Source organism: Bacillus sp. SRB_8, assembly GCF_003264205.1.
Taxonomy (GTDB): Bacteria; Bacillota; Bacilli; order Bacillales; family Bacillaceae_G; genus Bacillus_A; species Bacillus_A mycoides.
In genome coordinates, this window is record NZ_NADT01000019.1 from 422,574 (window position 1) to 511,464 (window position 88,891).

At 33.2% G+C, this 88,891-nt stretch carries 72 protein-coding genes, 16 pseudogenes and 4 other annotated features (1 of these 92 running past the window's edge); of the genes and pseudogenes, 21 read left to right on the forward strand and 67 right to left on the reverse strand.

Features of this window, described 5'->3' with window-relative positions; genetic code table 11:
- From B5P40_RS17705 to B5P40_RS17745, 9 genes and pseudogenes are all read right to left on the reverse strand, one after another.
- Nucleotides 1–431 (reverse strand): annotated as a pseudogene (locus B5P40_RS17705) (phosphatase PAP2 family protein); it reaches 432 nt to the left of the window's first position.
- A gap of 8 nt (nucleotides 432–439) precedes the next feature.
- Nucleotides 440–1,549 (reverse strand): alpha/beta hydrolase, encoded by a 1,110-nt coding sequence (locus B5P40_RS17710; RefSeq protein ID WP_078176654.1) that lies wholly within the window; start codon nucleotides 1,547–1,549, stop codon nucleotides 440–442.
- A 132-nt stretch (nucleotides 1,550–1,681) separates the two neighbouring features.
- Entirely contained in the window at nucleotides 1,682–2,563 is an 882-nt protein-coding gene (locus tag B5P40_RS17715) for an AraC family transcriptional regulator (RefSeq protein WP_078176655.1), read from the reverse strand.
- A 140-nt stretch (nucleotides 2,564–2,703) separates the two neighbouring features.
- Nucleotides 2,704–3,636 carry an aminoglycoside phosphotransferase family protein gene (locus tag B5P40_RS17720; RefSeq protein ID WP_078176656.1) on the reverse strand — a complete coding sequence of 311 codons (933 nt, stop codon included), beginning with the start codon at nucleotides 3,634–3,636 and terminating at the stop codon, nucleotides 2,704–2,706.
- An 11-nt stretch (nucleotides 3,637–3,647) separates the two neighbouring features.
- Nucleotides 3,648–3,796, reverse strand: a pseudogene (locus tag B5P40_RS34380) (VOC family protein); the annotation flags it as partial.
- 43 nt (nucleotides 3,797–3,839) lie between these two features.
- Nucleotides 3,840–4,475 (reverse strand): HAD family hydrolase, encoded by a 636-nt coding sequence (locus B5P40_RS17730; protein ID WP_113709530.1) that lies wholly within the window; start codon nucleotides 4,473–4,475, stop codon nucleotides 3,840–3,842.
- A 105-nt stretch (nucleotides 4,476–4,580) separates the two neighbouring features.
- Complete coding sequence (locus B5P40_RS17735) at nucleotides 4,581–5,168, reverse strand: YpjP family protein (RefSeq protein WP_002012605.1); 588 nt, start codon at nucleotides 5,166–5,168, stop codon at nucleotides 4,581–4,583.
- 283 nt (nucleotides 5,169–5,451) lie between these two features.
- A complete protein-coding gene (locus tag B5P40_RS17740; protein ID WP_078176658.1) occupies nucleotides 5,452–6,651 on the reverse strand; it encodes an ABC transporter permease in 1,200 nt (399 codons plus the stop codon).
- Complete coding sequence (locus B5P40_RS17745; protein WP_113709531.1) at nucleotides 6,644–7,354, reverse strand: ABC transporter ATP-binding protein; 711 nt, start codon at nucleotides 7,352–7,354, stop codon at nucleotides 6,644–6,646. The genes B5P40_RS17740 and B5P40_RS17745 overlap by 8 nt, the downstream gene beginning before the upstream one ends.
- Nucleotides 7,355–7,525: 171 nt before the next feature.
- Between B5P40_RS17745 and B5P40_RS17750 the strand changes: the two genes are divergently transcribed.
- Nucleotides 7,526–8,053, forward strand: a complete 528-nt coding sequence (locus tag B5P40_RS17750; protein WP_078176659.1) for an HAD-IIIA family hydrolase — start codon at nucleotides 7,526–7,528, stop codon at nucleotides 8,051–8,053.
- 55 nt (nucleotides 8,054–8,108) lie between these two features.
- Here B5P40_RS17750 and B5P40_RS17755 read toward each other — a convergent pair whose 3' ends face one another.
- From B5P40_RS17755 to B5P40_RS17785, 6 genes are all read right to left on the reverse strand, one after another.
- Entirely contained in the window at nucleotides 8,109–8,549 is a 441-nt protein-coding gene (locus B5P40_RS17755; RefSeq protein ID WP_002085894.1) for a GNAT family N-acetyltransferase, read from the reverse strand.
- Nucleotides 8,546–9,019, reverse strand: a complete 474-nt coding sequence (locus tag B5P40_RS17760; protein WP_002189477.1) for an SAM-dependent methyltransferase — start codon at nucleotides 9,017–9,019, stop codon at nucleotides 8,546–8,548. Before B5P40_RS17760 ends, B5P40_RS17755 begins: the two co-directional genes overlap by 4 nt.
- 88 nt (nucleotides 9,020–9,107) lie before the next feature.
- A complete protein-coding gene (locus B5P40_RS17765; RefSeq protein ID WP_113709532.1) occupies nucleotides 9,108–9,806 on the reverse strand; it encodes an aspartate/glutamate racemase family protein in 699 nt (232 codons plus the stop codon).
- A gap of 147 nt (nucleotides 9,807–9,953) precedes the next feature.
- Nucleotides 9,954–11,156, reverse strand: a complete 1,203-nt coding sequence (locus tag B5P40_RS17770; protein WP_078176661.1) for an iron-containing alcohol dehydrogenase — start codon at nucleotides 11,154–11,156, stop codon at nucleotides 9,954–9,956.
- A 304-nt stretch (nucleotides 11,157–11,460) separates the two neighbouring features.
- A complete protein-coding gene (locus B5P40_RS17775) occupies nucleotides 11,461–12,900 on the reverse strand; it encodes a GntP family permease (protein WP_002085897.1) in 1,440 nt (479 codons plus the stop codon).
- A gap of 369 nt (nucleotides 12,901–13,269) precedes the next feature.
- A complete protein-coding gene (locus tag B5P40_RS17785; protein WP_002189474.1) occupies nucleotides 13,270–13,935 on the reverse strand; it encodes an HAD family hydrolase in 666 nt (221 codons plus the stop codon).
- 191 nt (nucleotides 13,936–14,126) lie between these two features.
- On the opposite strand from B5P40_RS17785, the gene B5P40_RS17790 reads away from it, so the two are divergent.
- Together B5P40_RS17790 and B5P40_RS17795 are read left to right on the forward strand one after the other, a co-directional pair.
- Nucleotides 14,127–14,924: a lipid II flippase family protein gene (locus tag B5P40_RS17790; protein ID WP_002189473.1), complete on the forward strand. Its 798-nt coding sequence runs from the start codon at nucleotides 14,127–14,129 to the stop codon at nucleotides 14,922–14,924.
- A gap of 33 nt (nucleotides 14,925–14,957) precedes the next feature.
- A complete protein-coding gene (locus tag B5P40_RS17795; protein ID WP_113709533.1) occupies nucleotides 14,958–15,533 on the forward strand; it encodes a nucleotidyltransferase family protein in 576 nt (191 codons plus the stop codon).
- Nucleotides 15,534–15,572: 39 nt separating this feature from the next.
- Here B5P40_RS17795 and B5P40_RS17800 read toward each other — a convergent pair.
- From B5P40_RS17800 to aspS, 3 genes and pseudogenes are all read right to left on the reverse strand, one after another.
- Nucleotides 15,573–16,487 (reverse strand): annotated as a pseudogene (locus B5P40_RS17800) (alpha/beta fold hydrolase).
- 36 nt (nucleotides 16,488–16,523) lie between these two features.
- Nucleotides 16,524–17,864 carry a sodium-dependent transporter gene (locus tag B5P40_RS17805; protein WP_002189470.1) on the reverse strand — a complete coding sequence of 447 codons (1,341 nt, stop codon included), beginning with the start codon at nucleotides 17,862–17,864 and terminating at the stop codon, nucleotides 16,524–16,526.
- 116 nt (nucleotides 17,865–17,980) lie between these two features.
- Nucleotides 17,981–18,229, reverse strand: a binding site (T-box leader).
- A gap of 168 nt (nucleotides 18,230–18,397) precedes the next feature.
- Nucleotides 18,398–19,696 carry an aspartate--tRNA(Asn) ligase gene (gene aspS / locus B5P40_RS17810; protein ID WP_002189469.1) on the reverse strand — a complete coding sequence of 433 codons (1,299 nt, stop codon included), beginning with the start codon at nucleotides 19,694–19,696 and terminating at the stop codon, nucleotides 18,398–18,400.
- Between the two features lie 105 nt (nucleotides 19,697–19,801).
- Nucleotides 19,802–20,013, reverse strand: a binding site (T-box leader).
- A gap of 252 nt (nucleotides 20,014–20,265) precedes the next feature.
- Here aspS and B5P40_RS17820 point away from each other — a divergent pair.
- Complete coding sequence (locus B5P40_RS17820; RefSeq protein WP_113709534.1) at nucleotides 20,266–20,745, forward strand: hypothetical protein; 480 nt, start codon at nucleotides 20,266–20,268, stop codon at nucleotides 20,743–20,745.
- Between the two features lie 104 nt (nucleotides 20,746–20,849).
- Here B5P40_RS17820 and B5P40_RS17825 read toward each other — a convergent pair whose 3' ends face one another.
- On the reverse strand, nucleotides 20,850–22,361 hold the full coding sequence (locus B5P40_RS17825; protein WP_002189466.1) for a M36 family metallopeptidase: 1,512 nt from the start codon (nucleotides 22,359–22,361) through the stop codon (nucleotides 20,850–20,852).
- A 327-nt stretch (nucleotides 22,362–22,688) separates the two neighbouring features.
- Here B5P40_RS17825 and B5P40_RS17830 point away from each other — a divergent pair, with 327 nt between their 5' ends.
- Together B5P40_RS17830 and B5P40_RS17835 are read left to right on the forward strand one after the other, a co-directional pair.
- Nucleotides 22,689–23,273, forward strand: coding sequence for a TetR/AcrR family transcriptional regulator (locus tag B5P40_RS17830; RefSeq protein ID WP_002189458.1), 585 nt, complete (start codon nucleotides 22,689–22,691; stop codon nucleotides 23,271–23,273).
- 1 nt (nucleotide 23,274) lies between these two features.
- Nucleotides 23,275–24,360, forward strand: a complete 1,086-nt coding sequence (locus tag B5P40_RS17835; protein ID WP_002189456.1) for a DUF418 domain-containing protein — start codon at nucleotides 23,275–23,277, stop codon at nucleotides 24,358–24,360.
- 52 nt (nucleotides 24,361–24,412) lie between these two features.
- Here the strand turns inward: B5P40_RS17835 and ileS are convergent, their stop codons facing one another.
- The 11 genes and pseudogenes from ileS to ssb form a co-directional block, all read right to left on the reverse strand.
- A complete protein-coding gene (gene ileS / locus B5P40_RS17840; protein WP_002189455.1) occupies nucleotides 24,413–27,514 on the reverse strand; it encodes an isoleucine--tRNA ligase in 3,102 nt (1,033 codons plus the stop codon).
- A 54-nt stretch (nucleotides 27,515–27,568) separates the two neighbouring features.
- Nucleotides 27,569–27,807 (reverse strand) — a binding site (T-box leader).
- Nucleotides 27,808–27,905: 98 nt separating this feature from the next.
- Entirely contained in the window at nucleotides 27,906–32,108 is a 4,203-nt protein-coding gene (locus B5P40_RS17845; RefSeq protein ID WP_113709535.1) for a bacteriocin-processing peptidase family protein, read from the reverse strand.
- 379 nt (nucleotides 32,109–32,487) lie between these two features.
- A complete protein-coding gene (locus tag B5P40_RS17850; protein ID WP_002189453.1) occupies nucleotides 32,488–33,366 on the reverse strand; it encodes a class I SAM-dependent methyltransferase in 879 nt (292 codons plus the stop codon).
- Between the two features lie 224 nt (nucleotides 33,367–33,590).
- A complete protein-coding gene (locus B5P40_RS17855) occupies nucleotides 33,591–33,809 on the reverse strand; it encodes a hypothetical protein (RefSeq protein ID WP_002189452.1) in 219 nt (72 codons plus the stop codon).
- Between the two features lie 29 nt (nucleotides 33,810–33,838).
- Complete coding sequence (locus tag B5P40_RS17860) at nucleotides 33,839–34,168, reverse strand: DUF2085 domain-containing protein (protein ID WP_002189451.1); 330 nt, start codon at nucleotides 34,166–34,168, stop codon at nucleotides 33,839–33,841.
- A 171-nt stretch (nucleotides 34,169–34,339) separates the two neighbouring features.
- Nucleotides 34,340–36,028 carry an arginine--tRNA ligase gene (gene argS, locus B5P40_RS17865; RefSeq protein WP_113709536.1) on the reverse strand — a complete coding sequence of 563 codons (1,689 nt, stop codon included), beginning with the start codon at nucleotides 36,026–36,028 and terminating at the stop codon, nucleotides 34,340–34,342.
- 45 nt (nucleotides 36,029–36,073) lie between these two features.
- Nucleotides 36,074–36,288, reverse strand: a binding site (T-box leader).
- A 40-nt stretch (nucleotides 36,289–36,328) separates the two neighbouring features.
- A complete protein-coding gene (locus B5P40_RS17870) occupies nucleotides 36,329–37,105 on the reverse strand; it encodes a class I SAM-dependent methyltransferase (RefSeq protein ID WP_002141576.1) in 777 nt (258 codons plus the stop codon).
- A 49-nt stretch (nucleotides 37,106–37,154) separates the two neighbouring features.
- Nucleotides 37,155–37,589, reverse strand: a complete 435-nt coding sequence (locus tag B5P40_RS17875; protein WP_002012568.1) for a BrxA/BrxB family bacilliredoxin — start codon at nucleotides 37,587–37,589, stop codon at nucleotides 37,155–37,157.
- Nucleotides 37,590–37,671: 82 nt separating this feature from the next.
- Complete coding sequence (locus B5P40_RS17880; protein WP_002085930.1) at nucleotides 37,672–38,055, reverse strand: thiol-disulfide oxidoreductase DCC family protein; 384 nt, start codon at nucleotides 38,053–38,055, stop codon at nucleotides 37,672–37,674.
- A gap of 3 nt (nucleotides 38,056–38,058) precedes the next feature.
- Nucleotides 38,059–39,186 carry a conserved virulence factor C family protein gene (locus B5P40_RS17885; RefSeq protein WP_113709537.1) on the reverse strand — a complete coding sequence of 376 codons (1,128 nt, stop codon included), beginning with the start codon at nucleotides 39,184–39,186 and terminating at the stop codon, nucleotides 38,059–38,061.
- Between the two features lie 155 nt (nucleotides 39,187–39,341).
- A pseudogene (ssb, locus tag B5P40_RS17890) lies at nucleotides 39,342–39,530 on the reverse strand (single-stranded DNA-binding protein); the annotation flags it as partial.
- Nucleotides 39,531–39,727: 197 nt separating this feature from the next.
- Here ssb and B5P40_RS17895 point away from each other — a divergent pair.
- From B5P40_RS17895 to B5P40_RS17910, 4 genes are read left to right on the forward strand one after another with little or no spacing between them, the layout of a single operon-like run.
- Complete coding sequence (locus tag B5P40_RS17895; protein WP_113709538.1) at nucleotides 39,728–40,954, forward strand: hypothetical protein; 1,227 nt, start codon at nucleotides 39,728–39,730, stop codon at nucleotides 40,952–40,954.
- A gap of 32 nt (nucleotides 40,955–40,986) precedes the next feature.
- Nucleotides 40,987–43,941 carry a helix-turn-helix domain-containing protein gene (locus B5P40_RS17900; protein ID WP_113709539.1) on the forward strand — a complete coding sequence of 985 codons (2,955 nt, stop codon included), beginning with the start codon at nucleotides 40,987–40,989 and terminating at the stop codon, nucleotides 43,939–43,941.
- 27 nt (nucleotides 43,942–43,968) lie between these two features.
- The gene (locus tag B5P40_RS17905) at nucleotides 43,969–45,570 is read left to right on the forward strand and encodes a site-specific integrase (protein WP_113709540.1); all 1,602 of its coding nucleotides are present in this window, start codon (nucleotides 43,969–43,971) and stop codon (nucleotides 45,568–45,570) included.
- Between the two features lie 8 nt (nucleotides 45,571–45,578).
- Complete coding sequence (locus B5P40_RS17910; RefSeq protein WP_113709541.1) at nucleotides 45,579–46,268, forward strand: hypothetical protein; 690 nt, start codon at nucleotides 45,579–45,581, stop codon at nucleotides 46,266–46,268.
- Between the two features lie 91 nt (nucleotides 46,269–46,359).
- Here the strand turns inward: B5P40_RS17910 and B5P40_RS17915 are convergent, their stop codons facing one another.
- The gene (locus B5P40_RS17915) at nucleotides 46,360–46,896 is read right to left on the reverse strand and encodes a hypothetical protein (protein WP_242473737.1); all 537 of its coding nucleotides are present in this window, start codon (nucleotides 46,894–46,896) and stop codon (nucleotides 46,360–46,362) included.
- Nucleotides 46,897–47,336: 440 nt separating this feature from the next.
- Nucleotides 47,337–49,856, reverse strand: coding sequence for a DEAD/DEAH box helicase (locus B5P40_RS17920; protein ID WP_113709542.1), 2,520 nt, complete (start codon nucleotides 49,854–49,856; stop codon nucleotides 47,337–47,339).
- Between the two features lie 277 nt (nucleotides 49,857–50,133).
- Between B5P40_RS17920 and B5P40_RS17925 the strand changes: the two genes are divergently transcribed.
- Together B5P40_RS17925 and B5P40_RS33535 are read left to right on the forward strand one after the other, a co-directional pair.
- Complete coding sequence (locus tag B5P40_RS17925; RefSeq protein ID WP_113709543.1) at nucleotides 50,134–52,986, forward strand: ATP-dependent DNA helicase; 2,853 nt, start codon at nucleotides 50,134–50,136, stop codon at nucleotides 52,984–52,986.
- A 31-nt stretch (nucleotides 52,987–53,017) separates the two neighbouring features.
- Nucleotides 53,018–53,139 (forward strand): annotated as a pseudogene (locus B5P40_RS33535) (helix-turn-helix domain-containing protein); the annotation flags it as partial.
- A gap of 306 nt (nucleotides 53,140–53,445) precedes the next feature.
- On the opposite strand, the gene B5P40_RS17935 reads toward B5P40_RS33535, so the two are convergent.
- From B5P40_RS17935 to B5P40_RS17995, 13 genes and pseudogenes are all read right to left on the reverse strand, one after another.
- The gene (locus B5P40_RS17935) at nucleotides 53,446–53,871 is read right to left on the reverse strand and encodes a protein-tyrosine phosphatase family protein (protein WP_113709544.1); all 426 of its coding nucleotides are present in this window, start codon (nucleotides 53,869–53,871) and stop codon (nucleotides 53,446–53,448) included.
- Nucleotides 53,872–53,897: 26 nt separating this feature from the next.
- Nucleotides 53,898–54,179 carry a HesB/IscA family protein gene (locus tag B5P40_RS17940; RefSeq protein ID WP_113709545.1) on the reverse strand — a complete coding sequence of 94 codons (282 nt, stop codon included), beginning with the start codon at nucleotides 54,177–54,179 and terminating at the stop codon, nucleotides 53,898–53,900.
- 39 nt (nucleotides 54,180–54,218) lie between these two features.
- A complete protein-coding gene (gene arsA / locus B5P40_RS17945; RefSeq protein ID WP_113709546.1) occupies nucleotides 54,219–55,979 on the reverse strand; it encodes an arsenical pump-driving ATPase in 1,761 nt (586 codons plus the stop codon).
- An 18-nt stretch (nucleotides 55,980–55,997) separates the two neighbouring features.
- Entirely contained in the window at nucleotides 55,998–56,357 is a 360-nt protein-coding gene (gene arsD, locus B5P40_RS17950) for an arsenite efflux transporter metallochaperone ArsD (protein ID WP_113709547.1), read from the reverse strand.
- A 65-nt stretch (nucleotides 56,358–56,422) separates the two neighbouring features.
- The gene (gene arsC / locus B5P40_RS17955; RefSeq protein ID WP_016107123.1) at nucleotides 56,423–56,827 is read right to left on the reverse strand and encodes an arsenate reductase (thioredoxin); all 405 of its coding nucleotides are present in this window, start codon (nucleotides 56,825–56,827) and stop codon (nucleotides 56,423–56,425) included.
- A 26-nt stretch (nucleotides 56,828–56,853) separates the two neighbouring features.
- Nucleotides 56,854–57,909, reverse strand: coding sequence for an ACR3 family arsenite efflux transporter (gene arsB, locus B5P40_RS17960; RefSeq protein WP_113709548.1), 1,056 nt, complete (start codon nucleotides 57,907–57,909; stop codon nucleotides 56,854–56,856).
- Nucleotides 57,910–57,937: 28 nt separating this feature from the next.
- Nucleotides 57,938–58,285 carry an ArsR/SmtB family transcription factor gene (locus B5P40_RS17965; RefSeq protein WP_113709549.1) on the reverse strand — a complete coding sequence of 116 codons (348 nt, stop codon included), beginning with the start codon at nucleotides 58,283–58,285 and terminating at the stop codon, nucleotides 57,938–57,940.
- 643 nt (nucleotides 58,286–58,928) lie between these two features.
- Nucleotides 58,929–59,123, reverse strand: a pseudogene (locus B5P40_RS33540) (hypothetical protein).
- A 115-nt stretch (nucleotides 59,124–59,238) separates the two neighbouring features.
- The gene (locus tag B5P40_RS17980) at nucleotides 59,239–60,108 is read right to left on the reverse strand and encodes a DUF421 domain-containing protein (RefSeq protein ID WP_113709551.1); all 870 of its coding nucleotides are present in this window, start codon (nucleotides 60,106–60,108) and stop codon (nucleotides 59,239–59,241) included.
- 20 nt (nucleotides 60,109–60,128) lie between these two features.
- A pseudogene (locus B5P40_RS17985) lies at nucleotides 60,129–60,320 on the reverse strand (DUF1657 domain-containing protein); the annotation flags it as partial.
- 251 nt (nucleotides 60,321–60,571) lie between these two features.
- Entirely contained in the window at nucleotides 60,572–60,751 is a 180-nt protein-coding gene (locus B5P40_RS17990) for a small acid-soluble spore protein H (protein ID WP_113709552.1), read from the reverse strand.
- A 587-nt stretch (nucleotides 60,752–61,338) separates the two neighbouring features.
- Nucleotides 61,339–61,482, reverse strand: a complete 144-nt coding sequence (locus B5P40_RS32860; RefSeq protein ID WP_181462950.1) for a hypothetical protein — start codon at nucleotides 61,480–61,482, stop codon at nucleotides 61,339–61,341.
- Between the two features lie 189 nt (nucleotides 61,483–61,671).
- Nucleotides 61,672–62,235 carry an undecaprenyl-diphosphatase gene (locus B5P40_RS17995; RefSeq protein ID WP_113709553.1) on the reverse strand — a complete coding sequence of 188 codons (564 nt, stop codon included), beginning with the start codon at nucleotides 62,233–62,235 and terminating at the stop codon, nucleotides 61,672–61,674.
- A gap of 508 nt (nucleotides 62,236–62,743) precedes the next feature.
- On the opposite strand from B5P40_RS17995, the gene B5P40_RS18000 reads away from it, so the two are divergent.
- On the forward strand, nucleotides 62,744–63,361 hold the full coding sequence (locus B5P40_RS18000; protein WP_113709554.1) for a DUF2238 domain-containing protein: 618 nt from the start codon (nucleotides 62,744–62,746) through the stop codon (nucleotides 63,359–63,361).
- A 376-nt stretch (nucleotides 63,362–63,737) separates the two neighbouring features.
- Here the strand turns inward: B5P40_RS18000 and B5P40_RS18005 are convergent, their stop codons facing one another.
- The gene (locus B5P40_RS18005) at nucleotides 63,738–64,550 is read right to left on the reverse strand and encodes an alpha/beta fold hydrolase (RefSeq protein ID WP_113709555.1); all 813 of its coding nucleotides are present in this window, start codon (nucleotides 64,548–64,550) and stop codon (nucleotides 63,738–63,740) included.
- A 210-nt stretch (nucleotides 64,551–64,760) separates the two neighbouring features.
- Here B5P40_RS18005 and B5P40_RS18010 point away from each other — a divergent pair, with 210 nt between their 5' ends.
- Nucleotides 64,761–65,072 carry a hypothetical protein gene (locus tag B5P40_RS18010; RefSeq protein WP_113709556.1) on the forward strand — a complete coding sequence of 104 codons (312 nt, stop codon included), beginning with the start codon at nucleotides 64,761–64,763 and terminating at the stop codon, nucleotides 65,070–65,072.
- A 291-nt stretch (nucleotides 65,073–65,363) separates the two neighbouring features.
- Nucleotides 65,364–65,567: a DUF1657 domain-containing protein gene (locus B5P40_RS18015; RefSeq protein WP_113709557.1), complete on the forward strand. Its 204-nt coding sequence runs from the start codon at nucleotides 65,364–65,366 to the stop codon at nucleotides 65,565–65,567.
- A 294-nt stretch (nucleotides 65,568–65,861) separates the two neighbouring features.
- On the opposite strand, the pseudogene B5P40_RS33545 reads toward B5P40_RS18015, so the two are convergent.
- Nucleotides 65,862–65,987: pseudogene (locus B5P40_RS33545) on the reverse strand (recombinase family protein); the annotation flags it as partial.
- Nucleotides 65,988–66,281: 294 nt separating this feature from the next.
- On the opposite strand from B5P40_RS33545, the gene B5P40_RS18030 reads away from it, so the two are divergent.
- Nucleotides 66,282–67,955 (forward strand): ribonuclease J, encoded by a 1,674-nt coding sequence (locus B5P40_RS18030; protein WP_113709559.1) that lies wholly within the window; start codon nucleotides 66,282–66,284, stop codon nucleotides 67,953–67,955.
- A 331-nt stretch (nucleotides 67,956–68,286) separates the two neighbouring features.
- Here B5P40_RS18030 and B5P40_RS33550 read toward each other — a convergent pair.
- From B5P40_RS33550 to B5P40_RS18085, 11 genes and pseudogenes are all read right to left on the reverse strand, one after another.
- Nucleotides 68,287–68,409: pseudogene (locus B5P40_RS33550) on the reverse strand (recombinase family protein); the annotation flags it as partial.
- Nucleotides 68,410–68,429: 20 nt separating this feature from the next.
- On the reverse strand, nucleotides 68,430–68,951 hold the full coding sequence (locus B5P40_RS18040; RefSeq protein WP_088059590.1) for a GrpB family protein: 522 nt from the start codon (nucleotides 68,949–68,951) through the stop codon (nucleotides 68,430–68,432).
- Between the two features lie 124 nt (nucleotides 68,952–69,075).
- Nucleotides 69,076–69,182: pseudogene (locus tag B5P40_RS34055) on the reverse strand (site-specific integrase); the annotation flags it as partial.
- Nucleotides 69,179–69,649, reverse strand: coding sequence for an ArpU family phage packaging/lysis transcriptional regulator (locus B5P40_RS18050; protein WP_113709560.1), 471 nt, complete (start codon nucleotides 69,647–69,649; stop codon nucleotides 69,179–69,181). The gene B5P40_RS18050 and the pseudogene B5P40_RS34055, both read right to left, overlap by 4 nt.
- Before the next feature lie 217 nt (nucleotides 69,650–69,866).
- Nucleotides 69,867–70,520: a DUF6944 family repetitive protein gene (locus B5P40_RS18055; RefSeq protein ID WP_070129309.1), complete on the reverse strand. Its 654-nt coding sequence runs from the start codon at nucleotides 70,518–70,520 to the stop codon at nucleotides 69,867–69,869.
- Between the two features lie 1,915 nt (nucleotides 70,521–72,435).
- Nucleotides 72,436–72,666 (reverse strand): annotated as a pseudogene (locus B5P40_RS18060) (hypothetical protein); the annotation flags it as partial.
- 308 nt (nucleotides 72,667–72,974) lie between these two features.
- On the reverse strand, nucleotides 72,975–73,469 hold the full coding sequence (locus tag B5P40_RS18065) for an arsinothricin resistance N-acetyltransferase ArsN1 family A (protein WP_113709562.1): 495 nt from the start codon (nucleotides 73,467–73,469) through the stop codon (nucleotides 72,975–72,977).
- A 31-nt stretch (nucleotides 73,470–73,500) separates the two neighbouring features.
- Nucleotides 73,501–74,558 (reverse strand): annotated as a pseudogene (locus B5P40_RS18070) (flavin-containing monooxygenase).
- Between the two features lie 32 nt (nucleotides 74,559–74,590).
- Entirely contained in the window at nucleotides 74,591–74,794 is a 204-nt protein-coding gene (locus B5P40_RS18075) for a hypothetical protein (RefSeq protein ID WP_113709563.1), read from the reverse strand.
- A gap of 82 nt (nucleotides 74,795–74,876) precedes the next feature.
- A complete protein-coding gene (locus B5P40_RS18080; RefSeq protein ID WP_113709564.1) occupies nucleotides 74,877–76,262 on the reverse strand; it encodes an FAD-dependent oxidoreductase in 1,386 nt (461 codons plus the stop codon).
- A gap of 183 nt (nucleotides 76,263–76,445) precedes the next feature.
- Complete coding sequence (locus B5P40_RS18085; protein WP_113709565.1) at nucleotides 76,446–76,766, reverse strand: ArsR/SmtB family transcription factor; 321 nt, start codon at nucleotides 76,764–76,766, stop codon at nucleotides 76,446–76,448.
- A 266-nt stretch (nucleotides 76,767–77,032) separates the two neighbouring features.
- On the opposite strand from B5P40_RS18085, the gene B5P40_RS18090 reads away from it, so the two are divergent.
- Nucleotides 77,033–77,266 carry a helix-turn-helix domain-containing protein gene (locus B5P40_RS18090; protein ID WP_113709566.1) on the forward strand — a complete coding sequence of 78 codons (234 nt, stop codon included), beginning with the start codon at nucleotides 77,033–77,035 and terminating at the stop codon, nucleotides 77,264–77,266.
- A 310-nt stretch (nucleotides 77,267–77,576) separates the two neighbouring features.
- Here B5P40_RS18090 and B5P40_RS18095 read toward each other — a convergent pair.
- The 5 genes and pseudogenes from B5P40_RS18095 to B5P40_RS18115 all read right to left on the reverse strand — a co-directional run.
- Nucleotides 77,577–77,735 (reverse strand): annotated as a pseudogene (locus tag B5P40_RS18095) (single-stranded DNA-binding protein); the annotation flags it as partial.
- A gap of 161 nt (nucleotides 77,736–77,896) precedes the next feature.
- Nucleotides 77,897–78,151, reverse strand: coding sequence for a DUF4318 domain-containing protein (locus B5P40_RS18100; protein WP_002189447.1), 255 nt, complete (start codon nucleotides 78,149–78,151; stop codon nucleotides 77,897–77,899).
- Between the two features lie 94 nt (nucleotides 78,152–78,245).
- A complete protein-coding gene (locus B5P40_RS18105) occupies nucleotides 78,246–78,977 on the reverse strand; it encodes a Bax inhibitor-1/YccA family protein (protein ID WP_002189444.1) in 732 nt (243 codons plus the stop codon).
- Between the two features lie 75 nt (nucleotides 78,978–79,052).
- Nucleotides 79,053–80,948 (reverse strand): ABC-F family ATP-binding cassette domain-containing protein, encoded by a 1,896-nt coding sequence (locus B5P40_RS18110; protein WP_002127139.1) that lies wholly within the window; start codon nucleotides 80,946–80,948, stop codon nucleotides 79,053–79,055.
- On the reverse strand, nucleotides 80,945–81,592 hold the full coding sequence (locus B5P40_RS18115; RefSeq protein ID WP_002065130.1) for an HD domain-containing protein: 648 nt from the start codon (nucleotides 81,590–81,592) through the stop codon (nucleotides 80,945–80,947). Before B5P40_RS18115 ends, B5P40_RS18110 begins: the two co-directional genes overlap by 4 nt.
- A 109-nt stretch (nucleotides 81,593–81,701) precedes the next feature.
- Here B5P40_RS18115 and B5P40_RS18120 point away from each other — a divergent pair, with 109 nt between their 5' ends.
- Nucleotides 81,702–82,439 (forward strand): hypothetical protein, encoded by a 738-nt coding sequence (locus B5P40_RS18120; RefSeq protein ID WP_002189441.1) that lies wholly within the window; start codon nucleotides 81,702–81,704, stop codon nucleotides 82,437–82,439.
- Between the two features lie 328 nt (nucleotides 82,440–82,767).
- On the opposite strand, the gene B5P40_RS18130 is transcribed toward B5P40_RS18120, so the two are convergent.
- Nucleotides 82,768–83,283 (reverse strand): DUF3231 family protein, encoded by a 516-nt coding sequence (locus B5P40_RS18130; RefSeq protein ID WP_000512143.1) that lies wholly within the window; start codon nucleotides 83,281–83,283, stop codon nucleotides 82,768–82,770.
- A 345-nt stretch (nucleotides 83,284–83,628) separates the two neighbouring features.
- Between B5P40_RS18130 and B5P40_RS18135 the strand changes: the two are divergent.
- Nucleotides 83,629–83,929: pseudogene (locus B5P40_RS18135) on the forward strand (WGxxGxxG family protein).
- 369 nt (nucleotides 83,930–84,298) lie between these two features.
- On the opposite strand, the gene B5P40_RS18140 reads toward B5P40_RS18135, so the two are convergent.
- The 3 genes and pseudogenes from B5P40_RS18140 to B5P40_RS34385 form a co-directional block, all read right to left on the reverse strand.
- Entirely contained in the window at nucleotides 84,299–84,841 is a 543-nt protein-coding gene (locus B5P40_RS18140) for a site-specific integrase (protein ID WP_002127134.1), read from the reverse strand.
- On the reverse strand, nucleotides 84,838–85,308 hold the full coding sequence (locus B5P40_RS18145) for an ArpU family phage packaging/lysis transcriptional regulator (RefSeq protein WP_002127133.1): 471 nt from the start codon (nucleotides 85,306–85,308) through the stop codon (nucleotides 84,838–84,840). Before B5P40_RS18145 ends, B5P40_RS18140 begins: the two co-directional genes overlap by 4 nt.
- 201 nt (nucleotides 85,309–85,509) lie before the next feature.
- Nucleotides 85,510–86,111, reverse strand: a pseudogene (locus B5P40_RS34385) (DUF6944 family repetitive protein).
- A gap of 1,433 nt (nucleotides 86,112–87,544) precedes the next feature.
- Here B5P40_RS34385 and B5P40_RS18165 point away from each other — a divergent pair.
- Nucleotides 87,545–87,823, forward strand: a complete 279-nt coding sequence (locus tag B5P40_RS18165) for a hypothetical protein (protein WP_002127130.1) — start codon at nucleotides 87,545–87,547, stop codon at nucleotides 87,821–87,823.
- Nucleotides 87,824–88,683: 860 nt separating this feature from the next.
- Nucleotides 88,684–88,891 (forward strand): annotated as a pseudogene (locus B5P40_RS34390) (BclA C-terminal domain-containing protein); the annotation flags it as partial.

Sequence of the window (88,891 nt, forward strand, 5' to 3'; positions counted from 1 at the left end):
ATAACTACACTTAATAATCCAATTAATGCAATGTCTCTCAATCTTGCATCATCGTATCTACTCCATGATTTAGAAATCATATAACAAGCTACTATAAAGCAAAGCATAAAAATTAGAATTAAATATTTTGAAATGGTTAAATAATGTACTAGCATAAATGAAGCTATAAAAGCGAACAAAAGAATGATTACTCCATGGCCAATTCCAGATAGATAATACCCTCTTGAACCTTTATTCTTTCTAGTTTTAAATAAATACATACTAGAAAATAAGGCAATAAGCATAGCTGGAATTTCTCCTATAGCTTGTAAAAAAAGAGCAATCTTATTAGTTGGTTCATATAAACTATTGGATATTTGTAAGTCTGTAAATGCAAAGATACATAGTAAAATAGCGAAGCTGGAAATTAATATCACTTTTCTATTTCCCATCATTTCTCCTACTTTCCACTATGCTTTAATATAAAATTCCCCATCTCAATTGCTAAATCTTCACTTTGGGGATAAACACCTACATTATCTCCATAAGCGTGCCCTAAACCACGATAAAGAACTGTTTCAGTATCCACTCCTTTTTTAGTCAATTTAGCTGCATACGCTAAACATTCTATCATTAAAAAATCATGCTCTCCTACCGTAATAAATGTACTTGGATAGTCTGGGGATACATCAACATATGGACTTAAATACTTCGAATGAATTTCTTTCGTACCAAGTACTTCTGACATACCTCCAACCATTGAATGCATTATATTAAGCATTTTTTCTAATCCTTTTTTATACTTAGGAGCAATTTCATATTTATCTATACTCCAAGAATAAAATTCATCTTCATAGTCACACATATTAAGTGTAGGATACAGAAGCAACTGTCCCTTCACGTACTTCCTACCATCTTCCATATCTTTAGTTGTACAATACTGTGTTAAGTTCCCTCCTGCACTATCACCTGCCACAAAGATATTATTCTTATCCCCGCCTAATGTATCAGCATTTTCATAAATCCACTTTAAAGTAGTGTAGCAATCTGTATGCCCAGTTGGAAAAGGATTTTCCGGAGCTAATCGATAATCCACAGAAACGGCTAGTATATCCGTTTTTTCTACTATCAATTTCACAAGTTCTTCTACTACATCTGGTGATCCTGCCATAAATCCACCACCATGAATAAAGTATAAAACTGGCGCATTCTCTTGTTTAGAAACACTGTTATAAATTCTTATCGGAATATCATATCCATCTTCCGCTTTCACTGTTTTATGCGTAATATTAACGTCTTTAGTGACAATTGGAACACTCTTAATTCCATTAAATTGTTTTCGCATATTCCTTACCGATTTTTCAGAAGCGTCCATTTTCATCATATTTTTAGGCATAAACCTCATTACATTCATTTGAACCTTCGTGTCCTTATAAAAACGTGGATCCATCGCTCCTTTTTCATCACAATCTGGTATGTTTTTTACTAAAACTTTCGCCCCCTGTACATTAATGATTTCTTGTTTTTCTTGAATTTTTTCTAATAGGTTTAAGTCATATTTTCTAGTCATCTAGTATTCATCCTCCCTTGTTTTAAACGCTTTCATTTCTTCAGATTAGATAAATCTCTATTGAATCTCACTTCATTTACTATTACTAAATAAAAAACGTTCCATGTACAAAATGTAACATGAAACGTTTTTTTATTGTTGTTCATATTTGATTCGATTATTGTCATTTTTTGATATGATATTTTTCCTATACTGTAATGGTGTATATCCGTATTTTTCTTTAAACTGTGAAATAAATGATTTTACATTTGGAAATCCGTGTTTCACTGCTATATCTTGTATAGAATTTGTACTATTAATAATATCTTCATACGCTTTATAGAGCCTGTATCTCGTTAAAAAAGTGGTGAAATTTGATCCGAACGATTTTTTGAACATACGGGAAAAATGTTCTTCACTTACAAAAAAATGTTTAGCTACATCTTTCAGTTTAAGTTCTTCATCATAATGTTTATAAATATACGTAATCATTTCTTTCTGTTTATTTCCAAGTTGATAATTATTGTCTATACTCTCTCCTTCTTTGCAATATCGCAATAGAATATAAACAATTTCATAAATTAAACTATTAATTTTTATGTAACTTAAATCATCAGAATTTGTGACTAACTCCTTTAATTCATAAAATATTTGCTGGAGGTTAGTTTTCTGAACAACTGATTCTTTTATATTAAATCTATATTTATCAAAATCTCCATTTACCTCTTTAAGAAATTCATAAGAAATAATTAACATCATTACTGCACAACTTGTATTTTTAACTTTTTCGAATTCGTGAACATCGCCACTATTCACAAAAATAAATTCGCCAGCGGATACTTTCTTTTTTTGCCCATTCACATACAAGAAAACCTCTCCATATACGACTAGGCTAATTTCAATACTTCTATGCCAGTGAGGAGGAATATAATAGTGAAAACCAGTAGGCAACATCGTATCATCTATATATTCAACCATTCCCGGAATTCTATCGCGTACTTTTATTTCTTCATATTTACCTTGCCTGATTTTCAATTTCCCACCCCCTTTTTATATTATAAAGTAGGCGTCAAGGTTTTCATTCCTTCATAAAAAAACTACATATATAGTATGTAAAGAGATTATCTCATGAGTTATTTACAAATAGCAGGTGTGAGATTTCCCACCTGCTATCCTTATTTTCTATTCATTATTTCACTATCAAACCAGATTGGCTTTGATAATTCAAAGTTTTTATGATCCTCTAAAACTATAGTAAGACGTTCTAACGTATCATCTAACATATGCGGTGCTGCTCGTAAGGACCAGACAACTGATGAGAAAACTGTCATGCCAACGTACACCGCATATAATTTCCAGAACTCCTCTGGTATTCTCCCATTAAAGTATCCTTCTATTTGTCCGATTGAATATGGAATACTAATGTCCCTTGCAAATAGTGCTATTTTTACGAAATCATGAAGTGGGTCGCCCCAGTCGTAGCCATTAAAATCAACAACACCTACATATTTCGCATCACGTACAATTATATTTTCTAAATGAAAATCATCGTGTTGAAATCGATTTGGGCGGTTCTTTAAATATTTTTCATTTTCATCTATAAACTTTATGATTTTATCATCATTTTTAATTCGTATTCCGCATGTTTTATATGCCTCTACATATTTTCGATGTTTTTTCATTGCTCTTTCATACCATGGGAGTATATCCTTAGGAGCTTCATGTGTATGCATTTTTGCTAAGTCTTTTCCTGCTGCTATACCAATATCATATTGTTCTCTTGGCGTATATGTAGGCAATAGCTTCTTAGCATCTTCTCCTTCTAAATATGAAAAAATACTATAACATAAATCTTCTTCCTCCAATATACCGAGTTCAATTGGTCTTTGACCCTGCACGTTACGCTTTACCATTTCATTTAAAATTTGAAACTCTATTTTTTTCCTATCATACTCTTTTATATCACCTGTCCGTAATAAATATTTTTCATCATCAGTAGTCGTAATAATATATTTTTTATCAGGAGAGAAACCTTTAGAGATTTCTTCAATATTTGCAGCATCTTTTACTATTTGTATATTGTTTTTCCACGTTGTAATTATCTTCATGTCTATTCTCCTTACATTTCTGTATTCGCTGTATACGCAACCTCTACAATAAAGCCCTTCGGGTCATAAAAGTCTATTGTATAGTAACATCCGAATAATGATTCATTTCAATTGGACCACGTATAACCTTCACCTTATTGCCAGTAAGAAACTTCGCTACCCAAAATTCAATATGATGAATAACTGCTCGAAGTTTATTTATATTAAGAATGTGCCGCCTGTACTACTTGCACAATTTCCCCTGGCGTATTAACCATATAATCTGGCGCGTCTCCTTTTACTGTCTCAATTACGTCATACCCCCAAGAAACCCAAATGACATTCACACCAGCTTTTTTACAAGCTGTAATATCACGTTGTTCATCACCGACATACAACATATCTTGTTCTGTTAGCTTTTTCGACTTTAAAAATCTTTTAATCATTTTATCTTTACCAAACAAATTTTTAGAACAATACACTTCTTGAATATTTTCTATGCCATTACTATGTAAAAATGCCCTAATATGCTCTTCTGAGTTCGAAGATATAATCGCAATCCCGTAGTCTTTTTTATGTAATTCATCTAATACATCTTTCATCCCATGGAATAAAACGAGATCTTTTATGGCAGGTTGATATAATTTATAAAACTCTAACGCCAATATAGGAAGTTTATAAAGTGGTACATCGAGTTTTTTACATCTTTCAGAAATAGTCAATTTTCGTAAAGGCTCAATTTCTTCCTCACTAACTGTCTTATATCCATGCTTTTCAGCAAGTTGATTATAAATTGATACAAATATATTTTGTGAATCTACTAATGTGCCATCAAAGTCAAAAACGATATATTTTTGCATCCCCATACTCCCTTTTCTTTTTTCCTAAACCTATGTTATTCAACAACATAAATGTCTTACCCTTTCATACACATAAAAAAAGAACAAGATTTTCTCTCGTTCTTTTTAAGACAACCATTTCGGCGGTACATTCGTATTCCAATAAATATTTCCTAACTCATGGTGTCCTGAATATCCATCATCAAAACGATGATAGTGGAAATTAAAATAATATCCATCTTGCGGTGGATGATCTCTCCTCACATGAAATCGCAGTAAGTCATTTCCTGATTTCGTGTCATAAACATGAAAAATCTTTTCATTATTTCCACCAGCTGGTTTTTGAGAAATCGCTAATGATTGTAACGATTCTTCTGGCACATCATTTGCAAGTTCCGCAATTGCCTCTTCAATTTTAGGTAATACAACATCTTTAAATTCATCTTCAATTACAGGCCCAATTTTAGAGCCGAATTTTTGCATAGATTGCTTCTCTGCTTCTTGCATCGCATAGTTAACAAAAGTATCGGTGGTTAACCTATCATTTGTTTCTTCATATGTATAGGACGTACTCTCCAAATTTTGTTGCCCAGCTGTGCTCGTAGGCTTGTCCGCAGCTTTGGCATTATCAAGTAATATGGAAGGAGGCGTCACTAAACCAAACGTAAATACGGTAATTAATGCGACTAAGGTTTTTCTAAACCAATTTGGCATTTATGTTCCCTCCCCTTTCACTCATTATATTTTATATAACGGTTGTTTCTTCTATTATACAAAATGATTGTAATTTTTGCACTTTACAATTTTGTTAACGTTCACATATTTTTCACTTGAATATGAAATTGTAAGATTTCATACACTATAAATACAACAACAATGAGGGGGGCAATCAGATGACTTTAGATGTCGTGTACTCAGCCGCAAGCATACTCCTTTTAGTATATTTTATTTACCAGTGTGTTACAGACTAGAAAAAGAGCCGCTTCCGGCTCTTTTTCTATGGTAAAAATACAATCCAACCAATGAATACTATAAAAATAACTCCAATAATTACTGCTGGTAATAAATAAAACTGAGAAAGGATGACCGTCCCGTATATGAATACGACTGGAAGTAGCAAATAACGATCCGCCTTCCACCTTAATAATAGTAATTCTCCTTCATCACAATATAAATGTAGAAACATTTTCTTCGTAAATTCATTCCAATAATCACGCGCATAGCGAGAAATAGCAACTATAGCAAATACAAGAATAATAGCTGTTATCCACTGCGGAGTCACGATAATACCTACAGTACTTATACATACAATTTGAACATAAAACATTAAAGCACTACTTGTACGCAAAAATTCTTTTAAAAAAGCTTCTACAATACGCGAATCAGAATTTTTTCCTAATATCTTTTTAGACCGAGGGAACATCCACGGTTTTTTATTCGAACTACTTGGCTTAGCTGCATGACCACCAACTTGCATAATCCCTACAGTCCAGCGCATACTTTCTTCTTTTTCTTTCTCAACTTCTTTAAAAAAGAAATTTTTATAATTCATCTTTTCTTTTACTAAGACTACAGTAAGTACAGCTACTAGGCCGGTAAATAATATGAAATACAATGGATTTTTAAAAATAAAAAATACACTGATTCCAAAATAGACTAAACTTAAAGAAAATATAACATCTTTTATAATCAATAAAACCCATCGTTTTCCCACACGTACATTTATGAATCTCGTCAACAACGATAGCATAAATCGAAAAACAGTAAAGAACATCCAGAACAGTACGATTTGTATAATTGTCGCTCCCATACTTTTCATCAATATAGGCAGCATAATGAATACTACAATTGCGTTCGTTATTGCAATCCGAATTAACGTATATATAATTCCAAGCTTCATTAATTTTCGCATATGATTTGGGTACGAAATTAAAAATAAACTATCTGCTTGTTCAAAAAATGAGCGAACTCCTCTTGAAAATGTGACAAAATAAAACGCAAGTAAACCTAACCCAAAATAAATGGTCTCTTCCATCGATAATTCTTTCATCCATAGTGAACGATAATAGATCCCCGCAAATATAAGTGCTGGAATAATAATATATAATGCTACTGTCCAATCTGTTACAGAACGAATCGCTTTCCATTTTCTTTGCAATTCATGACGTAACCTTTTATTAAACTGTTGTTTAATCATTTTGTTCCCGCCTTACAATTGCATCGAAACAATCTAACAGTGTACTTCCTGGCATTTCTGCTAACGATTGGATCGCCTCTAAATGCCCATCTGCTACTAATGTACCTTGCGAAATGAGTAAAAATCTTTCACAAATTCTTTCAGCTGTATCCAGCACGTGCGTACAAAGTAATATACCTGCTCCTCGCTCTTTTTCTTTATATAAATAATTCAAAAAGTCTTTCGTGGCTACTGGATCTAAACCGATAAAAGGCTCATCAATAATATAAAAATCTGGCTCTGTTAAAAATGCTAATATTAGCATCGATTTTTGTTTCATACCTTTTGAAAATTTTGATATGTATTCGTGTATATGTTTTTCCATTCGAAACGTATGTAATAATTCCCTTGCTTTGTCCTCCCAATTTCCCTCTTCATTTCCACGGGCAGCCATTAACAATTCAATATGCTCCCATAAAGTTAAATAATCATAATAAGTGGGATGCTCAGGTACATATGCATATGGATTTTTCTTTTCACCAAACGAGATTTCACCATCCATATTGACAAGCAAACCGAGTATCGACTTAATTGTCGTACTCTTTCCTGCGCCATTTGCACCAATAAGAGCCACTAACTCTCCTTTTTCAATTGCAATTGCAATATCATGAACTGTCTTTTCACCAATTTCATATCCGGCTGAGCGGATATTCACCTCTAACATAATACTTACCTTCTTTCCATTTACATTACAATCAAGGAAAATGATAACATATCCCTCTTAATATAGTATTATATCACTTCTGATATATTTATTTCTGTAGCAGGAAAAAGCATATTTCAAGAGAATACTTAATGTTTGTGGATTTTAATTTAAATTGAAAGGACTATAACTATGACAAACATTGAAGCAATATTCATTGATCGTGACGGAACAATTGGCGGTGATACTACAATACATTATCCAGGTTCTTTCACGTTATTTCCTTTTACAAAGGAATCTTTACAAAAGTTAAAAGCTCAAAATATTAAACTATTCTCTTTTACGAATCAGCCAGGTATCGCGGATGGAAAAGCAACTGCGAATGATTTTACGAAAGAATTAAAAGAGTTTGGTTTTGATGATATTTATCTATGTCCTCATAAACATGGTGATGGATGTGAATGCCGCAAACCGAGCGCAGGTATGCTCCTGCAAGCAGCGGAAAAACATAGGCTTGATTTAACAAAATGCGCTGTAATCGGTGATCGCTGGACGGATATTGTTGCTGGGGCAAAAGTAAATGCAACGACTATATTGGTTCAAACTGGCGCTGGATATGATGCTTTACATACATTCCGAGATAAATGGGCACATATTGAACCAAACTACATCGCAGAAAACTTTGAAGATGCTACAAATTGGATTTTAAATCATCAATAAAAAAATCAAATGAGACGTCTTCACATTGAAAACGTCTCATTTAACTATATATATTTCAAAAAGTTAATTCATAATGGAAATAACGATTATCTCTCAAGTATCCATTTTCAGCGTATAATCGCTGAGCTGATAAATTATCAATCTCTGTTTGTAATTTCACACCTTTTGCGCCATTTTCTAAGGCGAATTCTTTAGCAGCTTCTAACAATTTTTTACCTGTTCCGGCTCCGCGCTTCGCCTTTTGTACAAACAGATCATTTAAAATCCATAACTCTTTCATCGAAATAGAAGAAAATGATGGATATAGTTGCGTGAATCCGATATATTCTCCATCTTCAACTGCCACGAAAATAATGGATTCTTTTCTCTCGATTCGATTTCGTAAAAATACTTTTGCTCCTTCAATATCGGAATCTTGTCGATAAAATACGCGATAGTTATTAAAAACAGATGCTAGTCCATCTAAATCTGCAATTGTTGCCTCATATATTCTCATTTTGTTTTATTCCCCTTCCAATATTGTTTCATAATATCCGTTACCCATTTAGGCTGTAGAATTTCTTCTTTCGGCATAAACTCTTTCATTATCGGCTTTATATCCAATATAGGGGTGCCATCAATAGCATCTAACCCCTCAACAATAATTGATTTACCTTCTCTTTTGATCACCTTTACAATTGTAGCTCCTATGCGATTCGGACGATTTTTCCCGCGCTGTGCAAAAATGCCTACTTTAGGATAATCATTATTATTTCTAGGATGTCTAGCAAAATATTGAATTTGTTCATCAGTTACTTTATGAAAATAAAAGACAACTTCAACATGAGAAAAATCTTCAATCCCTTGTATACTTTCCTCTGTATACATATCAGTTAAAGTAATATAGGATCTTACTTCTCCCCACTCATCATCTTTTATTTCCTTTCTTTCATTATGTACAAATGCGATTGGCTGAACTGAAAACATCCGCATTCCCCCTTAAATGTAACCACTTACATTATAAAATATTTTCTGAATGTTTTCCAGACAAATGAGTTAAGTTTACATAATATAATTATAATCTATTATCTAAAGCGAAATTGACTGCTTCAATCGCATGTATATGCGTTGTATCAAATATCGGAATTGATATGTCTTCCTGCTTTATTAATAACCCTATTTCTGTACACCCTAATATTATTCCTTGCGCCCCTTTTTGCACTAACTCTTCTATAACTCTTTTATAATACTCTCTAGATTGAGATGTTATCTTTCCTAAACATAATTCTTTGTATATTACTTCATTTATTTTTTCTCTATCTTTTCCTAATGGTACTATTACTTTTATATCATTCTCTTCTATACGTGATTTATAGAAATCTTGCTCCATCGTATATTTTGTTCCAAGCAGACCAACCGATTGAATACCTTTTCTATTTATTTCTTTTGCAGTTGCATCCGCAATATGTAATACTGGAATGTTAATATTCTCCTTTATTTTCTCAACTACTTTATGCATTGTATTTGTGCAAATGATTATAAAGTCTGCTCCTCCTTTCTGCAATGAATACGCCGTATTCCCTAATACTTCTCCTGCTCCCTCCCAATCTCCGCTAGACTGGAATCGTTCAATCTCTTCAAAATTCACACTATTAATCAGACATTTTACTGAATGTAATCCACCTAATCTACTTTTTATTTCTTCATTTAAAATTCGATAGTATTCAGAAGTTGATTCCCAACTCATACCACCTATAAGACCTATCGTTTTCATAGTAAAACACCTACCTAAACTATTTTTATAAAACTAATAACAATATTTTATTATGTATATTATACACAATAAAACAAGACTTTAAATTTATAATATAAAGTCTTGTTTTAACTATTTCCAAGGAAATTTTATTATAATATTCTGAAATTAAAGCCCTGATGTTTTTATAGAATCTTCATATTGATAATTAAAACACTCTCGATACAACTGTTTGATTTCATCATAAGAAGGAACTCGTGGATTATTTCCTGGGCTACCACTTGCAATTGCATCTTTCGCCATTTTAAAAATAGCATTTTCAAATTCAACTTCGTCAATTCCGTATTCTCTTAAATTAGGAATACGAAGATCAAAACAAAGTTTCTTAATTTCAGCAATCGTGTAGTTCGCTACTTCTTCATCAGAATGAGAATACAAATCTTTGTTTAAGCTACGTCCTACTTCTGCTAACCTTTTTATTGCACTCATTTTTGTAAACTCTAAAACTGTAGGTAATAGTATTGCATTCGATATTCCATGTGGTACATGGAATATTGCTCCCACTGGACGGGACATACCATGCACTAATGTAACAGATGCATTTGAAAAAGCAATCCCAGCTTGTAATGAAGCAATCATCATTGCTTCCCTTGCTTCCATATTATCTCCATCTTCATATGCGATACGTAAATATTTCATAATGCTTTCAATAGCTGAAAGAGCAAGAACATCTGTAAGAGGTTGTGAAGCTTTAGAAATATAAGCTTCAATTGCATGGCATAATGCGTCTACTCCCGTTGCTGCAGTAATATGAGGTGGTACCGAACTTGTAAAAATCGGGTCTATTATAGCAACATGAGGGATAAAGCTTGGATGTTTTATCATCATTTTCACATCTGTTTTTTTATTTGTAATTACTGCTACACTTGTTACTTCCGATCCAGTACCAGAAGTCGTCGGGATTGCGATTAGCGGTAGTGGATTGTATTCTATTTCTATATCCTTTTGGACGTAATCTTCAATTTCTCCACCATTTGTATATAACACTGCTACTGCTTTCGCAGCATCAATACAGCTTCCTCCTCCAATACCTATGATAAAATCGCATTTTCCTTCTTTACAAATAGATAACGCTTCCAATACGTGTAAATTTGTAGGCTCAGTGTTTACTTCATTGTACGTAATAACAGTAATCCCTTTCGCATTTAAGTGATCCACACATCTTTCAACATAACCCAAACTCTCCATAATTGTATCACTTACAATAAAAGCCCTTTTCCCTAACTTTCTTGATTGATCCCCTAGTTTTTCAAACGAATTTCTTCCATATAATACAGACTTCGGCATACGAAACTCAGCAACTTCTTGCAAGTACTCCACCCCTTCTATCTATAATAAATATTTGCAACTACTCAGCCATGCATTTCATTCAGAAGTTTGATAAAGTCTATTATTCCAGTTAAAATAAGCCCCCTTATTAACTATACTTTGTTTTAAAACTTTGTGCGTGGCAGGAAAGGCCCTGACCGCTCCTATAAATAGCCAGGTCCTCTCTCGACCAACTTAAAAAACTTTTCTGCCGATTTTTCATAGAGTGACTGAGTAGTTACAATAAATATTTTATTATGTAAAATATCAATCTAATAAATATTTTCTTTTCGTATATTAACTAGTATTAATAGATCCCTGTTAAAGTATAGAATGCGATGACTGCAAATACAGCAATCGTTTTCAAAATTGTAATAGCGAATATATCTTTATACGACTGTTTATGTGTTAATCCTGTTACCGTTAGAATAGTAATAATTGCACCATTATGTGGTAATGTATCCATTCCGCCTGATGCCATTGATACAATGCGGTGCATAACTTCTAATGGAATATCATATTGATTGGCCGCTGCAATAAATTTATCCCCCATCGCACTTAACACAATTCCCATTCCGCCTGATGCTGAACCTGTAATTCCAGCTAAAATATTCGTCGTTACTGCCCCATTTACTAATGGATTCGTGAAAGTTGCAGAGATGCTATCTCTCATAATTGCAAAGCCTGGAAGTGCTGCAATAACACCACCAAATCCAAACTCCGCGCCTGTATTCATTGTTGCAAGTAGCGCTCCACCAATACTTGTATTCAATCCAGCTTGAAATCCAGTTACTACTCGTTTCCAATATAATAAAAGCGTTGATAAAATCCCTATAATAAGTGCCAATTCTACAGACCAAATCCCAACTACCGCACTTAATTCAACTTTTCCAAATGCTTTCATACCAATAGCTGAGAAATCAAAACCATCTGGATACCACTTTGGTATCATGATTGTGAAAACTTTATTCATTACACCTACTAAAATAAGTGGTACAAACGCAATTACTTGCTGTACTCTTGTAATTTCAATACTGCTTAATATCGGCATATCTTTTTGTTCTAACTGCAAAGATGCTGCCATTTCAGAATTCCCATCGTTAAAACCAAAATACCCTTCTCCTGCTGCTTTTGCCTTCTTACGCTTACTCTCTAAATAAAGTAAACCTAACGTTAAAACAAAAATTGCGCCTAAAATACCAAGTATCGGTGCTGCATAAATATCAGTTTTAAAAAAAGTTGTAGGTATTACATTTTGAATTTGTGGTGATCCAGGAAGCGCATCCATTGTAAATGTCGCTGCTCCAAGAACGATTGTGCCAGGGATTAAACGTTTTGGAATATCCGCTTGTCGAAACAACTTAGCCGCAAACGGAAATATAGCGAACACCACTACATACACACTAACACCGCTATACGTTAAAATAGCTCCCATTAAAACAATCGCTAAAATGGTACGTTTTTCTCCAACTAACTCTACAATCGTCTTTGCGATGGAATCAGCGATTCCTGACATTTCTACTACTTTCCCAAATATTGCTCCAAGTAAAAACACAGGGAAATATAATTTAATAAATCCTACCATTTTCTCCATAAAAATATTTGAAAAGAAAGGTAATACAAAACTAGGCTCTGTCAAAAATACCGCAAATAATGCAAAAATCGGTGCGAATAATATTACAGAAAATCCTTTATATGCTACAAACATGAGTAAACTAAGTGCTAATAAAATAATAACTAGCTCCAATTATAACCCTCCTTTTAAACTGAAAATTCAATCTTTTAACAACGAACTTTTACTCGTATTTCGAACCCTTTTATTTCATGACATTCCTCCTCTTTTTATCCCGCTATTTGCGGGCAGTAAGACTCCCACCTTAAAATTCAGCAAATGTGCAGAAGCTAGGCGGGATATCAACTGCTCGTAACAGCCCGATTGATCAGGGCTGTTAATCAGTGCTGGATGGACAGAACTTCCACTAATTAAAGTTTTACTTTATTACAAATTTTTCATGCTAAAATTGTCTAATTATAGTATTCGATTACATATGTAAAATCCCTTTAAACAAAACGATTTCATCGTCATATGTTATAAAGGGATTTCTAGGTTCTATTTCTATAGTTTTATCGTACTATTCTCTATACAAAAGCTTTGTAACTCTTCGACATCTTTCACTATATGAATCGCCCCAGCATCACCCAATTCAATCTCACTACCATATCCATACAATACACCTATTGAAGCAATTCCGTTACTGTTCGCACCGATTACGTCATGCTTTCTATCACCAATCATCACCATTTCTTCTTTTTGAAGTTCTTCATTTGTTTGTAAAATATGAGCAATTATTTCTTCCTTTTTTATTCTTGTCCCATCTAAATTACTCCCAACAATCTCTTCAAAAAAAGATGTTAACTGAAAGTGCTCTATTACTTGTTTCGCAAATACAGTAGGCTTTGAAGTTGCTACAAACAAACGATTGCCAGCATCCTTTAATTCTTGCAATAGGGCTGTAATTCCATCGTATACTTTATTCTCTAATAAACCACTTTGCTTTAAATATTCCCGAAAGTAAAACACCGCTCGTTCTACTTCTATTTCATTCATATTATATCTATCTGCAAAAGATTGTTGTATTGGTGGACCGATAAATGAATCTAACTCAATTATATTCACTTCTTCAATCCCCATTTTTTCTAACACGTATAGAACAGCATTGATTATCCCTTCTTTCGGATCAGTTAATGTTCCATCTAAATCAAATAGAAATGTTGTATACATATTTAATTCCCCCACTGATTTTATATGTACCCCATTAAGGCCATTCTCCTACTTACCCCTTTACTATACTATCACCATCTAACTTTTCAGAAAATTACTTTTTCTAACCCTTATACTTTCAGTTACAAAATCACAAAAGATATGATAAAGTAAAAAAGTTATACTTAATTTAATAGAAACTGGTGAATCACATGTCAATTACGTTAATTTTTATAATGGCTTTCACAATTGTTATCCACGCAGTTGAAACTAGCTCTTATAGTATTCGATTAGCTGGTGTCCGTTTAAAAAAGATTGTCGTTGCCTTATCCATCGTAGGAATGGTACTACTTATTTCAAGAACATCTAACTTACTACAAGCTTTTTTAATTGGTGGTATTGTCGATGAAGCAAAGCTAGATTCTTCTATTGATTTAGAGCATATTATACGGCTCGTTCTATTATCTGCTTCTGTCGGTACATTGCTCGCGATTATACTCTATCCAACTTTGACAAAGCTATTTGGATACGTCATTCAAAACTTTGAAACAGATGGTTCATTCATTCGAATGATGAAGACGAATAACATTCAAAAATTAAAGTACACAAAAAAATATGTACGCTTTCCAAAGTTTGAGATGATTCATCGAATGCGTATTGGCGGAATTCCGAAGCGAATTATGCTTATTAATATGTTTGCCACTGCCATTTATACAGCTGGTGTTCTTTCCGCACTATATGCTTCTTTTTTAAATCCGACTTATGCAACAAAGGCTACTACAGCTTCTGGTCTTGTTAATGGTTTTGCTACTATTTTATTAACAGTTTTACTAGATCCACGTATCGCACTTTTAACAGAACGGGCTCTTCAATCAGAAGAAGGTGCTGAAGCAATGAGTAAGATGTATGGTTGGCTCATGATTTCTAGACTTCTCGGTACATTATTAGCGCAACTATTATTCATACCAGGTGCTTACTGGATTACATGGATTATTAAGCTTATGAATTAATTCACTCTCTAAAAAAAGTAGGTGTACTATCAAATGACTATTAAAACCGAACAAGATATTATTCAATTGATCCAAAATGATCCGTGGATGATGAATGTATTACAAATGGCAAAATCACTAGAGCTACCTGATTGGTGGATTTGCGCTGGGTTTGTCCGTTCTAAAATTTGGGATACCTTACATAACTACGAAGTAAGAACGGCTACGCCAGATGTCGATGTCATTTATTATGATCCATTACATAAAGATGAAGTGTACGAACAATCATTAGAACAGAAACTAATGATTATGGATGCCTCTATCCCTTGGTCAGTAAAAAATCAAACTCGCATGCATGTAGTGAATGGAATGCCGCCATACTCTTCTTCTGTTGATGCTATTTCTAAATTTCCTGAAACAGCAACCGCTCTTGGTGTTTCTTTGGACGAACAAAACAAAGTCATATTAACATCCCCATGCGGAATAGAAGATGTACTTTCATTACAAGTGAAACCTACACCTCATTTTCTTGAAACGAAAGAACGAATACATATGTACAACAAAAGAGTTAATCAAAAGAAATGGCAAAGTAAATGGCCTAATATTACAATCACTTATCCAGAAATTTAAAATAGAGCGCTTCGCATTATACGAAGCGCTCTTTCTTTTTTAGTTCAAAAAATGAATGACTGTTTCAGCAAATCGATCAGCTTCCTCATAATGTGGTGTATGGCCACTCTCTTCGAATATGATATGCTTCCCATTTGAAGCATCATTATTAAATATTTCAATTTGTTTTTCACACGTTACTACATCGTATTTTCCTACAATTAATAACATTGGATTTTGTATATCTTTTATTTTAGATAATAATGACGTATGACATGCTCCCTCTAATTTTAATCTATCAAAATGAATTTTGGAGCGATTTGAAAATACTTCCCACTCTTCATCACTATATAAACTATCGTCTGTCTCATCTATTTTATAATTGTAAATCTCCATTCTTTTTTCTTCTAATTCAGCACTTAATCTTATATAAGCTTCTAACAACTCTTCTGAACTAGCATTATTAGATGAATAAGCAAAGCAGTCTTCTGCTGCCGCTTCTTTTCCATACTTTTATAATAACGTTCCTGTCTTTTGTAATAGAGCCCTACTTGTTAATGCAAAATCGAAAGTCGGACCTTCAAATATTATTTTCTCTATTGAATTTGGATATGCCCTTGCATATAACAATGCTACATATCCACCGAAAGAGTGCCCGATTACAGACCATTTCTCAATTTGTAGTAGTTTTCTTATTTCCTCACAGTCTTCAACTAAATCATTTAATCCAAAAGATTCTTCCTCAGTAATTCCTTCTGATCGACAAACTCCTCTTTGATCTATCATAATTACATATAAGGAATCTTTTAATCGTTCCGCTTGATGAAATGAAAAATCATAACAGCTTTCACCTGGACTACCGTGTAAAAATAATACTGGTTTATTTTTAGGACTTCCATGTGTTTCAACGTATAGCTTTTTCCCTCTCATGTTCATATATTTCCCAACTTCAATCAAATTCGTTTTTATGATCATCACCTTCTTTTTTACCGAATATTATAACATTTAATATTAAATAATCCCTATTACATTTAAAAATACGATAACTATCGCAAGTGGTGCTACAAATCGAAGTAAAAATGCCCAGATAGTAAATACTATCTTTCCGTAATTTCCACCTACAAAAAATTCTGCTTCTAGTACTTTCTTTTCCATTTTGAATGAAACGAAAATACTAATAAATAGCGCTCCAAGTGGCATTAATATATTACTAGATAAGAAATCTACTGCATCAAAAATATTCTTTCCAAAAATCGTAATATCACTCCATACTCCAAATGATAACGCAGATGGTATACCTACTAAGAAAATGCAGAAACCAATGATCCATGATAGTCTAGTTCTTCTTTCTTGTTCACCATTTGCTAATGCTGAAACAACCGTCTCTAGTAGAGAAAATGCCGATGTTAATGTCGCAAATGTAAATAGCGCAAGAAATACCGTTAAGAACAATCCTCCTAATGGAATTTGACTAAATACAGATGGTAATACGATAAATAGTAAGCCTGGCCCTTCTGTCGGCTCCATGCCTAACGAAAATACTGCTGGAAAAATGGCAAGACCTGCAAATAAAGAGACGAATAAATTCAATCCAACAATTGTTATTGCTGATTTTGGTAAACTTTCTTTTTTATTTAAATACGAGCTATACGTAACCATAATCGAAATCCCTATACTAATCGCAAAGAATGATTGGCCCATTGCGAACAAAATACTTTCTGAAGTAATCTTTGAGAAATCTGGTTGTAAGAAAAACTTTACACCTTGCATTGCATTATCCAATGTTAATGAACGAATAATAAGGGCGACAAATAAAACGAACAATGCTGGTAGCATATATTTACTTGCTTTTTCAATTCCGTTTTGTACACCTTTTGATACAACCCATATCGTAATGAACATAAAAGCGAAATGTCCAGTAATAGCCCAAAGCGGATTTCCAATTGTTTCAGTAAATAACGAACCGTAATTTTGTTCCGGAGTAATAAGCTGTCCTGTTACTCCCCTGAAAAAATATATTAAAACCCATCCACCTACAACGCTATAAAATGAAAGTAGTATAAAACAAGTTCCAACGCCAAGACGTCCTATCCAGTGCCATCCTGTATTTGGTGCGATACTTTTAAATGCTCCAACTGCTTGTTTCTGTGTACTGCGTCCAATCATAAATTCAGCTATAAGTAGCGGTAGTCCAATTAATACAGTAAATAATATAAAGATTAAAAAGAATGCTCCTCCTCCGCTCTTCCCAGCGATATAAGGGAATTTCCATATTGCGCCAAGTCCAATTGCTGATCCTGCTGCTGCCATTATAAAACCTAATTTCGAAGTCCATTGCTCCGTCTGTTTCATCCTATTTTCCTCCTGTTAAAATCATTTTATATTAATAAATAAATATTATTGATCAATCTGAATAAAACCTCCATTTCTTTTTCTATAAAATAAAAAAATGGCCCAACGTCTCTATATAAAGAGACGCTAAGCCATTTACTTAACGCGGTACCACCCTTATTGATTCCATTATGAATCCACCTTAGTAGTAATCGTTTGATTACAAACCTAATATCGAAGGTTAACCGTTAAGATTTACTAAGAATGTGATTCCGTTCCACCTTACTGCTCCTAGGCGAGTTCAGGATGTCATTTGACTATGTCGCACCAACCCATAGCTCTCTGTACAAATACATGACCTTACTACTCCTATTCAACACATTTTAATATTTAGAATATATTTTCTTTTGAAATTAATATGAAGTATATCGGTTATATTTATAACTGTCAAGGGATATATTATTTTTTTGTCGAAAAGGATTTTTATAAACTTTCAATGTAAAAATGAAAGAACAGTAAAAAAGCATCTTCGCGATAATCGCGAAGATGCTTTTTTATGGTATAAGACGTGTACAATCTCTCGGAAAAGCACTCGCCTCTCGTACGTTTGTTAATTCTAAAAGTTTATATACAACTCTCTCTAATCCTATCCCAAAACCACCATGTGGTGGACAACCGTATCGGAATGTATTTAAATAAGATTGAAATTTCTCTGGATGTAATCCTTTTTCTTTAAAAGAAGCAAGTAACATGTCATAGTTATGAATTCGCTGTGCACCTGATGTAATTTCTAATCCTTTATATAATAAATCGAATGAATCAGTAATAGTTGGATTTTCTTTATTCGGTATCGTATACATCGGTCGCGCTTCTTTCGGATAATGTGTAATGAATACAAATTCACTATTATATGTTTCCTTCACATATTTCCCTAATAACTTTTCACCTTCTGTATCTAAATCCCCTTCAGGAGATTCTTTCCGATACTTCATTTTCAAAATTTCTTGCGCTTCTGCCAATGTGATTTTAGGAATTTCTATAATGACAGGTACTTCTATTTGTAGTAGCTGTAATTCTTTTTCACAGTTTTTTGCTACTTGTTGAAACATATATCGTAAAACATCCGTTTCTAATTGCATCACTTCATGAAAATCATGAATAAATCCAAGTTCTACGTCTAACGATATATATTCATTTAAATGTCGTGACGAGTTATGATGTTCAGCCCGGTACACAGGAGCAATTTCAAAAACACGTTCGAGTCCTCCCGCTACCATCATTTGTTTATAAAACTGTGGTGATTGAGCTAAATACGCTTCTTTTTGGAAATATGGAAGCTTAAAAACATTCGCTCCTCCTTCTGCGCCTTGCGAGACAATTTTCGGAGTAAATATACGTGTGAAATCGTTCTCTATTAGAAACTCACTAAAACTTTGAACGAGTGTAGATTTCACTTTAAATATCGCCGCGATTCGCTCATGTCTTAACGACAATACTCGCTCATTCAATAATTGATCTAGGCCAACTTGTAACTTTTTTTTATTTATTTCAAATGGAAGTGATTCTGCTCCATTTAATACTTTCACTTCATGTGCAAGTATTTCAACACCTAATTCTGTTTTCGATGTCTCTACTATTTCTCCAATTATTTGGACCACACTTTCAACATCAACTTTGTATCCGGCTAACTCGTTTTCTAATACACATTGAATAACTCCCGTTCGGTCCCTTAATAATAAAAAACTAACATTCCCTAGATGACGAATCTTTTTTACCCATCCTTGTAGTAATACAACCTTCCCGCCATGTTCCGTACATTCTCGTGTGAGTGAACGCTTCATTATTTGATCCATTACATTTCCCTCCAATAGTTTTATTTTTATTTACATTATTGTTGTCATCGTCGTCATCCACGGTCACTCACCTCCTTTCAAAGAATACAAAAATCCGCCCCTATAAATAGGGACGGATTTTTCCGCGGTACCACCCAAATTGTCATAATGACCATCTTAGCCCTGATAACGGTAGGTACCGTTTGCTTTTACTAATTATCACGTTCAAAGCAACACTCACAGGTGTCTTTCCATCATGCGGTATCGCAATCTTCCCAGCAATCGATTGCTCTCTGTAGACCCTTGCATCATGTACTTTTCCTAATCATCACTTTTTATATTTACAGAGTATTCTATCTTTTTATTTTATAAAACGCAAGCCTTTTTAGAAAAATATTGCGATTTCTCACTAAACAGACCCCTTCTAAAGGTATGTAATATGAACATTGAACTCTATACAATTATCATTTGACAGCTTAGAAATGTTTTATCCTTCTCAAATTCTTTCAATTGAATTTCTTTCCATTTTATTACATATTTTGCGCATTTCCCACGCATATTATTATTAAAGTTTTATCGGAGGTGTACATATGAAAAAAACAATTAGTTTCTTTCTCCTATTATTATGCTTAGTTGTAGTTAATGAAGCATATGCCTATTCACCAAAATCTTTACCAATCTCTCAAAATTCTGATCAATGGCAAGTAAATATTGATGAAGTAAAAAGAACGAGTGAAAAATTGTTACAACCAAAAAAAGGTGTATTTCAAACATATCATTTCTCTGTAAAAAATCTTGGGAAAAGTGAAGTGTATAATGTACAAGTTGAAGTCTTCCGCAATGAACCAAATACGAAAACAAAATATGAACTCTTTTCCCTAAAAGAAAGTCGTCTAGCGGGCGGAAAAACTGGATTTGAACACGCTAATTTTCCAGTTTCTACAAAAGTGGATAAGGTTGATGTGATCATTACGTGGCAAGAACATCCTTTCCGCTCCATGAGAAACGGTCAAAAAGTTGAATCTAGAAAATTTAAAGAGCATTTTGTTTTTAAAGAAGCAGTAAAGTGAACTTATCGGTATATGTATATTATTACCGCTACCAATAAATTTTCCAGTACCAGTTCTTAAGCAAATAAAAAAGTCGTGGCTTTTAAACGCCACGACTTTTTATATTAATTCGTACTAATTCCTCTCGCTGTCCAAATTCGATCGATTTCCGCGGCATGTTGTCCGCCGTATAAAAGAGCATCCGCTTGCTTAATTGCTTTCGCTCCATCACGGAATTTCGCATTTGGCGTTAATGACCAATGTGATTGTAAAATAATTTTTGTTGCTACATCACGTCCAAAAGATTGCGCCATTTCGTATTGACCTTGAGCCCAAATTTCCCCATCATTATGCACTTCATTCGTTATATCTTTCGGGTATACTTTATTCGTATCTAATCGGCGTAAGCACGTCGGATCTGAACTAGAATAAGCAGCCGCATCCCATTCTCCAATACATGCTTTCCCGTATCCTGTTGTCGAAACTGCATCTTCATAAGTAGCACCTAAGAAGTCTCCAAATCCTTCTCCCATCGCTCCACCTTCTGGTGAACTTCCGAAGCCTGGCACTTGATTATCTTGAATAGAATGACCATATTCATGCGCAATAATGCCAGCATCTTCTGCATCATCTACTCCGCCAGTACCGAAGGTTAAAGCTTTCGTTGATGGAGAATAGAATGAATTATCGTCAGTTGTACCATTTACATTCACTTTAATCGAACGTTTATTAATATTTTGAAAGCCTAATCCTTGAATGTAACGCTGTAATGTATCAATATGATAATATGACATAACATCTTCAAAACTATCATTTGCACGTGTATAGTTAAATTGTAAGTTTGTAGATTTCGTCTTCGCTTTTGAAGAAATCGTAACATACTCACCAATTAAAAATCCTGTACCATCTAAACCTTTTAACGTAACAGTTTTCAATTGATTCGTTAATGCTGTTGAATCTGCATCATTATTATCTTTTAACCCTGCTAAACTTCCACTAGATACGACAGGGTTAGGTAAAAATACTTTTCCTGTTCCTTCTGCTTTTCGGTTTATATCAACTTTTTTAATTAACTTTCCATTTTCCGCATCAATGAATGTTTCCCATGCACCGAATGGATTATTAGAATGGACTACCACTTTATATACAGGAATAGCGACTCCCTCTTCAACAATATATCCGAATTCTTTTTCTGTAGGAGCCCATAAGTTTTGCTCACTTTCTCCTCCAACATACGCCATCGATTTTTGTTCTGCATCTTTTTCACTAATTTTTTTCGTAACTTCCTTCACACCTGTAACAGGCTGATAATCAGAAACCGCAAGTAAGCCTTTTCCCTCTCCGTTAAGAGTAACTGTAATTTGTTTTGAAAATACAGGCGCACCATTGACCACTTGTTGGAACCTAACATATGAAGCTACTGATGTTTCTGTTGTAGAAATATATTGCAAGTCTGAAAGGTCTGCCTTCAATCCATATTCCGTAGCATGTCCTTTTAAATATTCAATTGCTTTTTTCTGTGGTGAATAAGCTTCTAGCTTTACTTGCTGTTGTTTTTCCAGTGCTGAAACAGTAGAAATTGTCCCCATTACTAATGGCACAGTCATTGCCATTGCCACCATTTTTTTGTTTAACATAAAACCACTCCCCCTAATAAATTGAAAACTTTACCCCATTCCTATAAGGCTATTCCTGTCCACAAGTAACGAAATAAAGTGAATCTACGAGTAATTCTATACAAACAATTCTATTACCTTTACATTTTGGGTAAGTGAAATTTTCTCAATATTTATGTGTAAAACGAGAAAAATACTGTAGAAATATATTTCTTTTGTAAATTTCTTTACCTTATGCTTTTTAAAGTAATGTGTAAAAAATAAGTTATTTTTTACCTAACGGTAGGTTGAAAATAATATTAATGAATGATACGATTTATGTAACCTTTTTTATTAGGAGGACTTATCATGAGCAAAAGTGAAGAAACACTCTCTTCCATAGTCGAAGCAAGTTATCGACTATTTGCCGGTCACGGCATTGCCAAAACGACCTATACAATGATTGCTGAAGAAGTTGGTATTGCCAAGCCATCTATTTATTATTACTTTAAATCTAAAGATGCATTAATTGAAAGTATTTTTAATGAATTATGTGCAGCGATGCAGTTCTCCTCATTCTTTCATACAGAAGAATTTACGAAAGAGAATTTCATTGAGAAATGTGTTGAAATTGGCTTTAAAATGATAGACGAACAACAGAAAGATCCTTATTTTAATCGTGTATTACAAGAATATGTATTACTATCTTCAAGAAACGATATGTACAAAGATCGATTACTAACTGTACAAACAGAATATTTAAACGGATTTGAATCACTCCTAACAAAAGCAAATGAACTTCAACTCATTCAAAATAAAAATCTAGTTTCAAAAGCTCATATGTTAACATTAGTTCTTGATAATATTGGGAATTTTATGATGTTACATTTAGATATGGATTATAAACAAATATGGATTGAAGCTGTAAATAGCATTTTTGAAAGCAGGGATTGAAGTGAATACAAAAAAGCGCATTATCGGCTTAGATTTTGCTAGAGCGTGGGCAATGTTTGGAATGTTACTAGTTAATTTCATGGTGATAACAGGGGCGGAAGGAAATGGACCTCCTCTGTTAAAAACCTTTATAACACTTTTTGAAGGTAGAGCTTCTGCCTTGTTTGTTATACTTGCTGGGATTGGCATAACTTTAATGACTAAATCATCTGTTGCTAGCCAAGAGAAAATAAAAATCAATACCAGCCGAATATTGATTTGGAAACGATCACTATTCTTATTTATTTTAGGATTATTATTGTATGTAATGGAATGGACGGGTGATATTTTACACTACTACGGCGTTTACCTTTTCATCGCTGCATTACTAATTACTGTACGAAGAACTATACTAATATGGCTTTCTATCATTATTTTACTTGCTGCACAATATCTCCAACTTACTTTCAACGCCTTCGAAGGATGGGGAGGCACAATCCCATTTATAAACTATATAGACTTTTGGACCTTAACAGGTTTTCTTCGCAACTTATTTTTTAATGGCTATCACCCTATTTTCCCATGGTTTTCTTTCTTCTTAATCGGTATGATAATTGGCAGATTAGATCTTCATAATAAAAATATTAGAGAAAGATTACTCTTACTCAGTATTACAATCACAATACTGACAGAACTTTTATCAAAAGGACTTACACACTTCTTTATTCCATACATCGGCAAAGAGGCAGCTACATTTTTGTTTAACACAGGACCCATTTTGCCCAATATATTATACGTCGCATCCGCTACAGGATCTGCTATTGCTATATTAATAATTTGCCTCTACATTGCTGAAAAATATGAAAATAATTGGTTTGTTACTTCCATTATACAAACAGGACAATTAACATTAACGCATTATGTAAGTCATGTATTTATCGGTATTGGCGCATTGATTGTATTAAATCGTATGGAACATCAAACACTACTTTTCGTTTTATTATTTGCTACTGCATTTTTCATTTTCAGTATTTTATTTAGCGTATTATGGCGAAGGAACTTTTCTAGAGGACCTATCGAATGGATTATGCGGAAAATAACTGATTAATTTATCTTCATACAAAAAAGGAAGTTGGAATGATTCCATCTTCCTTTTTTCTTTAATTAGCCGCGTTTAATTTAATTCGGATCTTTGTCTCACCTAAAGAAAGTTCATCGTCCTCATTCGTTAAGTGACCAAATGTAAATTGCTTGACGAGTAAGTTTTCTTCCAATAAATCTTTATGATTCGTTAACGTTTGCTGTAGTTCTTCTTCTGTATCAAGAATTACATCCACTCGTAAATTAACTGGTAAATTCAACTGCTTACGATATTCTTGAACTGCACGAATAAATTCACGTGCTACTCCTTCTTGTAACAATTCTTCCGTTACATTCGTATCTAACATTACCGTATATTGACCGTTAGTCGTATTTGAGAATCCTGATTTCGCAACTTTCTCTACTAATACATCTTCAGCTGTTACAACTACTTCTTCTCCTGGTGCTACTTCGTAAACTGCTCTTTCTGTAGATACAAAGTGTTGTACTTCTTCTTTTGATAATTGTTTTAGCCAGCCATTTACTGCATTCACACTTTTACCAAACTTCGGCCCAGCCGTTTTAAAATTCAGCTTTAATTGATAGGACGTGTATTTCGTTTCATCGAGTTCAACATGGAACGCTTTTACATTTAGCTCATCCATGATGATATCACGATAAGATTCCCAATCCATATCATTTTCATTATGCGCTAGTAATACAAGTTCTGCTAACGGCTGTTTTACTTTTAATGAATGTTGATTACGGTTACTTCTTCCAAGTTCAACAACTTGTAAAACAGCATCCATTTCTGCTTCTAACTCAGGCTGGATAAGTGATTCGTTTACAACCGGATAATCTGCTAAATGAACGCTTCTTCCTTCTAAATTCAGATGAATATCCTCAGCTACAAACGGTGTAAATGGTGCGATTAATTTACTAATTGTTACAAGCACTTCATGAAGCGTTTCATACGCAGCTGCTTTTTCAGGATTCATACCAGATTCCCAGAAACGATTACGTGATCGTCTTACGTACCAGTTACTGACTTCATCTACAAGCGCCGCGATTTCACGAGCTGCATTCGTAAATTGATAATCATCAAGTGCTGTTCTCACTTTTTTCGTTGTGCTATGCAATCTTGATAATACCCATTCATCTAATTTCGTACGTTTAACTTCATACTTTTCTTTCGGATTATACTCATCTAACTTTGCATATAAAACGTAGAAGCTATATACATTGACTAACGTATCTACAAATTTAGATTTTGCTTCCAGTACTGTTCTTTCAGAAAAACGCTTTGCATTCCACGGAGCACTGTCAACAAGTAGAGCCCATCTTAAAGCATCTGCACCAAACTGATTTACTAAATCAACTGGATCTAGTGCATTTCCTTTACTTTTAGACATTTTCTGTCCTTCCTCGTCTAGAACATGCCCTAGTGATAACACTCGTTTATATGGTACTTTCCCTGTATATAGCGCTGATACGGCTAATAAACTATAAAACCATCCGCGTGTTTGATCAATGCCTTCTGCAATAACATCTGCTGGAAACTGTTCTTCAAATAACTCTTTATTTTCAAATGGATAATGATATTGTGCAAACGGCATGGAACCACTATCAAACCAAACATCGATTACTTCTGGTGTGCGATTCATTGTACTTCCGCATTTTTCGCAGCAAACTTGCACTTCATCTACATACGGCTTATGCAATTCTAAATCTTCAGGTGTTTCTTTCGTACTATGCTTTCTTAATTCGGCAATGCTTTTCGGTGCGAATTGATGATCGCAGCTTTCACATTCCCATACGTTTAAAGGTGTTCCCCAATATCTATTCCGGCTAATATTCCAGTCCACCATGTTTTCTAAAAACTTACCAAACCGTCCATGCTTCATATGGTCTGGATACCACTTAACAGAATCATTATTTCGTAAAAATGTTTCTTTAATCTCAGTTGTTCGGATTAACCAGCTTTCTCCTGCATAATAAAGTAATGGTGAATCACAGCGCCAGCAATGCGGATAGCTATGTTCATATTTTTCTTTATGATATAGCAAACCTTCTTTCGCTAAATAACGAACGATATCAACGTCACAATCTTTTACAAACTTACCTTTAAGAAATGGTACTGCATCCGTATACTCACCTTTCTCATCTACAACATGTAAGAACGACAATCCTTCACTTTGAACGACTTTATAATCGTCCTCCCCATATGCTGGAGCGATATGAACGAGTCCTGTACCACTATCTGCTGTTACAAAATCTGCTGCAATTACGTGGTACCCATTTGTAACTTCCTTCATCGGAAACGGTGCTGTATAAGATATGTTTACTAATTCTTCGCCTTTGTGAACAGATAATACTTCATAGTTTTCTTTTAATACTTCTTGTACACGCTCTTTCGCAACAATGTATACATACCCTTCTTGTTTCGCTTTAACGTATTCCATATTTGGATGTACGGCAAGTGCAACATTCGCTGGAAGTGTCCACGGCGTTGTCGTCCATCCAAGGAAATATTCATTTTCACTATCTTTTACTTTAAACTTAACCGTTGCGCTTAAATCTTTCACTGTTTTATATCCTTGTGCAACTTCATGTGAACTAAGCGATGTTTGACAGCTTGGACAGTATGGAGAAACTCTATGTCCTTTATATAACAAACCTTTTTCATGAATCGTCCCTAAAATATTCCATACACTTTCGATATATGGATTCTCTAGAGTAACGTATGGATCATCCATATCTACCCAATATCCAATGCTCTCCGTAAATTCACGCCACTGCTTCTCATACGTGAATACACTCTCTTTACACTTTTGAATAAATGGCTCAATGCCGTACTCTTCAATCTCATGCTTACCTGAAATACCAAGTTGTTTTTCGACGCCTAATTCTACAGGTAATCCATGTGTATCCCAGCCAGCTTTTCTTAACACTTTATATCCAGCCATCGTTTTATATCTTGCTACTAAATCTTTAATTGCCCGACCAAGTGCATGGCCGACGTGTGGTAAACCGTTCGCCGTTGGTGGTCCTTCATAAAACACAAACGATTGTGCGCCTTCTCTATTCTGAATTGATTGTTCAAAAATGCCCTGTTCGTTCCACTGCTTACGAATACGTGTTTCTCTCCCTACAGCCGACTCTTTTACATCTACTTTCTTCATCTACAATCACTCCTTTGAATGTTTTAAAAGCACACAAAAAACCCGCCCCTATGAAGTAGGGACGGGTTTACCCGCGTTACCACCCTAATTCTATTAGCTTTTCACTAATAGCACTTAGCAACGTACTAATATACGCGTTCTTTGTAACGGTAGACATCCGTCCGAGCTTACTTTATTCAGCCACGGCTCCTCGGAGATGATTTTCAAATAACGTCTGCACACCGGCTTTCAGCAATACACCGGCTCTCTGGAGAACAGCTCACTATTTTACTCTTTCTCGTCTTCAGATTTGTATACTTTATTAAAAGTTATTTTATGCCATTAAACAATTAATTGTCAACTAATTCGAAATATATTTTTATTTATACCCTTTTTCTCTATTCTTATACAATTACTTTTCAAATTCTCGCAATCCTGCTAAATCTTCATCTTCCTCTGCAAGTTCAGCGAAAAATCCTGTTTCATCTTCACGAAGCACAATTTCAAGTTCATCTCTTGCCTCTTCATTTCTGTTTAATGATGTTAAATAACAAGCATGATCGTATCTTGCTAACAAGTCAGTAGCATCAATTGCTAATATTTCACTTGTTATTTTTTCTGCCTTTGTCGTTTGCCCAGCTCTATGATACGAAGATGCTAAAGCAAGAAGAATTGCCGTTTCATTCGGATGATATACAGAAGCGTCTTCTAATAACTGAATCGCGTCCTCAATTCTCTCTTGACTTTGATATATTTCTGCTAAAGCAAGGAATCCTCTACTTACAAATGGTGTTTTCTCAATTAATTGCAAGTAAATTTTTTCGGCTTTTCTTTCTTCGCCTAGCTTACATAATACATTCGCTTGTAAAAGAAGAGTATCATAATCATCCGGTAGCTCTCGGACCATTTGTTTCGTTAATTCAAAAGCGTCTCGTAACATATCTTCTTCTTCACACTCAATGAAAAGATTTACAAGTTGCTTCGCTACATCATAATCCCACTTATTTTCTAACGATGTTTGTAAAACCTCTATAGCTTCTTTATTCATCGCCGCATTCTCATAAAATATTGCGAAACGCTGCGCTGCCATACTATTTTTCGGATTTAACTTTAAGGAGATTTCAAATAAATCAATAATAACTGTAATCATTGAAATTTCCTTCGCACGATTTTTCATACGATAAAATGCTCTTGTAAATATAGATTTTTTCGGTTGCTCATTTTGTTGCCTTTCTACTAATCTTTCGGCAACCGCAGTAGCTGCATACATAAACGCTGTACTTCTTTCTGCTTTTTTCACCTTTAGCGTATGAAGTACGTCTCGTATTTGGGATAATTTTTTATGTTGTTCCATTGCTTTTACGTACACACCAAAAATACGTTCACTTTCCAAATCTTTATGCATTACTTTCAGCGCAACTTCGATTGCTTCTGCATTCTGCTTTTTAACTAGCAATTTCGCATAATGATATAGTACTTCCACATGCGCTTCATCTCTTTTCATTGCGCATTCGATATATTCTTTTTCTTTATCTATGTCATTCATCGCGCCAAACACGTATGCAATCGCATCTAAACGCCATGTTTCAGGAACTTCTTCCTCCAATTTTTCTAGTTCAACTAGCAATTCTTCCTGAAGATTCATTTCTACTGAAAGCTGCGCTAAATATTCCATATTTATATGCATTGGTTCTTCTTTCATCGCCTGGACCATATGCTTTTGTTCTTTGGAACGATTCTCTTCTTTTTCGTATATTTCAGCAAGCTGCAAATGTACACCTAAGAAGTTCTTATCCATTTCTAAACATGTTTCATACGCATGCTTCGCTTCTTGAAATTGCCCTAACGCCATGAATGTTTCACCGATACGGAAATACGGCAATGAATCTTGTTTTTTCTTAAGTGCATCATTATACCGATTTATCGCCTGATCATACTGTCCAATAGATTCATATAAAACACCTGCGTAACAACCGTATTCAATTACATCCTCTTTTTCTTTTTCTAACGTTCTTAAAAATGCTATGCCTCGTTGCACAAAAGCTGTGTCTTTTATTCGATTTACATACTCATCCAACACGCTCGCTATATTAGCGTATACGCTTCGTATACCGTTCTCTAATTTAGAAAGTGCAAGTTTTAACTCTTTTTCATCCTCACCTAATGCCATTTCAGCATCCCATAACACCATACCAGCATTCATAAGGAAATCTTGATTGTCTTCAAATTGCTTATTAATACTGACAATATAGTTTTTTGCATCCTTATATTGTTCCTTTGCCATATAAACTTGAATTAAACCGAAATGAGAATATACATCTTCATTATTTTCTTCTAAAGAACGCTTATATATAGTTTCCGCTTCTTCAAGTTCATCATTTTGAAAATGAAAATCTCCTAAACGAACATATAAAGACGCCTGATCTTCACAATTTTGAATTCCTTGTAATAGAATTTCCTTCGTATTTTTCTCATCATCCAAATCCGATTCATAGATTTCCGAAAGCTTCGTATATAAATAGGCTGCTGTTTTATCTAATTGAATCGCCACTTTAAGTCCTTTTACCGCCAAATACACTTTCCCTAAATACTGAGCACATCTTGCACGTTCATACCATATGTGCGCTTCATATTTATATTCTTTTAATAAATCATTAAAGAATCCATATGCTTCTTCATATCGTTCTAAATCTATTAAAATTAAACCGTGATTTACAAGTGTAAACCTTTCTGGACTACGTTCTATAGCTGTTAGAGAATACTCTAGCCCCTTTTCGGATTGATCCATATACATGTATGATAATGCTAAGAAACTCCACGCAACTGGTTGATCTGCATCCAATTGTAATGATGAACGAAAACTAGCAATCGATTCTGCATAATTATCTTGCTCAAAAGAATAACGTCCATTTATAAAATGATACAACGCTTGATTGCTTTTCTTCTCCACACTTTGAAGCATCTGTCCTGCTTTTTCCATATCCTGCAGACGAATAAAACACTGTGCACTATGCAATTTCACAAAGTCAGAGCTCGGAAACTTTTTCATTAATTTTTCTATACAAAACTGAATAAAATCTTTATCTACTTCAGCATCTAAATGTTTAATCGTATATAACCAAGTGTTTGGATTTTCACTTGTTTCTTTTAAAAATAGTACTAATTTTTCAATTCCCTCTTTATCTTGCTCACCTAAATGATCTGTAAGAGAAAAGATTGTTTTATAATAAGTGTGTTCTTCCTCATTTAAAAATGAAAGTTGTTCCATTCTATCTTTTGGTATAAACGTAATAGCTAAACAATCTGTATAACGATATTTTTCTTGCAACTTATCATATTCCACAAGAATCGGTTCCAAGAAATTCGGATCTTGAATATAAAAAGCTTGCAGTACATCGTCATAACCAGAAAGCACTTGTACATGGGAAGCGTGCTCAATATCTATACTTAATAAAACGGGAATACCTTGATTGAGTAATCTCTTATAATTTTCCTCATTCCCTTGAAAATAACGATATTCGTAACCTTGCTCTTCTATATATGTAACTGTATCTGAAAACTTAGAACCTGTTACATCAAAAATATGTTGAGCAATTTCATCTTGCGTACGTTTTTCTCCCCATACCCCTAACATCATTTCCAAACTTGTCGGAACGCAATAGTTATCCTTTTGTACAACCGGAACTATCGGTAAACGAACCTTTTTTCCATCAGGATTTTTTTCTATATGATGATATAGAGAATTTTTCAAACTCTTTTCACTTTTCAATAGTGCTTGCAAATCGTGAATATTATTCATTTTATAAAATGCTTCTGCACGTAAATGTATAAAATAAGTTGTATATGCATGATGCGGAAGCATATGATTGATTTTATCTATTACCGCTAACATTTCTTCATAGCGCTCTAAATCTAATAAATATTTTACTTTTTCAAAATAGAAATATGGTACTTGAGGGAACTTTGCAATCGCATCATTAATGAGTTGTAACGCTCGCTGCTGTTCACCTTTATATGCATATAATTGCGCCAATAAGTACGTAGCTAACTCTTCACAATCTTTATGCTGCTGACCGAATAAAAGTTGTTCCTCTGCCTTCTCCCACTCACCAGTCTGTATATATAAGTAACCCCATTTATCAAAAACTGCACACGTACTATATTTTTCCGCCTTTTGCATATAGGCATAGGCCTCTTCATTTCGCTTCATATCTAGCAAACATCTAACTAACGTAAAGTATGCTTTCGTTAAAACATCCGCATCAGTTTCCTCTTCATTTACCTTTTCCAAAGAAGCTTTTAACAATTGTTCAGCATCAAGGATTTTACGCTCATCAATTAATTCATCACAATATAAAGAGAGCGTTCTCATATTTGGGAATTTTTTATAAGTATAACGAATTAAAAAGGAGCTATATTGATGCATCAAACCTTCATCAGCAAGACGAATTAATGTATCAAACTCCTTAGGTGACGAGACGTTAGAAAGCCAGTTCTTCACGTATGATAACTTATTCGTTTCTTTTATATGCGCAATTTCATTATTTATCTCATGTAATCCATCTACGAATCTCTTTTCTTTCAAACAAATCTCTAATTGCTTAAAATCTAGCATGCATTCACCTCAAATTATTATTTATACTGCCATTTGCAAGCAGTATTCTAACCTACTTGCTTAGATTTTACACATCATATAGTATGCATTCAACTAAAACCTCATATAATGAACGATATTATTTAATATTATTCAAGTTTATAACTAAATATCTTAAAAACGATACTTTTTCTCGTTATTTTGTTTAATTTGATGAAATAACATGTATTATTCGAAGATGGGTTTTATCTTCTTTTTTGAGCCTTCATTCAGTGGATGAAATTATATTAACGATTTGATAAGATATATCGATTCACCGAAAAATCTTGATAATAATGATAACCTATCCATATTAGAAATGTAGCAATTCTCCTTCTCCCTTACTTTTCTAATATGATATTTACTTCTTTATTTCACCAAATGTAATTTTCATATTCGGAGCATATACTAAAGATGCATGTATATGAAACATTTCAAAAAATCGTAGTTCTGCTTCATATTGAGCGAGTGCATCAGCAAATGTTAAGCCCCGACTCATTAAACGGTCTATAAATTGTTGTTTTTCACCTGGATTACTAGCAATCCCCTCTTCTTTTAGAGAATTATATAATCCTTGCTTATCATTTTGATTTAAATTAGAATCTAAATAATTCACTTTATCACTTACTCTACATTCAATATTTTTAACACCTAATTCACTTAAATACATTGGTATTTTCATGCCAATATTGCCATCTCTACCACTTCTGTGTACATCTTCTTCAAATAACTTCTGCAAAACACCAAGCTGGATAATTTCCGATTGAATTAATCCGTCTAGCGTGTATGAGGACATATTAGAAATCCAATGTGGTTCAAAACAAATAACATGTCCGCCCTCCTTAATCAAATTTATCATTTTTTGCAACATTGCTTTGGGTGAATTCATATGTAATAAGAAGGCATGACAGATTGCTATATCATATTTATTTTCCAATTCAATTTCTGTAGCATCTCCTTCAATAAATTCTGATTCATATGGAAGCGAACGAAACAACTCTCTCGCTTCAGCTATTAATGCTTCCCCGCTATCAATACCTATATACTTTGATCCATTTGGAAGTAACGGCAACAAAATTAAACCTAAGTAGCCATACCCACAACCGTAATCAACAATATGTACTGGCTCAGAAATCTTCCAAACTGTATTTACTAAAAAACTTAAATAATCATCGTTATAATATAAATCTCTCGTATTTCTTAAATACGCTAGCTTACTATTCCAATCATACTCTTCCAAGTCCAACACCTCCTTTTATATACAAAACTAAAGTTCTCCATTCAATAAACGTATTCCTATGTTTCTAATATTTTTAGAGATGTTTAGTTCTAATTATTGCGTTAAATCGTACATGTTCTTTACTCTCCACCTATTTGACAAACTAATTTTTTTAAAAAAATAAAAAGGATTACATACCTGAAACGATATATAATCCTTTTCATAAAAAAGAAATACATAGAAGTTTAGATAGTACAATCACAATCTGAGCAATCGGTACAATCTATTACGTCACAATCTAAATTTCTCTTTTTTTTGCTTCTTTTTAAATAAAAATATAGTAGCACCATAAATAATACGCAAATAACAAAAGCTATTGTTGCTTCTATATATTTTTCATGAATGATAAAACCAATTCCACTTCCACCTGCTATAAAAATTAGAATTATGTAAATCCAAAACATGTAAGTAGCTACCTCCGTTGATATGTGGTTTAAGATGGAATCCATATAATACTAGATGCAATAAATAGTCCCATACCATTACCGCTTAATAAGCCAGTAGTTACTCTTAGCAAATTTGTGCTGCTTCGCCATTTCCACTTTTGGGTGAATCCATCAATTAATAATGGAATTTGAGCAAAAAAGGATAGCATTAATGAGAGACTAAACGAAGGTGTTATTAAAAAGTAAATTGGAAACATACATAAACCAATAAACATACCTGTGCATCGCGCACATAAAGGCATGTATTTTTGTAGTTTAAGAAAACTCCTTTCCGGTAGTCTATGACAAGGAATATTTAAAATAAAACTTCGAATCAATACGAACCATCCTCTCTACAAATATTTTAATTGATTTCGTAACAAAATTATAGAATTCTTACACTTCGTAGCGTATAACACTTTATAAATAAGAATTTATTTAAGAAAATACAAAAAGACAAATCAGGTTAATGACCGTCTGATTTGCCTTTTTGTTACAAAATTTTTATTTTACATCTCCTCAGGTGCCCCTACCCCAAGTAAACGTAATCCCTCTTTTAATACAACCGTCACAGCATAAGCTAATGCGAGTCTACTCTCTTTCTCTTCGCTCTCTTCTAATATACGAACATTTCCATAATATTTATTGAACGCTTGCGCTACATCTAATACGTATTTTGAAATAATAGATGGCTCATTTTTGTTGAAGGCCGCTTCAATTGCTTGCGGGAATTTATTGAGTAATTTTACTACACTCCAGCTGTAATCGTCTTTTAATTCAAAAGTACACGTTTCAAATTCTACACTTTCTTTTCTTAAAATAGAGCAGGCACGCGCATGTGTGTACTGCACATATGGTCCTGTTTCTCCTTCAAATTTCAACATATTTTCTAATGAGAATTCGATATTATGCATACGCTCATTTTTTAAATCGTGGAAGATAACTGCTCCAATACCGACTTGTTTTGCCACTTCTTCTTTTTGTTTTAAATTCTGATTTTTCTCTTCAATATTTTGTTCCGCAAGCGCAACAGCTTCTTCTAACACTTCTTCCAATAAAATAATTCTGCCCTTACGTGTCGACATTTTCTTACCATCTTTTAATATGAACCCGAACGGTACATGTTCCATACCATCGACCCAGTCATAACCAAGCTTTTTTAATACAGTGAAAAATTGATTGAAATGTAAGCTTTGTTCTGGGCCTACAACATATAACGCTTTATCAAATTCGTATGTGTTTTGACGATACAATGCCGCTGTTAAATCACGTGTTGCGTAAATGGTAGCACCATCTGATTTTCTAATTAAACATGGCGGCATACCTTCTTCTTCTAAATTAACGACTAATGCCCCTTCTGATTCTTCCAGTAAGTCGTACTCTTCTAAAATCCCAATAAAGTCTTCCATTTTATCGTTATAGAAAGCTTCTCCTTGAAAGTTTGTAAATTCCACACCGAGAAGTTCATAAATACGAGAAAATTCTTTTAAAGACTCATGACGGAACCAATTCCAAAGTTCGACTGCTTCTTCATTTCCTTCTTCTAGTTTTTTAAACCATGAGCGTCCTTCTTCTTCTAGTTCTTTGTTCTCTTTTGCTTCTTCATGAAACTGAACATATAACTTAAATAACTCACGAATTGGATCCTCTTTAACAACTTCTTCATTTCCCCATTTTTTATATGCAGTAATTAACTTTCCAAACTGCGTGCCCCAATCGCCAATATAATTGATTCCGACAACTTCATACCCACATTTTTCGGCGATATGTTTCAGCGAATTACCAATCATTGTAGAACGTAAATGCCCCATTGAAAAAGGTTTCGCGATATTAGGAGAGGAATAATCGATAACTACCGTTTTTTCACATCCAAAGTGATTTTGACCGTACTCTTCTTTCTCCGCTAAAATCGTTTTTAATACTTTATCACTTACTGTTTCACGATTAAAAAATACATTTACATAAGGACCCACAGCCTCTACTTTCGTAAAGAACGGATCATTTAATTTCTCCGCCAATTCCTTCGCTATAATAGCTGGTGATTTTTTATATTGCTTCGCTAGTGAAAAGCATGGGAACGCTGCATCTCCGAATTCATCTTGTTTTGGTGTTTCGATTAAATCTAAAATTTGATTTTTTGTTAATTCATTCGTAAAAATATTCGATAAACTTTTCGCAAACTGCGTTTTATAATTCATACTATAACCTCCTTATTTTTTAAAACACAAAAAACTCGTCTCTAAAAAAGAGACGAGTTTTAACCCGTGGTACCACCCTTGTTGTTCATTTCGAACCACTTTCCCGTTTATAACGAGGACAGGGGGCCTCGGCTTACTCTACTATTCGTTCAAGAAGCGTCTCCGAAGTGCGCTTCATCTTTTTCTTCTGCACTAGGCTCACACCATCCCTAGCTCGCTTTCCTTCTGAAAAAGATTACTCTCTTCATCACAGACAGTATATTTAATTAATTATTGCTTATTATACATCTTTTCAAACAATTAGCAAGGGTCAATTACACCAAAGTGAAACTTAGCACTTTTTCTTTTGTATACGTGAAAATTATGTTTTTCAAATCTAGAACTACGAAAATGATCTTTCAGAACGACACGCTTTCTCGCCACACGCTTCGCTTCCGCAATTGTTTCGTCAGTAATATCATGATACAAAGCGAAGTGTTTTAATCCTTTAATTCCATCTGATTCTATGACAGTTTCTTCAAACATTGGATCAAGGTAAACAACGTCATAACTATTATCTTCACATTGTTTTAAAAATGCAAAATGCTCTGTTTGCTTTACATCGATTCTTTGCATTGCTTCATCGATTTCAGAAACGGATGAAGACCATGTTTGCAAGCCTTTTCCCATGATGTAAGACATATATTCGTTTCCTTCAAGCCCTGTTACTTTTCCACTTTCACCAACAACATAACTAGCTACAATACTATCTGATGCCATACCGAGCGTACAATCTAATACTGTCATTCCGCTCTCTAATTTAGCAGCTTGTATAAATGGATCATGTTCTCCGCGCATTAACCTTTTCACACGAAACATCGCTGAGTTTGGATGAAAGAAAAACGACTCTTCCGTACCTTTTGGATAAATGGCTAATCGATTTTTCCCTACGACAAGTACATCTTGTTCATACTGCTCATGCAGTTTATGTACTGGTATGTCATTACGTTTAACGAAAGAAAGATTTAATTCTGCTGCTACCTTGTTTGCATAATCTTTCATTTCTTTATTTGTTCTTCCTGCTGTTGTTACTATCATTTTTTCACCTCTATATAAAGAAAAGAGGGAGATTCACTCTCCCCCTACTTTAGCAATTCTTTTCGAAAGCTTGTTCTAAGTTTGTAATAATTTCGTCCATTGTTGCGCCTTCAATTTCATGACGGTGAATGAAGTGAACAACTTCTTTTCCTTTTAGTAATGCCATAGATGGTGAAGATGGAGGAATTTCTCCGAAGTATTCACGCATTTTTACAGTAGCATCTTTATCTTGACCTGCAAATACAGTTACAAGATGATCAGGTTGTTTTTCAGCACGTACAACCGCTTGACCTGCTGATGGGCGTGCTAAACCAGCTGCACAACCACAAACAGAGTTTACAACTACTAAAGTTGTACCTGATGCATTCTCCATAAATTCTGTTACAGCTTCTTCTGTAGTTAACTCTTCAAATCCAGAACGCACTAACTCTTGGCGCATTGGAATTACCATTTGACGCATGTATTCTTCATATGCATTTGACATCTTGTATCTCTCCTTCAACTTTCATTCCAAATTTATCATATCACGCTCTATTAATAGGTGCAAAAGAAAGATAACGATGATTTCATTTTTTTGTAGGGATTTCACAAACCCCTTCACGACAGTGTCCAACTGGGACAAGTTTTCTATTGTTGGCAATATAATCGTATACTTTACTTCCAAATCCAAGTACGATAGATAGTTTTATAAAAGGTACTGCAAACCAATAAGATGGAACGGCCTTTGCTAATACGTTAATGCTATGAATTCCGTCATACCACTTATTATTTTTTAAAATATACAATCTTTGTTCCATCTTACTTTGTAATTCTTGAGAAAGTTCATACTTCTCAACTACATCTTCATCTCGAAATGAAACAAATTTCATCTTACCCTTTTTATCTAATCTTTTCGTACGTTCTGCAACCGCCGTACACATCGGGCACCAACTATCATAGAAAACAATCATAAACTATTCCCCTTTACGAGACTCCGTCATTTGCTTCCATACTGATCCTTTTGCTTCTTCGCCGCCTTCAATACGTTCTAAAGCTAAACGTGCTTGCATCGCCACTTCAAACTCCGGATCATCTTCTGCTGCTTTTAGTGCCGGAATTGCACTTTCATCACCAAGTTCAAATAAGAACATTGCTGCACGCCAGCGTACTAATTTACTTGAATCTTTCAGAGATTTAATCATAACGAACATCGCTGCTGGATCACCTACGTCTGATAAGCAATCTCCTGCTGTACGACGAACGCTTACTGAACGATCTAATAACGCTTTATATAATAACGGCAATACTCCTTCACCTTTTACCATACCTAAATAAGCTGTTGCTAAACGGCGGATAGATACTTTCTCATCATCTAATGCCATTTTCAATACCACCATATCTTCTTCCGTTGGATCCATTTGTTCTAAAGCTGCAAAACGGTTTTTCCAGTCAGAATCTTTCATCATCTCTTCTGTTACTTTATATGGCTCACGCTTTTGAATCGTTACTTCAACAGCACCTGCTTGATCTAATAATTCTTTAACCGTTTCATTTACCCGTTCTTCTGAATAAGCAGCAATAATTTCTTCTACTACTTCTTTCCCGATTTCTTCAAAATTACCGTAACGTGTACTTTGCTCTACCCACTTACGCTCTTTCACAACGTTAGGTGCAGACATTTGCACTTTCATAATTGATTCTTTAAAACGATCAGGTAAACCAACACGCTCTTCTGAGGTTCCATCTGTTAACTTCACTTGCATCGGAATTGTAAAGAACATTTGAACAAACACTTTCACTTCTCCAAAATGAGAAAGTTGTTGTTCTTCGCTTTCTTCCACTATTTCTTCACCGAAAACAGCACGAACTTGTTGTAATAAAACTTTCCAGTCATACTTCGCATTTCGCTCCACTGCTAAAAAGTCTGCAACATGATACACACCTTTAATGCCTTCAATCTTCAAAATTTCTTGCACTTGCACTGGTGCTTGTTCTTTATTTTCATTTGTATAATTATTACGCGCTCCTGATGGTAATACTTCATTCAAAATAACTTTCATTGTATTTGGACTTGGCGTCGGTTCAATTGCTTTAATCTTCACGTAAAAAACTCTCCTTTATTGCGTGTTCTTAGCTGTATTGTAACATGTTACCCCTTTATACTCCTACTCGGATGCTTAATTTTATTGATTTCTTCCCATCATCATACTTTCTCTTTCCACCTAATTAATCCGAAACTATCATTAAAATTCTAATATTATTGCGATGCACTCTCCCGCCTTCTCTCTAAAAATGTAATATTCTCAATCAGAACTTCAGTTCTATATACTCTCTTTCCTTGTTCATCATCGTAATTACTCGTATGAATACGCCCTGTAATCCCAACAAGTGAGCCTTTCGTACAATATTCTGTTACATTTTCAGCCGACCTTCTCCATACAACATATCTCCATAAATATGTACTTAAACTTCATGTACATATTTATACTTATCCAACACTCTAAAAACAAGTAAATTCTAAATTTTAAGAAATTATTGTTGTACACAAAAAAGCGACAATATATTATAGATTTATACACATATCTTTCGACCAAATCCGTAAAGATAATGTACAAAATAATGTGATTGGGGGGACGGTAAAAAATGATTACTCTACAATTAGAAAATTATAAGTTTTTCTCTATTCCTGTTTGGCTAGAATGGAATACTTCAAGTAAAGGTGATATAACAAATAAGAAATTCTCAATTATTGGACTTAAAGAAAATTCAAATGACATACACATTGTACATCCATTAAGCGACTTTATACTAAGCAATTGGAAATATAATGCTTACAATACCCAAAGAAAACATTGTAATAATATGGTTTCTTTTCTAAACTACTTATTAACTAACAAGAAACAGTTAGGGATTAATAATCTAAAAGAATTAAAACTAGCACATGGAAATGATTTTCTTAATAATCTATCTCGCAAAGAAAGAACAGTAGGTACGGTTAAAGATGTTGAAAGAACACTAACATTATTTTATATATGGCTTCAAAAGAAAGGATGCTTACCAAAAGTAAATGAAACCCTTTTTATAAAAAAAGAGACTTATCAAGGAAAATATTATTTCCAATCCCCTTTTGAAGTCATCTATCCCACCAAAACAGTCTCAAAGAAAGAACATATGTTACCAGCAAAATACATTCCACTATTATTAGAAATCGCTACCCTAAAAACAAAGCCAATAGCATTAGGAGTTTATCTACAAATATTCGGTGGCTTGAGAAGAGGTGAGGTCGTCAATTTGAAACGTTCAAACTTAAAAAGAAAATTAAATACTGGAGATTTTCTACTCACTCTAAAAAATCAAAATTTCAGAAAGGATATTAAAGATCATTCTGGATCCAGTAGCGTAAAAAAGCCTAGAGATCAGGCCGTTCTACAAATATTTGACTGGGGAAAAGTTCTTTTTGCAGATCATATTAATTTATATAAAGATCATACTGACTCAGGTGCTCTTTTTATAAATAGGGACGGAAAAGCTATGTCAGGAAAAAGTTACAGTCAATATTTTAATAAACTAAAACATAATTTTATAAATTTCTTAAAAACATACGGTAACTCAGAAGAAAAAATCCTAGCGAATCATTTACTCCTTGCAGATTGGTCTACTCATATAGGACGAGGGACTTTCACTAACCTTATTGCCGAAAATACAGATAATCCTCTAGAACTAGCTTTTCATCGTGGTGATGACAATTTATTATCATCTTTAACATATATGGTTAAGACCGATAGAATGAGAAAAAAAATCGAAGATAAATTCGATAATATGCATGAAAATTATCTCCCCCGCCTTATTGATAGAAATAAATTTAATTAATATCATATTCCCTTCACAAAAGAGGTGAACAAATGTCTACTGAAAATAATAGTGAACTCCAATACATAACTGTACCGGAATTTAGTAAGTCATTAGGAATTCACGAAGCTACAGCTTATAGATATATTAAAAGAGGGCTTATTTCAAATATAAAAAACATTAAAGGACATATATATATCCATATAGACGAGATAGAAAAAACAAAAGAAAAAGCTAACCTGAATCCTGTTGACGATAGAAACTCCTACCTAACAACGTATGAAGTATTTGAAGTTTTAAAAAAAGACGGTTTGTGTATACGAGGAATATCATGGATTCAAAAAAAGGTTTCCAGTGGATTAATAAAAAGATATATGAAATTCAAAAATAAACTTTATATTCATAAAGAAGAAATAAAAACACTAAAGGATTACTATTTCGAACATTATAATTCGAATATTCCATCACAGAAAATTGAGGATTACTATACAATTAATGAACTTAGCCTAGAACTAGGAATATCAAAAAAACAAATTCATAAATACATATATGAAAATAAAATCAACGCTTTTAAATTCCTTCATGCTAAAGGAAGTATATTTTTTCTAAAGTCTCATTTATCACTAATCAAAGAAAAGATCGGCTATATAGATAAATATAACCCTAAAGAATTTCTTTCCATCCAAGAACTAATAAGTCAACTTGAAAAACATAAAATTCATGTGAATGACAGCTCAATCCGATACCTAATATATAGAAAGAGAATACCAAATTATGTAATGCATCTAAATAAATACTATTTTCATAAAAACGAACTCAGCCAGTTTTTAAATTATTTTTCCAAAAAAGGAAATTACGGACATACTACCCATACAGAAACACGGGAACAAAAACAAGAAAAAGAAAAAAAACAAAAACAAGAAAAAAACAAACCTACGACAAATTTCTTAACTGTTAAACAAGCATCAGAAAAACTACAAGCTCCACCAATTTGGCTAAGAGGGCTGTTAAAAGACTACTTCCCTAATTCAAAAAAAGTTCCTGCATCTGGTGGATACCATTGGCTAGTATCAAAAACTGATATAGATAATTTCCAAAAAGAATACTACTACAATCATAAAACAAGAATGCTACATTTAATTGATCATTACGATTTGAATACCCTACGCTCTATTTCAGGATTTACATTCGATAAACTACGTTTAGATATAAAAAAAGGCCTATTGACAGGTGCTATAAAAATAAATAATAGGCTCTTTATCCCTATCCAAAATGCAAATAAGTATTTAGAAAGTCTACAATATGTATTAGATACTGTTTACGATACACATAAAGCTTTAGAAGACTTATTAAAACATTATAATAACCATCCCCCTTCCAGTGATTTTATAAAAACATCATCTTTTTATAAAAAATGGGTGGAAATCAAGATTAATTCCAGCAATGCAAGACCATTCTCCTTAAGAGGCTATATATTAAACTTTATTAACTTATATGATAAAATGCTTTCTAATTTCCATGGGGAAATATGGACCGTTTCGGATGCTAAAATAGAGCTTTTTCTTTCTAATAGATCCTTATCTAATGAACTTAAAAAAATTTTCGTTCAATTCTTAACATATTGTGATAATCAAAATGGAATAAATAGAGAAAAAAAATATTTGTACTACTACGCAAAAAAAGAGAGTATTTATTCAGAAAAAAAAATATACTCATTTGAAATTTATCACCAGTATTATACTCATGTTCAAAACATTGAAATGCATATTACTCACGCTACTACATGTAGATACTATGCCAATATGTGGGCATACACAACAATTCTTCTCACCAATAATTGGAGAGGAATAGATATCGTTCATGAATTCCCTTCTATAGAACTGGATTCTATAAGAGCAGACAAGTTATCTTGGTTCAAAACCAATAAATTAACCATGGAAGAATCACAAAGTATTATTAATCAACTTTATATTAAACTTCGAAACGCCGTAGCAAACAAAGTTTCTGTACTTTATAACTTCTATGTATCTCCAAATTTAATAGAAAGCTTAGCGCATTCACTTGTAATTTCTGAACTTCATAAAAGAAATATACAAAATCACACTGCCCTTCCGGAAAGCTCTCTTATACTTGGTACTTTCTTTTTTGGCAAAAAAATTGTATCAGCCCGAGTATCTGGAAAGGATCAGCATTTAAACTTTTTTAATCCCTCTCCTCAATTAAAAGATTTTGACTGTTTAGTCATGAATAGAAGTACCATGACTTATCTTTTTTATTCAATCTTAGAAGAAGATGGTGAAGATGCTGATTTAGCCCTAGAAATTACAAAAAACACTAGATCACACAAAAATTCAGATACAACTGCTATTTACATTCAAGCCAAAAATAAAGATGGCAGCATAAATAGAGTGTCAGTAAACTTGTTAAATCGTGGTATGTTTGGATGGTTATACAACTATATTTTACTTAGATTAAAAGAAGATATCCAAAATGGACAAACAATTGAAGAACGAACCGATACTATTAAAGAGCTACGTAATTCTATTTCACCTATCGAACTAGAAAAATGGGCGATATTTTTACAGAATATTCATACTAACAAGAACCGTGTTATAGATGAAATCAAGCATCTTCCAATAGAAGAACTGAAAACACTCGCAATAAAATTATTTACAAATCAAATGCCCTCAAAAGAAAAAACGGGCCAATGCCTTGTATACCCTAATTGTAAAAGAAAAAATCTAAAAACATGTTATTCTTGTGAGTATTTTATTCCTGAAAAAATGGTGTTAATTGAAGCCATTAGTGAACTTAAAAGATTAACAAGTTCATTAGAGAACACCAAATATGATGCTATTAGAAAAAGGGATTCGTTTTTTCTTCTCAATATTATTTTGTTAATTGACGAAGCAATTAAAGCTTTTGGTATTGATGTCGTCAATTCTTTTCTTCCTTTAAAAGAAAAAACAATAATATTAGAGAAAGTTAAACAACACTTACTGTTATAAAAAATACTATGTAAAGGGATATATATTATGCAATTAAAAAAGATAATAAATATGGGGAACACGCCAATAGCCGTTACTGAATCTATAACTTACAATGATATTAACGTATCCAAATTCGAAAATATATTTAACGATTTACTTAGCAATGGATATATAATGGCAAAATCTTTTGATGATGATGAATGGCTTATTCCATGTAATATCCAAAATACACCTTTTAAGCTGCCATTTCAAAAATTATTTTCATATAAAAAATTACGTACCATTATTAAATGCTATCTTTTATTAAGGCGTGCTTCAGGTATCTCGCCATCAACTATAGAAACTGAATTCAATATACTTAGGAAAATAATTTTAGCAACCGAGGGAATAACCTCCACAGATCAATTCGAAAAATTACTTTCTAGTTTCAGCAAACCTTGGGCTTCAACATTAGCACTTGTACTTAAAGAATTTTTAAAATTTTCACAGCTGCCAGGACATGAAAAATACATAGAAATATGCGATTCATTCCCTTCACCTAAATGGAAAAATAGAGATCTACCCAATTTTTATCATGTCCTGCTTTTTGATGAAATAATTAATGATTTTAAATATAAGGTGGTTCTACCTAAATATCATAAATATTACCCTGTAATTTTATGGTGGACTATTACAAATATTATTCCCATGAGACCCAATGAATTTTTAAGGATGAAATATAATTGTCTACCTGAAACAACTGATGGTAAAACATGGATTGTTATTCCTAGATCAAAACAAAAGTTTGATAGCCCCGAACAACAAGAATATTTTCAACATATTCTTATTACTGATGATATATATAAGGCGATTAAAGATTTTCAATATGTTTTGGACACGTATAACATTCATTCGGATAATCTATTCCCACAAGAATTTTATTGTCAGTTTTTTTCTAGAAGTATTAAGAGACCCTCAAATAGAATTATAAAACATCAATTTCAAACTTTACTGAATAACTTTTATACAGAAATAGTTGAACAGATGTATTCACAGTACTCTTTAGATAAGATTTCTCCAGGTGATACAAGGCATTTTGCAATCATTAATATGTTCTTACAAGGATTTAATGTTTTATCCATCGCCAGATTAGCTGGGCAAACAACTATACAACATGCGTCAAACTATTATTCTCACGCCAAATTATTTGCTCAATCATATGTATACAGACTTACTCAAACTATAGTTGAAAAACAAGCTCAAAACAAAATGTCTGGTGGCTTTTTGGGAACTAAAAGAAAAATTTTTGATAACAGAATATTATATTCACCTAAAAACTCAGACCAGTACCAAAAAGTTGATTATGGCTACTGCACTGATAAAAATTTTCCTAATAATTGCGTTGAGGATTGTAGAATATGTGTTAATCATTACTTTTTCAGTCCATCTATCGATGAATATGACGAGGCGATTAAGTGGTTAGAATCCTACTCAAGGGATTTAGAAAATAGAATCAATGATCATCTTGAATATATTAAAGAATTTAGTTTATCGAAGTCACATGAACGAGTGAACTATCACGAGTCTCTTCTAACTAAACATTCTAGACAACTATTAAAGTATATGGACCACAAGGCTATTGTTGATGCAAAGTTTATAGAGGAGTGAAAGAACTGATGCTAAAAGGAAGACAAAAAAACTCAGGGCGGCCTAAAATTTTTACTGATCAGGAATTAAAAGAACTTGCATTAGAAGTTAAAAATAGATTAGGGCACGTACATCTAACTTATTCTCTTCTTGAAAAAGAGACTGGCATTGGAAGAAACACCTGGAAGAGAAGATTAGAAAAAACTATAGCTGAATTAAATAAACCTATTTATCGAACAATTGGTTTAAGCGAAGATGATGAGGTATATTTTCCGAATATTGAACAGATTTTCGAAATTTATAAGGGTAATACCCCTAAAATTATTAATGCACTTCATGGATTTGAGACAATGTTTATTAAATTGTATGAAGAACTCCATATCCTAAAAAAAGATGAACAAAAAGTTATCCATATAAAGCAAATTGCTGCTGAAAAAGATTTACAAATTAAGAAGCTTAAAGTACAAGTTGAACATTATAAAAACCTTTACGATCAATTAACTATTTCTAGTTCTTTCCCTCACTTACAAGAAAAAACAGGACTCAAAGACAATTTGTTAGATTTCAACGCTAGCATTGATAAAAACAGTAGCTTAACAAATTTTAAAACCCTATTCAAAGCTTCTAAAGACTCAATAGAACCCTCAGAAAAAAGTGATTTAGAGGAACCTATTAATAAACTACAAGAGATGTTTCCTGATTTTTTCAATGAAAAATAGTAGAAAACATGCACCAAACAAAAAGAGTCCATTTTTTTCAAAATGGACTCTTTTATAAAATACCTTTATATATTATCAATCACCTTATAATTTAATTTAAATTCCCCTCATAATTTTTCAATAATTCATTTCCAGATGAAAGTAAATCTTTCAGATATCTATCTTCTAAAATATCACCTAACACTTCTAACCTACCTATATTCTTATATACATTCTTTAGATTAATATGCTTTTCATTTTTGTATATTTGATTAATCGACTCAATATATTCTCTTGTAATGCACTTAAATTGCTCATTAACATAGTCTTGTGATATTTCTAATACCCTATCCCTTTCTTCATTTTCATTCCCTTTAGAAGATATCTGCAATCCACTGTCCAATACTTTTTTTAAATAAAAATAAAATCCTGCAGTCTCTTTACACCTTTCAATTGATTTAATAACATTCACACTAAATTCTGTTTCATCAAATTTATATAGAGATTTATAGAAAACATAGATGTCTTCAATTTCCAATAACATTTCTGCACTTAAAGAATCTACCATTTTATTACTTTTCAATAAATACTCTCTTAACATTTCGGGAATTTCGATTTTTCTTAAAGTATCATTAATTGTTACATTCATGTTTTGAATTTCATCCTCTTTTAAAATAAAAATTGTCAATTTGTATTATAAACTAGAATCCTTCCGTTGACTATAGTCTACAAAGATACATTTAAACTATTTAAAGAGCCTTTCTACATTTTATTGTAGAAAGGCTCTTATATTTTTTACATCAAAATTAAATAACTTTATTTAAGTAAAGGTACATTGGATAACGGGAAAACTTCAACTACAACGCCATTGTGCGAACTTATTAATTCTTCAATTTCATTCAATAATTCATTTATTATGTTGTCAATATTTAATTTAACTTTATCAAATATATTCAATGAGGTTCAGCACCACATTCGTTATGAAGCTAAGATTTTGAAAACTTTCCAAAATAAATATTTTATATTTTAGATGGCTTCTACGCACCATGTACACTGACATATTTAAATTATGCAGTTTCCTCTTTGACCTTAATGATGCTTAGGTTGTTCAGAATAAATATCAGAAAGAAAATCTGCACTTGTTAGTTTATATGTACTTAGTAATTGTTGAATTCTATTTTCAGATAAATTGTTTAAATCTAATTCCTTAAACTCTAAGTAGAAATTTCTAACGTTTTGAGTTAATGACTTTAATTTGTTTGCCCTCATTATTTCTACAGGTTTGTTGAATCCAGCTGCTCTAGCCACATTTTTAGTTGAAATAATCATTACATTTTTTACAGGCACACTCCCAATTACCTTTTCAAACCATGCACATGCATTATTCATTTGGCCAGTTTCTTCTTTGTTAATTTCATTTCTTTCAACATCAACATTATTCTTACACTCAACTAAAAGATAAGTATTATCTTCTAATCTCCATAAATTATCCGGTCCTTCTTTCCATTCTTTATCTGGCCTTTGACTTTGAAATCCTAAGATTTTTGCAAGTTCATCAAAAGCTTGTTCAAAGCGATCTGAATTCACACCGAATTTTAATCTTGTTAAAATATCATCTAGTTCTAGGTGCAAATCTTCAAAGGTATCAAAAGAATGAATCCACTCAATTATATTTTCTATTCTCTTAAGACTAATATTTGACATTTTTTGAATTTCCATGCCTTCTTTAGGCTTGAGTAGGAATGTGTTTTTCCTATGAGCACTAATTTGGTATTTATTAGACTGAGCTTTTGAAGAAGGATATATATACCTGGCCATTTCTTGTAAATACCAGCCTCTCTCTTCATCCGTTGTTACATGGTTATCAATCAATCTTTGAACTGTTTGAACAGCCTTTGAATATTCTCCTTTTGAATATTGTTCTTCGGCACGCTTTTCTAATTCAAATATTTCTAACATCTTTGATACATCTTTTTCAGCTTTCATTTTATCCATATTTTCAGTATAAAATTCTTTCCAACCTTCATCACGCGTTATAGATTGCTGTATAAGCTTTAATAACTCAACCTTTGGATCCGCACCTTCTTTAATATCTTCTTTAATAAACTGTGCGATTTCAAGGCCAAGTTCAATTTGTGTCCTAGTTTGAAGCGAAAAATTCTCTCGTGATTTTTTACTACGGATTGCGCGTACTAACTCTGTCCCAGTAATGACTATAGCACAGTAGTCTTTTTCTCCACGTACAGCTCTCCCGAGGCCTTGCTCAATTGTTTGAGCTAATCTCACTGAAATTACCTCACTACTCCCACGGCACTCTTCTAAATATCTATCATACAATGATTCAAAGTACGGTCTGGAATCCAATATTAAGATTCTACAGGTATTGTCAGGTAAATCGATACCATCATATCTATTTGCAATCACTAAGGTTTTTGAATACTGTTTATCCTTAAGATTTTCTATTTTATCAACAATAGTTTCTTTAGTTGCTACAGTAGCACCGTATTTCTTCCAATCTGTAGTTGAATTAAAACTAGGTACTAATGCCACTGCACCAAATTTTCTTCTTTCATTTACAGGTGCAAATAATTTGATTACCTCTGGGCTACTTAATGATGAATCTATTAATGATGGTATTAATATCATTTTTTCACCTGACCAACCTTCATCTTCCAAACATAGCGGATTACGGATAGTTTTTGAAGGGATTCCTAACCCTTTAATAAAGAAAGAATCATCTGTAATTGTCGCAGACATAAAAATTCTATGATCCGCTTTATGATAAGAACCAAACATATATAACGGATTTACATAAGGAATAATTTCTAAGCTTGTTCCAGAAATAAAACATTGGCAGTATTTAATCATATCTTTAATTATCGGCCAGGTGAATCTGATTTCTTTTTGATCATTATATTTTGATAAAATATCAGATACTTCTTGATGCATATCTTGCCATGCCCAATATGGAACAGCTGTTAATGCATCATAATTTTTACGAGTAATATCTGCATACGTTCCTGCACCTTGATTTTGTAATTCCGAAGAAAAAAGAGAAAAGATTTCTTGGTATGGATTAGAACCCTGTTTTAGTTGAATTTTACATGCGTTTTTAATTACTTCTATACATGCATGAGCATCATCCATTAATATTGTGGAAACAGAAAGGGCTTTAGCACCTAAACCAAATTTAGTTTCACCATTAAATAGTTTTTGTATAGATGTTATGAGTATACTTTTTCCATCTATAAAATCATCTGGAATATCTCCGTTTACCGTTGAATAATTAATCCCAAAACTCTCTGCTTGCTGACAGGTTTGTTCTACAAGTTGGTTATTATGGCAAAGATACAAAGCAGGACCTTTGTCTTGATTTAATTTAGATTGTAACATAAGTAGTCCAGTTAATGTTTTCCCCTGACCTGTATGTAATTTTAAAATAACATCTTTGTTTCCCTGGAATTCCTCAAACCATTTATGAAGAATTTTTTCTTGTACAGGACGTAAAGGCCCTTTATCACTTTCTCTGTCAAGAGTAGCGTAAATTTCATTAGGACGAATTTTTTTTTCAATCTTCTTTTTTGTAAGTTTCTTTTTGAAATCTACCATAATATAAAATCCCCTCCTCAGCTAAATTATACCATTTTCTCAATAGGTAATAATACTTTATTGGGTTGTTAAGATAAGAACTATTATTTTAAGTGAATTTAGTTTATTTTACTGAGAGTATGTATATTTTAATATAAAGAACTTTCTTTTTGGTTCTACTATTCAAAAATGTTAAAATATAAACTATGATTATGAAAGGAAATATCTTCTATTAATTTTTTTGATTTATTTGTTATTCATTATTAGCTAAAGATATAACAGAATCGGAGGATGAAGGTTGATCAATATTACATCGGATAGTAAAAAAATAAGTGATTCAATTCTTAAGAAGTCTATTGAACCTAATATTGCAATAAACTGGATAGAAAACAATTTCAATATTATAGATATTGAACACCTTTCAAAGATTGTAGCCTCACTAGAAGCTCAAAAAATAACACATAAAATGAATTTAGAAATATACATCCAAATATTTAGACGGCTTGCAGAGTATAAACAAGAACGTAATGATATAGAAAGTTATAAACATCATATCATTAGGACCGCAACAGATAGGGAATCTTTAACAGCACTAATCAAGAACTTTGGGGCATATAATATCAATCTTAGTAAGAATTTAAAAATAGCAATTGAACTAGAAGATAAAGAAGATTATCTAGAAGCTTTAAACCTCTACCTGAAATTAAGATATACTCCAGGTATTCTATGGGTAAAACAAAAGTTATATACTATAACAGCTAATCCAAAATCTTTGCCAGAGTTAAGAATAGCTTTATCAATGGACATAATAGACTTAGATAGCTATAGAATTGAGGGACACTTAGAGAGATTAGAAAAAGAATTAATAGCCCAATTTAAAATTAAAGAACTTCACAATATTATATTAGAGGTGAAAAATAAAGGTCTACTTCCACATAAATATAAGGAAGATATATATGAAAGTTTACTAGAGCTGTCTACCGCTGAATCATTATTTAATGCAAAACAATACCATGAAACATATTTTGAATTAAAAAAGCAAGGTAAACGTTTTAAAAGCTCAGAAATTATTGATTCATTGATGGAGAGTGCAAAAAAATTCACTATTCTTCCTGAAGAATTTTTTAAGGATTTATCAACATTTAAAGGGTTTATGAAAAGAGAAAATCAAATTTTTATGAGTGATTTAATACATGAAGCAATAAGTACAAATAACACTATTATGATTGAAGCCGAAGTAGGGATTGGAAAATCTTATGGTTATTTAGTACCTGCATTACTCCAACGAAATACAAGCCAAAAGAAAAAAGCTATAATCATTAGCACTTCCTCTATTGTATTACAAGACCAATTAATCAATAAGGATATTCCTGCAATAAATAATTTATTAAAAGAATTTTATCAAATAGAAGAAACACCTTCAATAATTGGTAAAGGAAAATCAAATTTTGGATGTTCTAAAAGAATTCGTTCATATATTAATTTTTTAGAAAGAGAAATTAAAAATAATACTCCAAATAAAGCCGAAAATATAATTTTAAAAGATGCCTTACTTACATTTTATATTCATAGTAAATTCCTTGATAAAAATGATGTAGATACAACCATAGTAAATGAATCCATATGGCGGGAAATTAATGCAAATAAATGCAATTGTAAAGGAAGTTGTAAATATCTCAGCTATCGTGAACAACTCGCTACTCATAAAGGGATAATTGTTTGTAATCATCAACAGTTATTGGCATATCTTAGGAATCAATTTGAAGTAAAAAATGGTGGTATATTTCCGAGTTTAGAAAATGTAGCAACTTTTATTGTTGATGAAGCTCACAAATTAGAAGATGCGGCTAAAACTATATTTACCAATTCTTTTACAGCACTTCAATTATTAGAGGTAAATAAAAAAATTGAAGAAACTGTAAAAGAGAAGAAGTCGCAATTAAAAAAATTTGATACTGACCAAACTTTATATAGATATTTTAATAACCTTGAAGAGTTAAATACAAAATTTTTATATTCTGTAAATAAAATTAAACAAGAAATACCACACTGGTTGCTTTCGGCGGAATTTGAAGAGGGTGAACAAAAAGATGAAATTTCTATAGAAAAAGATGGAAGAAAATATAAGGTTAATTTAAAGGCAGCTCAAAACACTTTATATCGTTTATTAAATCAGTTAATCAAAATTGGAGAAGTAATAGATAATATTAATTATTATGAAAGTACTATCCCATATACTTTGAAGCTAAGCATTGAAACTTTTATCGAGGTTATTCAAGGTTTTTATCGTGAGAAGGATTATATTTCATTTATAGAAAAAAGTCGACGGGAAGAATGGATATTTAACATAATGAGAAAAACCTATTCAGACATTCTAAATAAACAATTAATGAAATTACGTCAATCTGTTATTTTAGTATCTGGGACATTAAGAGTAAATAATACTTTTAATTACATGATGGAAAAAGTCGGATATACAAATGAATTCATGTTGCCACATCATTTAAATAATAATTTCGATTATGCCAAGCATAGATTAGCATATATCCCTAAAGAAATTCCCAATCCTTCCAATCGAGATGAATATTATTATACCGAAATAACCAAAGAGATTGCTCGATTATTAAATCTTACAGAAGGTAGAAGTCTAATCTTATTTACAAATTTTAATGATTTAAATGAAATATATTCCCGTTTAAACGGGAAATTGGAACTTAAGTTATTAAAACAAACACAAAATAAACCAACGGATAACTTAATTAGAGAATTTAAAAATAATAAATCTTCTTGTTTACTAGCATCAGGATCATTCTTTGAAGGATTTGATGTTCCTGGAGATTCCTTGCAGAATGTAATAATAGTAAAGTTACCCTATCCAGTTTTAGATCCAGTATTAGAAATAGAAATCAAAACTGCTGGTGAATTTAGAATGCAAAAAGTGTTGATACCTAAAATGGCTATACAATTAAACCAAGCAATAGGGCGCTTAATTCGGCGTGAAGATGATAAAGGGATAGTTGCTATTTTAGACAGTCGTTTACATAGACATAATTATGTAGCAAAAGAAATAGTCTTTAATGCTTTAAGCCCTTCCAATGTGCTCTTTACCTATAGTAATCTTGAATATGAGTGGAGAAAATTAAACGATTAGATTTGTATATGTAATTAAGAAATTTCCATAAAGAGAGGAATTTCTTAGTATCATTACTTCCCTACTTCATCAAAAAAATGCTGATGAATTGAAATTTATCCTAAGTTTCTCCATAATTTCTCTGAGTTCATGAAAAATAGCAGCAATGATTGATAAGTACAACTTTTTTGATTTATACTCTAAATATTATTTTATTTATAACTAAAATATAAAGTACAGCCTATACGCTCCTTAATTTAAGAAATTTTAATATCCTTAAATACAAAAACGTTATCCTTTCTAATTTCCATATTTAGAAAGGATAACGTTTTTTCAAAATTATTAAATTCAAGATAGTCTAAACTAAAATTTTATAGGTTTATACCCATTTAATTTTCTGCTAAATCAAATAAACCCAACAGAAGACAACACCTTTAAAGAAAAATCTCCAAAAACTCTTGTTTTTGGAGATTAGATGAATTATACGTATAAACGTTTTAACACTTTCTTCATTTCTGGCTTAATATTAATAATTGAACGAATCTCTTTTGCTTTTAGTTCAGCCTCTTCTATGCTAGAAGCATGACCTAATTCTAATAACAATCCAGTTGCAACTGTACCTGTACGATTACGTCCACCAGAACAATGGAAAAATACTTTTTTATCTTGTTCAACAGCTTCCTTGACCGTTGCAATTGCATTTCTTACTGATTCGTCTTGCCCTTCTACACCTTCTACGATTGGATAAGCATGACGTTTTGTTCCAACCGGAAATCCTTCTGGTTCCTCTCCTCCAGCACGTAAATCAAACACCTCTGTAATCCCATGCTTTTTTACTGCGTCTTGTATAGCGTCTACTCCACCAATATATACTTTTCCTTTTACTAGTTCGTGATAGTTAGTCATGTTTGTTAAGCTCCTTTAACTGTTAGTTAGCAGCAGTTAGATCCGCCACTGATAACAAGGCCTGCCCCTTGTTGATCTTCTACATAGTCTAGTGTCAATGTACTTACTAATTCAACAACCTTTGGATCCATAGCAACTTGAATACCATTTACTGTTTCTGTGACATCGTTTTCTTGTACTTCGCCTAAATTAATACCGTAGCTAGGACCACAGCATCCAGCACCATCAAATGTAAAACGTAATGTTGAAACACCGTTTTCTTTCATAGCAGTTTCAATAAACTCTTTTGCTTTATCTGTAATATTCATTTTCATTTCTCCCCTTCATAGTAACTAATTAAAAATGTTTTATTTCAATAAAGCTTTAAGCTTCTCATATCCCACAATATCATCCGATTGCCAAGGGATGATAACACAGTTATTTTGTGATTCCTTTTGAACCGCTTGAATCCATTGTACTTCAGACTGCGCTCTTCCTCTTAACACGGAATCACTTGTATGTGTTGCATAAAAACTTTGATTGATAACCCACCATTTCGGATTAATATCCGCACGTTTTAAGTCTCCTTGCAGACGGCTTGCTTCGTGTACTGGAGTAGCCTCTGCTAATGTTACGATGACAACACTTGTTTCCTCTGGATTACGAAGACGTGGTAATAAGTTTTTCACAGACTGTGGTACTTCACCCGTAGAACGTGCAATTTCCTTATGATACGTTTGTGCTGCATCTAGTAACAATAATGTATGACCCGTTGGCGCTGTATCAATAACTACAATTTCATCATTTGCTCTTTCAACAATATCCGCTAAAGCTCGGAAAACTGCGATTTCTTCTGTACAAGGAGAACGTAAATCTTCTTCTAAATACGCTAAACCTTCTTCGTCAACCGTATCTTTTGCTTGCTCTATAACTTCCTTACGATAGTTTTCAACTTCTACTTTTGGATCAATTCGACTTATCGTAATATTCCCTTGTTCCCCATGCATAACATAATCAATATGTGCTGCGGGATCAGTTGTAGTTAAGTGTACATGGTATCCTTTTTCAGCCAGACCAACTGCAATTGCAGAAGCTACCGTAGTCTTTCCGACACCACCTTTTCCCATTGTAAAAATCACTCGTTTTCCTGATTCTGAAAGATTAGTAATCAATATCTGGAGTGAAGGTATAGAGACCGTATTTGCTTTTTCATTCGAAATCGAGAGATTTTCCATTGGTTGAACCAGTTTTCTCATATTCTCTATCCCTGTAACATTAAACGGTACTAATGGAATTTCATACGTAGGAAGATTCTTTAATTCTTCTGCCATGTTTTCTAACGCACGTGATTGTCTCTTAAACAATGCATTTGAGACATCATCATTTTGCACATAGTCTTTCAAGATCCCATTTACAAGTAGAAATTGATTACTAACACCAATTTCTTTTAATTCATGAGCTGCTCGTTCCGCTTCTTGTAATGGAGAACTATCTGGTCGTGTGACAAGCAATAGCATTGTTTGATTCGGATTGGATAATGCCTGAACCGTTTGATTATATAACTCTTTTTTATCTCCAAGACCTGCTAATGGTCCCAAACAAGAAGCTCCATGAGTACTTTCTTCTAAGAAACCACTCCAAGCCGTAGGAAGTTGAAGAAGACGTAACGTATGACCTGTTGGCGCTGTATCAAATATAATGTGGTCGAATTTCGATGTTAATTCTTTATTTGTAAGTAACGTAGAGAATTCATCAAATGCGGCCATTTCTACTGTGCAAGCTCCAGATAATTGCTCTTCCATCGTTGCAATAACTGTATCAGGGAGCTTTCCACGGTATGGACCAACAACACGTTCTTTATATTCATGTGCTGCTGTTTCAGGATCCAAGTTAGCTACTTGTAGGTTCGGAACACTTGGAATTTCTTTCGGTTTATTCGTAAGTTCTATTTCAAACACATCTTGTAAATTAGAAGCTGGGTCAGTACTTATTAATAAAACTTGTTTCCCCATATCAGCTAACGTAATAGCTGTAGCACATGCAGTAGATGTTTTTCCAACTCCGCCTTTACCAGTAAAGAATAAAAATGGTGTGAATGCTATTGTTTTTGGATTATATAAGTTTGTCATTGCCTTTCACTTCTTTCTCTATTTTTTCACGTTTAACTTTAAACGTACGACTGGCTTTTGACTCAACTCTTCTTTTGTTACATCTGTTAATTGTGCAAGTTCTTCATTTGTCAGGTGACTTTTTTCTTTTACTACTTTTCCATCTACCAAAGTTACAGGCAACACGTCTGGTCCTTTATCTGTTAATAGTTGACTGATAACAACATTATTGGCAAATGCATCTGGTTCACTTGCCAAATTATAACGAGTCACATCAATTCCTTTATTCTTCAAGTTGTTAACAGCAATTGAAATACGAATTAACTCTGGATCAACACTTGGACCGCAAACTCCAGTAGAACAACACATTGCAGGATCAAAAATTTCAATTTTTTTCATCTCTGATTTCTCCCCTTCTTTATAAAATAAGCCGAGAAAAAATTCTCGGCTTATTTTGTTTTCAATTATTCTCCTGTTTCAGCAAACTTTTTAATACGTTCACCAATCTCATCACGAACTTTTTGGAATACAGCCCACTCTTGACCAGCTGGATCATCAAATCCCCAGTGAACTCGTTTTACATGTGGTGGTGTTGTCGGACATACATCATTTGCGTGACCACAAAGTGTTACAACTAAATCTGCTTTGTCTAAAATGTCACGGTCAATGATATCAGATGTTTGGTCCGTAATATCAATGTCTACTTCTTTCATTGCTTTAATTGCATTCGGATTTACTCCGTGTGCCTCAATACCAGCAGAAAGTACATTCCATTTGTCACCTAAATATTTTTTACCCCAAGCTTCTGCCATTTGGCTACGACATGAGTTTCCTGTGCATAAAAAGTAAATTGTTTTCTTGTTTTCCATGATAATTCCACCTTTATTATGAATATTTATTTGGGTTGTGTTTGAAAGTATTTACGCTGGAACCAAAGTGCTACATTTACAAGTGCTATCATAACTGGAACCTCGACTAAAGGTCCGATAACTGCTGCAAACGCTGCACCTGACTGAATTCCAAATACACCTACAGCTACTGCAATCGCTAATTCAAAGTTATTACTACCAGCTGTAAACGCTAATGTTGTTGATACTCCGTAGCTTGCACCGATTTTTTTGCCCATAAAGAAAGAGACAAAGAACATAATTACAAAATAAATGAGTAATGGAATTGCAATACGTACAACATCAAATGGTACGCTAACAATCACTTCTCCTTTTAGAGAGAACATCACAATGATTGTAAATAGTAATGCGATTAAAGTAATTGGACTAATCTTTGGAATGAATACTTTTTCATACCATTCTCGTCCTTTCGTTTTTACAAAAATCAAGCGTGTTAGCATTCCTGCGATGAATGGAATTCCTAAATATATAAACACTGATTTTGCAACCTCTGCCATTGTTATATCTACAACAGCACCTTCAATTCCTAACCATTCTGGAATAACTGTTACAAACACATAAGCATATACTGAGAAAAATAACATTTGGAATACAGAGTTAAATGCTACTAATCCTGCCGCATATTCTGTATCACCTTTCGCTAAGTCATTCCATACGATAACCATCGCAATACAACGAGCTAAACCTATCATGATTAAGCCCACCATATATTCTGGCTTATCTGGTAAGAATATAACAGCCAAAGTAAACATTAAAACAGGACCAATAATCCAGTTTTGTACCAGTGATAATACCAATACTTTTACATCTTTAAAAACGCGCCCCATCTCTTCGTAGCGAACCTTAGCGAGCGGTGGGTACATCATTAAAATTAAGCCAATCGCAAGTGGAATAGACGTTGTTCCTACCTGTAAACTATTCATTCCATCAACGAATCCAGGTGATAGATATCCAACTCCAATCCCTACTGCCATCGCAAGAAAAATCCATAGGGTTAGATATCGATCTAGGAAAGACAGACGTTTTTTCCCCGTGTTGCTCATCCTTCTCACTTCCCTTTCTAACTATTTATTAACAACCACACCGGAGTGTAGGATTGCTCTTCTCAATTTGTTTAATTTTCTCTGTTTGGTCAGATACATGCGCTAAAATATCTTCTAAAAGCGCATATAAATCACTTGCTTGATTTAAAGAATAATAAATCCACTGACCTCTACGCTCTTCTTGCACTAAACCTAAATCCTTCAACTTTCGAAGATGCTGACTGATAGAAGGTTGGCTCATATCAAATACTTCGAGAAGCTCACAGACACAGCATTCACGTTGTTTAAGGATTGATACAATTGTTAACCTTGTTTTGTCTCCTAATAGTTTCAGAAATTGGGATGCTCTTGTTACCTCTACAATTGTTTTTTTCATATCTACACCTACCTTGTTATAATTACATAAGCATACGCTTATATGTTGTGTAAAAATAAAGTACTTTATTCTCTCTTTCGAAATAAGTATATAACTATTTACTTATATATTCAACGAAAAAGTCTCACCTTTACATAAAATTCACATTAGATTTTCTTATTTAAAGTTTGTACTCTTTTTCTTATCCAAAAAGATATAAATGATAAATCCTAAAGGTCCTGTTAAAAAAATAAAAACTAACCATATCAGAAAGTGCTGCTTACTAATTTTATTTTTCTGATATTCGAGCGTAACATATGTACACATGTAAATTATTAAAAGATATATACCTACAATTAGCAATTGATCCAACAAACCTATCCCTCCGTTCTTTTTAATATATAATTCTTAGGCCCTTTTTAAAATCATAACATAAGTAAATAATTATATGTCTATATAAAAGGTGATAAAGCTTATAAATACCCCTGCCAAATCCGCTAAGATTCTAATCTTTTATATTCATATTACCTACGAGGGGTCACCATATCAAAAAAAGAAAATTGTACGTTTAGACACAAGTTAACCGGTTTCCTGTACGTTAAGGAACCGGCTATCTATTTCACTGTTTTTTGATGGAATTTTTGTATTGTAATGGTAATAGTTATTAGTTTTTGTTACCTTGTTTCTTTTGGTTGTTAGGCGTAATTTCATCGGAAAACTCCATATTTGCGAAGTTTACTTTGGATGGAATAAATGTTCTTGTTGTATTTTAAAAACGTTGGATAGGTCTCGTCATATTTGAATTACGTGTTGCTAATACACCAAAAACGGTTCCTAATCCTAGTAAAGAAGCCCAAATCCATCCTCATTTATTGTTTTCATTTGCTAAAATCTACAAAGATGTCAGAGTGTTGGGAAACCCTAAAGGGTTTTCCGACACTCTGAGAAAAGGAAGCTTGTGAGAACGTCCTTTTTTATTCCTTTAGAAGGTAGGTTACCTTGTTTAAAATAGCTTCAATTTGTTGTGCATTTTTACTATACATTTCACTTGCCGTTTTTGATTTCGTTTCTAAAGAAAATAGTTCAAGATCAGCATGGCATTTTTTTAAAGATGCTAATAATAAAGGTTTGTTTTGAGGAGAAGGCATTTGAAGTTTATCATTATAAATGTCGATAGTAAGTTGTCCGTATGAATCAACTTGACCGAGAAAGACATTTTCAATGACAACACCGAGTTTTTCTAGTTCAGAATGTAACCAAGCGCGGTTATGCCCACTAGCTGAAAGAGGTTCATCTAGTATATTTCCATCCATAATAACAGTTTGTGGTTCCTTTTTATTTGGTACTTTCAAGCCAATATCTTTTGCTGTAAGTGGTTGAGATTCTTTCTTTAATAATACATTTAATCCTCCGCTTGGTTCTAAGACGGCAAATTCTACTTCGGATATACTAAAGGCTCCGTTTCCTCTGAGAAGTTCAAGTAATTCATCACTGGTATACTTTTCTTTCTTTAAATTATCCTCAAGTATTTTGCCATCCTTTATTAAAACTGTAGACTTACCTTCAAAGAAATCTCTCGCGGCTTTGTTTTTTAAGGAAAGAATTCCTACGAAAAAAGGTACCGAAGCGAAAATAAGTATGGCCAAGACGCCATGGAAAATTTTTTGGTCTAGCCCTGTAGATACTTGAGCGGCGATACCACCGATTGTCATTCCAGCTACGTACTCGAAAAAGGAAAGTTGAGAGATTTGCCTTTTTCCTAAACATTTTGTGATAGTAAATAAAACAATTAATATGAATACAGAGCGGAGAATGACAAGCGTCCATTCGGGTAGGTGAGACATAGTAATTTCCTCCAGTCTACTTAAAACCCTTTATATGGGGGTTCTTCACGTTCTAATACGGAAACTCTATCCTTTAAATCAGCAATGACGCTGTCCATTTCTAACATACATTCATGAAAAACACGTTTTACTTCTTCATCTTTTGAATTTAATGAAAGGGAACTTAAGCTTGCTTGAGCGCCCCTTAAACTAGCGAGGCATGTTTTTACATTTTTACTGGTGCCGTTGGAGGTACATTGTTATCACTAATTTAAATAAGTCATTTATTTAGTAAATCCTACCATAATTTTGGTAGTTTTTTTGCTGCTTTATTAAAGAGGATTGTAACCACCAATCAAAAATGTTTTTTATCCTTATTAACCTAATTAGCTAGAAGAAAATAAGATTACTCAAACATACAAACACCATTGTAAGTGGTACTTGTATGTTTGAGTAATTATTTATTGAGGTAACATGTAACCAATTAATGTTCTATTAAGTTGGATAAAGGAATTTCTTGTTCATTCTGGGGTTCATTAAGAGGATAAATTCTAGCTGTTTCATTATTTTCAGCCACATTTTGAATATAAATTGGAACTCCATTATACGTTACATTAGCCATGACTGGTGAAGCGGCAATCTCTTGTGCTCTTTGTTTGTTCATTATAATGACCTCCTTTTGATTTGTAACAGTTATAATATTTACTTCAAACTACTTAAGTATTCTTATTACTCAATAATAAGTAAACAGAGAGCTAGTTTTAATTACGGTTACTTGACTAACGAAGACAACGGTTAGATTTTGATTTCCTAGTTGGTTGCGGGATTAGTTTATGTAGAAAGTAAATGTTTTAATTTTTATAGCTAAGCCTTTTCTATACTTAAATATTTCTACATAGATAAAAAATGAAAATGTGCAAAATAAAGAACCGCTACCGGTTCTTTATTTTGCACATTTTATATTTTAAAAACTTTTTGTTTTAAAATCAGGATGCTTAGCATGAGTATTTTGAAAAGGTAAGTAGCATGGTTACAATGACAATTGTTAGAAAATAAGAAGTAACTGTATAAATTTCTGAAATGTACCTATAAACAGAAAACACCTCTTGTACCATATCTAATAAAATAAGGTATAAGAGGTGTTTTTTCTTGTTTTATTCTATTGGATTACTCTATATTGTTCTACTTCAATTAGGTTCTCCTATATTTAAGAATCCGCTGTAAGCCAATGATAATCTTTACATTAACCTGTTATTGATTATTCTTTTCTTGAATTTCTTCAGAAGGCTCTTCAGTTGGATCTGGCTCATCTTCATCAACACCAGTGCAACCGCACAAGAAACCTACAGATAAAATAGTAGACATGATAGCAAGTAGATATTTTCTTTTCTTCAAGTGATTATTGCTCCTTTCAGATAAATATTTATGCTATTATCTTCTACTTAAAGAAAAAGAATATTCTATAGTTTTTTTAACGTTTTTTTCCTTTATATCAAATTAGAATCAAATTCAATTATTAAGGGATTGCCTAGATATTTGTGAGTTTACCGCAAAATTATGTGCTTTGATTTATCAAAAGTATCGTCAGGAATGTTTCAAATCCACAAAAATTAATTTTCTATATACATTTATAATCCAGGTAACAAAAGAATTAAATAAATATGTAGTATTGCCAATAGCTATACTGGTTAAGATTCCTATGAAGGCACTTCCTATGATATCAAATGGATAATGATGCCCTAGCCAGATACGTGAAAAACCTGTCAAAATTGCTAAGAACCACATGATTGAGCCAATTAAACGCTCACGAAGTAAGACGGAGGTTGCTAAGGCAAATGCTACGGCTGTATGTTTACTAGGGAATGAGGAATTATTCTTTGATGGGATAAGTAAACGCACACGATGTATAACAAATGGACGAGGTTTAAAATAAAAGAGCTGGATAAAACGATTTATACATAATGAGAACCCTACTGATACCCCTGCAAATAAAATATTTTTTTTGTAGGAATTGTTTCTAAACCACATTAAGGCTAATAAGAAAATGTACAGGAATCGAGTCTTTTGTGAAATAAATATCATAAATGTATCCAATGTTGAGTTACGACCAGCTAGACGATTGATAGCCCTAAACATCTTATAATTCATGCAGATGCTCTCCTTTATTTTTGAATTGTTATATAAATATCATTCCCTCACGAAAGAAAAATATGTAGTGTGCATGCCCTTTCTTATTATTCTACTCCGTTTAAATAGATAAATAATATATAGTTGCAAATTGAACATGTTTAACGTGATAATGCTCCTCCTACTGGTTATGTACATTTTTAGTTTAGTCACAAAAATTTATAAAAATCACACTCCCTTATATTCTCTTGACACTCTTAACTTGACATTGATGTAGAGCTACACCTTTTAGAGCATTTTAAGGGGACTGCAAATATTATTCTCACTTAAAAAATAATAGTTAAAGCAAGCGAATCATACTGTGAATATATCTATTTTCATTATGAATATCTGCTAGGCAAGATCACTTTCCTCATTAAAAAACTGTTCTTATGTGTAAATTAAGGAAAACGGTTTCAAGTACTCTGTATACGAAACTACATTTTTTCAAATACTTTAAGCAGAAAGCCTTTCAATAGGAGTGAAAAAAGTGATAAGAAACAAAAGTAAAATGATTCATCTATTTTTATTATTGGTTGTTACGGCAGTTTTTATATGGTCTGTTATTAAGCCTGCAAGATACTCGACATGGGCAGCAGAAGCAATTCCTGCCGTTCTCGGTCTAATCGTTATAATTGCAATGTACAATAAGTTTCGCTTTACCACTCTCTCTTATATCATCATTGCAATACTAGCTATTATAATGTTCGTCGGCGGTCATTACACATACTCAAAGGTTCCTTTTTTTAATTGGATAAAAGATGTTTTTGATTTAAATCGAAATCACTACGATCGATTTGGACATTCGATAAAAGGCTTGTTTATAATTGTGATAAGAGAAATATTATTACGGAAAACTCAACTAACCAAAGGCCCTTGGTTAGTTACGATCAGTATAAGCATTTCGCTTGCTATCGCTGCATTATACGAAATTATTGAATGGTTAGCTTTTAAAATAACAAAGGGAGGAACAGCAGCTAAAGACTTTTTAGGTACACAAGGCGATATGTGGGATGCACAATGGGATATGTCGCTTGCCTTAGTTGGTTCGATTCTGGCATTACTCATTCTTTCAACACTACATAACCGTCTATTAAAAGATAATTAAAAAAAGAGTAAATATAGAGGAATCTGTGTAGCATTGTCATGTGTTGATGCAAACAAAAGATAGTGATTTCATGGACGGAATTATAGAAGAAGTAAATGAGCAGTAACGATTCTAGTACCATAGGAAATGGAAGTGTAAGAGCAGGACGCGGCACTCCCACAGAAACGTCAATACGGTTTTGGTGAACGAACTTTTATAAGATTATATTCCTATTACTATCCTCACTATTATCATTAAAATCTTTTACCCCGCTCTAACAGGCAGTAGACCCTGATCTAAATATTCAGAGGAATCAAACATCATTGCTCCTATTTGTGCTGAACGCCAACAGGAGCGAATCCCCACTATTGGAAGTTTCATTTTATTCTCGAGACATCTACTTTTTTACTGGTAAAGAAAAAGTTTCTTCCTTGTTCATCTCGGTATGGATAAAAACAAACTGCTTAATCATTTCATTTAACCTCTTCGCTGCTTTTGTAGGAATTTGATGCTTTACATTATCAATGAATTTCAATTCATTATATGGCAATTTCCCATGCAGTAGTTTCGCATGATCATAAAATGATTTATCTTTCTTACCATAAACCAACAAAACCGGAAGTTCAATATTTCTAAGCTGATTGGTACAATTATAGTGCAAACTATAACGATAATACTGCTCGATATTTTGGGCATTCCCTTTTCGAGCTTCTGTAAACATCTTTCTGAACAATTTATACGTATTTGAATTGCCCCATGAAATAGACCATGATAAAAATGAAATTGCCCCTGTTTTCGCAAGTTTCACGCCTAGTGAAATCTTATTCTTTAGGTATCCATCCCTCACTTCTGACATTCCTCCGATTAGAATACCCCCTAAGGTACTTTCGACATAAGTCAACAAAAATTTTAATGCAACAGAGCTTCCGGTCGAATATCCGCATATAAAGGCTTTTTTAACTTCCAAATGATCCAATAAACGTTTAATATCTTGGGCAATCAGCGAATAGGTTATCGGTTGTCTTGAATACTGACTCCTTCCGTGTCCTCTAATATCAAAAGCAATCACTTTAAACTCTTTGGATAATTTCTCTATTTGGTACTCAAAATTTACACAAGTGAGTACAGGAGGATGAATAAAAACAATAGGAATTCCTTTTCCCTTAACGATATAATACAGACTACTACCGTCCACATTCAACATTGGCATGTATGTAATCACCTCTTTGAATTTCTGTTACTATTATTTTGCATATCTTCAATAAAAAATATTTAGGGAATTTTAGGCTTTTTAGGAAAGAAAAATGATGAGGTATTAGCATAAGTTGGCATCATAAATTTCTATAAAACAATGCAATATAAAGTATGTGAAATTGAACATAGTGCTTCTTTTTCCTAATTTTTTTACAGGGGGCAAAAAATGAACACTCTTAACTTCTTTATGTCATTATTCAATTTTGGAAGAAGAACTCAGCAAATGTTTAAACTGTTTAGAAATAGACGAAATAATAATAGAGGTTGGATTTGGGTTTCTTTACTAGGGTTAGGAACCGTTTTTGGTGTAGTAGCAACGCGTAATTCAAATATGATAAGACCTATCCAACGTTTGTTCCAAGGTGTTCAAAATACGACAAGAACATTTATTCCATCCAAAGTAAACTTGGCAAATATGGAATTTTCCAAAGAAATAGCCCCTATTAATCAAAAGAAACAAAGTAATCCAAACCAATAATTGTCAACTATATTGAAAAAGTTCGTCTCATAGTGACGAACTTTTTTATTATACGTATAAACCTATATCTTATTGTCCACAACTATTGAATCACTAACAAAACCCTAAAATGAACAAGTTAGTGAATGATACACTTTCAATAGTAAGGTTTAAATATTATGATAAACAGAAAAAATTTTTTATGCTTATTTTATAAAAATCATTCAAAACCTCTAAAATTGAACTGTATACTTTGATACAAAGATAGATAACCTAAATTTTGAAGTTATATTTTCAAGGAGGAAACAATTTATGACAGTAATCACTAAACTCAAACAAACTATTTCTGGTTTGAAAAGTGCGCAAGCATGTTTAGAAGGATTTGTTCTTGATACTGACAATCAGCAAGCAAAACAACTGTATCAAAATGCAGCTCAGCAAACACAGACAATTATTGATTCTTTAGACCCACGCATTCAGGAAGTTCAACAAGAAGAACCCCAATATAATCAATAAAATGGGGTGATTACTAGACTTTTGGCATAAGCAGCATTATGTTTGGATTTATATATCTAGAAAGTATTTATACTTTTTAGGTTAACTGAAAAGAGATGATTCAATATCATCCTTTTTCTTCAGGTAATAAACCGAGAAACAGCAAATTTTCCATATTTTATAAAACAGTAAGCGAACTCCAATTTCTTTTTGTTAGCTATTATTAACATTAAAAAAACAACTTTTTTCACATTTAGAGGTAGTACCAGCATTCCTACAACTGGAGGCACAGTGGCATTTCCAATAGGCAAGATGCTACTTTGCTTCTTCATATTCCTTCATTATTTTATAAAACGTGTTTTTCTTTAGTTCTAACATTTCCATAAGCATAACAGCTGTTACTTCTCCACTCTTCCATTTGGAATGAGTTTCTTCTATTAAATAATTGCATGATTGTTGGTACTTACGATCTGTTGGTTAATCCATATATCAAGCAACTAATCCTTGTGCGTGATATTTACTTCTTCCTCTTTAGGAATAGATTAAAAACCTACGTTAATAGCTATGTCGCGATACTTATATTTTAAGCTAATGACATAGTCCAGGATTAAAAGATATGGAGCGTTGAGACTATCATGATCAACGATTTATAAATGATTGGTCATGAACCTCAATTTAAAAATTTCTATATTAATTCGGACATATTTGGGTGTTTTCAAAAAGGAGGTATTCATTTTGAGTACAGTAGAAAATACACTATCTATTTTTGCTTTAGGTGGCGTTAATGAAATAGGAAAAAACATGTATGTAATACAATATTCAGATGACATTGTGATCATTGATTGTGGTTCTAAATTTCCAGATGAAAGTTTATTAGGAATAGATTTGATTATACCTGATATTACATATTTGCAAGAAAATAAGAATAAAATTTGTGGTTTAGTTGTTACACATGGACATGAGGATCATATTGGAGGTATTCCTTATTTTTTAAAACAACTGAATGTACCAATTTATGCAACGAAATTAACTCTAGGATTAATAGAAATTAAATTAAAAGAACATGGGCTTCAAAATCAAACACAGTTGTTTGTTATTGATTCTGATTCGTTAATTGATTTCGGAAAGATAAATCTAACCTTTTTTAAAACCAATCATAGTATTCCTGATTGCCTCGGGATTGCTTTTCATACCCCAGAAGGTACAGTAGTTCATACAGGCGATTTCAAGTTTGATTTGACGCCCGTAAATAATCAATATCCAGACATTCATAAAATGGCCAATATTGGAAGCAAAGGTGTTTTAGCTCTACTCTCTGAAAGCACAAATGCCGAACGGCCTGGATTTACCCCATCGGAACGATCAGTAGGTGAACGGATTGAAGAAGCATTTATCAAGGCTCATAGAAAAGTTATTATCTCTACTTTTGCTTCTAACGTGAATCGTGTACAACAAATCGTAGATGCCGCTTTAAAAACAGATAGAAAGCTTGCTTTGCTTGGGAGAAGCATGGTAAATGTAGTTTCTGTTGCTTTAGAACAAGGATATTTGAATATTCCTAAAGGAATGTTAATTGAAGCAAGTGAAATCAACCAAATGGATCCCAAAAAAATAGCTATCCTTTGCACTGGTAGTCAAGGTGAACCTATGGCTGCTCTGTCTCGATTAGCCAGTGGAAACTATCGACAAGTTGATATCTTACCTGATGATACTGTTATTTTATCTGCAACTCCCATACCAGGAAATGAGCGTAATGTTTCACGTATTATAGATAACTTATTTCTATTGGGAGCCAATGTTATTTATGGATCAGGAAGTTCAACAGGAATGCATGTTTCTGGACATGCCTATCAAGAGGAATTAAAATTAATGCTTACTTTAATAAAACCCCAATATTTTATTCCTATCCATGGCGAATTTAGAATGTTACATCATCACAGTCAACTAGCAGAGTCCGTTGGTGTTAAAAAAGAGAATATCTATGTTATTGGTAATGGTGATGTTGTCGATATAAAAAATCAGATTGCCAATCAATCTAGACGTATACCTGCCGGGAATGTATATGTAGATGGATTAGGTATTGGAGACGTTGGAAATGCTTTATTACGAGATCGCAAACAACTTTCTGAAGATGGTATGCTTGTGATAGTTATCACTCTTAGTAAAACAGAAGCGAGAATAATTTCTGGACCAGACACGGTTTCTCGTGGATTTGTATATGTTCGTGATTCAGAGGATTTCTTAAAGAAAATTAACCGACTAGTTGTGGAAACTATTAACAATTTACAAAAATTAAATATTCATCAATGGAATGTTCTGAAAAGAGAAATAAGAGAAACACTTGGCCATTTTATATACTCACATACAAAAAGAAAACCAATGATTCTCCCCATAATAATTGAAGTCTAAAGTGCTTATTTTTTGTACTAATTAAGTTTACAGCTTTATCAGGTAGGATCTAAATAAAGTATACTTTTAAAATTTGCAACTTGGGTGTTTTTGTCTATCCCCCGAAAAGGGGGAATAGACTTTATTTTTTATAAAAATTATATGCTATGTCAAAAAGTACACTTTATGAAAGATTTGAAAATTTTTGTTTTTTATTTAAAAATACAACTTAATCCTATTTAAATGTGTCAATAAAATTGTATACATTTTCAAAAAAACTTCTTTCACATTTAGAGGTAGTACCAGCGTTCCTACAACTGGGGGCAAAGTAGCACATCCAATAGGTGAGATGCTACTTTACTTCTTCATATTCCTTCATTATTTTATAAAACGTGTTTTTCTTTAGTTCTAACATTTCCATGAACATAACAGCTGTTATTTCTCCACTCTTCCATTTGGAATGAGTTTCTTCTATATATATTTACATGATTTTCGTTAGCGGAAGTTAATTTCATTTTTAGCTTTCTGAATAATATCTGTTATAAATGGCGCTTTTTCATTTGTGTATGCGACTCTATCATGATGATGTTTTTCAGCTAATTTTTGTTTTAATTGATAATACTGTTGGAGTGTATCAGGATGGTTTTTCAGATAATCTCTAAATAAGATATTACTGTTCCATTCTTCACTCCCTAGTTCATAAACATGCAAATGATGTGTTCCCGCTCTCCATAATCCCTTTCTAAAAAACCTTCTGTTTGGAAACTCTTTATGAAATACATATTCATATGCAATCTTTTTTAAAGGTTCAATAAACTCATCTACTTCTTTTAAATTATGAACTCCAATCATAATATCTAATATTGGTTTAGCTCCTAATCCTTCAACAGATGTACTTCCAATATGTTCAATTGTAATAGCTTTATCTCCCATTATACCTTTTAGAAGCCTTTGTTCTTCTTTAAATTGTAGTGCCCAATCCGGTGTAAACTCCTCAATAACAACTGGTCTTTCCATATTCCTAATCCCCCTTATGTATTTTGCGCTTGAACATAATATCAAATTTAGATGAGCAAAGCTACTTCAAATCAATAGAATTTTCGTTATGGGGGGATTTTGATTCCTTAGGTTGATGGGCATGTGTATTTATCTCCATTACAAATAAAATATAATCACGTTCATTCTTTTCTTTTAAATATTCTTTAATGTATTTTGCTCTGGATCACGTATTGGTTGAACAAAATTCATTGATCATCCCCTCCGTAGTGCTCTTCTATCTCATATACTTCTAATCTAAGAGCAAACGCTAGTTTATAAAAAGCATTAGATTTATTTCGTCTGTATGTACGTTCACTCATACCAATCTCGTTATAAACCATGTAATCAAAGACTTCTTCATCTTCTAAATATCGCTTTACAATGATGTCTCTTTGATTCTTACTAAAGCGACTTAATGCCTTATCAATTTGAAAAGATAAGCGTTGCAATTTCACTTCTCTTTCACTCATTGCAATATTCGTTAAAGCAACATCTTCAGTTCGCTTGCCTATTATGTTTGTTGGACCGTGATATCTTACCTCACTAGAGGCTGTGACCTTCATCTCGTTTCTAATCATCCCCAATTGTCTGTAAATACGAACATTTTCTAAAATCTCTTCTAAACGAACCTGTGTTGCTTTTCGATCAATTTTAGGTAAGAAAGTTAATTGCATCATATATAAACACCCCTTATCTATTTTGTTAATAAAAAACCAAAAAGCGGACACCAAACTACAGAGCAATATCACTAATGCTCTTTATAGTTTGATGTCCGCTGGTTCTTCCAGTAGGACTAAATGTGTAATTGGTATTATTATATCATTTTCTCTTATTTTAGTAACTTTCTTATTAGAAAAGGATTATTTTATTAAAAAGCTCTATTAAACTAATCTATTAATCGTTTCCTTCCAATTCCTCACTCTCTTCACGTATCTGCCCAATTAATGAAATTACAGAACCTACAGCTTGGATCCAACTTCCTACAACATCTATTCTCTGTCCTTCTTCATTTTCATTAGTTTCGCTGTTTACTTGAGTGTCTGTATCTTTCCCCACACCATTTACTTTACCTTCTTTATTGTACTGTTCCTCATCTCTGTTACTTTTTAATTCGTAAATACCTCCTATTGCCTGTAATGAATTCCCTATAGATTGTAATAAGTTTCCTATAATGTTTAAGGATTCATCGTTATCCGAAGTATCATTAAATTCATCTGCTAAAGCTGTAAGTCCGCCTAAAGCCTGTGTCCAATTCCCAGCAATCACTAATTTAATTTGTGTTTCTTCTTTAAAATCAATAACCAATCCAGATATTACAGTTACATTACCAAGTGATTGGATTTCATTCCCAATCTTTTCAAGAGATATTTCCCCTTGACCATCGGCCTCTAAAGCATTACCAACGGCTTGTAATACGTTTCCATATACATTCAAATCTTTTCTTACATTACCGCTTATAAAATGAAAAGGCGTGCTTCCAATAGCGGAAGTAATTGTGCCTATCGCTGCTACCAATGCACCAAATATCTCTTTAAGTTGGTTCTCCATTTATAACCTATCCCAGCATTAAGTAATTACTATAATCCTATTCAATTATCCCTCTCCCTGTTAATAATTTGAAATGCCACTCAGTCTGACAACGTATAATAGCGAATCATTTTAGGAAGTACACCCATATGATATACATACTAATGAATCTCCATTATAAACCGTATATTCCTTTGAACTTGTTAAAATTACTCACTATTCATCACTACTCTCTTCACATAACGTGAAATGTTCAAAAATCTCATATTGATCAACGAAACATTTTGGACAGATATACATTTGTATCACCACCTTCTTCTTAATTAAAGTGTTTATTAAGTTTTATTCCCGCATAAATCTCCCGATTCCGTTTATACTACAACTGTAACTATCCGTTACAAATGATTACTTGTAAACGCTAGTTTCTTTTGTACAACAAACAGTTAGCTAATTAATCTAACTGCTTTGTTGTGCAAAATGAAGTGTTTATTAAGTTCCCTTTCCCGCATAGCATTTCCAAGTCCGTTTATACTATAGCTGTAACTTCAAGTTACATATCATTACTTGTAGGGCCTAATTTCTTTTGTACAACAAGTAGTTAGCTAATTGAGCTAGCTGCTTTGTTTTTTAACCATTTTTATTGGAATGCAATTTATATGCATAATTTCTGAAGTGAAATCCATACTATATTTAGGTCTTAGGTATTAACATCTAAAACCCTTATTTCAGCCTTAGACCTATTAAAGCACTCCCCAGTCTTTACTGGGGCAAAGCAGTTAGCTTTTGTTAGCTGCTCTTTTTATTTCACTGTCACCCATTAGATAAACGTTCATATATTATTTTGTGCCACCCTTTCTACTAGGTGATTTCGTCATTTTATTTCCGCATAACCTTCATGAAAGAGCACTGTTCGAAGGTGCTCTTTTTATTCATCCGAATAATCCTCACAATTCTGTACATACTATCCGTAAGCTGCTTTCTTAACAGTGTTTGCAGCCTGGAACCTTTTTTTGATAATGGAGCAGTTAGCTTTTACTAGCTGCTCTTTTGTTTTCACCATTTAAGCAGGGTTTGAATATATTAAATTCTACCTTTCTTTATAACATGAGCTGGCTACTTACGCTATTTTTACAAAGGGCACTAATTGATAGTGCTCTTTTTACTTTTTTCTACAAAATGAAATTTTTATTAGATTCCTTTTTATCCCCGTATAACATTTCCAGTTACGTTTATACTATAGCTGTAACTTCAAGTTACATATCTGTACTTGTAGGGCCTAATTTCTTTTGTACAACAAGTGGTTAGCTAATTAAGCTGACTGCTTTGTTTTATCAAATAAAGGTTTGGTCGAGGAGCACCTTTTAAGTTTTCTCTTTTTAAATTCCACTTTAATCTGTTCACGATTTTCTGAGGTGGACATATAATTAACAAGACAAGACATAGTTTATATATAGTGGTGCACAAAAAAATTTGTGCACTATTTTTGTCTCCATAACCTATTGATCAAATAGCGTATTTATTAAAAAACTTTCACATTTAAACTAGACAAGCATATGTTATTGTATGGAGACTCTCCACTCATAAGATTCTTACCTTTCTTATCTAAGAGCACGCTTATTTGTGTGCTCTTTTGTATTTGCTATGAAATAACGATTTTGTTTGAAAGGTGTATATTTTTACACTCGATTCATATACTTTAAATAACCTGTTATGTCTTAAACTAATATTTTAGTGTCATTCCACTTTTTTTGAGACAACAAGCCCTCCGGTTGTTGTCTTTTTTCTTTTCTCTATTCAAATAAGGATTTTTTCTGTTTTTTATTTAAAACATATAAATAAAAATGGTGGTAAGTAATTATCTTGATTATTGAATAATTCTTATTCAGGCACCTATACGAGGTGCTCTTTTTTTGACACTTACAAAATAACTATTTTATTAAGATTTAAGTACTTTATACGCTACCCCTAATGCTTCACCCATCGCATAGCATTCTGGAATCTTATAGTGATATTTATCATGTAAATCTTTATCAGCGAAATAGATAGCCTTCATAATATCGCTCGTCCCACATAAGTGTTGGCCCATTAGTTTGTCGCAGTAATCTTTATGAACTTCTGGGTGACTAAAACCTAATAGCTCCCAAATTTTCATAATGCGGGTTCTATGTCATGCCCATCAACTTAAGAAAAGTAAACACCCCCAAAGCAAAAAAATGAGGGGACTTTTCAAAATAACTAACTGTGGAGAAAGAAAATTTTCATTTAGGGGGCACTTCAAAACCTTAGCTTGATGGCGATGTATGGTGACCCCTACGAGAGTTATTTCACCTATAAAGCTAAGGGATATGACCTATATCATTTAATTGCAGTTCTAAAATACAGAATTGTAAACAATTGCATTATAAAGGTATTTACATACTCATCGCATCTAATGTGTAAATACCTTTACCATTTAAATTTCAGATACAACTTTATTTATTCTACAGATAATAATTTTTCCATGATCATCACATCTACATGCTCGCCGTCCATTATTCCCTGCTTTTCAAACACTCCTACTTCACGATAACCCATTTTACGATATAGCCCTTGCCCTAGATTATTAAAAGAAAAGGTAAACAAAACAAATTTATAGAATTCGTTTTGCTGTCCGTTTTTTTCTAAAGCCAAAAGTAACTTTTGCCCCAAACCTTTTCCACGATATTCTCTCTTTATGTATATAGATAGTTCCCCTACACCCCGATAAGCGCATCGATGGCTATATGGATTAATAGAAGCCCAACCGACAATATGAGAATTCTCTTCCATGACAATTACCGAATATCTTCTTTCTCTTTGAAATAGCCATTCCATCACATATTTATCCGTTTTTATTTCTGTCTCTAAAGTCGCAATACGATCCTCGATACCCTCGTTATAAATAGTCATAATTTCTTGTACATCTTGTTTGGTAGCTTTTCTAATCTCCATACTTATCTCTCCCTTATACCCCTTATCCACCTTATATTTTTAAATAGCTTATTAGCTTTCTCACAACAAATTTAGCATCTGATCCAACTCCCCTTAATGTCGCAGAAGAAAACGAACGCTGACCTTCCAAGCCAACATAATACACCCCTTGAACTTCTGTACTTACACCACCTATTTGTAGTGGTTTTCCTTCTGAGTCCAGTGCTCCAATAGCATTGAAGTAAGAGAGATTAGGATTATAGCCCGTTGCAAAAATGACCGTATCGATTGGCTCCTTCTTCCCATCCGGCCAAACTACACCATCAGTGTAAAAAGATGTAAACATAGGCTTTTGATCTGGATTTCCCCTAGCTAATCGTTCCTTGTAATCACCTAAATCGATGACTCCACCTGAACTCGGTGCCGTTTTTCCAAATCTCCAAAACGGAAAGGTATCTATGCCTAATACCTTAAGCCAAAAATGTAAATCCTTCCTCCATACTTTTTGTTTCATAAGTTGAACAGGCTTTCGTACAGCTAAAGATACTCTACTTACATCAGCCAGTTCAAGCGCAATTTGGACAGCTGAATTTCTCCGCCCCACCACCACTACTCTTTGATTAATATAATGATTCGGACTCCGATACATAGCGGAATGTATAATATTCCCCTTGAATTTCTCTTGATCCTTTATTATCGGATTAAACGGACTGTGAAAAGAGCCAGTTGCATTTATAATCGTCCTAGTCTGAAATGTCTCTCCAGAGTCTGTTCGGATTTTAAATATTTCGTCTTCTCTTTCTACAGATTCAACTCGCTGATTTAACATAACTGGTAGCTGAAAATTTTCCACATAATTTTGCAAGTAATCAATCACTTCGTTCCTCGTGGGATAATCATCAGGATGCCCTGGGAATTGCATTCCAGGTAACGATGAAAAACGTGCCGGAGAAAACAATTTCAGGCTATCATAATAGTAAGGCCAAGACCCAGCTATTCGCTCACTCGCTTCTAATATTAAAAACTGCAATCCTTTTTTTGAAGATGATAACCAGATGCAAGACCAGCTTGCCCTCCTCCAATTACAATGGAATCTAATATTTCGTTCATTTTCATCCCACCTTTTGATTTAATTTACTTATTTAATTAGATTGTTTCAATTCTTGATAAGCTTCAATGAAACTCTGATAAGTTTCCTTTCCTAAACTGTTGTTTTTGAATCCGAACATACTTTTAAAAATATAATCTTTTGCATTTTCAACATTACATTGATGGGCATTCATTATTAACTTCATATATGATAAAAAATAGTCCTTTTTTAAATTACCCGCATGATTAATAATCATTTCATTGTGTTCTCCTTTCAAACTTCATTATTCTGTAAGGAGGGGTAATATAAATTATTACCCCTCCTTACAGTTATTCACCTTAACAACAAGATTCTGTACCACAACATGAATCATCAACTTTATTAGGCTTTAAATCTACACTACAAACACCAGTTTCTGGCAAATCAAGTTCTACTTTTTTAGCTGCCTCATAATCCCCGGTAAGGTAAGCAACTATAGATCTAACTTGTTCATAGCCTGTCGCCATAAGGAATGTAGGCGCTCTTCCATAACTTTTTGAACCTACAATATAGAAATCTTTCTCTGGGTGTCGAAGCTCTTTTTCACCATGGGGACGCACAGTGCCACAACTATGAAAGTTAGGATCGATTAGTGGTGCTAAAGCCCCTACACTTTCAGTAGCCGTATCAATAGAAGTACGTATTTCACTTATCATAGATAAGTTAGGGCGGTTACCTGTATTTACAATCATCTCATGGACATCAGTAATTTTTATTTCTTGTTCATCTTGATGACCTACAATTTCCATTCCATTTTTTGTTCTAACTACGTATTGAATTTTATATGGTGTCATTACTTCCACGCTTCCTTCATCAACCAATTGATGAATACCGCTACCCAAGGCGCCACGCGCTTCCAGAGCATCTTTTCCCTCTCCTCCGTATGCTTCTTCCACACGGTGCTTTCTCATGATCCATACAATCTTAGTTTCTGGATAGGATTCCTTTAACTTTGCCAACTCTAATAAAGCATTGATTGCGGAATGACCACTTCCCACAACAGCTACATGCTTATTGGCATATCGTTTTTGTTCATTTCCTAATATATCTGGGATACCATAAAAAATATGCTCGTTAAGCGATTGCTCTTCTTTCAACCAAATACCATTAGAATTTGACGGATTTGGATTTCCCCACGTACCTGAAGCATCTATCACCGCTCTAGCTTCATAAATTTGAAGTACACCTTCTTTTTCTGTATAGATCATGAATGGCATTTTTTCACGATTCGCTGTTTTCATTTTATCTGTATCTTTCCTACCTATAGATAGTACTTTAGTATTCAAGTGGATAAATGGTTTAAGTTCTGGAAGGTTCGCAAGCGGCTGTAAGTATTGTTCTACAATTTCTTTTCCTGTTGGTAATGCTTTTATGTCTGGTAATTCCCAGCCATGCTTTTCAAGAAGTTCCAAAGCCGCTTTGTCTATGTTATATTGCCAAGGTGAGAATAACTGTACATGGCCCCATGTAAGAATGTTTGATCCTATATTTTCTCCAGCTTCTAATAAGGTAAATGATTCACCATGTTTTGCTAAGTGTGCTGCCGCTGTCAACCCTACGGGTCCGCCCCCAATAATGGCTATTGGTAACTGTTTTATTCTCTGCATATCAGTATTGTTTTGTGATGTTTGATTTTCCGTTCCACAACACTCTTGTACTTTGAATGAAAGTTGAATAGGTTTCATAAAAAACCCTCCTTATTTTAGCTAAAATTGTAAGTATAGTCCCTTAATTGGATTATTTAAATCAAAAAAAATTGATTTAAAATCCAGAATGATTATTCAAGTTTAATCACTTATCAAAATGTTATATTAATCAAGAAAAATTGATTAAATATATATTAAAACGTTATTTCGTCCCAATCAAAGTTATGACATGGGACGAAATATACAGCATAATTGCTCAGATAATAGTGCGTCTACTTCTTTTTTATTAATATCATAATAACTCCATGTTCCTTTTGTTTCTTTCGTAATAAGGTTCGCATCAAGTAAAAGTTTTAAATGATATGAAAGTTTTGATTGTGGTAATTCAAGAACATCCGTTAAATCACATACACAAGTTTCTCCACGCTGACACAATTCGTACAAAATATGTAACCTTTTTTGGTCTGCCAATGCTTTGAACTTCTTTTCATATATTTGAAAGGATTGAGGAGTTGATTGATTGTATAATTTTATTTCTTTCATGTTGAGTTCCTTTCATCAATTTTTTTTGATATTTAAAATATATACGCTTTTTTGCTTTTCTGCAACCATTAAATCAAAAAAATTGATTTAATGGTTGCAAACAAATATTTTCAGCATTCTTTCATCACTTAACTTTGTTTTTCTCACATGAATTGTTTATTTTATTAATAATTTATGCACATATACGCAGTTTGCAGACTATAGTCCGTAGAGTAAAAGAAACACCTCTTCCAAAATTATTTTATAAGTATAGGGAGAGTGGTTTCTTGAATCTAGAACAAACTTTTGGCCATGTCTTACAACGACATCGTATAAGCTCACAAATGAGCCAGGAAGAATTATCATTTAATTCTGGATTAGACAGAACATATATCAGTCTTTTAGAAAGAGGGAAAAGAAAGCCCACAATTAATACTGTATTTGCACTCGCTAATGCATTAAATATTAAACCCTCTCAATTAATTAAAGAATTAGAAATACAAGTATCGGATAAAACATAATATAGAGAAGAAGCCAAACAAAAATGGACTTTTGTTTGGCTTCTTCTTTACATTATAAACCTTCTAATTATAATAGTATTCCAAATTAAATCACCCGATTAGTTCTAAATAGAAAGAATTACATTGTTTTCAATATTCTATTTTCAATATATATAATTTCACTTTATTATGTACATACATATATCATGATGGCTTGCATATTTTGTACATACTATTAATTATGTACAGCTATCTATTCTATCTTACCCTTAATGTTGCTAATGGATTGGATATAAAAAACAATTTTGTACATTAGAGATTATGGAGATATAATAACACAATTAATAAAATCTACTTGTTGCTCACCTAAACTATTTCGAAAACCTCTATTCACCGCAACACATATTCGTGCATAAGCGACACCTTGTTTTGTGTAGTATAATTCTGGCTCCTTTGTCAATCTACCGATTAATACAACTCTATTCATCATAAGTTATACCACCTCACATATTTTTCTTCATTGTAAGGAAAAATGTGTGCAGGGTAAAAAGTGCAAAATGATATATTTCCAAGTAAAAAGTACTACTTTATATCTTTTAAAAGTAAAAAAGAAACCCTACATAGTTTAAACATGTAAGGTTTCCAAAAACATTATACTTTACTGCAAGATATGTAATATCCTCCGCGGGCCATCTTTATTTCAGCGCGGTACATTACATTTTCTAGGTAGAAAGTAATCGGTTTAACTTTACTCTCAATTTTTAATTGTTCATTACATTCAGCTGTATATCCTTCGATAGCTGAACGAATGACTTCTGCTGATGGATATGTTAAAGCGTCATCTAGTTCTATGAAAAAACTTTTAGAAAATAGTTTTTTCATAATCCCTTTTTTCTCTTTCATCATATTCCATCCCTCTTAATTCAAGTTGCCAACATCATATTTTCAATTTATCTTTGAAAATAAAAAAAAACTGCACATTTCATGCAGGATTTTTTTATTAGTCATTTTTCGTAAAGTAAGAAACGAAACGAAGAATTTCTAAGTATAACCATACTAGAGTCATCATTAGACCCATTGCACTGTACCATTCCATATATTTTGGAGCTTGGCTACGTGCACCGCTTTCGATTAAATCGAAATCTAGTAATAGATTTAATGCAGCAACTACAATAATAACTGCACTAATGATCATACCAATTGTCCCACCTTGGTGAATATATGGAACAGAAACACCGAACATGTTTAGTAAGAATACGATTAAATACATAACCATAATTCCCATTGTTGCTGCCATAACACCTGTGCGGAATTTATCAGTTACCTTCACTACGCGTGTTGCATATAAAACTAACATCGCAAATAGAATTGAGATTGTTAGTAATACAGCGTTTAAAACGATAGAATCCTGAAATTTCATTGCATAAACTGCTGAAATACTTCCTAACACTACCCCTTCTACTGCCGCATAAATCGGTGCACCAATTGGTGATATGCGCGGGAAGAAGATAGATGCAAACGCAACGATTGCCGCAATAACTAAAGCACCAATTAATACTGGCATTTTCATCGTACCATTTGACATCTGTATGTATGAATAGACAGACGTTGCAAGCAGCAAGATAAGCATGATAAACGTTTTGCCTACTGTTCCGCCAATAGTCATCGCAGAAGTATTTGCTCCCTCTTTACGGAATGCCTCTTTTTTCAACATTGGATTAGATGTTCTCATTTTTTCCCTCCTAAAATAGGTTCTACCAATAGTGTAAAGTTTTTCTCTTTACTTTTCAATATATGCAGCTTGTTTTTATTTTAATCCTTCAACGATGTCGGATAGTTCACTCCATCGTTCCATCGTTTTTTCTAGCTCTTCTTCTATCTTCTGCCCTGCTTCAGATAATTCTTGGGCCTTTGTGAAGTCAGATCCAACATTCGTAAGTTCTTCTCCAATTGATTCAAGTTTCTCTTCTAGTTGTGCAATTGTATCTTCAATTGTTTCCCATTCACGCTGCTCATTGTAAGAAAGTTTACGTTTACGTTGTTGTTTCGGAGCCTCTTCTACTACTTTTTTCTCCTTTTGAACTTCTGCTTTCTCAATGAGTTCTCTCGTTTTTTCCATTTCTAAATACTCTGTATAACTACCTAGGAATTCACGCACTTCGCCTTCGCCAGTAAAGATGAACAATTCATCTACTACTTTATCTAAGAAGTAACGGTCATGCGATACAGTTAAAACGACACCTGGGAAATCTTCTAAATAATCTTCTAGCACTGTTAATGTTTGTGTGTCTAAATCATTCGTAGGCTCATCAAGTAATAGTACGTTTGGTTCTCCCATTAAAATACGCAATAAATATAACCGTCTTCTTTCGCCACCAGATAGTTTACCAAGCGTTGTTCCATGTGAATGCGGTAGGAATAAGAAACGTTCTAGCATTTGAGATGCGCCAATTACTTTTCCGTCTGTCGTATGAATAACTTCCGCAATTTCTTTAATGTATTCAATCATACGCTGGTTTAAATTCATCTCTTCATTTTCTTGCGTATAATAGGCAACTTTTACAGTTTGTCCTACTTCAATTTCACCACTATCAGGAGAGAATTTTCCTGCAAGCATATTTAATAGTGATGATTTTCCGCTTCCATTTGCTCCGATGATTCCGATACGATCACCAGGCTTCACAATATGATTAAAGTTATGTAATACTGTTTTATCACCAAATTTTTTCGTTACATCTTTTAATTCAAGTACTTTCTTTCCTAAACGACTTCCACTTAGTGCAATATCAACTGATTGCTTCGCTGCTGGTCCTTCTTGTCCCTTCAGCTCATCAAAACGCTGAATACGCGCCTTTTGTTTCGTAGAACGGGCTTTTGCACCACGGCGAATCCAAGCAAGTTCACGACGATATAAATTTTGGCGTTTTGATTCTTGTGCCGATTCTTGCTCTTCACGAAGTGCTTTCGCTTCTAAAAATGTACTGTAGTTTCCTTCGTAGCTATACAGTTTACCGTTATCTAATTCAAAAATACGGTTTGTCACACGGTCTAAGAAATAACGATCATGGGTTACAAGTAATACCGCACCTGTATATCTTGCTAAATATTCTTCTAACCATTCAACTGTCTCATGGTCAAGATGGTTCGTAGGCTCATCCAAAATTAATAAATCAGGTGTTTCAATAAAACATTGCGCCATTGCAATACGCTTTTTTTGTCCACCAGATAGGTTTCCAACAGTTGCTGTAAAATCAGTAATTCCTAATTTCGTTAATAACGATTTTGCATTCGCATTTGCTTCCCATGCACTCATCGCATCCATACGTTGCTGCACTGCAAATAATTGTTCCTGTACTTTTTCATTACTTGGATCTTTTTCGATATTTAATAACGATTGTTCATAATCACGAAGAAGACGAATTAAAGGTGTATCACCATGGAACACTTGCTCTAATACTGTTAGTTTTTCATCAAACTCTGGTTGCTGTGATAAATAACTAATTGTATATCCGCGTGAATGCGTCATATCACCTGTATCAGGAGTTTCTAATCCTGCAATAATTTTTAATAACGTTGATTTACCAGTACCGTTTACACCGATAATTCCGACACGTTGTCCTTCTGTAATACTACATGATAATCCATCAAATAACGGTTTTTCTCCGTATGATTTCGATAAGTTCTCCACAGTTAACATTTTCATATTTGTGCATTCCACTCTTTCATAAATTGTTCAATAAACTGTTCCATATAACGATGACGAACTTCAGCCTCTTGTTTTGCTGCGTTCGTGTTCATTAAATCTTTTAGTTTTAAAAGCTTTTCATAAAAATGATTTAAAGATGGATCATTATTTTTTCTATATTCATCTTTCGTCATCACTTCTCGAGGAGGGATAGTTGGATCATACATTAATCTCCCTTTCGCTCCTCCGTATGCAAATGTTCGAGCTATTCCAATTGCACCAAGAGCATCTAAACGATCCGCATCTTGAACAATTCTCCCTTCAAGTGACTCAACTGTGCCACCATGACCGCCCTTATAAGACATATTGGCGATGATATGAAGAACATGCTTACTTTCCTCTTCTTCAACACGTAACTCTTCTAACCAATCAGAAACTTTTTTCATTCCTGCTTCTTCACTCTCATTTAACTTCTCATCTGCTACATCGTGAAGTAATGCTGCCATTTCAATTATAAAACGATTTCCCCCTTCTTGCTCGGATAAAGAAATCGCCAATTTATGTACGCGTTCAATATGATACCAATCATGCCCACTCGCATCTTTTTCTAAAATATGCTTTACGAAAGTTATTGTTTTTTGTATTTTTTCTTGTTTTATCATTTTATCTTCACCCAGTTACTTATTGTAACACGCCCGCATTTTTTCATCACATATTTTCTTGTCCGCCCATACACTAGGTGGTAGGCATCATTATGAAGGAGGAATAAAAATGTTCTATAATAACCAACCGCCTTACCCACAACAACCATTTTCCCCTCAACATCAGGAACAAAGATATGCCGAACAATATGAGGAGCAAGAGACACAACATCAAGAGCCACAATACGAACAAAATCCATACGCAACACCGCAAACTCAAGGAGCTGAATATCAACAAAATCCATATGACACACGTCCAAATTATGAATATCCTCAAAACCCATATGCAGCACCACCAACTCAAGAACAACAATATCAGCAAAATCCATACACAACTCAGTACACTCAAGAACAACAAAATCCATATGTACCGCAGCGCACCCAAGAACAACAATATCAGCAAAATCCATATGCAAATCAGCCACAACAGCCAATGTATCAACCAAACTCCGAACAACGTGTCTCACCACCTGCACCACCAACTATCGATCCGACGCAACCACAAATTTTACCGCCTGGTCCAACATTCGATATTACACAGTCACAAATTTTACCACCAGGACCTATTACAGAACCAACACAACAACAAATTCAACAAGTTGTCGGTACACAGTTTTTACCTTTAAAGAAACCTGTACTAGATTTCGTAAAACCTTGGGTAGATTACGGTTTAAATGAAGCAAAACATACATCACATCAACACGCTTTAACTGAGGTTGCTGCAATTATGTTCTTAGTTGGTAAAGGATTCAACCCAACGATTGCTCATTATATTGTTGAATCTTGGGAGAAGAATGAGCAGTTTTAAGGTGGTTCATTTTATATTATATAAAACTAGAAAAGTGTCACAAATGCCTGTTATACAAGCATTTGTGACACTTTTTATTTGTTATATTATATTCTATTGCAAAAGGGGATTTCATATTTTTTCACGTGTTTTTATATTATTTGTGAGCAATGTTTTCCCCTACTACTCACAATACAACTATAACATGCTAATTCCAAAACAACCGGCACATATACTGCCAAAAAGCGGTCAAAACTCTGCCACTTATTTTAATTTACTAATAGCCTTTATTTCCCTAGACAACCTCACTACAACAGCCATAAAGAATAGATTGAATTTTATTTAGGTATTATGCTTGATCTGATTGTAGAACATGTAATGGAGGCGGAATAATCCAACCTTTTTTCTTATTCAGTCGAAGTAATATAGCTCCAGCTTGTGCTTTTTTCATATGAAATTGACCAAACATCATTCCAACATCTTCTCGAAGAGATTGTCCCATAGCTTGACTACATGCTACTAACCCAGCAGCAAGATCCATAGAAACTTTAGCTGCAATTTCTGCATCATTAATACGAGCACCAGGAGGAATCGTTTCAATAGATGCAACTGGTCTTTCTGGAGGTGCTGGTGGTAATGCAACACCATTCAATTTTAATATATTTTTTAATTCTTCAACTTCTGATTGGATATCATTCTCTACAAGGTTTTCTAAAAATTTCTTTAAATCCTCGTCTCCTGTGTGGTTAATAAGAACTTGATATCCAGCAATTGCACCTTGTGCCGCTGCAAGGTAACTCCAAATCCCAAAGACTTCTCCGTAGTGCATTGGTTCATTTTGTGGATTTCCACTTAAAATACCCATAAAAATATTCCTCCTTAAAGAAATTAGACTTTTAGCAACAATACTTACTATAGAAAAAATTTTCCCAACCATGTTCTGGATTAAAGAAAATAAGTTCTTATAACTCATAAGGAACACCTTACCCAAATATAGTAATTACCTCTCATAGAATGTACCGTTACCAAAAATTTATTCTTATAAAGAATAAATACATTTCAATTAACTTAATCCATTATTATAAGTACTTTTAATAATATAAATTAAAGATGTTTATCGGAATTTCAATTCAAATGGTTTTATATATTTTCAACCGAATATTGTCTAAAGGAACTGGAGACATTACTAAATACGAAAGGAGGGAAAACCATGAAGAAAAAACTTTCATCTATTTTAGGTGCCCTATTACTAACTATTATGGTTTTTGGTACAAGCGTCCATGCTGAATACGATGGATATAATACGAATAGAGTTAACAATAATAATATTACAACTCGAGTTAATGACAATAACATGAATAGAGTTAATAATGATGTGAGAACTCGAAATGTAAATACGACAAATGATTTAAATGATAATCGTGATAAAAATAATAATTGGGCTTGGTTTATTGGGACTAGTAGGATTATTTGGTCTTAGAAAAAAAGACAAAGATCCAGAAACACGTTAATGTAGAACATTGCATTTAATTTTAAAAGATATTTATTTATCAAAAGAATACAAAATGAATAAATTATGAATCGCCTTTACTAAGGCGATTTTTTATTTTTTTTAGAATCAATAACAATCACATAAAAACGGATACTATTAATCGGAAACAATGAATTTCTTAACTTGATGGTAATGGAGCATTACGTCCATTTGACGAACTACGCTTCTTTTTATGCCGTTTCTTCACTTACCCATATCTTATATTTTGTGTAACTGACCCTTTCGCTAGAGCCCTTGATATTCATAGCTTCATAAACCTTCTCTTTTTGAGTTACACAACACATAAAAAATGGGTAATTATAAAAATCAAAAAATAAAAAGGATGTTGCTATATTTTAAATTTAATCATAGCTTTATCCATCGCATCTTGATTGACACCTATGTATCTTAACGTAACCCTTTCAGATGAATGATTAAATATCTCCATAAGTAAGGCTATATTCTTCGTCTGCGTATACATGTGATACCCAAATGTCTTACGTAATGTATGTGTCCCTATCTCATCTAATCCGAACTCTGCTGCTATACTTCTAAGTATCTTATATGCCATGCTGCGACCAATCGGTTTATTCTTTCCTTCTCGACTCTTAATTAAATACTCACTATCTTCTCTTTCTTCAATGTACCAACGTAATTCTCTTTTTAATGCTGGTGTCAATTGAATCCGTTTCTGTTTACCCGTTTTCTTTTCTCTCATTGAAATATGACTACCCTTTAAATCGCCTATTTTAAGCTTTAGAATATCACTTATACGCAACCCCGTATTAATTCCCATCACAAACAAAATATAATTACGTTCATTGTTTTCCTTTAGATATTCTTTAATATGTTGTATTTGTTCTGGATCACGAATAGGTTGAACAAAGTTCATAGATACTCCCTCCCATTCTGCTCTTCTATCTCATATACTTCTAATCTAAGAGCGAAAGCTAATTTATAAAAAGCATTAGATTTATTTCTTCTATATGTACGTTCACTCATACCAATATCGTTATAAATCATATAATCAAAGACTTCCTCATCTTCCAAATATCGTTTTACAATGATATCTCGTTGATTTTTGCTAAATCGACTTAATGCTTTATCAATTTGAAAAGATAAACGTTGTAATTTTAATTCTCTTTCACTCATTGCAACATTTGCTAAAGCAACATCTTCAGCTGGCTTTCCTACTATGTTTGTTGGACCATGATATCTTACCTCACTAGAGGCTGTGACCCTCATCTCGTTTCTAATCATCCCAAATTGTCTGTAAATACGAACGTTTTCTAAAATCTCTTCTAAACGAACCTGTGTTGCTTTTCGGTCAATTTTAGGTAAGAAAGTTAATTGCATCATATATAAAAACACCCCTTATTTATTTTGTTAATAAAAAACAAAAAGCGGACACCAAACTACAGAGCAATATCACTAATGCTCTTTATAGTTTGATGTCCGCTGGTTCTTCCAGTAGGACTAAATGTTTAATTGGTATTATTATATCATTTTCTCATATTTTAGTAACTTTCTTATTAGAAAAGGATTATTTTATTAGGTTTTCTATGAATTATTTTCCTCTATCTCTTGGCTTTCTTCTCTTATTTGACCGATTAATGAAACTACTGAACCGACCGCTTGGACCCAACTCCCCGTAATCACTATAAGCTGTCCATCCTCCTCATCGCCTTCCGAAATTCCCTCCACTTTATCCCGACTAGCTTTCAATTCATCTATTCCACCTATTGCCTGTAATGAATTACCAGTCGCTTGTAACACATTCCCGACAATGTTATACGATTCATCTATATTGGAACTATCCTCTATTTCCCCACCTATTGATGTAACACCACCTAATGCTTGTATCCAATTTCCTGCAATCACTAATTTTTTTGTGTTTCATCTTCAAATTCTATAATGAGTCCTGTTAGAACCGTTACATTACCAATTGATTGGATTGCGTTCCCAATCAATTCAAGGGATATTTCTCCTTGTCCATCAGCTTCCAGACCATTCCCCGTTGCCTGTAATACATTCCCCCATACGTTCAAGTCTTTTCTTAATTCGCTGTTCAATCTTTTTAAAGGTGTACTCCCAATCGCAGCAATAATTGTCCCTACTGCAACAAACCAAGCGCCAACTATCTCCTTAATCGGATCATCCATTCTCAATCTACCCCGTCATTAATTTAGTACTTACAGGATATGAATTGGCACATCTTCATGTTAATGGCCTACTTCTCTCCCTCCTGAATAAAACTCAATATTTCGTCAATAATGTAGATAGGCTGTTAGCCAGAACTCATTTAAAGTAGTTTTCTCTGTATCTCCTTGTAGGCAGCAGTTAGCTTTTGCTAGCTGCTCTTTTGCATACATTGTTATATTTAAACCCATACTAAACATTAGTTATGTGTATACATGACCAAAATTTCTAATAACAAATTTACTGTTCAAATGCATCCTTCGATTATTCTCCTTTTGGATGCATTTGAACTTTACAAAATGAGATTTTTATTAAGCTCATTTTCACTCCCACATAATATTTTTAATTCTGCTTATACTATAGCTGTAACTAAAAGTTACATATCATTTACTTGTAGGGCCTAATTTTCTTTTGTAAAACAAGTAGTTAGCTTATTAAGCTAGCTACTTTGTCGTGCAATATGAAGTTTTTCAATTCACTTTACCCGATGAATAAACTTTTAAGTTTCTAACTATACTACTCATGAGCTATTACAGATGTAGCTCAATCTTTCCAAATCACATTTGTTCATTCATTTAGCAGGCAGTTCATTTACCAACTGTCTGCCATCTTATTTTCATTGGTCCTTTATTATAAAATTCAAGAATTAATTCCCACAAATTATAGATACTATAGGTAGGCTAACAGCCATATTAGTTTTCCCATGAAATTGTGCGAATCACATATCCTTTAGAGAAAGTACTAAGAACATTGCAGTTAGCTTAATTAGCTAGCTGCTTTGTTTGTTAACCATTTTTTGCATGAATACAGTTTATATGCATAACTTTTAAATTGAAATCCATACTATATTTAGGTCTTAATATCTAAAACCCTTATTTCAACCTTAGACCTAACAAATCGCTCCTCTCCCTTCCCTGGGGCTAAGCAGTTAGCTATTGCTGGCTGCTCTTTTATTTTTATTAGATTGATGCACCAAAAAATTAAGAAAACTATGGAACTTCCAATGAACATTAGGTGAAAAACATAGAAAACGCAAACCTAAAAAGGGTAAATATGATGTTAATTGAGCATTTCAAACGTAAAGTAATAAGATAAAAACCCTATTCTATTTTTGGGTTTACATTATAAAATTTAATTTTCATCCCAAAGTGAGGGTTTCACTCCTACACTTCGTAATATCATTATCTCGTGAATTATTTTAAAAAAACTTATTTATATATATATTTATACGTACGAATTATTTTACATTCAATTGAACTAACGGTTGCATGTTAATTAAAGAATGAATTAATAAACTACCAAATACCCCTTTAACTAAAAAAGGATGCTTGTCCATGTCAGATAGGGTATTTCTTTCATATCTTGTAATATCTTCATAGAAAGGAGAAAAGACCCTATGGAAAATGTAACGATACAACAAACAGAAGAATGCCCTACATGTCCAGAAGGCACTGTTTGTGAAGATAGTGATTTACTATGTATAAACATTCCTTGTACGACTACGGTAGTATTATTGGGATTGATTCGGTTAAATATTGGTCCATTATGTATTCGAGTTAGTTCAGTAGATGATTTATCAAAATTCTCAGACGAAGAGAAACTTGCCAAAGTACAACAGGCATTTGATGGACTAAGAAACACTCTCCCAAATTTTAATTCACTACCTAAAGAGTAACAGTTAGAAGGAAACGATTGCTCAACAAGGGCAGTCATTTTGTTTACTAACGGAGGCAATAGTGAAAGAAGGGAATCGTAACATTGATTCCCTTTTATTTTAGGTATGCTAACAGCCATATTATTTTTCCCATGAAATTGTGCCGAATCACATATCCTTTAAAGACAGTATTGAGAACATCGCAGTTAGCTTAATTAGCTAACTGCTTTGTTTACTGGCTGAATAAATTCAAAAAATATGTTAATTCTATAGATACACCAAGTTGGAATACGAATGACCATTGTATTCTTCTTATGCATGGAGTAGTTAGCTTTTGCTAGCTGCTCTTTTTTATTAGTCTGATTATAAAATTTTGTTCTTATTTATTTTTCACACCATATACTTCTAACCTAGACCCAGCTCATAGAGTTACCTCCTATCTTGAAGAGCACTTGTACATGGTGCTCTTTTTTAGCTTCCTCATTTCTACACAATGCAATTTTTGTGCAAAAGATACACACTCAATTAAAAATAACCTCATATGATATCTTCTATCCTCTCTTTTTAGAATAAATAGCCTTTACAGAGCACTTTCCAAAGTGCTCTAACTTTTACATATCAAATAGCGTTTTTGTTCCAATACTTCACATCCATGAAAAACTTACATTTGGTATCACGTACTCTTTTACACTAAGAGATTTGATCCGAAGAGCACTTATATATAGTGCTCTTTTTGGTATGGAATGTGAAATAAAGGCTTGCTCTTAAAACCTTTTATGTAATTATTATAGGTTTTTTCCTTACACCCGTGTGGTTGTTTACTCATAAGTTGTTAAAGTATAAATATAAATTGTTAGTTAATTTATAAGGGAGGTGAAAAAATGAGTAAATTTAAAAAGAATTGTCACATACCCTTTCAATGTGCCTTTCCTTTACCTCAAATAGGGCCTACTGGACCAACTGGAATAACTGGAGTAACCGGACCTTCTGGTGGACCTCCGGGGCCTACTGGGCCTACCGGCATAACCGGAGCAACTGGACCTTCTGGTGGACCTCCAGGGCCTACTGGACCTACCGGAATAACTGGAG

Excerpts from the sequence above, each read along its gene's own strand:
- B5P40_RS17915 (WP_242473737.1), bottom strand. The coding sequence starts at position 46,896 with ATGAATGTAACAATTAATGATACTTTAAGAAAAATCGAAATTCCCGAA.
- B5P40_RS17765 (WP_113709532.1), bottom strand. The coding sequence starts at position 9,806 with ATGAAAACGATAGGTCTTATAGGTGGTATGAGTTGGGAATCAACTTCT.
- B5P40_RS18040 (WP_088059590.1), bottom strand. The coding sequence starts at position 68,951 with ATGGAAAGACCAGTTGTTATTGAGGAGTTTACACCGGATTGGGCACTA.
- B5P40_RS18010 (WP_113709556.1), top strand. The coding sequence starts at position 64,761 with ATGAACACTCTTAACTTCTTTATGTCATTATTCAATTTTGGAAGAAGA.
- arsB (WP_113709548.1), bottom strand. The coding sequence starts at position 57,909 with ATGAGCAACACGGGGAAAAAACGTCTGTCTTTCCTAGATCGATATCTA.
- B5P40_RS17895 (WP_113709538.1), top strand. The coding sequence starts at position 39,728 with ATGATTACTCTACAATTAGAAAATTATAAGTTTTTCTCTATTCCTGTT.
- arsD (WP_113709547.1), bottom strand. The coding sequence starts at position 56,357 with ATGAAAAAAATTGAAATTTTTGATCCTGCAATGTGTTGTTCTACTGGA.
- B5P40_RS17820 (WP_113709534.1), top strand. The coding sequence starts at position 20,266 with ATGAAAAAAACAATTAGTTTCTTTCTCCTATTATTATGCTTAGTTGTA.
- B5P40_RS17710 (WP_078176654.1), bottom strand. The coding sequence starts at position 1,549 with ATGACTAGAAAATATGACTTAAACCTATTAGAAAAAATTCAAGAAAAA.
- B5P40_RS17790 (WP_002189473.1), top strand. The coding sequence starts at position 14,127 with ATGTCAATTACGTTAATTTTTATAATGGCTTTCACAATTGTTATCCAC.
- B5P40_RS17935 (WP_113709544.1), bottom strand. The coding sequence starts at position 53,871 with ATGACTAACTATCACGAACTAGTAAAAGGAAAAGTATATATTGGTGGA.
- B5P40_RS17965 (WP_113709549.1), bottom strand. The coding sequence starts at position 58,285 with ATGAAAAAAACAATTGTAGAGGTAACAAGAGCATCCCAATTTCTGAAA.
- argS (WP_113709536.1), bottom strand. The coding sequence starts at position 36,028 with ATGAATTATAAAACGCAGTTTGCGAAAAGTTTATCGAATATTTTTACG.
- B5P40_RS17785 (WP_002189474.1), bottom strand. The coding sequence starts at position 13,935 with ATGTATACAACATTTCTATTTGATTTAGATGGAACATTAACTGATCCG.
- B5P40_RS17995 (WP_113709553.1), bottom strand. The coding sequence starts at position 62,235 with ATGAATTATAAGATGTTTAGGGCTATCAATCGTCTAGCTGGTCGTAAC.
- B5P40_RS17905 (WP_113709540.1), top strand. The coding sequence starts at position 43,969 with ATGCAATTAAAAAAGATAATAAATATGGGGAACACGCCAATAGCCGTT.
- B5P40_RS17990 (WP_113709552.1), bottom strand. The coding sequence starts at position 60,751 with ATGAACAAACAAAGAGCACAAGAGATTGCCGCTTCACCAGTCATGGCT.
- B5P40_RS18115 (WP_002065130.1), bottom strand. The coding sequence starts at position 81,592 with ATGATAAAACAAGAAAAAATACAAAAAACAATAACTTTCGTAAAGCAT.
- B5P40_RS17870 (WP_002141576.1), bottom strand. The coding sequence starts at position 37,105 with ATGATAGTAACAACAGCAGGAAGAACAAATAAAGAAATGAAAGATTAT.
- B5P40_RS17745 (WP_113709531.1), bottom strand. The coding sequence starts at position 7,354 with ATGTTAGAGGTGAATATCCGCTCAGCCGGATATGAAATTGGTGAAAAG.
- aspS (WP_002189469.1), bottom strand. The coding sequence starts at position 19,696 with ATGGATCAAATAATGAAGCGTTCACTCACACGAGAATGTACGGAACAT.
- B5P40_RS17880 (WP_002085930.1), bottom strand. The coding sequence starts at position 38,055 with ATGATTGTTTTCTATGATAGTTGGTGCCCGATGTGTACGGCGGTTGCA.
- B5P40_RS18085 (WP_113709565.1), bottom strand. The coding sequence starts at position 76,766 with ATGAAAGAAATAAAATTATACAATCAATCAACTCCTCAATCCTTTCAA.
- arsC (WP_016107123.1), bottom strand. The coding sequence starts at position 56,827 with ATGGAAAACAAGAAAACAATTTACTTTTTATGCACAGGAAACTCATGT.
- B5P40_RS18130 (WP_000512143.1), bottom strand. The coding sequence starts at position 83,283 with ATGGGTATTTTAAGTGGAAATCCACAAAATGAACCAATGCACTACGGA.
- B5P40_RS17735 (WP_002012605.1), bottom strand. The coding sequence starts at position 5,168 with ATGCCAAATTGGTTTAGAAAAACCTTAGTCGCATTAATTACCGTATTT.
- B5P40_RS18005 (WP_113709555.1), bottom strand. The coding sequence starts at position 64,550 with ATGCCAATGTTGAATGTGGACGGTAGTAGTCTGTATTATATCGTTAAG.
- B5P40_RS17830 (WP_002189458.1), top strand. The coding sequence starts at position 22,689 with ATGAGCAAAAGTGAAGAAACACTCTCTTCCATAGTCGAAGCAAGTTAT.
- B5P40_RS18075 (WP_113709563.1), bottom strand. The coding sequence starts at position 74,794 with ATGATTATTAATCATGCGGGTAATTTAAAAAAGGACTATTTTTTATCA.
- B5P40_RS17910 (WP_113709541.1), top strand. The coding sequence starts at position 45,579 with ATGCTAAAAGGAAGACAAAAAAACTCAGGGCGGCCTAAAATTTTTACT.
- B5P40_RS18110 (WP_002127139.1), bottom strand. The coding sequence starts at position 80,948 with ATGAAAATGTTAACTGTGGAGAACTTATCGAAATCATACGGAGAAAAA.
- B5P40_RS18120 (WP_002189441.1), top strand. The coding sequence starts at position 81,702 with ATGTTCTATAATAACCAACCGCCTTACCCACAACAACCATTTTCCCCT.
- B5P40_RS17760 (WP_002189477.1), bottom strand. The coding sequence starts at position 9,019 with ATGTTTTCAGTTCAGCCAATCGCATTTGTACATAATGAAAGAAAGGAA.
- B5P40_RS17730 (WP_113709530.1), bottom strand. The coding sequence starts at position 4,475 with ATGCAAAAATATATCGTTTTTGACTTTGATGGCACATTAGTAGATTCA.
- arsA (WP_113709546.1), bottom strand. The coding sequence starts at position 55,979 with ATGACAAACTTATATAATCCAAAAACAATAGCATTCACACCATTTTTA.
- B5P40_RS17755 (WP_002085894.1), bottom strand. The coding sequence starts at position 8,549 with ATGAGAATATATGAGGCAACAATTGCAGATTTAGATGGACTAGCATCT.
- B5P40_RS18105 (WP_002189444.1), bottom strand. The coding sequence starts at position 78,977 with ATGAGAACATCTAATCCAATGTTGAAAAAAGAGGCATTCCGTAAAGAG.
- B5P40_RS17720 (WP_078176656.1), bottom strand. The coding sequence starts at position 3,636 with ATGAAGATAATTACAACGTGGAAAAACAATATACAAATAGTAAAAGAT.
- B5P40_RS18100 (WP_002189447.1), bottom strand. The coding sequence starts at position 78,151 with ATGATGAAAGAGAAAAAAGGGATTATGAAAAAACTATTTTCTAAAAGT.
- B5P40_RS17740 (WP_078176658.1), bottom strand. The coding sequence starts at position 6,651 with ATGATTAAACAACAGTTTAATAAAAGGTTACGTCATGAATTGCAAAGA.
- B5P40_RS18080 (WP_113709564.1), bottom strand. The coding sequence starts at position 76,262 with ATGAAACCTATTCAACTTTCATTCAAAGTACAAGAGTGTTGTGGAACG.
- B5P40_RS18065 (WP_113709562.1), bottom strand. The coding sequence starts at position 73,469 with ATGGAGATTAGAAAAGCTACCAAACAAGATGTACAAGAAATTATGACT.
- B5P40_RS18055 (WP_070129309.1), bottom strand. The coding sequence starts at position 70,520 with ATGGAGAACCAACTTAAAGAGATATTTGGTGCATTGGTAGCAGCGATA.
- B5P40_RS18015 (WP_113709557.1), top strand. The coding sequence starts at position 65,364 with ATGACAGTAATCACTAAACTCAAACAAACTATTTCTGGTTTGAAAAGT.
- B5P40_RS17940 (WP_113709545.1), bottom strand. The coding sequence starts at position 54,179 with ATGAATATTACAGATAAAGCAAAAGAGTTTATTGAAACTGCTATGAAA.
- B5P40_RS17920 (WP_113709542.1), bottom strand. The coding sequence starts at position 49,856 with ATGGTAGATTTCAAAAAGAAACTTACAAAAAAGAAGATTGAAAAAAAA.
- B5P40_RS17825 (WP_002189466.1), bottom strand. The coding sequence starts at position 22,361 with ATGTTAAACAAAAAAATGGTGGCAATGGCAATGACTGTGCCATTAGTA.
- B5P40_RS18140 (WP_002127134.1), bottom strand. The coding sequence starts at position 84,841 with ATGAACTTTGTTCAACCTATTCGTGATCCAGAACAAATACAACATATT.
- B5P40_RS17805 (WP_002189470.1), bottom strand. The coding sequence starts at position 17,864 with ATGAAACAGACGGAGCAATGGACTTCGAAATTAGGTTTTATAATGGCA.
- B5P40_RS17875 (WP_002012568.1), bottom strand. The coding sequence starts at position 37,589 with ATGTCAAATGCATATGAAGAATACATGCGTCAAATGGTAATTCCAATG.
- B5P40_RS17855 (WP_002189452.1), bottom strand. The coding sequence starts at position 33,809 with ATGTTTTGGATTTACATAATTCTAATTTTTATAGCAGGTGGAAGTGGA.
- ileS (WP_002189455.1), bottom strand. The coding sequence starts at position 27,514 with ATGAAGAAAGTAGATGTAAAAGAGTCGGCTGTAGGGAGAGAAACACGT.
- B5P40_RS18145 (WP_002127133.1), bottom strand. The coding sequence starts at position 85,308 with ATGATGCAATTAACTTTCTTACCTAAAATTGACCGAAAAGCAACACAG.
- B5P40_RS17900 (WP_113709539.1), top strand. The coding sequence starts at position 40,987 with ATGTCTACTGAAAATAATAGTGAACTCCAATACATAACTGTACCGGAA.
- B5P40_RS17980 (WP_113709551.1), bottom strand. The coding sequence starts at position 60,108 with ATGTCTCACCTACCCGAATGGACGCTTGTCATTCTCCGCTCTGTATTC.
- B5P40_RS17750 (WP_078176659.1), top strand. The coding sequence starts at position 7,526 with ATGACAAACATTGAAGCAATATTCATTGATCGTGACGGAACAATTGGC.
- B5P40_RS17795 (WP_113709533.1), top strand. The coding sequence starts at position 14,958 with ATGACTATTAAAACCGAACAAGATATTATTCAATTGATCCAAAATGAT.
- B5P40_RS18050 (WP_113709560.1), bottom strand. The coding sequence starts at position 69,649 with ATGATGCAATTAACTTTCTTACCTAAAATTGATCGAAAAGCAACACAG.
- B5P40_RS17845 (WP_113709535.1), bottom strand. The coding sequence starts at position 32,108 with ATGCTAGATTTTAAGCAATTAGAGATTTGTTTGAAAGAAAAGAGATTC.
- B5P40_RS18165 (WP_002127130.1), top strand. The coding sequence starts at position 87,545 with ATGGAAAATGTAACGATACAACAAACAGAAGAATGCCCTACATGTCCA.